99 protein-coding genes and 2 tRNA genes (2 of these 101 cut by a window edge) are annotated in these 114,881 nt (G+C 74.2%); 58 read left to right on the top strand and 43 right to left on the bottom strand.

Features of this window, described 5'->3' with window-relative positions; all coding sequences use genetic code 11:
* From NP048_RS12000 to NP048_RS11985, 4 genes are all read left to right on the top strand, one after another.
* Positions 1–95, top strand: partial view of an NUDIX domain-containing protein gene (locus NP048_RS12000; RefSeq protein WP_227575829.1) — the final stretch only. 484 nt of this gene lie to the left of the window's left edge; the window shows 95 of its 579 coding nt (coding positions 485–579); the start codon falls outside the window, past its left edge; it ends in the stop codon at positions 93–95.
* 171 nt (positions 96–266) lie between these two features.
* Positions 267–866 carry a hypothetical protein gene (locus tag NP048_RS11995; RefSeq protein WP_227575828.1) on the top strand — a complete coding sequence of 200 codons (600 nt, stop codon included), beginning with the start codon at positions 267–269 and terminating at the stop codon, positions 864–866.
* Positions 863–2,041, top strand: coding sequence for a glycosyltransferase family 4 protein (locus NP048_RS11990; protein WP_227575827.1), 1,179 nt, complete (start codon positions 863–865; stop codon positions 2,039–2,041). Before NP048_RS11995 ends, NP048_RS11990 begins: the two co-directional genes overlap by 4 nt.
* Entirely contained in the window at positions 2,038–4,461 is a 2,424-nt protein-coding gene (locus tag NP048_RS11985; RefSeq protein WP_227575826.1) for a glycosyltransferase, read from the top strand. Before NP048_RS11990 ends, NP048_RS11985 begins: the two co-directional genes overlap by 4 nt.
* Before the next feature lie 61 nt (positions 4,462–4,522).
* Here the strand turns inward: NP048_RS11985 and NP048_RS11980 are convergent, their stop codons facing one another.
* From NP048_RS11980 to NP048_RS11965, 4 genes are all read right to left on the bottom strand, one after another.
* Complete coding sequence (locus tag NP048_RS11980) at positions 4,523–5,521, bottom strand: NAD(P)/FAD-dependent oxidoreductase (RefSeq protein WP_227575825.1); 999 nt, start codon at positions 5,519–5,521, stop codon at positions 4,523–4,525.
* A complete protein-coding gene (gene rfbG, locus NP048_RS11975; protein ID WP_227575824.1) occupies positions 5,518–6,552 on the bottom strand; it encodes a CDP-glucose 4,6-dehydratase in 1,035 nt (344 codons plus the stop codon). Before rfbG ends, NP048_RS11980 begins: the two co-directional genes overlap by 4 nt.
* Positions 6,552–7,877, bottom strand: a complete 1,326-nt coding sequence (gene rfbH, locus NP048_RS11970; RefSeq protein WP_227575823.1) for a lipopolysaccharide biosynthesis protein RfbH — start codon at positions 7,875–7,877, stop codon at positions 6,552–6,554. The genes rfbG and rfbH overlap by 1 nt, the downstream gene beginning before the upstream one ends.
* Positions 7,878–7,952: 75 nt before the next feature.
* Positions 7,953–10,247, bottom strand: coding sequence for a hypothetical protein (locus NP048_RS11965; RefSeq protein ID WP_227575822.1), 2,295 nt, complete (start codon positions 10,245–10,247; stop codon positions 7,953–7,955).
* Between the two features lie 316 nt (positions 10,248–10,563).
* Between NP048_RS11965 and NP048_RS11960 the strand changes: the two genes are divergently transcribed.
* On the top strand, positions 10,564–12,399 hold the full coding sequence (locus tag NP048_RS11960; protein ID WP_227575821.1) for a SpoIID/LytB domain-containing protein: 1,836 nt from the start codon (positions 10,564–10,566) through the stop codon (positions 12,397–12,399).
* 15 nt (positions 12,400–12,414) lie between these two features.
* Here NP048_RS11960 and NP048_RS11955 read toward each other — a convergent pair whose 3' ends face one another.
* Genes NP048_RS11955 through NP048_RS11945 form a run of 3 tightly spaced genes read right to left on the bottom strand, consistent with a single transcriptional unit; the run spans position 12,415 to position 15,643 of the window.
* Positions 12,415–13,887, bottom strand: a complete 1,473-nt coding sequence (locus NP048_RS11955; RefSeq protein ID WP_227575820.1) for a glycosyltransferase — start codon at positions 13,885–13,887, stop codon at positions 12,415–12,417.
* Positions 13,884–15,374 carry a glycosyltransferase family 4 protein gene (locus NP048_RS11950; RefSeq protein ID WP_227575819.1) on the bottom strand — a complete coding sequence of 497 codons (1,491 nt, stop codon included), beginning with the start codon at positions 15,372–15,374 and terminating at the stop codon, positions 13,884–13,886. The genes NP048_RS11955 and NP048_RS11950 overlap by 4 nt, the downstream gene beginning before the upstream one ends.
* Positions 15,371–15,643: a hypothetical protein gene (locus tag NP048_RS11945; RefSeq protein ID WP_227575818.1), complete on the bottom strand. Its 273-nt coding sequence runs from the start codon at positions 15,641–15,643 to the stop codon at positions 15,371–15,373. Before NP048_RS11945 ends, NP048_RS11950 begins: the two co-directional genes overlap by 4 nt.
* Before the next feature lie 91 nt (positions 15,644–15,734).
* On the opposite strand from NP048_RS11945, the gene NP048_RS11940 reads away from it, so the two are divergent.
* Genes NP048_RS11940 through NP048_RS11930 form a run of 3 tightly spaced genes read left to right on the top strand, consistent with a single transcriptional unit; the run spans position 15,735 to position 20,195 of the window.
* Positions 15,735–16,721: a GDP-mannose 4,6-dehydratase gene (locus tag NP048_RS11940; protein WP_227575817.1), complete on the top strand. Its 987-nt coding sequence runs from the start codon at positions 15,735–15,737 to the stop codon at positions 16,719–16,721.
* A gap of 4 nt (positions 16,722–16,725) precedes the next feature.
* Positions 16,726–17,700, top strand: a complete 975-nt coding sequence (locus NP048_RS11935) for a GDP-mannose 4,6-dehydratase (RefSeq protein WP_227575816.1) — start codon at positions 16,726–16,728, stop codon at positions 17,698–17,700.
* Complete coding sequence (locus NP048_RS11930) at positions 17,697–20,195, top strand: glycosyltransferase (protein ID WP_227575815.1); 2,499 nt, start codon at positions 17,697–17,699, stop codon at positions 20,193–20,195. Before NP048_RS11935 ends, NP048_RS11930 begins: the two co-directional genes overlap by 4 nt.
* A 54-nt stretch (positions 20,196–20,249) precedes the next feature.
* On the opposite strand, the gene NP048_RS11925 is transcribed toward NP048_RS11930, so the two are convergent.
* The 5 genes from NP048_RS11925 to NP048_RS11905 all read right to left on the bottom strand — a co-directional run bounded on the left by NP048_RS11925 (position 20,250) and on the right by NP048_RS11905 (position 27,294).
* Complete coding sequence (locus NP048_RS11925; RefSeq protein WP_227575814.1) at positions 20,250–22,580, bottom strand: glycosyltransferase; 2,331 nt, start codon at positions 22,578–22,580, stop codon at positions 20,250–20,252.
* A gap of 61 nt (positions 22,581–22,641) precedes the next feature.
* Positions 22,642–23,610 (bottom strand): glycosyltransferase family 2 protein, encoded by a 969-nt coding sequence (locus NP048_RS11920; protein ID WP_227575813.1) that lies wholly within the window; start codon positions 23,608–23,610, stop codon positions 22,642–22,644.
* Between the two features lie 2 nt (positions 23,611–23,612).
* Complete coding sequence (locus NP048_RS11915; RefSeq protein ID WP_227575812.1) at positions 23,613–24,794, bottom strand: ABC transporter ATP-binding protein; 1,182 nt, start codon at positions 24,792–24,794, stop codon at positions 23,613–23,615.
* The gene (locus NP048_RS11910) at positions 24,794–25,696 is read right to left on the bottom strand and encodes an ABC transporter permease (RefSeq protein WP_227575811.1); all 903 of its coding nucleotides are present in this window, start codon (positions 25,694–25,696) and stop codon (positions 24,794–24,796) included. Before NP048_RS11910 ends, NP048_RS11915 begins: the two co-directional genes overlap by 1 nt.
* A 65-nt stretch (positions 25,697–25,761) precedes the next feature.
* On the bottom strand, positions 25,762–27,294 hold the full coding sequence (locus tag NP048_RS11905) for a methyltransferase domain-containing protein (protein ID WP_227575810.1): 1,533 nt from the start codon (positions 27,292–27,294) through the stop codon (positions 25,762–25,764).
* A gap of 149 nt (positions 27,295–27,443) precedes the next feature.
* Between NP048_RS11905 and NP048_RS11900 the strand changes: the two genes are divergently transcribed.
* A complete protein-coding gene (locus NP048_RS11900; RefSeq protein ID WP_227575809.1) occupies positions 27,444–28,559 on the top strand; it encodes a glycosyltransferase family 4 protein in 1,116 nt (371 codons plus the stop codon).
* A gap of 89 nt (positions 28,560–28,648) precedes the next feature.
* Entirely contained in the window at positions 28,649–29,785 is a 1,137-nt protein-coding gene (locus NP048_RS11895; protein WP_227575808.1) for a glycosyltransferase family 4 protein, read from the top strand.
* Positions 29,786–29,804: 19 nt separating this feature from the next.
* On the opposite strand, the gene NP048_RS11890 is transcribed toward NP048_RS11895, so the two are convergent.
* The gene (locus tag NP048_RS11890) at positions 29,805–31,463 is read right to left on the bottom strand and encodes a DUF2142 domain-containing protein (protein WP_227575807.1); all 1,659 of its coding nucleotides are present in this window, start codon (positions 31,461–31,463) and stop codon (positions 29,805–29,807) included.
* A gap of 132 nt (positions 31,464–31,595) precedes the next feature.
* Here NP048_RS11890 and NP048_RS11885 point away from each other — a divergent pair, with 132 nt between their 5' ends.
* From NP048_RS11885 to NP048_RS11870, 4 genes are read left to right on the top strand one after another with little or no spacing between them, the layout of a single operon-like run.
* Positions 31,596–32,348, top strand: a complete 753-nt coding sequence (locus tag NP048_RS11885; RefSeq protein ID WP_227575806.1) for a glycosyltransferase family 2 protein — start codon at positions 31,596–31,598, stop codon at positions 32,346–32,348.
* Complete coding sequence (locus tag NP048_RS11880) at positions 32,345–32,749, top strand: DUF2304 domain-containing protein (RefSeq protein ID WP_227575805.1); 405 nt, start codon at positions 32,345–32,347, stop codon at positions 32,747–32,749. Before NP048_RS11885 ends, NP048_RS11880 begins: the two co-directional genes overlap by 4 nt.
* The gene (locus NP048_RS11875; RefSeq protein WP_227575804.1) at positions 32,746–34,035 is read left to right on the top strand and encodes an MATE family efflux transporter; all 1,290 of its coding nucleotides are present in this window, start codon (positions 32,746–32,748) and stop codon (positions 34,033–34,035) included. The genes NP048_RS11880 and NP048_RS11875 overlap by 4 nt, the downstream gene beginning before the upstream one ends.
* A complete protein-coding gene (locus NP048_RS11870) occupies positions 34,028–35,056 on the top strand; it encodes a glycosyltransferase family 2 protein (protein ID WP_227575803.1) in 1,029 nt (342 codons plus the stop codon). The genes NP048_RS11875 and NP048_RS11870 overlap by 8 nt, the downstream gene beginning before the upstream one ends.
* Before the next feature lie 46 nt (positions 35,057–35,102).
* Here the strand turns inward: NP048_RS11870 and NP048_RS11865 are convergent, their stop codons facing one another.
* Complete coding sequence (locus NP048_RS11865) at positions 35,103–35,720, bottom strand: dTDP-4-dehydrorhamnose 3,5-epimerase family protein (protein ID WP_227575802.1); 618 nt, start codon at positions 35,718–35,720, stop codon at positions 35,103–35,105.
* 99 nt (positions 35,721–35,819) lie between these two features.
* Between NP048_RS11865 and rfbD the strand changes: the two genes are divergently transcribed.
* Positions 35,820–36,683 carry a dTDP-4-dehydrorhamnose reductase gene (gene rfbD / locus NP048_RS11860; protein ID WP_227575801.1) on the top strand — a complete coding sequence of 288 codons (864 nt, stop codon included), beginning with the start codon at positions 35,820–35,822 and terminating at the stop codon, positions 36,681–36,683.
* Positions 36,684–36,694: 11 nt separating this feature from the next.
* On the opposite strand, the gene NP048_RS11855 is transcribed toward rfbD, so the two are convergent.
* From NP048_RS11855 to NP048_RS11845, 3 genes are all read right to left on the bottom strand, one after another.
* Complete coding sequence (locus NP048_RS11855; RefSeq protein WP_227575800.1) at positions 36,695–38,620, bottom strand: hypothetical protein; 1,926 nt, start codon at positions 38,618–38,620, stop codon at positions 36,695–36,697.
* 40 nt (positions 38,621–38,660) lie between these two features.
* On the bottom strand, positions 38,661–39,533 hold the full coding sequence (gene rfbA, locus NP048_RS11850; RefSeq protein WP_227575799.1) for a glucose-1-phosphate thymidylyltransferase RfbA: 873 nt from the start codon (positions 39,531–39,533) through the stop codon (positions 38,661–38,663).
* 65 nt (positions 39,534–39,598) lie between these two features.
* A complete protein-coding gene (locus NP048_RS11845) occupies positions 39,599–40,330 on the bottom strand; it encodes a TIGR03089 family protein (protein WP_227575798.1) in 732 nt (243 codons plus the stop codon).
* A gap of 262 nt (positions 40,331–40,592) precedes the next feature.
* Between NP048_RS11845 and NP048_RS11840 the strand changes: the two genes are divergently transcribed.
* The 3 genes from NP048_RS11840 (at position 40,593) to NP048_RS11830 (ending at position 46,202) form a co-directional block, all read left to right on the top strand.
* Positions 40,593–40,919, top strand: a complete 327-nt coding sequence (locus NP048_RS11840) for a WhiB family transcriptional regulator (RefSeq protein ID WP_284439701.1) — start codon at positions 40,593–40,595, stop codon at positions 40,917–40,919.
* Positions 40,920–40,995: 76 nt separating this feature from the next.
* On the top strand, positions 40,996–44,625 hold the full coding sequence (locus tag NP048_RS11835; RefSeq protein ID WP_227575797.1) for a glycosyltransferase: 3,630 nt from the start codon (positions 40,996–40,998) through the stop codon (positions 44,623–44,625).
* Entirely contained in the window at positions 44,622–46,202 is a 1,581-nt protein-coding gene (locus NP048_RS11830) for a DUF5719 family protein (protein ID WP_227575796.1), read from the top strand. Before NP048_RS11835 ends, NP048_RS11830 begins: the two co-directional genes overlap by 4 nt.
* A gap of 12 nt (positions 46,203–46,214) precedes the next feature.
* Here the strand turns inward: NP048_RS11830 and NP048_RS11825 are convergent, their stop codons facing one another.
* Positions 46,215–47,123 carry a glycosyltransferase family 2 protein gene (locus NP048_RS11825; protein WP_227575795.1) on the bottom strand — a complete coding sequence of 303 codons (909 nt, stop codon included), beginning with the start codon at positions 47,121–47,123 and terminating at the stop codon, positions 46,215–46,217.
* 25 nt (positions 47,124–47,148) lie between these two features.
* Complete coding sequence (locus tag NP048_RS11820; protein WP_227576008.1) at positions 47,149–47,610, bottom strand: metallopeptidase family protein; 462 nt, start codon at positions 47,608–47,610, stop codon at positions 47,149–47,151.
* 157 nt (positions 47,611–47,767) lie between these two features.
* On the opposite strand from NP048_RS11820, the gene NP048_RS11815 reads away from it, so the two are divergent.
* From NP048_RS11815 to NP048_RS11805, 3 genes are read left to right on the top strand one after another with little or no spacing between them, the layout of a single operon-like run.
* Positions 47,768–48,157, top strand: coding sequence for a DUF3499 domain-containing protein (locus NP048_RS11815; protein WP_227575794.1), 390 nt, complete (start codon positions 47,768–47,770; stop codon positions 48,155–48,157).
* Positions 48,154–48,408: a hypothetical protein gene (locus NP048_RS11810; protein WP_227575793.1), complete on the top strand. Its 255-nt coding sequence runs from the start codon at positions 48,154–48,156 to the stop codon at positions 48,406–48,408. The genes NP048_RS11815 and NP048_RS11810 overlap by 4 nt, the downstream gene beginning before the upstream one ends.
* Before the next feature lie 51 nt (positions 48,409–48,459).
* Complete coding sequence (locus NP048_RS11805; protein WP_227575792.1) at positions 48,460–48,669, top strand: Trm112 family protein; 210 nt, start codon at positions 48,460–48,462, stop codon at positions 48,667–48,669.
* A 34-nt stretch (positions 48,670–48,703) separates the two neighbouring features.
* Here NP048_RS11805 and NP048_RS11800 read toward each other — a convergent pair whose 3' ends face one another.
* The gene (locus tag NP048_RS11800; RefSeq protein ID WP_227575791.1) at positions 48,704–49,552 is read right to left on the bottom strand and encodes an RDD family protein; all 849 of its coding nucleotides are present in this window, start codon (positions 49,550–49,552) and stop codon (positions 48,704–48,706) included.
* Between the two features lie 72 nt (positions 49,553–49,624).
* Between NP048_RS11800 and NP048_RS11795 the strand changes: the two genes are divergently transcribed.
* Positions 49,625–50,614, top strand: a complete 990-nt coding sequence (locus NP048_RS11795; protein ID WP_227575790.1) for a stage II sporulation protein M — start codon at positions 49,625–49,627, stop codon at positions 50,612–50,614.
* Positions 50,615–50,619: 5 nt separating this feature from the next.
* On the opposite strand, the gene NP048_RS11790 is transcribed toward NP048_RS11795, so the two are convergent.
* The 6 genes from NP048_RS11790 to NP048_RS11765 are packed head-to-tail and all read right to left on the bottom strand — an operon-like array spanning position 50,620 to position 57,257.
* Entirely contained in the window at positions 50,620–51,789 is a 1,170-nt protein-coding gene (locus NP048_RS11790) for a winged helix DNA-binding domain-containing protein (RefSeq protein ID WP_227575789.1), read from the bottom strand.
* 40 nt (positions 51,790–51,829) lie between these two features.
* Complete coding sequence (locus tag NP048_RS11785) at positions 51,830–53,146, bottom strand: DUF58 domain-containing protein (RefSeq protein ID WP_227575788.1); 1,317 nt, start codon at positions 53,144–53,146, stop codon at positions 51,830–51,832.
* Between the two features lie 4 nt (positions 53,147–53,150).
* A complete protein-coding gene (locus NP048_RS11780; protein WP_256769269.1) occupies positions 53,151–54,242 on the bottom strand; it encodes an AAA family ATPase in 1,092 nt (363 codons plus the stop codon).
* Complete coding sequence (locus tag NP048_RS11775; RefSeq protein ID WP_227575787.1) at positions 54,239–55,429, bottom strand: DUF4350 domain-containing protein; 1,191 nt, start codon at positions 55,427–55,429, stop codon at positions 54,239–54,241. Before NP048_RS11775 ends, NP048_RS11780 begins: the two co-directional genes overlap by 4 nt.
* On the bottom strand, positions 55,426–56,073 hold the full coding sequence (locus NP048_RS11770; protein ID WP_256769268.1) for a DUF4129 domain-containing protein: 648 nt from the start codon (positions 56,071–56,073) through the stop codon (positions 55,426–55,428). The genes NP048_RS11775 and NP048_RS11770 overlap by 4 nt, the downstream gene beginning before the upstream one ends.
* Entirely contained in the window at positions 56,070–57,257 is a 1,188-nt protein-coding gene (locus NP048_RS11765) for a hypothetical protein (protein WP_227575785.1), read from the bottom strand. Before NP048_RS11765 ends, NP048_RS11770 begins: the two co-directional genes overlap by 4 nt.
* Positions 57,258–57,423: 166 nt before the next feature.
* Here NP048_RS11765 and mtrA point away from each other — a divergent pair, with 166 nt between their 5' ends.
* From mtrA to secA, 7 genes are all read left to right on the top strand, one after another.
* Positions 57,424–58,107, top strand: a complete 684-nt coding sequence (gene mtrA / locus NP048_RS11760) for an MtrAB system response regulator MtrA (protein WP_227575784.1) — start codon at positions 57,424–57,426, stop codon at positions 58,105–58,107.
* 40 nt (positions 58,108–58,147) lie between these two features.
* Entirely contained in the window at positions 58,148–59,911 is a 1,764-nt protein-coding gene (gene mtrB / locus NP048_RS11755; RefSeq protein WP_227575783.1) for an MtrAB system histidine kinase MtrB, read from the top strand.
* Positions 59,908–61,596, top strand: coding sequence for an LpqB family beta-propeller domain-containing protein (locus NP048_RS11750; protein WP_227575782.1), 1,689 nt, complete (start codon positions 59,908–59,910; stop codon positions 61,594–61,596). Before mtrB ends, NP048_RS11750 begins: the two co-directional genes overlap by 4 nt.
* 119 nt (positions 61,597–61,715) lie before the next feature.
* Positions 61,716–62,600 carry a ComF family protein gene (locus NP048_RS11745; RefSeq protein ID WP_227575781.1) on the top strand — a complete coding sequence of 295 codons (885 nt, stop codon included), beginning with the start codon at positions 61,716–61,718 and terminating at the stop codon, positions 62,598–62,600.
* Between the two features lie 153 nt (positions 62,601–62,753).
* Positions 62,754–63,389, top strand: coding sequence for a ribosome hibernation-promoting factor, HPF/YfiA family (gene hpf / locus NP048_RS11740; RefSeq protein ID WP_227575780.1), 636 nt, complete (start codon positions 62,754–62,756; stop codon positions 63,387–63,389).
* 452 nt (positions 63,390–63,841) lie between these two features.
* Positions 63,842–65,143, top strand: a complete 1,302-nt coding sequence (locus NP048_RS11735; protein ID WP_227575779.1) for a winged helix-turn-helix domain-containing protein — start codon at positions 63,842–63,844, stop codon at positions 65,141–65,143.
* Between the two features lie 104 nt (positions 65,144–65,247).
* The gene (gene secA, locus NP048_RS11730) at positions 65,248–68,052 is read left to right on the top strand and encodes a preprotein translocase subunit SecA (protein ID WP_227575778.1); all 2,805 of its coding nucleotides are present in this window, start codon (positions 65,248–65,250) and stop codon (positions 68,050–68,052) included.
* Between the two features lie 89 nt (positions 68,053–68,141).
* On the opposite strand, the gene NP048_RS11725 is transcribed toward secA, so the two are convergent.
* Positions 68,142–68,801, bottom strand: coding sequence for an Rv3235 family protein (locus NP048_RS11725; RefSeq protein WP_227575777.1), 660 nt, complete (start codon positions 68,799–68,801; stop codon positions 68,142–68,144).
* Entirely contained in the window at positions 68,798–69,781 is a 984-nt protein-coding gene (locus NP048_RS11720) for a LysM peptidoglycan-binding domain-containing protein (protein ID WP_227575776.1), read from the bottom strand. Before NP048_RS11720 ends, NP048_RS11725 begins: the two co-directional genes overlap by 4 nt.
* Before the next feature lie 96 nt (positions 69,782–69,877).
* Here NP048_RS11720 and NP048_RS11715 point away from each other — a divergent pair, with 96 nt between their 5' ends.
* Positions 69,878–70,441, top strand: a complete 564-nt coding sequence (locus NP048_RS11715) for a hypothetical protein (protein ID WP_227575775.1) — start codon at positions 69,878–69,880, stop codon at positions 70,439–70,441.
* 78 nt (positions 70,442–70,519) lie between these two features.
* Here the strand turns inward: NP048_RS11715 and NP048_RS11710 are convergent, their stop codons facing one another.
* Positions 70,520–70,744, bottom strand: a complete 225-nt coding sequence (locus NP048_RS11710) for a helix-turn-helix domain-containing protein (protein ID WP_227575774.1) — start codon at positions 70,742–70,744, stop codon at positions 70,520–70,522.
* Positions 70,745–70,949: 205 nt separating this feature from the next.
* Here NP048_RS11710 and NP048_RS11705 point away from each other — a divergent pair, with 205 nt between their 5' ends.
* The 5 genes from NP048_RS11705 to NP048_RS11685 all read left to right on the top strand — a co-directional run bounded on the left by NP048_RS11705 (position 70,950) and on the right by NP048_RS11685 (position 73,806).
* Positions 70,950–71,618: a hypothetical protein gene (locus NP048_RS11705; RefSeq protein WP_227575773.1), complete on the top strand. Its 669-nt coding sequence runs from the start codon at positions 70,950–70,952 to the stop codon at positions 71,616–71,618.
* 1 nt (position 71,619) lies between these two features.
* Positions 71,620–72,864 carry a CpaE/TadZ family protein gene (locus tag NP048_RS11700; protein ID WP_227575772.1) on the top strand — a complete coding sequence of 415 codons (1,245 nt, stop codon included), beginning with the start codon at positions 71,620–71,622 and terminating at the stop codon, positions 72,862–72,864.
* A gap of 25 nt (positions 72,865–72,889) precedes the next feature.
* Positions 72,890–73,348, top strand: coding sequence for a DUF6912 family protein (locus NP048_RS11695; RefSeq protein WP_227575771.1), 459 nt, complete (start codon positions 72,890–72,892; stop codon positions 73,346–73,348).
* A gap of 169 nt (positions 73,349–73,517) precedes the next feature.
* Positions 73,518–73,589: transfer RNA gene (locus NP048_RS11690), tRNA-Gln, on the top strand.
* A gap of 144 nt (positions 73,590–73,733) precedes the next feature.
* Positions 73,734–73,806 (top strand) — tRNA-Glu (locus NP048_RS11685).
* 119 nt (positions 73,807–73,925) lie between these two features.
* Here the strand turns inward: NP048_RS11685 and NP048_RS11680 are convergent.
* Positions 73,926–74,645: an IclR family transcriptional regulator gene (locus NP048_RS11680; protein ID WP_227575770.1), complete on the bottom strand. Its 720-nt coding sequence runs from the start codon at positions 74,643–74,645 to the stop codon at positions 73,926–73,928.
* 118 nt (positions 74,646–74,763) lie between these two features.
* On the opposite strand from NP048_RS11680, the gene leuC reads away from it, so the two are divergent.
* The 5 genes from leuC to NP048_RS11655 all read left to right on the top strand — a co-directional run bounded on the left by leuC (position 74,764) and on the right by NP048_RS11655 (position 80,232).
* A complete protein-coding gene (leuC, locus tag NP048_RS11675) occupies positions 74,764–76,227 on the top strand; it encodes a 3-isopropylmalate dehydratase large subunit (RefSeq protein ID WP_227575769.1) in 1,464 nt (487 codons plus the stop codon).
* 28 nt (positions 76,228–76,255) lie between these two features.
* Positions 76,256–76,924 carry a 3-isopropylmalate dehydratase small subunit gene (gene leuD / locus NP048_RS11670; RefSeq protein ID WP_227575768.1) on the top strand — a complete coding sequence of 223 codons (669 nt, stop codon included), beginning with the start codon at positions 76,256–76,258 and terminating at the stop codon, positions 76,922–76,924.
* 152 nt (positions 76,925–77,076) lie between these two features.
* Complete coding sequence (gene murA, locus NP048_RS11665) at positions 77,077–78,408, top strand: UDP-N-acetylglucosamine 1-carboxyvinyltransferase (RefSeq protein ID WP_227575767.1); 1,332 nt, start codon at positions 77,077–77,079, stop codon at positions 78,406–78,408.
* Between the two features lie 49 nt (positions 78,409–78,457).
* On the top strand, positions 78,458–79,192 hold the full coding sequence (locus NP048_RS11660) for a lysophospholipid acyltransferase family protein (RefSeq protein WP_227575766.1): 735 nt from the start codon (positions 78,458–78,460) through the stop codon (positions 79,190–79,192).
* Positions 79,193–79,263: 71 nt separating this feature from the next.
* Positions 79,264–80,232, top strand: coding sequence for an NAD(P)H-dependent glycerol-3-phosphate dehydrogenase (locus tag NP048_RS11655; protein WP_372456792.1), 969 nt, complete (start codon positions 79,264–79,266; stop codon positions 80,230–80,232).
* A 48-nt stretch (positions 80,233–80,280) separates the two neighbouring features.
* Here the strand turns inward: NP048_RS11655 and NP048_RS11650 are convergent, their stop codons facing one another.
* Positions 80,281–81,513, bottom strand: a complete 1,233-nt coding sequence (locus NP048_RS11650) for a trans-sulfuration enzyme family protein (RefSeq protein WP_227575765.1) — start codon at positions 81,511–81,513, stop codon at positions 80,281–80,283.
* Between the two features lie 74 nt (positions 81,514–81,587).
* Here NP048_RS11650 and NP048_RS11645 point away from each other — a divergent pair, with 74 nt between their 5' ends.
* The gene (locus NP048_RS11645) at positions 81,588–82,760 is read left to right on the top strand and encodes a D-alanine--D-alanine ligase family protein (RefSeq protein WP_255619476.1); all 1,173 of its coding nucleotides are present in this window, start codon (positions 81,588–81,590) and stop codon (positions 82,758–82,760) included.
* Between the two features lie 46 nt (positions 82,761–82,806).
* On the opposite strand, the gene NP048_RS11640 is transcribed toward NP048_RS11645, so the two are convergent.
* Positions 82,807–83,280, bottom strand: a complete 474-nt coding sequence (locus tag NP048_RS11640) for a DUF3515 family protein (RefSeq protein WP_227575764.1) — start codon at positions 83,278–83,280, stop codon at positions 82,807–82,809.
* A 91-nt stretch (positions 83,281–83,371) separates the two neighbouring features.
* Here NP048_RS11640 and NP048_RS11635 point away from each other — a divergent pair, with 91 nt between their 5' ends.
* Complete coding sequence (locus NP048_RS11635) at positions 83,372–84,349, top strand: thiamine-phosphate kinase (RefSeq protein ID WP_227575763.1); 978 nt, start codon at positions 83,372–83,374, stop codon at positions 84,347–84,349.
* A 39-nt stretch (positions 84,350–84,388) separates the two neighbouring features.
* On the opposite strand, the gene NP048_RS11630 is transcribed toward NP048_RS11635, so the two are convergent.
* Both NP048_RS11630 and rpmB read right to left on the bottom strand, forming a co-directional pair.
* Entirely contained in the window at positions 84,389–84,913 is a 525-nt protein-coding gene (locus NP048_RS11630; RefSeq protein WP_227575762.1) for a GNAT family N-acetyltransferase, read from the bottom strand.
* A gap of 119 nt (positions 84,914–85,032) precedes the next feature.
* The gene (gene rpmB / locus NP048_RS11625; RefSeq protein WP_046528726.1) at positions 85,033–85,224 is read right to left on the bottom strand and encodes a 50S ribosomal protein L28; all 192 of its coding nucleotides are present in this window, start codon (positions 85,222–85,224) and stop codon (positions 85,033–85,035) included.
* 355 nt (positions 85,225–85,579) lie between these two features.
* Between rpmB and NP048_RS11620 the strand changes: the two genes are divergently transcribed.
* From NP048_RS11620 to rsmD, 5 genes are all read left to right on the top strand, one after another.
* Entirely contained in the window at positions 85,580–87,064 is a 1,485-nt protein-coding gene (locus NP048_RS11620; protein WP_227575761.1) for a DAK2 domain-containing protein, read from the top strand.
* 1 nt (position 87,065) lies between these two features.
* Positions 87,066–89,309 carry an ATP-dependent DNA helicase RecG gene (locus NP048_RS11615; RefSeq protein WP_227575760.1) on the top strand — a complete coding sequence of 748 codons (2,244 nt, stop codon included), beginning with the start codon at positions 87,066–87,068 and terminating at the stop codon, positions 89,307–89,309.
* Positions 89,310–89,380: 71 nt separating this feature from the next.
* Complete coding sequence (locus NP048_RS11610; RefSeq protein ID WP_227575759.1) at positions 89,381–90,067, top strand: ABC transporter ATP-binding protein; 687 nt, start codon at positions 89,381–89,383, stop codon at positions 90,065–90,067.
* The gene (locus tag NP048_RS11605) at positions 90,064–91,698 is read left to right on the top strand and encodes a DUF6297 family protein (protein ID WP_227575758.1); all 1,635 of its coding nucleotides are present in this window, start codon (positions 90,064–90,066) and stop codon (positions 91,696–91,698) included. The genes NP048_RS11610 and NP048_RS11605 overlap by 4 nt, the downstream gene beginning before the upstream one ends.
* Positions 91,695–92,267: a 16S rRNA (guanine(966)-N(2))-methyltransferase RsmD gene (gene rsmD, locus NP048_RS11600; RefSeq protein ID WP_227575757.1), complete on the top strand. Its 573-nt coding sequence runs from the start codon at positions 91,695–91,697 to the stop codon at positions 92,265–92,267. The genes NP048_RS11605 and rsmD overlap by 4 nt, the downstream gene beginning before the upstream one ends.
* Positions 92,268–92,455: 188 nt before the next feature.
* Here rsmD and NP048_RS11595 read toward each other — a convergent pair whose 3' ends face one another.
* Positions 92,456–93,430 carry a GlxA family transcriptional regulator gene (locus NP048_RS11595; RefSeq protein ID WP_227575756.1) on the bottom strand — a complete coding sequence of 325 codons (975 nt, stop codon included), beginning with the start codon at positions 93,428–93,430 and terminating at the stop codon, positions 92,456–92,458.
* A gap of 70 nt (positions 93,431–93,500) precedes the next feature.
* Between NP048_RS11595 and NP048_RS11590 the strand changes: the two genes are divergently transcribed.
* Both NP048_RS11590 and bla read left to right on the top strand, forming a co-directional pair.
* Positions 93,501–94,181, top strand: coding sequence for an HD domain-containing protein (locus NP048_RS11590; RefSeq protein ID WP_227575755.1), 681 nt, complete (start codon positions 93,501–93,503; stop codon positions 94,179–94,181).
* A 94-nt stretch (positions 94,182–94,275) separates the two neighbouring features.
* A complete protein-coding gene (bla, locus tag NP048_RS11585) occupies positions 94,276–95,223 on the top strand; it encodes a class A beta-lactamase (RefSeq protein ID WP_227575754.1) in 948 nt (315 codons plus the stop codon).
* Between the two features lie 31 nt (positions 95,224–95,254).
* On the opposite strand, the gene NP048_RS11580 is transcribed toward bla, so the two are convergent.
* Both NP048_RS11580 and NP048_RS11575 read right to left on the bottom strand, forming a co-directional pair.
* The gene (locus tag NP048_RS11580) at positions 95,255–96,484 is read right to left on the bottom strand and encodes a saccharopine dehydrogenase family protein (RefSeq protein ID WP_227575753.1); all 1,230 of its coding nucleotides are present in this window, start codon (positions 96,482–96,484) and stop codon (positions 95,255–95,257) included.
* 73 nt (positions 96,485–96,557) lie between these two features.
* The gene (locus tag NP048_RS11575; protein ID WP_227575752.1) at positions 96,558–97,160 is read right to left on the bottom strand and encodes a GNAT family N-acetyltransferase; all 603 of its coding nucleotides are present in this window, start codon (positions 97,158–97,160) and stop codon (positions 96,558–96,560) included.
* A 61-nt stretch (positions 97,161–97,221) separates the two neighbouring features.
* Here NP048_RS11575 and coaD point away from each other — a divergent pair, with 61 nt between their 5' ends.
* The 6 genes from coaD to mutM all read left to right on the top strand — a co-directional run bounded on the left by coaD (position 97,222) and on the right by mutM (position 100,906).
* A complete protein-coding gene (gene coaD, locus NP048_RS11570) occupies positions 97,222–97,722 on the top strand; it encodes a pantetheine-phosphate adenylyltransferase (RefSeq protein ID WP_227575751.1) in 501 nt (166 codons plus the stop codon).
* A 2-nt stretch (positions 97,723–97,724) separates the two neighbouring features.
* Positions 97,725–98,225: a hypothetical protein gene (locus NP048_RS11565; RefSeq protein WP_227575750.1), complete on the top strand. Its 501-nt coding sequence runs from the start codon at positions 97,725–97,727 to the stop codon at positions 98,223–98,225.
* Between the two features lie 198 nt (positions 98,226–98,423).
* The gene (locus NP048_RS11560; protein ID WP_227575749.1) at positions 98,424–98,963 is read left to right on the top strand and encodes a YceD family protein; all 540 of its coding nucleotides are present in this window, start codon (positions 98,424–98,426) and stop codon (positions 98,961–98,963) included.
* A gap of 2 nt (positions 98,964–98,965) precedes the next feature.
* On the top strand, positions 98,966–99,163 hold the full coding sequence (gene rpmF / locus NP048_RS11555; protein ID WP_227575748.1) for a 50S ribosomal protein L32: 198 nt from the start codon (positions 98,966–98,968) through the stop codon (positions 99,161–99,163).
* 45 nt (positions 99,164–99,208) lie between these two features.
* Positions 99,209–99,934: a ribonuclease III gene (rnc, locus tag NP048_RS11550; protein ID WP_227575747.1), complete on the top strand. Its 726-nt coding sequence runs from the start codon at positions 99,209–99,211 to the stop codon at positions 99,932–99,934.
* A 3-nt stretch (positions 99,935–99,937) separates the two neighbouring features.
* The gene (gene mutM / locus NP048_RS11545) at positions 99,938–100,906 is read left to right on the top strand and encodes a bifunctional DNA-formamidopyrimidine glycosylase/DNA-(apurinic or apyrimidinic site) lyase (RefSeq protein ID WP_227575746.1); all 969 of its coding nucleotides are present in this window, start codon (positions 99,938–99,940) and stop codon (positions 100,904–100,906) included.
* Between the two features lie 54 nt (positions 100,907–100,960).
* Here mutM and NP048_RS11540 read toward each other — a convergent pair whose 3' ends face one another.
* Positions 100,961–101,905: an NAD(P)-dependent oxidoreductase gene (locus tag NP048_RS11540; RefSeq protein ID WP_227575745.1), complete on the bottom strand. Its 945-nt coding sequence runs from the start codon at positions 101,903–101,905 to the stop codon at positions 100,961–100,963.
* 85 nt (positions 101,906–101,990) lie between these two features.
* Here NP048_RS11540 and NP048_RS11535 point away from each other — a divergent pair, with 85 nt between their 5' ends.
* Complete coding sequence (locus NP048_RS11535) at positions 101,991–102,617, top strand: response regulator (RefSeq protein WP_227576004.1); 627 nt, start codon at positions 101,991–101,993, stop codon at positions 102,615–102,617.
* 59 nt (positions 102,618–102,676) lie between these two features.
* On the opposite strand, the gene NP048_RS11530 is transcribed toward NP048_RS11535, so the two are convergent.
* From NP048_RS11530 to NP048_RS11510, 5 genes are read right to left on the bottom strand one after another with little or no spacing between them, the layout of a single operon-like run.
* The gene (locus tag NP048_RS11530; protein ID WP_227575744.1) at positions 102,677–104,449 is read right to left on the bottom strand and encodes a sensor histidine kinase; all 1,773 of its coding nucleotides are present in this window, start codon (positions 104,447–104,449) and stop codon (positions 102,677–102,679) included.
* Positions 104,446–106,269, bottom strand: a complete 1,824-nt coding sequence (cydC, locus tag NP048_RS11525; RefSeq protein WP_227575743.1) for a thiol reductant ABC exporter subunit CydC — start codon at positions 106,267–106,269, stop codon at positions 104,446–104,448. Before cydC ends, NP048_RS11530 begins: the two co-directional genes overlap by 4 nt.
* Positions 106,266–107,957, bottom strand: a complete 1,692-nt coding sequence (gene cydD / locus NP048_RS11520; RefSeq protein ID WP_227575742.1) for a thiol reductant ABC exporter subunit CydD — start codon at positions 107,955–107,957, stop codon at positions 106,266–106,268. Before cydD ends, cydC begins: the two co-directional genes overlap by 4 nt.
* A 19-nt stretch (positions 107,958–107,976) precedes the next feature.
* A complete protein-coding gene (gene cydB / locus NP048_RS11515; protein ID WP_227575741.1) occupies positions 107,977–109,026 on the bottom strand; it encodes a cytochrome d ubiquinol oxidase subunit II in 1,050 nt (349 codons plus the stop codon).
* A gap of 10 nt (positions 109,027–109,036) precedes the next feature.
* Positions 109,037–110,560, bottom strand: a complete 1,524-nt coding sequence (locus NP048_RS11510) for a cytochrome ubiquinol oxidase subunit I (protein WP_227575740.1) — start codon at positions 110,558–110,560, stop codon at positions 109,037–109,039.
* A gap of 470 nt (positions 110,561–111,030) precedes the next feature.
* Here NP048_RS11510 and NP048_RS11505 point away from each other — a divergent pair, with 470 nt between their 5' ends.
* Both NP048_RS11505 and rplU read left to right on the top strand, forming a co-directional pair.
* Positions 111,031–114,372: an Rne/Rng family ribonuclease gene (locus NP048_RS11505; protein WP_227575739.1), complete on the top strand. Its 3,342-nt coding sequence runs from the start codon at positions 111,031–111,033 to the stop codon at positions 114,370–114,372.
* 306 nt (positions 114,373–114,678) lie between these two features.
* On the top strand, positions 114,679–114,881 hold the 5' portion of the coding sequence (rplU, locus tag NP048_RS11500) for a 50S ribosomal protein L21 (protein ID WP_227576003.1). The gene runs 106 nt beyond the window's last position; the window shows 203 of its 309 coding nt (coding positions 1–203); the start codon lies at positions 114,679–114,681; its stop codon lies off the right edge, out of view.

Below are 114,881 nucleotides of genomic sequence, written 5' to 3'. Positions count from 1 at the left end.
CTGTCACGGCCGTGGCCGCCTGGCGGCGGGTCGGAGGCGCCCTGCGCCCTGCGGACGCGCCGTGGCTCGCACGCAAGCAAGAGGTCCGGGGATGAGGCGCACTCGTCCCCTCGGCCGGACCGGTCGCCCGTGCCGGTGAGGGAGATCACAGCCGAAGCAGATCCGCAGGTCCGACGTCGTGGGGCACCGTTGCAGTCTCCCGCAGCCGTCGCCCCCGCACGGCACCCGAGATCTCGTACATGACGACGGAAGATGGAACGAGCCACATGAACTCCCCCCGCGAGAACGCGGCGATGCAGACCACCGACGTCGAGGCGCTCCGTGTGATGACCGAGGTCACGCTCCGTGCCTCAGGTGCGGACGTCCCTGCGGCGGGCGGTTCCGTCACCGTCGGCAGCCGCGTCGGTGAGCTTGCCCAGCACAGCCTCGGGCACATCCACCACGCCAGGCAGCTGCTCGCTTCCCAGCCCGTCGTCACCGGGACGCGGTTCGCGCTCCCCAAGCGCCTGCTGCTGCGCGGGTCGCGGCTCTTCACGCACCGCATCGTGGCCGCGGGATCCGAGCTGGCCGACGCCGTCGAGACCCTGCTCCAGGTGCACAACGAGGCACTCGACGAGTTCGAGCGTCAGGCGAACGCCTTGCGTGCACAGCTGGCGACCGCGGAACTCGCGCTCCAGGACCAGTTCGACGGCCTTGCGGGCGCGGGCTCCACCGGGCCCGCGTCCGGCGACGGAGCGACCGCGTCCTCCGCGACCGCGTCCCTCGAGGCCCGCGTCCGGCTGCTCGAGGCGGAGCTCGCCTCGGTCCGCGCGCTGAACGCCACGCCCGCCGTCGACCGGCAGCAGGTCGAGGGGGACGACGCATGAGGATCGGACTGGTCAAGCCTGACTGGGGGATCCGCGGTGGCTTCGAGGTCGTCGTCGACCGGGTCGTCCGGGACCTCTCGGCTGCCGGCCACGACGTCGACGTGGTGCAGGTCGCCGTGGCCGAGCTGGGACGGACGCCCTTCGGCGCGTCGGTCGACCCGCTCGTGTGGGCACAGGCCCCGGAGTGGTTCACGCACATGGCACTCGTCGAGCGCTTCCGTGCGCTGGACCTGTCGGACTACGACGTCGTCGTGTCCACGCAGCCGCCGTCCTACGCGGTGCGCCACCCTCGCCACCTGGCGCTCTTCTACCACCACCAGCGCGCCTTCTACGACCTCGAGGACGTCTGGGTCGCCGCCGGACGCGCGGACGCGGCGCTGCACCGGGCGGCCTCCGCGTTGCTGCGCCACGCGGAGGCGGATGACATCGCCGGCGTCGGGCACTTCCTCGTGGGGTCGCGCCGGGTCCAGGAGCGGCTGGGCGAGTTCCACGGTCCGGGCCTGTCGATGAGCCTGTACGAGGCTGCGGCGCCGGTGGTCGACGCCGAGGCCGGCGGCGGCAGCCACGTCCTGACGGTCAGTCGGCACGAGTTCACGAAGCGGACCGAGCTCACCGTGCAGGCACTGGCGCTGGGCGACGTCCCCGGGGTGCTGGTCGGCGACGGCGGGCGTCTGCCCTACGTGCGCGACCTCGCCGCGCGGTTCGCCACCGGTGCGCTCGACCCCGTGGCGGTCGCACCGCAGGACCTGTGGCTCAACCTCGGTCTGCCCGCGGGTGACGAGGACCCGGCCCCCGCCCCGCACGTGCGCCTGCTCGGACGCGTCGACGACGCCACGCTCGACGGGCTCTACCGCGACGCGCTGTGCGTCGTCGCACCCGCCTACGACGAGGACGACGGCCTCACGGTGCGGGAGGCGATGGCGTACGGCCGACCGGTCGTCGTGTGTCGTGACGGTGGCGGTCTGACCGCGTTCGTCGAGCACGGCGTCAACGGACTGGTCGTCGAGCCGGACGGAGCCGCGATCGCCGCCGCGGTCGCCGAGCTGGCGGGCGACCCCGACCTGGCTGCGCGCCTGGGTCGCGCGGGCCAGGAGAAGGCTCGCACGCTCACGGAGGCGCGGGCCCGCAGGCAGCTCCTCGACGCCGTCGAGCGCACAGCGGAGCTGAGTCGGTGAGGATCGCCATCGTCGCGCCCAGCCCGGTGCCGTTCGGACCCGGGGGCGCCGAGGCCCTGTGGGCAGGGCTCTACCACCAGCTCCTCGCGGACAGCCCGCACGACGTCGAGCTCCTGAAGGTGCCGGTGCGGGAGACCGACCTCCCGGAGGTCATGGCGGCGTACGAGTCGTTCACCTCGCTCGACCTCACGCACTTCGACATGGTCATCACCGGCAAGTACCCCGCCTGGATGGTGCAGCACCCACGGCACGTCGTCTACATGCTCCACCCCCTGCGGGGCCTGTACGACAGCTACCGCTACTTCGGCGAGCCGACGACGGTCGACGACCCGGACCCGCGCGTGCGCGCTCTCGTCGACACGGCCGCCGCCCTGCGGCGCAGCACGGTCCCGGCGCTCTTCGCCCAGTTCAGCGAGGCCGTGCGCGAGCTCGGCCCTGCGCACCCTGCGTTGCGGTTCCCTGGGCCCTTGGCACGATCGCTCGTGCACGCCCTGGACCGCGTCGGGCTCTCGGAGGCGTCCCGCTACCTGGCCATCAGCCGCACCGTGGCGGAGCGTGAGGGCTACTTCCCGACAGGTGCGCAGGTCAGCGTGGTGCATCCGCCCTCGGATCTCACCGGGCTGCACGAGGAGCCGGGGGAGTACTTCTTCACGGCCTCGCGGCACGACGCGCCCAAGCGGCTCGACCTGCTGGTGCGTGCGATGGCGCACTACCCGGGCTCGCGCCGGCTCGTCATCGCCGGGACCGGACCGGAGACCCCGCGGCTCGCCGAGCTCGCGGCCGGTGACCCTCGCATCGAGCTCGTGGGGCGGGTGTCGCAGGAGGAGCTCGTCACGCACTACGCCCGGGCGATCGGGGTGCCCTTCATCCCGGTGGACGAGGACCTGGGTCTGATCACCTACGAGGCGATGCGCTCCGGCAAGCCCGTCCTCACCGCGAGCGACTCCGGAGGTCCGACGGAGTTCGTCCGGCCCGGTCTCAACGGCGCGGTCGTCGAGCCGACGCCTCGCGCGGTCGGGAGAGGGCTCGCCGAGATCGAACGCCTCGCGGGCAGCCCGCGGACCGCGGAGCTGGCGCGACGCGCCGTGTCCCACATCTCGTGGTCCCACGTCGCCGACGCCCTGACCGCGCCGCCTGCTCGACCGGTGGCGCACCACGCCGACCGCGCGTCGGGCGGGGACGGGCGTCCGCGTCTCGTCGTCACCTCGACGTTCCCGGTCTGGCCGCCCCGCAACGGCGGACAGCTGCGCGCCTACCACCTCTACCGCGAGCTCGCGGACCAGTACGACGTGCACATCGTCTGCCAGGCTGCGACGGGTACCGTTCCGTCGGCGCGGCTCATCGCGCCCGGGATGACCGAGCACGTCGTCCCCCGGACACGGGAGCACCACGACGCCGAGCAGCGGATCACCGACCTCGCGGCCCTGCCCGTGACGGACATCGTCGCCGGGCGGCTGTCGGCGCTCACCCCCGAGTACGCGCGCACGCTCGCCGACCTGCTGCGCGGAGCCGCTGCGGTCCTGCTCGCGGACCCGTTCATGTACCCGGTGGTCGCCGACGTGCGGCCCGAAAGTGTGCCGGTGATCTACGACGCCTACAACTGCGAGCTGCACCTCAAGACGCAGATGCTGCCGCACACCACCGTCCGTGACGAGCTCCTCGACGAGGTGCGCCGGGTGGAGGCCGCAGCCTGCGATGCTGCGTCGCTCGTCCTGACCGTCTCGCAGGAGGACGCGGCCCAGCTGCGTGCGCTCTACGGCACGCCGGCGGAGAAGTTCGCCGCGGCGCCCAACGGTGTCGACCTGCGCTCGGTCCCGTACACCCCGATGGCGGCCCGGGTGGTCCAGCGGGACCGCTGGCTGGCTCGCCTGCGCGCGCTGGGCGCCGGCTCGGACCTGCGGCACGTCGCGATGTTCGTCGGGTCGTGGCACCTGCCGAACATCGAGGCGGCGGAGGCGATCTGCGCGATGGCCCCCGAGGTGCCGGACACCGCGTTCGTGCTTCTGGGGAGTCACACCGGTGCGCTGCGGCGTCGCGTGACGCCGCCGAACGTCTTCCCGCTCGGTGTCGTGTCCGACGCCGCGAAGCTGACGATGCTGGCGGCCGCGGACGTCGCCCTCGCGCCCCTGATGACCGGTTCCGGCACGAATCTCAAGGTCGTCGAGTACCTGGCAGCAGGGGTGCCGGTCGTGAGCACGCCGGTCGGCCTGCGGGGCCTGCGCATGCCAGAGGGCACGGTCCAGGTGTCGGCCCTCGGCGACTTCCCGGAGATGATCGGTGCGGTGCTGGCCCGGTCGGCGACAGCCGACAGCCGGTCGGAGCTCGCGCGTCGGGCCGTCGAGGCCGCCTACGACTGGTCCGCTGTCGCCGACGGGGTGCGCGACCGACTCGAGAGCGTCCTGGTCGTCCCCGCGCCGTGACGGTCGTCGCCGCGCCGTGACGGTCGTCCCCGCGCCGTGACGCGGGGACGACCAGGGGTGCTCACTCGTCGGTCGAGTGCCCCGGGATCAAGGACAGGTCGGGGTCGACGTAGACCGCCGCGTTGTTGATGGCCGTCGCAGCCTCGCCGAACCCTGTGACCATGAGTGTCACCTTGCCGCGGAACGTCGTGCAGTCACCGGCCGCGTACACGCCGGGCAGGTTCGTCTGCATACCGGCGTCGACGAGGATCTTGCGCTCCTCGAGGTCGATGCCCCACGACGCGAACGGGGAGGGGCCGGTCACGAGACCGAGCGCCCCGATGACCGTGTCGGCCGGGAGCACGCGCTCCGCGCCCTCGCCGTCCCGGACGAGGACGGAACGGACGACGTCGTCACCGTTGATGGCCTGGACCTCGCTCTCGGTCAGCAGCGCGACCCCGAGCGACTCGGCACGTGCGATCTGCGAGCCGTGCGCGCGGAACTGCCGACGCCGGTGCACGACGGTCACCGAGCGGGCGATGGGGCTCAGCTGGATCGCCCAGTCGAGCGCCGTGTCGCCGCCGCCGACGATGACGACGTCCTCGTCGGCGTGCGCCTGCGGATCCGTGACGACGTAGGTGACTCCTCGGCCGGCCCAGCCGTGCCCCGCGGGCAGCGCGCGCGGGCGGACGCTGCCCGCTCCGGTCGCGAGGACGACGGCTCGGGCGTCAAGGGTCCGGCCGTCCGCGAGCGACACCGACAGGATGCCCGTGCGCTCGTCGCGCGTGAGGTCGACGACGCTCGCGTCCTGGATGAACGTCGGGGAGTAGGCGGCGGCCTGCTCGACGAGCCCCGTGACGAGGTCGGCGCCGCTCACCCCGACGTACCCGGCGACGTCGTGGATGATCTTCGCCGGGTAGAGGGCGCTCACCTGCCCCCCGGGCTCACGGTTCGCGTCGACCACCGTGACGGAGAGGCCGCGGAAGCCGGCGTAGTACGCGGCGAAGAGCCCGGCGGGACCCGCACCGACGATGACGATGTCGCTCCCGCGGTGGTGCGTCAGGACGTCCTCGCTCTTCATGCGTGCTGTCTTCCCCTCTGCAGGAACTCGGTGATCTGGGCGACGGTCCGCTCCCGGGCGGGAGCCCCGTCGAGCACGTCCCGGGACCACTCGACGGTCCAGGCCAGGGCGTCGTCGAGGGTGAGCCGGTCGCTCCACCCGAGCTCGAGCTCGGCCTTGCGGGAGTCGAGGGCCAGGAGCCCTGCCTCGTGGAGACCGTCGCCGCGGTCGACCACCACCTGGGCGTCGTCACCCCAGAGCTTGGCGACCGACGCCGCGATGTCGCCGACCCGGACGAACGAGCTGGTGCCCGGCCCGAAGTTGAACGCCTCTCCGGCGTGGTTGCCCGCGAGGAGGGAGTCGGCGAGTGCGAGGTAGCCCTGCAGGCAGTCGAGCACGTGCTGCCACGGACGCACGGCATCGGGGTAGCGCAACCGCACGGGCTGGCGGGCGCTGAACGAGGCGACGAGGTCGACCATGAGGCGCTCGGGGCACACGTCGCCGCCCCCGATGACGTTGCCCGCGCGGGCGATCGCCGTCGGTGTCGCCGCCCCCGAGCTGACGATCCACGACTGCGTGAGCAGGTCCGCGGCGGCCTTCGACGCCGAGTACGGGTCGAACCCCCCGAGGGGGTCGGACTCCCGGTATCCCCAGATCTGGTCGACGTTCCGGTAGACCTTGTCGGTCGTCACGACGACGGTGGCGCGGACGCCGCCCGCCGCCTGGACGGCATCGAGGACGTTGTACGTCCCGTTGACGTTCGTCTCCCACGTCGTCCGGGGGTCGCGGTACGACTCGCGGACGAGGGGCTGGGCGGCGAGGTGCAGCACCACGTCGGGCGCGGTCGAGGCGAGCGCGTCGCGCGTGGCGGCAGCGTCACGGATGTCGACCCGGTGGTCGGCCGTCAGCAGCTCGCCGACGCGCGCACGCTCGAACAGCGAACCCGGCGCGGGATCCAGCGCCAGGCCCGACACCTCGTGCCCCAGCTCGTGCAGGAGGAGCGCGAGCCAGGCACCCTTGAAGCCGGTGTGGCCCGTGACGAGGTAGTGCATCAGAGACCCTCGCCCTGCTCCTCGATGAACTCGATCACGGAGTCGACGGCGTAGTCCATCATCGACTCCGTGAGTCCGGGGTACACACCGAGCCAGAACGACCGGTTCATGACGACGTCCGAGTTGCGCAGGTCACCGACGACACGGTGGTCGATCCCGCGGTACGCGGGCTGGCGCAGCAGGTTGCCGGCGAAGATGAGGCGCGTGCCGACCTTCTTCGACTCGAGGTAGCGCATGAGCTCCTCACGGTCGACGTCGAGGTCGGCGCCGAGCGTGATGGGGAACCCGAACCACGCGGGGTCGGAGTTCGGCGTGGCGACCGGCAGGATGAGGCCCTCGACCTCGCTGAGGCGCTCGTGCAGGTAGGCGAAGTTCTCCTTGCGCCGCTTGACGAACGTGTCGATCTTCGCGAGCTGGGTCACGCCCAGCGCCGCCTGCATGTCGGTGCCCTTGAGGTTGTAGCCGATGTGGCTGTACGTGTACTTGTGGTCGTAGCCGGCTGGCAGGTCGCCCAGCGACCACCCGAACCGCTTGCCGCACGTGTTGTCCTGGCCGGTCTCGCAGTAGCAGTCGCGGCCCCAGTCGCGGAACGACTCGACCTGACGCGTCACGAGAGGGTTCTTGCTGAAGACGGCGCCGCCCTCACCGGTGGTGATGTGGTGGGCGGGGTAGAACGACACCGTGGCGGTGTCGCCGAAGGAACCCGTGCGCTGGCCGCGGTACGTCGACCCGAGCGCGTCGCACGAGTCCTCGACGAGCCACAGGTCGTTCTCCTTGCACAGCTCCTGGACGAGGTCGAGGTCGAACGGGTTGCCCAGCGTGTGCGCCATCATGATCGCGCGGGTGCGGGGCCCGATCGCCTCCCGGAGCTGGTCCCCGATGGCGTCGTACGTCCCGAGCTCGACGTCGACGAAGACCGGCTTCAGGCCGTTCTGGATGATCGGGTTGAGCGTCGTGGGGAAACCGGCGGCCACGGTCACGACCTCGTCGCCCGGCTGCAGGCGACGGCGTCCCAGCTTGGGGCTGGTCAGGGCCGAGAGGGCGACGAGGTTGGCGGACGAGCCGCTGTTGACGAATCGGGCGGAGCGCGTGCCGACGTAGGCGGCGAGCTGGTCCTGGAAGTCGTTGGTCCAGCGGCCGGCCGTCAGCCAGCCGTCGAGGGACGAGTCGACCAGGGCGACCATGTCGTCCGCGTCCAGCACCTTGCCCGAGACCGGGACGCTCGACTCTCCGGGGACGAACTCACGTGCTGCGAGGGCCTCCTGCGCGAAGGCTCGGACGTCGGCCAGGATGTTGTCGCGGCGGGCCGCGAGCGCGTCGTTCACTGCGAAGAGCTCCTCAGGTGGTGGGCGGCACTCAGCATAGCTGTGAGCCTCGGCGCCGGGCCGAAGTCGTGCTGCTCAGGCGGGGGCGACGTCCAGCTCGACGAGACGGACGTACAGACTGCGGACGTCACCGGGTGAGCCCGGCGTGGGCATGCTGTCGGTGCTGACGTCGACCTCGACGAGGGACTCCGCGGGCACGCTCACCGTGAGGTCGAGCTTCGCGGTGCCGTCGGCACCGGCGACGACCGCGGTGGTGCGCCCCGCGACGTGGAAGGCGACCTCTGCACCGGGCGACGCGACGACGATCTCGCCCGTGAGCCGGATCCGGGCATCCTCGTCCCCGGGGTTGGTGATCCCGACCTGGAACTGCTGCTCCGCCCAGTTCCACCGGGTCCCGTCGACCTCCTCGACGCCGTAGACGCCCTCGCCGATCACGAGCCGCGGCCCTTCGAGGACGCTGTCCGGGTCCGGGAGTGCGTCGGCCTTCCGCAGCCGCTCGCCGTAGGCGCGTAGGTCGTACGTGGCCAGCGTCGCGTCGTAGTTGACGACCGGCCGGGTGGACCCGGTCTCGGCGCGGATCTCCGCCTCGATGGCGGCACCCCGGTCGGCGTAGCCCAGGCGGTTGACGTAGACCGCGTCGAAGCCCGCCGCGACGAGCCGCGGCAACGCGGCCGTGATGCCGTCGCCGAGCGCCGTGGGCTGCCACTCGGCCTCCTGGCCCTTCACTCCGCCGTAGCTCCACGAGAGGTTCGAGTGGATGTAGCCACGCAGGTGGCTGTAGTCGGCCATGTTCACGATCGGCGGGTGCTCGGGGAACGGCGCATAGGGCAGGTTGAAGACCATCGCCTCGCTGCCGAGCTTGGCCTCGACCTCGCGGAAGTAGTCGATGTCCCTGTTCCACCCGAAGGCGGTGCCCGCATAGTCCGGGACCATCGCGTCGGAGGTCTGGTCGTACAGCCCGACCGCGCCGACCAGCCCCGCCGCGGCGACGGTGACGGCCGCCGCGGTACGGCGGGCGCGCTCACGGGTGACCCGGGTGAGCAGCGCGTCGAGCGTCAGCCCCAGCGCGGCGAGGGCGAGGAACGCGACGACGACGGAGGCGCGGTTCCACGCGCGGAGCTCGGCGAAGCCGAGAGCGGCGAGCACGCTGTTGAGTCCTGCCACTGTGGCGGCGAGCACCATGACGACGGTCAGCGCACCGAGCGCGCGCAGGCGTGCGAGAAGCGGGGCGACGGCCCGTGCGCCGATGGGCACGAGCAGGGCCACCACGGCGATGACCAGACCGAGCGCGCCGAGCGCGCCGAGCGTCTCGGACCCCTCACCAGGGATCGGGGAGTCGACGGTCGCTCCGCGCAGGGACCCGAGCTCGGCGATCCGGTGCCGGCCGAGCGGCAGCAGGAGGTTGGCGATCTTCAGCCCGTAGAACTCCGTCGCGCCGTACGAGCGGCCGTCGATGGCGAACCCGCTGCCGGGCTCGGGTTCGTACAGCAGGTTGGGCAGCGCGGCGAGCGCGAGGACGACCAGCACGGTTCCGGTGTGGACACCGGCCGTCAGGGCGGGGCGCCAGCTGCGGTGGGCGATCGCGGCGAGCAGGCCGGCCGCGACGACGAGCACCACCGAGAACACCGCGTAGTACAGACCCGTCCCCGCGACGAGCACCGCCGACACGATGACGCCCCACTCACGCACCCGCCACCGGCGCGGCGAACGCCACACGTCCACCCGCCCCGCGTAGAGGGCGACGGCGAGCGCGACCGCGACCGGCACGGCGTAGTACGCCGAGAGGAACAGGTGGGACTCCCCGCGCAGGAAGTGGTACGGCAGCCACGAGTACACGGCCGCGAGTGCGCAGGCGAGCGGGCGCGAGACGGTGAGCGATCGCAGCGCGGCGTAGGCGAAGAGGGCGATGACCGCGAAGCCGCCCACGAAGAAGACGTTGACCGTCGCGGCGGGACTCAGCACCAGCGAGAGCAGCTTCAGGGTGAGGAGGTGCCACAGGTCGCCCACGGAGCTCGGGTAGGCGGCGAGGTCCTGGCCGAACGGTGCGCCGAGCCCCGCACCGAACTGTGTCCAGCCGCCGGTCTCCATGTTCTTCACGGTCATCAGCGCGAGCATGACGTCGCCGCCGCCGGAGAACGGGACGTTGAGGTGGGCCCGCCACAGTCGCAACGTCAGGGCCGCGCCGGCGAGGGCGACGGCCGCGGCCCCGGCCGCCCAGGCGAGCTCGAGGGCGATCGTGCGACGTCGTGACGGCGCACGCTCGGCCGCCGCGGGGGCGGCGGCGGTGGGCTCGGTTGCTGAGGGCGCCGCCGCAGCGGTGGGCTCTGAGGGGTCGCGAAGGTCCTCGGGCAGCGTCTGCGGCGTGCTCATGTGCTGCTGGGCTCCTGCTCGCTCAGGTGGTCGGACGGAGGCCGTGTGTGGCGCGCCGGCGCCCGTGGCGTCACTGTGGTGGAAGGGTGCCGGCCGGGCTCGCGGTGAGCCAGGCCACGGGCGTCGTCCCGCGCTCACCGCACGGCAGGGCGCCGTTGTGCTCTCGGTGACGTCACGGTAGGCGACGTCCGATCCTACCGGAGGCTCAAGTCGGTGCCGAGACGGCCGATGCAGATGACGAAGCCCCCGCGTGCGGGGTGCTGCGCACGTGCCTCGCCGTGGTCCACTGGTGAGCAGAAGGCCGAGCAGGAGGATCATGCGTACCTGGGTCAGGACGTCAGCCGTCGCCGTCGCCGTCGCGCTGGCGGGTGTGGTCGGCCCGGTGGCGGTCACGCCCGCCGTTGCCGCAGACCCCGGCACCGTCACCTTCACGGGTCGCGGGTTCGGCCACGGGCGCGGCATGGGCCAGTACGGCGCCCTCGGATACGCCGTCGACCTGGGCTGGGACCACGAGAGGATCCTGCGCCACTACTACGGCGGCGCGACGCTGGCCCGCGACGCCGGCAACCCGGCGCTGTCGGTCGAGCTGACCCGCAACACCGGCAGGAGCGTCGTGGTGGAGGGGCCGGGTATCGCGGTCGGTGGCGTCGTCACCGGGGGACGCGCGGTGCTGGTGGAGCGGACCGGGGGCGGGCGGTTCGACGTCAGGACCGGTCCTTCCTGCGGCGGTCCGTGGACGCTGTGGAAGAGCGGGGTGGAGTCGGGAGCCGTGATCGCGACGGCCAACGGGGCACCGACCGTCTGCGAGGCCGACCGGTGGACGATGTACCGCGGCTCGCTGCGCGTGGTCGAGCGGTCGGGAACCTCGTACCTGCTCAACGACGTCTCCGTGGACGACTACCTGCGCGGGGTCCTGCCGCGGGAGGTCCCGGCGTCGTGGGCGGGGTTGGGTGGTGGGCGCGGGGCGGAAGGGCTGCGCGCGCAGGCCGTCGCGGCCCGGAGCTACGCGCTCGCGTCCTCACGGCCGACGAGCGGCGCCACGACGTGCGACACGACCGCCTGCCAGGTGTACGGCGGTCACGCCGAGCAGTTCTACGGCAAGGCCGTGAAGGTGCTCGAGGACGCGCGGACGGACACCGCCGTCGCCGACACCTCCGGGAAGGTCATGCGCACGGCCGCGGGGGCCGTGGCACGCGCGGAGTACAGCTCGTCCACCGGGGGCTGGACGGCGGGCGGGGTCTTCCCCGCCGTCGAGGACCTCGGGGACGCGACGTCGTCCAACCCCAACCGCTCGTGGACGGTCTCCGTGGCGGCGTCCCGGGTCGCGAGTGCGCTCGGGACGGGGCAGATCCGCTCGATCGCCGTCAACGCACGCAGCGGGCTCGGTGCCGACGGCGGCCGCGTGCAGCAGGTGGTGGTCGTCGACACCGCCGGTCGCACCTCGACCTTCTCGGGTGACACGGTCCGCAGCAGGCTCGGACTGAAGAGCGACTGGTTCACGGTGACGGGGCAGGGAGCGCGGAACGAGGCCGAGGCCGTCGTCCGAGCGCTCTACAACGACGTCCTGGGGCGCGAGCCCGAGCCCGCAGGGCTGGCCAACTGGACGAACGTCGTGGCGACGACGAACAACCCGCGGCTCGTCGCCGACGGCATCGTCAACTCCAAGGAGCGTCTGCAGGCTCTCGTGACGACCGAGTACGTGCGAGCCCTGCGGCGCGGTCCGGAGCCCGAGGGCCTCGCGAACTGGGTGGGCTACATGGAGCGCGGCGCGACGGTGTCGGACCTGCAGATCGGCATCTTCGCGAGCCAGGAGTCCCTCAACGTGCTCGGCGGCGGCGACACCAGGGCGTGGGTCGCCGGGATGTACGCGGCGCTCCTGGGTCGACCCGCCTCCGCGGCGGAGACGGCGGAGTGGGCAGCAGTCGCCCAGCGCCAGGGGCGTGGGGCCGCCGTGGCCGGCATCGCGCGGTCACCGGAGGCGGGCACGCAGCGGCTGCTGGCGTACTACCAGCGGTTCCTCGGGCGGGGCCTGGACCCGTCGGGGATCGCGAGCTGGTTGCCCGCCATGTCGGGGCGCGGCGACTTCACGATCCCGGGCATGATCGGTGGCAGCCAGGAGTACTGGAACCGGGCGCAGGCCAGGTTCCCCTGACGGCCGGGCGACGCGCTACAGCGAGTCGCCGACGGGCGCGGTGAGGAGCTCCCACACCTCGTCGGCGTAGTCGTCCCACGTGCGCGCCGGCCGGGCGGCACAGGCCGCCACGAGCTCGCGGTGCAGGTCGTCGGACGCGAGCACCCGGCGCAGCGCGTCGGTGAGGTCGTCGTCGTCGCGCGGGTCGACCAGCAGCGCGCCGCCGTCGGCCGCGATCTCACGCATGCTCCCGTAGGCCGACGTGATCGCCGGCGTGCCCGCGGCGAGCGACTCCGCGACGGGCAGCCCGAAGCCCTCGTTGAGCGAGGGGAACACCGTGACCCGTGCGAGGCGGTAGGCGGCCCACAGCAAGGGGTCGGGGACGCGTGACGCCGACTCGACGGGGCGCCCGGCGCGCTCGAGAGCGGCCAGCCGTCCGGCGAACTCGTCCGACCCCCAGGCGTTCCCGCCGATGAAGGTGAGACTGAACTCGACGCCCTCCCGCCACAGCCGCTCTGCGGCGTGCAGCACGGCGAGGTGGTTCTTGCGGGGTTCGTGGCTGCCGACGACGAGGACCATCGGCAGGTCACCCACGCAGAACCGGTCCCTGGCTGCGACGAGGTCGTCCGCGGTCGGTGCCGGTGCGACGGCGGGCAGGGCCACCGCGCGGATGTCCGGCCCGCTCGACCCCACGGCGGCCAGCATCCGCCGCCAGCCCTCGTACTCGGTGGCCGCGGCGTCCGAGATCGCCGCCACGCGGTCGAAGTGCCGCACGGCTGCGAGGTTCCCGTAGAAGACCGAGGCGAACCCGGTCGCGGTGGTCTCGGCCGACGTCAGCGGGACGCAGTCGAAGCCGATGACGCCCGTGCGGTTGCCGGAGTGCCGAGCGAGCGAGAGCAGCCGGTGCGAGCGACTGTGCTCGGCGGCGAGCTCGGGGACGAGCACCGTCGAGCGCCACGGGACGACGATGCCCGGCGACGCGGGGTCGCGCCCGGGAGTCAGGCGTGCGCTCTCGACGGCGTCCAGCTCGCGCATGGCGAGAAACCCGTCGGTCCACGCGACCGGGAGCACGTCGTGCGTCGCGGACCAGCGCCGGGCGGTCTCCTTGGCGACGCGCTGGATGCCGGTCGCCAGGTCGGTGGACACGGTGTGGTTGACGTCGACGACGTGGGCGCCGACCACGACCCGGACGTCGGCGGCCATCGAGGCAGCCGTCGCGGCGCTCTCGACCTCACGCCAGAGGGCGCCGGGGCCGTCGAGCTCGAGCCGGCGAGCGGTCCGCACGACGGTGGCGTCCTCGGGGAGCACCCCGGACAGCACTGCCAGCGCGAGCCAGACCTGCCCGCGGTCACGGGGCTCGACGAGGCCCTCGACGGCGCGCACGAGGTCCCTCGTCCCTCGGCAGTGCGGCGTCGGGGACGCCCCCAGCGCGTCGGACAGCGTCCGCAACCGGGCGTTCCAGGTCGGGACGAGGCTCGTCGGCGCAGCACGCCGTGACAGCAGGCTCACATCTGCTCCTCGCGTGCGGTCGTCACGGTGCGCCACAGGTCCCTCGCGTAGTCGTCCCAGGTCCGCCGGGGGCGCTGCCGCGCCTCGCCCCGCAGGCGTTCGAGCAGGTCGGGTGACGTGAGAAGAGCGTGCATCGCCTCCGTCACGGCGTCGTCGTCGGTCGGGTCGACCGTCAGGCACCCGCCGTCGCGCGCGAGCTCGGCGAGGCTCCCGTAGGACGAGGTGACGACGGGCGTGCCGCACGCCAACGACTCGGCGACGGGCAGTCCGAAACCCTCGTGGAGGGAGACGAACACGCTGAAGCGCGCGTCGCGGAACGCCTGCCACAGCTCGTCGTCGGTGACGCGGCCGAGGTGCGTGACCGGTCGGCCCAGGGAGCGGACGTGCTCGATCCGACGGGAGAACTCCTCGCTGCGCCAGCCGGGGCCACCGATGAGCACGAGCTCGAACTCGTGACCGGCACGCCACAGCCGCTCGGCGGCGTGCAGGACGGTGTCGTGGTTCTTGTGGGGCTCGTGGCTCCCCACGCACAGGACCCGTGGGCGTCCGCCCGGCGCGGCGCCGTCCTGCGCCGGGTCGACGGGGACGGGGACGTCCGCCGGCAGGACCACCTCGTGCACCCGGGGGCCGGGCAGTCCCTGGGCGGTGACGGCGTGCGCGAAACCCGCGAACTCGGCGGCCGCGGACGCGCTGATGGCGGCGACCGACGCCGCGTGCTTGACGACCGTGAGGTACGCACCGAACCGGACGGCGTCGACCGGTGGACGCAGGTCGGCGCTCACCGCGGGGATCATGTCGTAGCCGATGAGGACGAGGGCGTTGCCGGAGTGCTCGGCGAGGGCCGCCAGCGCTGGACCGAACGCCGTGTCGGGGATCTCGGGGACGAGGAGCACGCCGCGCCACGGCACCACCAGGCGTGCACGGTAGGCGCGCTCCGCGGCCGGGTCGACCTGCGACTCCTGCCCGTAGCGCAGCACCCGCTCGACCTCCCGGGGTGCCAGCGTCCGCAGTGCCGTGTACTCGTCGACGTTCGCGGTGACGGTGAAGTCGCCCGACCAGCGCGGCAGGGTCTCGCGCACGACCCGGTGGATTCCCGTGTGGATGTCGTGCCGGGCGCAGAAGTCGGCGTTGACGACGACGCCCTGGACGACGTCGAGCTCGAGCTCGAGCGCGCCGCGGAGCGGGTGCCGGACGACGTCGGCGAGCAGCCGGGCAGTGGCGTCCTCGTCGTCGAGCAGCTCGAGGTCGCGGCGCAGGGCCAGGACGTCCGCGGAGCTCGGCATGGCCGCCCGGACGGCCGTGAGCAGGAGCCAGGCGACGTCCGGTCGCGGGGCCTGGCGCGCGCGGGCGACGAGCAGCGGCAGGAGCGTGGCGGCCGTGGCGCCGGGATCGCTGGACTCCTCGACGTCGACACCGACCGCGCGGGCGACCGCGGCGACGCGCTGGTCGAGCGCCGTGAGCAGCGCGCCCGCCGCCGTCCTCTTCACGAGCGCGCGCGCAGGCGCGCGACAACGCGTCGGCCCGCGCGCAGGGGGCGGGTCACACGCCACGAGAGCGTCGAGTGCACCGCGGCCAGCTCGGCGGCCAGTCGGGCGCTCTGGTCCAGCAACGGTCGTCCGTCCTCGTCGTACCGGGCCTCGGCCACGGCGTCCGCCCAGGTCGTCAACGCCAACCTGCGCCACTGCACCACCTGGCGCCGGAGCGTCTCGCGTTCGTCGTTCGCGGGCAGGTCGGGCGTGGCGGGCAGGTCAGGCACCGGACGATCATAGGACGTGCCACCGCCGTGCAGCCCGGCCCGCGGACGACGCTAGGGTGGGGTGACCGCTCCCCGACGTCGACGAGGAATCATGCCCCGCGCTCTTATCACCGGAATCACTGGTCAGGACGGCCTGTACCTCTCGGAGCTCCTGCTGGGCAAGGGCTACGAGGTCTACGGGTTGATCCGCGGACAGAACAACCCGAAGTACGACCTCGTGCGGAGCGTCGTTCCCGGCGTGCAGCTGGTCACCGGTGACCTCACGGACATGTCGAGCCTCATCCGCGCGCTCAACGTCGCGCAGCCGGACGAGGTCTACAACCTCGGCGCCATCTCGTTCGTCGCGTACTCGTGGGAGAACGCGCTGCTCACGTCCGAGGTGACGGGCAAGGGCGTGCTCAACATCCTCGAGGCCGTGCGCCTCTACTCGCAGGACGACCCGGCGAAGGTGCGCTTCTACCAGGCCTCGTCCTCGGAGATGTTCGGCAAGGTGCAGGAGGTCCCGCAGCGTGAGAGCACGCTGCTGTGGCCGCGGTCGCCGTACGGCGTGGCCAAGGTCTTCGGTCACTACATGACCATCAACTACCGCGAGTCGTACGGGATGCACGCGTCGTCGGGCATCCTCTTCAACCACGAGTCGCCGCGCCGCGGCCCGGAGTTCGTCACCCGGAAGGTCACGCAGGCCGTGGCCCGCATCTCGCTCGGTCTGCAGGAGCACGTGACCCTCGGAAACCTCGACGCGAAGCGCGACTGGGGCTTCGCCGGTGACTACGTCGAGGCCATGTGGCGGATGCTGCAGCAGCCGGAGGCGGACGACTACGTGGTCGCGACCGGCGAGACGCACTCGATCCGTGAGCTGCTCGACATCGCCTTCCGCCACGTCGGCATCGACGACTGGGCCCCGCTCGTCAAGCAGGACCCGCGGTTCATGCGGCCCGCCGAGGTCGACCTCCTCATCGGCGACCCTGCCAAGGCGCACGCGCAGCTCGGCTGGGAGCGCAAGGTCGACTTCGTCGGCCTCGTGACGATGATGATCGAGAACGACCTGGAGGAGCAGCGCGCTCTGGCTGGTCGGTGATCAGGTGACACGGGCGTTCATCACCGGCATCTCCGGGCAGGACGGCACGATCCTTGCCGGCGTGCTCGCCGGGCAGGGGGTCGAGGTGCACGGGCTCGTGCGCTCCGCCGACGAGGCGGCGTCGCACGCCCCGGCCCTCCCCGGGGGGGTGACGCTGCACGTCGGTGAGCTGACCGATGGCGAGCGCATCTCCGAGCTCCTCGCCGAGGTCAGGCCGGACGAGGTCTACAACCTGGCCGGCATCAGCTCGGTCGCGTACTCCTGGGAGCACCCCGTGCAGACCGGGCTGGTCTCGGGTCTGGGTGCGGTCAACGTGTTCGAGGCCGCGCGGCGCCTGCAGGACGGCACGGGCCGTCCGGTCCGGGTCCTCCAGGCCTCGAGCGCCGAGATCTTCGGCAACCCGGACCGCACGCCGCAGGACGAGTCCACGCGGGTGGCACCGCTGTCCCCCTACGGGGCGGCGAAGGCGTACGCGCACCAGATGGCGGCCGTGTTCCGCAGCCGGGACCTGCATGTCGCGACGGTCGTGCTCTACAACCACGAGTCGCCGCTGCGTCCGGTCACGTTCGTCACCCGCAAGATCACCGCCGCCGCGGCGAGGATCGCGCACGAGGGCGCCGGGACCCTGGTCCTCGGCGACCTGAGCGTGCGACGCGACTGGGGGTGGGCGCCCGACTACGTGGACGCGATGGTCCGAACGATCCGTCACGGACGCCCGGACGACTTCGTCATCGCGACCGGCCGCACGCACAGCGTCGAGGAGTTCGTGGCGGCCGCCATGGAGCGAGCGGGGGTGACCGACTGGCGGGACCGGGTCAGCGTGGACCCCTCGTTCGTGCGGCCCGCCGAGGCCGCGGAGCAGGTGGGCGACGCCTCGAAGGCGCTGGCCGAGCTGGGCTGGTCACCCACGGTCCCGTTCAGCGAGATCGTCGGACGGATGGTGGACCACGACCTGGAGCTGCTACGGAGGAACGGATGAGCGACGCGTTGGTGCCGACCCTGCGACCGGGGGTCGTCTCCGTCGTTCTCGTCAACTACCGCGGTGCGGACGACACGATCACCGCGCTGCGGGCGTTCGGTGACGTCGACTGGGCGGCGGACCGCCTCGAGCTCCTCGTCGTCGACAACGACTCCGGAGACGGCAGTGCGGACCGCATCCGCGCCGCCGTGCCGGAAGCACGCGTCATCGAGTCCGGCGGCAACCTGGGCTTCGCGGGCGGCTGCAATCTCGGCGTGCAGCACGCGACGGGGGAGTACGTCGCGTTCCTCAACAACGATGCGCGCCCGGACCGGGGCTGGGTCTCCGCGGCGGTCGAGGTGCTCGAGCAGGACCCGACCATCGGGGCAGTCGCCTCCAAGGTGCTCGACTGGGAGGGACGGCTCGTCGACTACGTGGACGGGTCGCTCACGTGGTTCGGCATGGGCTACAAGCGGGAGGTCGAGAAGCCCGACACCGGCCGGTGGGACACCCCCAAGGACGTCCTCTTCGGCACCGGGGCCGCGATGTTCGTCCGGGCCGAGCTGTATCGCGAGGTCGGTGGTTTCGACGAGCGGTTCTTCATGTTCTACGAGGACGTCGACCTCGGCTGGCGCCTGAACCTCCTCGGCCACCGCGTGCGCTACGTGCCGGGTTCGGTCGCGTTCCACAAGCACCACGTGACGATGAAGAAGTTCGGCGACTTCCGCGAGAGCTACCTTCTCGAGCGGAACGCGCTGCTCAGCATCTACAAGAACTACGACGACGAGTCGCTGGCCCGCGCGCTGCCCGCTGCGATGGCGCTGTCGGTTCGCCGTTCGCTCGCGCGGGCCGGTGTCGACGCGACCGCGCTCGACCTGCAGCGGTCACCCGGCGGGGACGACGTCGGCATCCTCGAGGTGCCGAAGATGGGCCTGACCGGGACCTTCGCGATCGACTACCTCGTCGAGCAGCTGCCCTCCCTCATCGAGACGCGCCGCGACCTGCAGGCCCGGCGGCGGCGCAGCGACCGTGAGCTCTTCCCGCTGTTCCGGGAGGCGATGGAGCCTGCGTACGGCATGCCCTCGTACCTCGAGGCCCATGAGGTCCTCGTGCGCGCGTTCGGCATCGAGGAGCACTTCACCGCCCGTCACCGCGTCCTCGTCGTCACCGGCGAACCGCTGCTCGAGCGGATGGCAGGGCCCGCGATCCGTGCGTGGGAGATCGCTCGCGCCCTGGCTCCCGACCACGACGTGCGGCTCGTCTCGACCGGCGGCGCGCGGCGCACCAGCCCCGACTTCTCCGTCGAGTACGCAGCCGGTGCCGGCCTGCGTGAGCCGACCGAGTGGGCCGACGTCATCATCTTCCAGGGCTTCCTGCTCGAGACCGCGCCGTGGATCAAGGACAGCGACAAGATCGTGGTCGCCGACATCTACGACCCCATGCACCTCGAGCAGCTCGAGCAGGCCAAGGACCTCGAGCCGCGGGAGCGGGTGCGGGCCGTGGCGGAGACGACGTACGCGCTCAACGAGCAGCTGCGTCGCGCGGACTTCCTCATGTGCGCGTCGTCGAAGCAGCGGGACTTCTGGCTGGGCCAGCTCGCCGGACAGGGGAGAGTCAGCCCCGCCGTCTACGACGAGGACGCCGGACTGGAGAACCTCCTGGCGGTCGTGCCGTTCGGGATCGAGGACCACCCGCCCGTGCAGCGCAAGCACGGCATCAAGGGCGCGGTGCCCGGCATCGGACCCGACGACAAGGTCATCCTCTGGGGCGGCGGGATCTACAACTGGTTCGATCCGCTGACCCTCGTGCGCGCGGTCGGACGGCTCGCGGAGCGGCATCCCGAGGTCCGCCTGTTCTTCATGGGCATGTCCCACCCCAATCCGGGCGTGCCGCGCATGCGCGTCGCCTGGGAGGTCCAGGAGCTGGCCCGCGAGCTCGGCCTGGAGGGGACGCACGTCTTCTTCAACGAGGGCTGGGTGCCGTACGAGGAGCGGGCCGACTACCTGCTCGACGCCGACGTCGGCGTGTCGACGCACTTCGAGCACATCGAGACCGAGTTCAGCTTCCGGACCCGCATCCTCGACTACATGTGGGCGTCGCTCCCGCTCGTCGCGACGGACGGCGACACGTTCGGGCGCCTCATCCGCGAACGCGGACTCGGACGAGCCGTGCAGGCGGAGGACGTCGAAGGGCTCGAGCGCGCACTCGAGGAGATGCTCTTCGACGAGGAGGCGGCGTCCGCGGCCCGTGAGGCCGTCGTCGCGCTCGCGCAGGAGTACCGCTGGCAGCGGGTGCTCGAGCCGCTCGTCGCGTTCTGCCGTCAGCCACGCCGCGCCGTCGACCTCGCTGTGCCGTCCACGGCGGGCGCGGACGAGCGGCAGTCGCGTCGGACGCGCCGACGCCCGAGCCTGCGCGACGACCTCGGGCTCGCGAAGGACTACCTGTCCGCGGGTGGTCCCCGAGAGCTGTCGAGGCGCGTCGTGGGACGGGTGCGCCGCGTGGTGGGCGGGGGCTGAGACCACGCGCGGTGCGCCGGGCGACCGCGTGCCTCTGCGCGAGGCCGACCGGTGTCAGCCGAGCGCGGCGCGGATGGCTGCCACCCGCTGCCGGGCCTGCGCGAGCTCGTATCGGCGGGGACGGCCACGCCGTGTCGACCTCAGCTGGGCGAGCCGTCCGGCGACGACGCGACCCGCTGCGGTGGCCGAGTGCAGCGCGGCGATGTCCGCTGCGGCCCGTGCACCACGGTGCGCCGCGTCGGCCGGGTCGTCGAGCACCGCGCGCAGGAGGGCCGCGGCAGCATCGACGTCGGGCTCGGCCCACCGGGTCCCCTGCGGGTACGGCTCGGCCCCCGGCGGCACCTGGGTCGGGGTCCACGGCACGAGGTAGCTGTTGGCGGGGGTCATGAACTGCAGGTTCCCGCTGTAGCCGGTGGCCAGGACCGGCTTGCCCCAGGCCATCGCCTCGGCGATCGTCAGGCCCAGTCCTTCGGACCGGTGCAGCGACATGTACACGTCGCAGCAGGCGACGAGCGCGTCGCGGGCCTCGGCCGAGAGGTAGTCCTCCAGCAGCAGGACGTCCGGCCGGTCCGATGCGGCGAGCCGCACCTGCTCGGCCTCGAGCGGGCGCAGGTGGGCGTTGATCGACTTGAGCACCAGGACGGGGCCGCTGCCGGCGGGGACCGCGCGCCGGAACGCCTCGATGACACCGAGGGGGTTCTTGCGCTCCATCGTGCTGAGGTAGTCGAAGCTGAAGAGCACCACCGGTGCGTCGGGCAGCCCCAGCTCGGCCCGCCCGAGGCGGGGGGCAGGCCCGCGCTGCGGCAACGGAGGCGGCACGACGTGCACCGGGACGGGGGAGTGGGCGGCGATGGCCTCCCGGACGAACTGCGAGGCGACCCACACCTCGTCCACGGCGGCGAAGCTCGGGTGCAGCGACTCCGGGAAGTCCTCGACCTCCCAGTACCACATGCCGATGCGGTAGGTGCCGTCCACGACGTCGCGCGCCGACGCCAGCACCGTGGGCGTGAGGTCGGCGTTGACGCACACGACAGTGGTGTCGTACCGGGTGCCGGCGGTGTCCGCCCCGTGCGTCGCTCGCTGCCTGCTCAGGAGGTGCCGGTCGACGGTCCGTGTCGAGTACGGGACATCAGCGGCCTCCAGCGCCGACACGAGGAGGCGGGCGGACTCCCCGATCCCGAGCTCACCGCGCATGAAGCCGACGACGTTGACGCCCGGCGCCGGGCGTCCGGGCTGCACGGGACGCGGCCTGACGGCCGCGAGCGCCGGTTCGAGCACACGAGGGGGTGAGCCCTCGTCGACGGCGTGCGTCCGGGCCCACGACAGGAACCCGGGCAGATCGGGGCCGGGCACGCGGGGGAACGCGGCGCGCAGGTCGGGGCGGTCGTGCAGCGCGCGGAGGTAGCGCCCGATCCCGCCGTCGGTGGTGGGCACGGTCAGCCAGGAGATCAGCTCGCTGGTGCGCGACTCGTCGAACGGGTCGGGTGCGCCCGGCGCCGCGAGGAGGCGACGCATCGCCGGATCGAGGAGGATGCCGTCGGCGGTGCGGTCCCACAGGCGTGAGGCCGTGGCGGTGGGTTGCGCCGCCCACCTCGCAGCCTGTTCCGCGGCGATCCGGGCGAGCACCGGGTGGTCGCTGAGACGCCCGCGAGGGTCGCCCGGCAGACTGGCGTCGAGCAGCCACGGGTGGTCCGGGTCGAGTCGGCTGAGGTCGACCGCGACGAGGGGGCGCCCGTCCAGCGCAGGTGGCTCGCCGTCGGTCAGCGAGTGGCCGGGCTCCAGCGACCACGCCGAGAGCAGGAGTGCGGGATCGTCCACACGCGTCGCGCCGCCACCGAGGGCGTCGACCCAACGACCGCCGATGCCCCCGGGGCTGGTGGCGGCCGACCACGTCGCGACGACGTCGGCACGGTCCACCCGAACCGCCACCATCGCCGTCGAGCAGGTTCCGGCGTCGAGCACCTGGGCCGCGCTGGGGCTGCGGTCGTCGTCCGGCACGGGCAACGCGGAGCGCACCACCAGGGCCGCTCCGCTGCGTCCCGCGGCCGCGACGAGCGCGTCGGGCGCCGCGAAGAGAAGCACACCTGCCTCGACCGAGAGCAGGATCTCGTCTGGCTGCCGTCGGCCTGCGAGCGCAGTCAGGGCGATGGGCCGGGCGGCCGCGACGAGCTCGGCGCCGGACAGCGTGGCGGCCAGACGGTGCATCGCCTGGTCGGGGACGTCGAGATCCCTCGTGGTCACGACCTGCTCGACGCCCACGGGTACGTACGAGCCGTCGAGGTCGAGCACGACAGTCGTGGCGTCCGGCATCACCCGGACGCAGTCCTCGACGGTCGAGCGGGCCTGGGCCGCGCAGAGCGCTGCGCTGACGACGACGACGTGCATGGACCACCGTTCCGGGGAGGGGTGCGGGATGAGACTACTCGCGGCGAACAGACTGCGGCGATCAGGACGTCGGCGCGTCCCGGCCGATGTACCGGGCGACCACGCGCCGGCCCACGCGGGCTGCGTGCCACATGCGGCGGCGCTCCCCGAGCGTGCGCGGGAGTCGTCGCAGATGGGCGGTCAGACCGCGTCGTCGCGCCACGGCGTCCGGCGACGCCCAGCCGCCGCGACGCGCGGCACGCAACCATCCGGCGCTCTGGCGGGCGGCTGAGATCGCGGCGACGCGCAGGGGGGCGTGGCGGGTCGCGACCACGAGGGAGTTGCGCGTGTTGTGGTACCGGAACACGGGGGTGTCGGTGCCCGAGCTCGCCGCGTGCTCGTGGTGCGCGACCGCCTCGGGGACGTAGCGCACCGTCCAGCCGGCCGCTCGCATCCGCCACGACAGGTCGGTGTCCTCGTAGTAGAGGAAGAGCCAGGGGTCGAAGCCCCCCACCTCGTCCAGCATCTCCCGCCGTAATGCCGCGGCACCGCCGTAGAAGCCGAACACGTCAGGGTCGGTCGACTCCGACCCGAGGGGCGCCCTCCAGTCGCGGTCTGCGCCGTTCCCGGTGCGTGTGACGACGTTGCCGGTCGAGTTGACGAGCACGGGGTCGGTGCCGGCGAGCAGGACCCTCGCCGTCGTCGCCCCGACCCCAGGCGCCTCCAGGGCGCGGAGGAGGTGCTCGACCGCGTCGGGGGCGAAGGCTGCGTCGTTGTTCAGCAGGACCACGTGACAGCGCGCGTCCGCCATCCCGAGAGCGGCCCCGCCGGCGAACCCGAGGTTGCTCGCGGACGCCAGGCGCCGGACGTCGGGGTAGCGCGTCGCCAGCAGCTCGGCCGTGCCGTCGGTCGACCCGTTGTCCACCACGACGACGTCCAGGCGGTCCCGTACCGTCTGGCGCTCGAGGGAGTCGAGCGCGGTGGGCAGCAGGTGTGCACCGTTCCACGACACGACGACGACACGGGCGAGGGCGCCCGGACCCGGGCTCACCGTCAGACTGCCGTGATCGTGGGCGCCAGGTCCATGACGCCGAACGACTGCGAGGTCGAGGTCACGGAGAACATCGCCCCCTGCTGCACCTGGTGGATCGGCGTGCCGTCGCGCCGGCCGATCGCGCCGGCGACGTAGTACTGACCGGACGCGAGGTTGACGTCGTGGACGGTGAAGACGACGGTGCGTTCGCCGTCGAGCGGAGGCAGCTCGACGCCGGCGAAGACCGTGTTGGTCCCGTAGAGCACCTGTGCCAGGGCGGTCTCGATCCGGATGCCCGCCCGCCAGTCGTCGATCGGCTCGTCCGACCGGTAGGTCACCGCGATACGCAGCGCGCCGCCGGAGGGGATCTCCTGCACAGGGCGGTCGTTCTCGTCGACGACCGCGACCTTCTCGACGACGGCGACGGGCTGCTCCTCGACGGTCTGGGTCGACTCCTCCGAGACACGGGCGGCCTCGTAGTCCTCACGCAGGACGCGCAACGCCACCCGGGGCAGGTCGTCGGCGACGATCGCGCCGTCACGCAGCACGATGGCGCGGTCGCAGAGCTCACCGACCTGGGACAGCGAGTGCGACACCAGGACGATGGTGCGGCCCTCGGCCTGGAACTGGGCGATCCTGTCCATGCACTTGCGCTGGAACGGCTCGTCACCGACGGCCAGCACCTCGTCGACGAGCAGCACGTCGGGATTGACGTGGACGGCCACCGCGAAGGCCAGCCGCACGTACATGCCCGACGAGTAGAACTTCACCTGGGTGTCGATGAACGGCGCGATGCCGGAGAACTCGACGATCTCGTCGAACAGGCGGGTCGTCTCGCGGGAGCTCACGCCGAGGATCGAGGCGTTGAGGTAGACGTTCTCCCGGCCGGTGAGGTCGGGGTGGAAGCCGGCGCCCAGCTCCAGGAGAGCGGCCATCCGCCCCCGGGTGCGGACGCGCCCGCTGGTCGGTTGCAGGATGCCGCCGATCATCTTGAGCAACGTGCTCTTGCCAGAGCCGTTCGGTCCGATGAGACCGACGGTGGTCCCTGACGAGATGTCGAGGGAGATGTCGCGCAGTGCCCAGAAGTCCTCCTTGTGGAGGTTGGACCGGCCGAAGTTGACCACGCGTTCCTTGAGTGACTTCTCCTTGCGGATGACGAACCGCTTGGAGACGTCACGGACCTCGATCACGGTCGTCGTCATCACAGCTCCTGCGCAAAGTTGCCCTGCAGGCGCACGAAGACGCGCTGCGCCAGCCACAGCATGACGAGCCCGATCGCGAACCACACGAGCAGGCCCTCGGTGAGATGGGGGGGGACGGGCTGGCCGTCGCCGCCGACCCAGAACGTCTGCTGGAACCCGATGATGGCCAGGGTGATGGGGTTGGCGAGGTACACCTGCTGCAGCGCCGGGCTGAGCTCGCCCGAGACGAGCGCCCACGAGTAGACGATCGGTGACGTCCAGAAGGCGATCATGATGACGATCTCGACCAGGTACTGGACGTCGCGCAGGTAGACGTTCACCGCGGACAGGAAGATTCCCCACGCCGTGCCGATGACGAGGATGACGGCGAGGGCCAGTGGCAGGTACCCCCACCTGGCGCCGGTCGGGATCTCGCTCAGCGCGGCCGTCGCCACCAGCAGGATGCCGAGCTGGATGCCGAAGTTGAAGATCGCGGACCCGACGCTGCTCAACGGGAAGATCTCGCGCGGGAGGTAGACCTTCTTGATGAGGCCGTTGTTCGCGACGATCGAGCCGGTCCCCGCAGTCACGATCTCCGAGAACAGTCCCCACGCCGTCAGACCGGTGTAGATGAAGACGGCGAAGTCGGGGATGGACCGGGCGGCGCCGAGGAACTTCCCGAGGGCGAGCCAGTAGATGAGCAGCAGCGCCAACGGCCGCATGAGGCTCCACACGAAGCCGAGCGTGCTGTCCTTGTAGCGCGCCTTCAGCTCGCGACGCACGAGCATGTCGAGCAGCTCACGGTGGGCCCAGATGTCACGGATCTGCTGGACGGTGCCTGCTGCGAAGCCCGGCCGAGGCCCGGACTCCGTGAGGGGCAGTGCTGCGAGACGGGCTTCTCGTTCCTCGCTGATGCTGGTCATGCGAGTGGTGCTCCTGGCGGTGGGGGATCTGCCCGGCGAGAGGGCGCGGACAGTCTAGCCCTGCCTCAACTTGCCTCGGGGGCCGTCGGCAGGGTGGTGAGGAGCGTCCCGGGGTCGCGCTCGCCCTGCGCGAGTGCGTCGGCCCACGGCTCGAGCGGCGTCCCGGTGAGGCCCGACAGGTCGGGCAGGTCGCGCTTGAGGTCCGTGGTGGGCTCGGGTGTGCCACGCGCGACGGACGAGACGGCCCACGCGAGGGCGACGACGTCGTCCTCGAGCGGGGTGTGCGCGGCCCGGCCGTAGTCGATGAGCCACGCTCCCCGGTCGTTGACGATGATGTTCCAGGAACGCACGTCGTTGTGGCGGAAGCCGTGGTCGCGCAGGTCGGCGAGCGTGCGCAGGACGTCGCGCACGACGGTCACCAGCACCTGGTCGTCCGGGCGCCCGACCTCCGACAGCAGGGTGCCCGGGACGCGGGCGAGTGCGAGGCGGGCGCCGCGGTGGTCGATGTCCGATGCCACCAGCTCGATCATGTGGTGGATCGGGCTGTGGTAGCCGAGCGTCGAGTACGTGTAGAGCTCGCCGATGATCTGCGACCAGTTGTCGGGCGCGTCCTGCGAGAACAGGTACTCCTTGACGATGTGGTCACGGCCGTGGAAGTAGCGTCGCCGCCACGGTCCGTTGGCGATGGGCGAGCCGGCGTACGCCTCGTAGGAGGTCGAGTCGAAGGTGAAGGACCGACCCCCCACCGTGACGCTCTGTCGGCGGGAGATCCTCAGGAGCGGGCGGGTTCGGGTCGACAGGTGGGTGCCGACCTCGGCGATCGGGACGACGTCGACGTCGTCCTTCACGAGCGCCAGGACCTCCAGCGGGTCCTCGGGCTGCGAGGCGTCCCAGAACAGGTCCGGGTCCTCACCCTTGGTGGCCAGCTCGACGACCAGGACCGGGACCCGGTCGAGCAGCTCCCTGACGATCTCCTGCGCCGCCTCGAGGCCCTGGTAGTGGATGACGTGGTGGAGCACGGCGAGGACGAGGACGGCGTCGACCTGTCCGTGGGGGATCGTCCGGACGGACTCCACCGTCAGCTCCTTGACGAGGAACGTGACGGGTAGCCCGTTGATCGCGGCGACCTGGCGAGCCACCTCCGCGTTGTCGGCGTTGTACTCCCAGCCGACGACGTGGGCGCCCCGGTCCGCGAGCGCGAACGACATGTAGCCGAGCGACGAGCCGATGTCGAGGACGCGACGTCCACGCACCGGCTCGAGGGCCTCGGCGATGAGCCGCGCCCTCTCCTGGGACTCGCGCGCCGGCTCCTCGACGATCCCCGCGACGCCGTAGAGGGGCTGGTAGTGCTCGACCTTCGACACCAGCCTGCGGAGCACGTCGAGCCGGTCGTCGTGCTGGCGGGTCGTCTCGTGGATCGCGTCCAGCGTGGCCTGCGCGTGGACGAGCGCCGCGTTCGCCGCTGCGAGGTCGCGGTCGACCCGGGCCACGTCCTGGCGCAGGTGCGTGACGTCGTCGGTCATCTGCAGCAGACGTCGGCGGCCGGCGGCGAGGCCTGGCATGAGTGTCGCGAGGGCACGCCGGGCAGGGTTGCTCATGGTGTGCGGGCTCCGATTCCGCGGCCCGACGGGCCGCACCACGTGGTGTTCGATCTCGCGAGCCGCGTCGTCGCGGCCGCAACGGGTGCTGACTCTAGCCGCGCTCGCTGGGTCCTCGCCTTCGGGGTGCCGGCACGTAGTCTGGCGCCGTGGATCCGCTCCAGGTGTCGTTGACCGTCGAGCAGTGCTGGCAGCCGGTCCCCGGAGGCTCCGGATCGTACGTGGCCGAGCTGACGCGCGCGCTCGTCGCGCGAGACGACGTCCAGGTGACCGGGCTGGCCGCGCGCCATCGCAGGGACGCGGTGCCGGACCCGGCGCCGGCGGGGCGGACCGTGACGTCGGCGCTGCCGCGCGTCGTGCTGTACGAGGCGTGGAGCCGGTGGCGGCGGCCGCTGGCCGAGTCCGCGGCGCCGGCGGACGTCGTGCATGCCACGACGTGGGCGGTGCCCGGGACGCGGTGCCCGCTCGTCGTCACGGTCCACGACCTCGCGTTCCTGCGGGATCCACGCCACTTCACGGCCCGTGGCAACGCCTGGTTCCGACGTGCGCTGGAGATCGTGCGGGACGAGGCCGCGCTCGTCGTCGTGCCGTCGGACGCGACACGCGACGACTGCATCACCCACGGCATCGAGGCGGACCGGATCCGGGTCGTCCGCCACGGTGTCCACCCCGCCGACGTGTCACCGCAGGACGTCGCCGGGTGGCGGCGCCGGACCGGCGTGGAGCGGCCCTACGTGCTGTGGTGCGGCACCCTCGAACCTCGCAAGAACGTGCGTGGTGTCGTCGCGGCGTTCGCCGCGGCGCAGGCACAAGGGCTGGAGCACGATCTCGTCCTCGTCGGGCCCCGGGGATGGGGGGCCGAGCAGGAGCACGTCGCCCGCGCCGTGGACGCGGTCCGGCCGGGCAGCGTGAGGCTCCTGGGCCGGCTCTCGGCTGCCGATCTGCAGACCGCCTACGCGGGCGCGAGCGCGTTCGTGTTCCCGTCGCTGTGGGAGGGGTTCGGGCTGCCGGTGCTCGAGGCCATGGCGCACGGTGTCCCGGTCGTCACCTCGGCGGGCAGCTCGATGGCCGAGCTCACCGGTGACCTCGCGGAGCTCGTCGAGCCGACGGACCTCGAGGACCTCGCGGCCGGGCTCGCACGTGCTGTCGCCTCGGACGCCGGTCCTGCGCTGCGGCGGCTCGCTGCCGAGCACACGTGGGAGGCGTCGGCTGCCGCCCACGTCGGTGTCTACCGGGAGGCGGCCGCGGCGCGCGCTGCGGGCTGACCGGTGCGACGTGCCGCGTGCGGCGTGGCCGGCGCGCCGCCGTCGCGGCACCGGAGCCACGCGTCCGCGTGAGCCCCTAGGGTGGCCCGATGCGCATCCTCCTTGACGCGACAGCCGTCCCGGCGGACAGGGGCGGCGTCGGACGCTACGTCGACGCGCTGCTCCCGGCGCTCGCCCGTCAGGGCGTCGACCTCGTGGTCGTGTGCCAGCCGCGCGACGCCGCGCTGCTCGCAGCACTGGTGCCGTCGGCCGAGGTCGTGGTCGCGTCGTCCCGGATCGCGCGGCGACCGGCACGCCTGGCGTGGGAGCAGGTGGCGCTTCCCCGGATCGCGCGCCGTGTCCGTGCGGATCTCCTGCACAGCCCGCACTACACGATGCCGTTGCGGCCGGGGCTGCCCGTCGTGGTCACCCTGCACGACGCGACGTTCTTCTCCCACCCCGAGCTGCACTCAGCGGTGAAGGCCCGCTTCTTCCGGGCCGCGACGCGGCGCGCGGTCGCTCGCGCCGCGGCGCTCGTCATGCCGTCGCAGGCGACCGCGCGCGAGGTGCAGCGTCACGTCGGCGGGGACCCGGCGCGGTTCCACGTGGCCTACCACGGGGTGGACACGAGCCTCTTCCACCGCGTCGACGTGCAGGACCGGGCGCGGGTGGCCCGGTCCCTGGGCCTCGAGGGGCGGTCGTACATCGGCTTCCTCGGGACCCTGGAGCCGCGCAAGAACGTCCCGGCGCTCGTCCGGGCGTGGGCACGTGCCGTGGGTGACCTCCCCGAGGCGCCCGCGCTCGTGCTCGCCGGTGGGGCGGGCTGGGACGAGCAGGTCGCGCCCACGGTGGCTGCCGTCAGGGCGGCGCACCCCCACCTGCAGGTGGAGCTCCCGGGCTACCTGCCGCTGGAGGACCTTCCCGGCTTCCTGTCCGGTGCCACCGTGCTGGCCTACCCGAGCCTGGGGGAGGGCTTCGGGCTGCCCGTGCTCGAGGCCATGGCCTGCGGCGCGGTGGTCCTGACGACGCGCGAGCTGTCGCTCCCGGAGGTCGGAGGAGACGCGGTGGCCTACTGCGGCACGGACGAGGCGTCGATCGCCCGCGAGCTCCGGTCCCTGCTCGACGACGAGGCACGCCGAGGGCGTCTCGCGTCGGCGGCCGTCGAGCGCGCGGCCCACTTCGACTGGGACGGTGCGGCGCGCGCCCACCTCGCCGCGTACGAGGCGGCTCTGGAAACGGCGCGCTGACCGGACGGACCCCTGGTCGTCAGTCCGGGACGGGTGGCCGCCGGGCGGCGCCGTCGGCCGCCGTCCGGCCGACGGCGACCTCCTCGGCTCCGGCGTCCGGGGCGTCATCGCGGTGCGCCCCGACGGGGCCGTCGTCCACCGTCGCCACGGTCCCACCCGCCGGACGGTAGGAGTACCACGCGAACCAGGCGAGCGCGGTCGCGAGCGCGGCGTACAGGGCGGTCCCCGTGAGGTAGCCGATCGGCGACGCCCAGTCCGGCTGCAGCGTGACGACCTGGCCGTTGAGCCCCTCGGCGTACCGTCGGGAGGCCCAGTAGAACGCGGCCACGTGACCGACGAGCACGACGGGCACCGCGCCACGGGCGACACGACGCAGCAGCTGACCCTCCGGCGTGCGTTCGACGCCGACGACCAGGGCGGCCAGCAGCGGCACACCCACCGCCAGCGGCAGCGCGTAGCGACCCTGCCACACCATGCCGACGTCGACGGCGGTGGGCACCTGCAGCGCGGCCGGGGCCAACGCGACGCCCAGCACGAGGACCAGGAGCGCGCCCCGCCGACGTGCCGGGCGGGCCGCCGAGAACGCCAGCAGCAGCACTGCCCCGACCATGGCGTACCAGGCGATGAACGTCACGGGGGGCGACGGCGCGTCGAGCCACCCGTAGTCACCGATCATGTTGAGGAGGTACTCCGAGCCCTTGCCCACCACGGCGAGCACGACGACGCGCGGGTCCGCGAACTGCGGGTACAGGTCCTTGGTGGTGACGACCGACGGGTGCGTCAGCAGCCACGCGATCGCCGCCGCGCTGGCAGCGACCGTGGCGGCGACGTACCAACGGAAGCGGGGATGGGCGACGACGGCGCGCCAGCGGCCCGGCGGCGCGGCGATCAGCACCACCACCACGACGGCGAGCGCCCAGACGGGACCCGTCGAGCGCGTGTTCACGAGCAGCGCACCCGCGACCACCGCTTGCAGGAGCGCACCGTTGCCCACCGGTCCGCGGCTCAGGACCAGGGCCAGGCACGCGGCCCAGAAGGCGAACGCCGCGCTGATCTCGAACCCGGCCGGGTTCACGGTCGCACCGAGGAAGAAGCACATCGGCGTCAGCGCGACGGCCGCACCCCACACGCCGGCGCGGTTCCCCTCGATCCGGCTGAGCCGGTAGAGCCCCCACGTCACCAGCAGACCACTGAGCAGCGCGCTGAGGAGGCGCATCGCCAGGATCCCCGACTCGGCAGGCAGGAGCAGCGACGGCCATCCGACCAGGGCGTAGTACAACGGCGGGTACTGGCCGGCGTACGTGCGCGTGTCGACCGGGTCTCCCGGCGGCGGCAGGTCGGGCTGGCACGACGCAGGCACGTCCTGCTGGAACGCGAAGCAGTTGGGGAGAGCGATCGACGCCGCGTAGTCGGACGGCAGCCGGACGATGCCGGCGACCCCCGGTTCGGCCGTGCTCACGAGCGCATCGGCGTCCGGAAGGGAGATCTGCCCCCGGACGACCCCGGCGGCGCGCACGACGTGGCTCGGCTCGTCCGGGGACGACATCAGCGGGGTCGCGACCGACCAGCACCAGCCCAGGGCGACGACCAGGGCACCGACGACGGGCCACCGCAGCCGTGCGCGCGCGGGTCGGGGTGCGCCGCCGTCGGCGTCGTCTGCGGCGTGACTGCGAGACATCGGGCGGTGTCCTCCCGGGGCGGGGTGCGGTCGTCGGACGCCGACGACCGTCGGCCAGTGTAGGGCGGCGGCCGTTCCCGTCTCCGCCGCGAGGAGCACGACCCGCCGGGGGCCCACCGACTGCGCGGTAAGGTGTCGGCCGTGTCCGTACCCCCTGATGCCCGCGTGCTGGTGGTCCTGCCCGCGTGGAACGAGCGGGAGTCCCTTCCGGGGGTCCTCGCCGAGATCCGCGAGCACCTGCCTGACGTGGCCGTCCTCGTCGTCGACGACGGGTCCCACGACGGCACCGCGGCGGTGGCCCGGTCCCACGGCGTCGACGTCCTCGAGCTCCCCTTCAACCTCGGCGTCGGTGGCGCCATGCGTGCGGGCTTCCGGTACGCCCTCGAGCAGGGGTACCCGATGGTCGTCCAGGTCGACGCGGACGGGCAGCACGACCCCCGCGACGTCCCGCGGATCGTCGAGCGGCTCGCGGACGCCGACATCGTCATCGGGGCGAGGTTCGCCGGCACGGGGGAGTACGAGGCGCGCGGGCCGCGACGATGGGCCATGCGGGTGCTCGCCGGTGTCCTGAGCCGCGTCGCGTCGACCCGGCTCACGGACACCACCTCCGGCTTCCGCGGTGCCGGCCCGCGTGCCGTCGAGCTCTTCGCCCTGCACTACCCGGCCGAGTACCTGGGTGACACCGTGGAGTCGCTCGTGATCGCCGCCCGCAACGGCCTGCGCATCGAGCAGATCGGCGTGTCGATGCGCGAGCGGTCGGCCGGCCGGCCGTCCCAGAGCCCGCTGAAGGCCGCCGTGTACCTCGCCCGTGCCTGTCTGGCTCTCGTCATCTCGCTCGGCCGCCGTCGCGAGCGGCTCGTCCCGTCGGAGGCGGCAGTCGTATGAACGGCCACCTGTTCGCCCTGCTCGGGGCTCTGGTCACGCTGGCGTTCATGTTCGAGCTGCTGCGGCGTCGCCGGCTGCGCGAGAAGTACGCGGGGTTCTGGATCGTCACGGCGCTCGTCGTCCTGGTCGCGGCCGTCTTCCCCGGCATCACCGAGTGGCTGGCGACCTTGGTCGGCATCACCACCCCGGTGAACCTCATCTTCTTCCTCGGCCTCCTGGTGCTGCTCGTGGTCTGCGTCCAGATCAGCGCGGAGGTCAGCGAGCTCGAGCACGAGAACCAGGCGCTGGCGGAGCAGACGGCGCTGCTGCGGCTGCGGCTGGAGCGTCTCGAGCGCGCCGTCGAGGACGCGGGTGTCCGGGAGGTCTCCCCGATTCCGGACGTCGACGGCGACGCCCGGTGACGGCTGCCGCCGAAACCGCGCCTCGCGGGCTCGGTGAACGGTGGGGGTTCCTCGCCGTCGCCGCCGGACTGGGGCTGTACGGCCTCGGCAGCTACGCGTTCATCAACCTGGCCGGCCTCGCTCTCGGGCCCGAGCTCTTCGCGCCGCTGGGGATCGTCTGGACGCTCGTCAACGCCGTCGGCATCGGGCTGTTCCTCCCGCTCGAGCAGGAGCTGGGCCGCACGACGGCGTCGCTGCGGGCGCGTGGGCAGGGCAACGCCGCCGCCGTGCGGGTGGTGCTCGGCGCGGGGGGTGCGCTCCTCGCGACCGTGAGCGTCCTGGCGCTCGTGGCGTGGCCCGCGCTGACCGCGCGGCTGCTGCACGGCTACGCGGTCCTCGTGCCGCTGCTCGTCGCGTCGCTCGCCGCGATGGCCGTGGCGTACGCGGTCCGCGGGCTGCTCGCCGGGAACGGGCGGTACCCGGCCTACGGCGCCCAGATGGCCGTCGACGGCGTCCTGCGTGTCGTCGGGGCGGCGGTCCTCGCGGGACTGGGTGTCGAGGAGGTGGGTGCGTACGCTGCGGTCCTCGTCGTGGCGCCGCTCGTCGCGGTCGTCACCACGACACGCTCCAGGGGCCTGGTCCTGCCCGGCAGACCCGTCGAGCGCGGCGCCGTGCGGCGCGCGTTCGCGATGCTGGTGGTCGCCTCGCTCGCGTCCCAGGTCCTCGCGAACATCGGGCCCGTCATCGTGCAGCTGCGCGCCCTGCCGGAGGAGGCCGCCGACACGGGCCAGTTCACCGCGGCCCTCGTCATCGCGCGGGTCCCGCTGTTCGTGTTCGCCGCGGTCCAGGCCGTTCTGCTTCCGGGCCTCGCCGTCCTGCGGGGCCGAGGGGACATGCGCGGGTTTCGTCGCCGCCTCGTCGTGGTCACGGCGGTGACCGGGGCGCTCGCGGGCGTGGGGACGGTCGCAGTCTGGGCGTGGGGCGACACGCTCCTGCCGCTGATGTTCGGCGAGCGGTTCGAGATCGGCCGTGACGTGATCACGCTCATCGCGCTGTCCGGCGGGCTGTTCATGCTCGCCCAGGTGGCCGCCCAGGCGCTGCTCGCGCTCTCGGGCGAGCGCGCCGTGGGCCTGGGCTGGGTCGTCGGTCTGGCTGCGCTCGTCCTGGCGGCACTCGTGCCCGGGCCCGCCGTGACGGTGGGTGCCGTCGCTCTCGTCGTCGGGTCCGCCGTGGCGTTGCTGGGTCTCACCGGCGCGCTGCTCGTCGCGCTGCGTGGCGCCACGACCGCGGAGGTCGGTCATGACTGACAGCGCAGGGCCGGAGCTCGACGTCGTGGTGCTCGCCTACGGCGACGAGCCGTACCTGGACGCGGCGCTCACCGCCGTCGCGGCGTCGGCGGGCGTGCGTCCGCGGATCGTCCTGGTCGACAACGGGACCACGCGGGACGACCTCGACGAGCTCTGCGCCCGCACGGGTGCGACGCTGCTGCGTCCGGGCCGCAACCTGGGCTTCACCGGCGGGGTGAACCGCGGGCTCGCCGAGGGCGCCGCGCCGTACGTCGCGCTGGTCAACAGCGACGCGATCGTCGCACCCGACGCACTCGCCCGCCTCGTCGCGGTGGCCGCCGAGCCGGAGGTCGGCATCGCGTCCGGTGACATCCGCCTCGCGGACGACCCGTCGACCATGAACTCCGCAGGCAACCCCGTGCACGTCCTGGGGCTCAGCTGGGCGGGCGGGCTCGGGGACCCCGCGACGCTGCACGCGGAGCCGCGCGACGTCGCCTCGGGCAGCGGCGCAGGCCTCGTCCTGCGTCGTGAGGTGTGGGAACGACTCCGTGGTTTCCCGGAGGAGTTCTTCGCCTACCAGGAGGACCTCGAGCTGAGCTGGCGGACGTGGCAGTCCGGCCTGCGGGTCCGGTACGTGCCGGGTGCTGTCGTCGTGCACCACTACGCCTTCGGGCGGCATCCCGCCAAGATGTACCTGCTGGAACGTAACCGGCTGCTGTTCGTGCTGACGACCTACGCGGGACGCACGCTCGCGCTGCTCGCGCTGCCGCTCCTGGCCTTCGAGGTCGCGATGCTCCTGGTCGCCACGCTCCAGGGGTGGGGCCGGCAGAAGCTGCGCGGCTGGACCTGGATCCTGCGGCACACCCGGTGGGTGCGCGCCCGCCGCCGCTGGGTGCAGTCGACGCGGACGGTGACGGACCGTGACCTGGCGCCGCTGTGGGTCACCCGGTTCGACCCTGCCGTGCTGCCGCTGCCCGCCGGTGCCGGGATCCTGCAGGGCGCGCTCGCCGCGTACTGGCGCGCCGTGCGTCGGCTGCTCTGAGGCCCTCCGGAGCGGACCGCTCCCGGGGACGCCCTGCCCTGCTCCGTCAGGCGCGCAGGCTCCGCAGGTAGGCGTCGACGCTCTCGACGTCGGGCAGCAGGCCGGCCGCCTGTGCCTCGGCGAGCGAGGGCGCGGCGGCGTCCTTCTCGGACAGCTGCGGTGTCAGCGGAGTGCCGTCGCGTGCCGTCGTCGGCCACGCGATGCCGATCTCCGGGTCGAGCGGGTGGATGCCGTGCTCGCGCCCCGGCGCGTACCCCCTCGAGCACAGGTACAGCACGGTCGAGTCGTCCTCGAGCGACATGAACGCGTGGCCGAGCCCTTCGCCGAGGTAGATCGCGCGGCGGTCGGTGTCGTCGAGGAGGACCGAGTCCCACTGCCCGAAGGTCGGTGACCCGACGCGGATGTCCACCACGACGTCCAGCACGGCGCCCTTCGTGCACGTGACGTACTTCGCCTGACCGGGAGGCACGTCGGCGAAGTGCAGCCCGCGCAGGACCCCGGCCGCCGAGACGGAGCAGTTCGCCTGCTGCAGGTCGAACGGGTGCCCCACGGCCTCGACGAACGGGCCCGACTTGAAGCACTCGAGGAAGACGCCTCGGGGGTCGCCGTGCTGCAGGGGCGTGATCTCCCACGCCCCGGGAACGCTCAGCTCGCGGTAGTGCACGTCGGATCCCTCTCGATGGTCGTCTGGGCCGTACCCACCCTAGCGGCGGTGGTCGACGGGTAAGGTGAGCCGCCGTCGATGTGGGACAGAGGAGAACGCGTGCGCTGGGTGGTCATGGGCAGTGCCGGGATGCTCGGCACGGACGTCGTCGCGACGGCTCGCGCGGCAGGGCACGACGTGGTCGCTCACGACCGCGCGACGGTCGACATCCTCGACCCCGTCGCGGTCGCCCGTGCCCTCGAGGGCGCCGACGTCGTCGTGAACTGCGCGGCCTGGACTGCGGTCGACCTCGCGGAGGAGCGCGAGTCCGAGGCCTTCGGGGTGAACGCGACGGGGCCGCAGGTGCTCGCGCGGTGCGCCGCTGCGGTCGGCGCGCGGATCGTCCAGATCTCGACGGACTACGTCTTCCCCGGGGACGCGTCCGCGCCCTACAGCGAGACCGACCTGGCCGCACCGCGCTCGGCGTACGGGCGCACCAAGCTCGCGGGGGAGTGGGCGGTGCGGGCGGAGGCCCCCGACCACCTCGTCGTGCGCACGGCCTGGCTCTACGGCGCGTCGGGGGGCTGCTTCCCCCGCACGATCGTGCGGGCGATGGCGAACCGCGGGGCGCTGACGGTGGTGTCCGACCAGGTGGGCCAGCCCACCTGGGCGAAGGACGTCGCGGACCTCGTGCTCCGTCTGGTCGCCGCAGGAGCGCCCTCCGGCACCTACCACGGCACGGCGTCGGGATCGACGTCGTGGCACGGGTTCGCGCAGGAGGCCGTCGCGGCGGCGGGTCTCGACCGTGACGCGGTGACGCCCGTCTCGAGTGCCGAGTACGCGCAGGCGGCGCCGCGTCCTGCTTACTCCGTCCTCGGGCACGACGCCCTCGAGCGGATCGGGGTCGCCCCCATCGGTGACTGGCGCGAGCGGTGGCAGGTCGCCGCGGACGAGGTCCTGGCAGGAGTCCTGGACGCGGGCTGACGCCAGGGCTGCTACCAGGACACGACGGCTGCGTCGTCCACGAGGTCGGCCACGACGGCCGGCACGTCCTGGGGTGCGACGACGACGAGCCAGCCGCGCTCGGTCACCGTGCGCGCGACCTCGTCAGGCGTCGACGTACCCATCAGGACCGAGGCGTCCGCCTCGGTCCCGGTGGTCCAGGTGCCCGTCAGCGCGAGGAACCACTGCTGCGCGTTCACGGGGTGCAGGGTGGGCGAGGCCTGCAGGAACACGGCGGGTGCGGCTGCGGTCGCGGCGGCGTCGCTCGCAGCGATGAGGTCGGCCGCGGTGGCGACCAGTGCCGGGTCGGCGGGGTAGGCGCCGGTGGCGCGTCCCAGGACGCCGTGGACCTGGAGGAGCGCGACGCACCCGATCGCGACGGCCCCTGCTGTGCGCAGGCGGTCACGGCGCGGTCGGACGACCGGCGCAGCAGCAGGACCGCGCAGCACCGCAGCCGCAGCCAGCGCGACCGAGGACATCATCGCCAGCCCGAGCACGAGCTTCCAGAAGTAGTACGACAGCTCACCCGCGGTCAGGAGCTGGAGCGCACCCACGGCGGCCGCGCTCACCACACCGACCATGACGACACCCGCCACGGCCGGCAGCCGCCGGTTCCCGCCGGGCGCGAGGCACAGCGCCACTGCCCCCGCGATGATCGCCAGCGCGAGCCCCGCGTGGGGGATCGCGATCCCGCCGGGGATGACGAGGACCTCGGTCGCGTCGAGCGAGCGCAACGTCGCGGCCGTCTGCAGGGCGCCCGCACAGGTCGCGACGGCGACCATGGCGACCGCCGCCCATCGGGCCGGGGTCCCGCGCCACGCGCTGCGACCGCGGCCCATGACGACGAGTGCGACGGCGGGTACTGCCACGACGCACAGCAGCGCCCAGCTCTGGGCGACGCCGACGAGCAGCCCGCACGCCGCCGCCATCGGCAACGGGAGGGTCACGCGGGGCACTGTGAACGCCAGGAGGACCGCCGCACCCGCGGCGGCGGCGGCGAGCACGAGGTTGGGGAACCCCGCGGCCGCCGCGTAGGCGCCCGGGCCCAGGAGGAACACGCCGGCGACGCCGGCGGCGGACAGGGTGAGCGCCACGGGGCGCCGGGTGGCGGTCGGCAGCGCGCACAGACCCGCGACGAGGATGACGGCGGCGGCGCCCAGCGCGACCGCGTGGGCGTGCACGAACAGCACGAGCTCCTCACCCGTCGGGCGGATGGCGGGGGCCATCAGCTCCACGAGCGTCGCCACGACGGCGTGGTACCCCTGGGGGTAGTCCGCGAACTTCCAGGTCTCCCCGGAGGGAGCGGCACCGAGGGCCGGCATCACGGCGCCGTGCCTGCGCAGCATGAGCACCATGTCGGCGTGTGCGGACGAGTCCCACGCGGGCAGCAGACGAGCCAGCGCCTCAGGCCCCGTGCGCACCGCGAGCAGTCCGCGCGTCGTGACGACGGCCAACCCTGCGGTGGCCGCGATCAGCAGGTCGACGGACCGCCACTGCGGCAGCAGCAGGTCGCGGGTGCGGGCGGCGACGCGGGTCGGTCCCTGCCAGGTCGCGATCGTGACGACCGCCCCCGTCACGCAGGCGAGCAGGGCGCCCGCGCGTCCGACGGTGCCCAGCGGCAGGTCGACCCACCACAGCGCCGGCACGAGCCCGGCGGTCAGGCCTGCGGCCAGCAGGAGGCGTCGGGCACCGAGTCGGGACGTCGGCAGGGCGAGCACCACCACGACCGTGACGGCGAGCGCCGCCCACCCCTCCAGGAGCCCGGCACCGCGCAGCGCGACGACGCCCGTCGCGGCGAGCGCTCCGGCGCCCAGGGCGACGCTGCGGTCGACGACGGTGCGTCGCGGCGGGGCGGGGGCGAGTACACGAAGGGTCCCGCGGGGGGCTGTTCCGGGCCTGGCGGCCGACAGGTCGAGCACGTTCCGTCCGTTCGCCGGGACGTCACGCGCCGCCGGCAGGTCAGGGGCGCTCTCCGTCCAGCAGCCCGAGCAGGTACGAACCGTATCCGGACTTGACGAGCTTCTGGGCACGGTTGCGCAGACCGTCGTCCGAGAGGAATCCTCGCCGCCACGCGACCTCCTCGGGGGCGCCGATCTTCAGGCCCTGGCGGTGCTCGATCGTGCGGACGTAGTCGGACGCCTCGAGCAGGGAGTCGAACGTCCCCGTGTCGAGCCACGCGGTGCCGCGGGGCAGGACGCCGACCTGCAGGCGCCCCTGCTCGAGGTACACGCGGTTGACGTCGGTGATCTCGTACTCGCCGCGCGCGGACGGCGCGAGGTCCTTGGCGATCGCCAGGACGTCGTTGTCGTAGAAGTACAGGCCGGGCACCGCGTAGTTGCTCTTCGGCCGGGCCGGCTTCTCCTCGAGCGACAGCGCCCGACCCTCGTCGTCGAACTCCACGACGCCGTAGGCCGTGGGATCGGCCACCCGGTAGGCGAACACCGCGCCGCCGTCGATGTCGCCGAACCGCTGGAGCTGGGAGCCGAGGCCCGGCCCGTAGAAGATGTTGTCGCCCAGCACGAGGGCCGCGCTGTCGTTGCCGATGAAGTCCGCGCCGAGCACGAACGCCTGGGCCAGCCCGTTCGGCTGCTCCTGGACCGTGTAGCTGATGGAGATGCCGAACTGCGAGCCGTCACCGAGCAGCCGGTGGAACTGCTCGGCGTCGTGGGGCGTCGTGATCACCAGGACGTCGCGGATCCCCGCGAGGATCAACGTCGACAGCGGGTAGTAGATCATCGGCTTGTCGTACACCGGGACGAGCTGCTTGGAGACGCCGAGCGTGATGGGGTGCAGCCGGGTGCCCGAGCCGCCGGCCAAGATGATTCCGCGCATGGCACATCAGTCTGCCGCATCCGCTGCGCCCCTGGTCCCGGCGCGGTGCGCGGGGTGACGGGCGCTCAGACCCTGTCGTCGGTGACGTTCTCGGGGCCCAGCACGCGCGCACGCCGCGCGGGGTCGGACCGCAGCTCCGCGGCGACGCCCGGCTCCACCAGGACGACGGAGCCGTCGGACGCCCACGTCGTCAGCGCGGTGCGCACGACGGTGCTCAGGTCGTCCCCGGCGATGGCCACGCGTCGTCCGTCCGGCTCCGCGGGCCCCGTGGTCAGCAACCGGTCGTGGGCGACGGTCGTCCCGTCGGCGACCAGGGCGGGGGCGTCCGGCACGAGCGCGGGTGCCCACACGACGACGTCGGGCTGCGACAGGACCGCAGCACCGTCGACGGCGTCACCCGGCAGGTCGGGCCCGAACCCGCGGGCGAGCGCGGGCAGCGCGACGGCGACGACGAGCGACCCGGCCGGAGCCTGCGCGGGGCGGTCGGTCACGACGACGTCCGCGTCCTGCGCGTCGACGACGACGCACGCACCGCACCGCCACACCGCGAGCGCCCACACGAGCGTGCGCCAGTGCGCGGGAAGGTCGAGCCGCACGCGGACGAGGGGGGCGGCGTCGACCTCGTCGACGAGGAGGTTGGTCGTCTTGCTCACCCAGTTGGCGAGGACCGCGCCGGACAGCTCGACGCGTTCGCCACCGCTGCCGTACCAGGTGATCCGCGGCCTGCCGGGGTCGCGCTGCAGGAGCGCCAGGAGGGCCTCGACGTCGGCGGGCGGGCGGGGGGTCGGGGTCGCCATGGGGCCCAAGGCTAGACTCGCGGGCACGCCACGCCGACGTCACAGAAGTTTCACCCGGACAACTCGGGCAGATAGCACGTCTCCGGTTGACGAGCGCGAACGACACGCGTGTAATTCGAGACAACTGATTCATCGACGCGCTCCACCGTCGCGGCTCGGATGCCGCACCGATCGGGTCGACAGCGATCAGCCGGACCACGGCGCACCTGGCGGCACCCGGCGAGCACGAGCACCACCGAGCACGACATCTGCGGAGGCACGTATGTGGCACCTGCTCGACGACGAGAGCTTCCCGAACGACGTCGCCACCACCGCACCCGTCGAGCCGTCGAACGTGCTGCCGATCTTCGGCACGCCGGACGACGACGGTGTCATGGGATGGCAGGAGCGCGCCCTGTGCGCGCAGACGGACCCCGAGGCGTTCTTCCCCGAGAAGGGCGGCTCGACGCGTGAGGCGAAGAAGGTCTGCACGCAGTGCGACGTGCGCTCCGAGTGCCTCGAGTACGCGCTCGCCAACGACGAGCGCTTCGGCATCTGGGGCGGGCTGTCCGAGCGTGAGCGTCGCAAGCTGAAGCGGCGCGTGGTCTGACGGTGCTGCCTGGGGCGCGCCACGCCCGGGCGGCCTGCGGCTCGTCGCGCCCTCACGGCGGCATGATGGCGCGAGCATGACTGACACGCTGTCCCCCGTGGACCACATCACGACCGCCGCGGTACCGGTGACGACGCCGGTGACCGCGGTCGTGGTGACCCGCGGCGCCACGCGCTACCTCATGGTGACGCTGCGCGCGCTCGCGCTCCAGACGCGCCGTCCGATGCGGGTCCTCGTCGTCGACGTCGCCCCGCGGGACGAGCACGTGGGCGCCCTGCTCGACGAGGCGTTCGCAGGTGCGGTGACGGGGCCGCGGTTGTCAGCCGTGCACGCACCGCGCGCCCGGACGTTCGGTGAGGCGGTGCGCGCGGGGCTGGAGATGCTCGCGCAGGCGGGTGGCGAGCGCCCGACGACCTGGCTGTGGCTGCTCCACGACGACAGCGCGCCGGCACCGGACGCGCTGGCGCGCCTGGTGCGGACGGTGTCGAACGCGCCCTCGGTGGTCGTCGCCGGGTGCAAGCAGCGCACCTGGACCGACCCGGAGCGCCTGCTGGAGGTCGGTGTCCGCACGACACGCTCCGGGCGGCGGATGACGGACGTCGAACCCGGTGAGCTCGACCAGGGCCAGCACGACGGACGTACGGACGTGCTCGGTGTCGGGCTCGCCGGTGCGCTCGTGCGTCGTGACGTGTGGGACGCGCTGGGCGGCACGGACCCGGCGCTCGGGCCGTACGGCGACGGGCTCGACCTGTCGCGCCGGGCACGGCTCGCGGGGCACCGCGTCGTCGTCGTGCCGGACGCGGTCGTGCGCCACGCGCAGGCCGCGTACCACGGTCTGCGGCCGGCACGCGGGGGACCGTCCCGGGGCCAGGACCTGCTCGGCACGGAGGTCGACCTCGACGGGGACGGTGAGCCGGACACGGCCGACCCGACCCGCTCGTTCGCGGCACGCCGCCGGTCGCTCCTGCACCAGCGGCTCGTGGGTGCACCGCTGCCGCTGGTGCCGGTCGTGGTCCTGCTCACGCTGGCGGCGGCCGTGGTGCGCAGCCTCGGGCAGGTCGCCGCGAAGCACCCGCAGCTGGCCGTGGCCGAGCTGCGGGTGGCGCTCCTGGCGCTGCTGCGAGCCGGGGAGGTCGTCCGGGCGCGGCGGCGGGCACGGGCGACGAGCGTCGTGCCGCGCCGGACACTTCGCCCGCTGCAGGCGACGTGGCGCGACGTGTGGCGTCAGACGCGCGACCGTCGGCTCGCACGACTGGAGACGCGCCGCGCCGGTCGGGCGCCCAGCGAGCTCGAGCTGCGCGAGCTCGCCGCGGCCGCGACCCGGCGCCGCACCACGCTCGCGGTCGTCGTCGGCCTGCTGGCCCTCCTCTCGGCGACCGCGGTGGGCCGCCTCGTCGGCCCGGTCGCCGCCGGTGCACCCCTCGTGGGTGAGGCCCTCGCGCGCACGACGACCGACCTGAGCGACGTGTGGGCGGCTGCCACCTCGGGCTGGATCGCCGGGGGCTTCGGCGCACCCGGTCCGGCGGACCCCCTGCTGACGGTCCTCGCGGCGCTGTCCGCGCTGCTCGGTGGTGAGCTGCGCGCGGCCGTCGGGGTGGTCGTGCTCGGTGGTGTGATGCTCGCCGGCGTGGGCGCGTGGGTCGCGGCGGGGGCTGCGACGCGCTCCGTGATGGTCCGCGCCTGGGCCGCGCTGGCGTGGGCCACCGCGCCCGCGCTGCTGCTGGCGGTCGGTGACGGACGTGTGGGCGGCGTCGTGGTGCACGCAGCGCTGCCGTGGGTCGCCCTGGGGCTGGCCCGAGCCGTCGGAGTCCAGCGCGTCGACCAGGTGCTCTCGGGGGTGTCCACGGCGCGTCGCGACGACGACGGCGAGGGGGACTCCGATGCGGCAGCCGACGCGCGTTCCGCCCGGGCCGCCGCTCGCGCGAGGCACAGGCTGCACGCGGCCGCACCCGCACCCCAGGACCCTGCGGTGCGCTCGGGCGCCGAGGCGGACGTGGTGACGCCGGTCCGCGGTGTGCCCGCCGTCCCGACGCCCCGGGCGCCGGCGTCGGGCGCGGTCCTGCTGGCTGAGCCCCGCGCGACGCGGGCGCCCGCGGAGGCGACCGACGACGTGCCGACGCTCGTGGGCGCCGCCGACCCGACAGGGTCCGTCGCAGCGGCGGCTGGTGCCGCTCTCGCTCTCGCTGTCGCAGTCGCCGCCGCGCCCGTGCTGCTGCTGCCCGCGGCCGTGCTGCTCGTCGTCGTGGCGCTCGCCGTCCCGCGCTCGCGCGTGCGGGTCATCGGGGTGCTCGTCCCCACGCTCGTGCTGATGGCGCCGTTCCTCATCGAGGTCGGCAGCCGCGGCGCGGACGGTGTGCGGCTGCTGCTCTCGGACCCCGGTCCTGCGTCCGGGACGGCGCCGGCGTCGGCGCTCGCGCGGGCCCTCGGGGTGCCGGCCGACCCCACGACGCTGGTCCCCGGCTGGTTGCCGGACGTGCTCGCGTCGGCGTGGCCGTACCTCTCCGGTGCCGTCCTGCTGGTCCTCGCGGCAGCCGCGCTGCTCCGCGACCGCACGATCGCCCGGGGTGTGCGGGTGTGCTGGACGGTCGCGGCCGTGGGCATCGGCACCGGAGCGCTCGTCGCGGCGCTCCCCGCGACCACCTCGGCGGACCTCATCGCACCCGCCTGGACGGGGGCCGCGGTCTCCTTGACGACGCTCGGCCTGCTGGGGGCGGCGCTGCTCGGCAGCGACCGCCTCGCGGGAGCGCTCGTCGAGCGGTCCTTCGGCTGGCGGCAGCCCGCCGTCGCCCTCGTCACGGTCCTCGCGGTCGCGTCCGTCTCCTCCGCGGTGCTCGGATGGGCCTGGACCGCCCGGTGGGGCGACGCCGTCGACCTGCGCGCCTCGCCGGCCCCCGTCGTGCCGGTCGTCGGCCAGCAGGGTGCGCTGTCCGCGACGTCCTCGCGTGTCCTCGCGCTCGGCGTGCGGGACGACGGGTCGGTCGACTGGTCGGTGCTGCGAGCCGACGGTGACCAGCACGTCGACCACGCCGCGGTCGTCGCGACGAGCGCGGTGACCGGACCGCTCGACGCACCGCGCGCCGCGGACGTCGACCCGGCGGCTGCCGAGGTCAGTGGCCTCGCGGCCCGTCTGGTCCAGGGCGCCGCAGGCGACGTCGCACCCGCCCTGGGTGCGCTCGGGGTCGGTGACGTCCTGGTGCCGGCCGCTGCGGACGACTCGGCCGCGGCGCGCGCCGCACGCGCGCGCCTCGTCGGCGTGCTCGACGCGACCGCCGGGCTGGAGCGGGTGACGCACGAGGGCTCCAGCACGCTGTGGCGCGTCCGTGGCGCGCAGGGTGAGGTCGTCGCGTCGTGGGCCCGGCTCGTGGCCGATGCCGCCGACGTGAGGGACGCCGACGCAGCGGCCGTCGTGGTCCCGGCGGACGGCCGCACGGTCGACACCGTGGTCCCGGCGGGTGACGGCACGCGCGTCCTGGTCCTCGCCGAGCGGGCGGACGCGGGCTGGCACGCCTGGCTCGACGGGCGCAGGCTCGCCACCGTCGATGCAGGCTGGCGGCAGGCGTTCGACCTCGGCGCCGAGGGGGGCACGCTCGAGGTGCGGTACGTCGCGCCCCACCGTGCCGCCTGGATCGGCGTCCTCGGGCTGACCACGCTCGTGACCGTCCTGCTCGCCGTGCCGCTGCGGCGCCGACGAGGAGTGCGTACATGACCGTTCCGTCGACGGCCGCGACCGGCGCGGCCGCGCAGCCGCCCGAGCGACGCGGGGGGCGTGCACTGCGCGTCGCGTCGGGTCTGCTCGTCGTGGGTCTGGCGGGCGGTGCGCTCGCCGGCGCTGCCCACCTCGGCGTCGCGTCCGCCGTACCCGTGCTCGCCGACGAGGTCGAGGTCGCGCCGACGCCCGTGACGCTGCAGTGCCCCGGCCCTGTCGTGCTGCCGCAGCGGGCCGAGCGCGGCGACGCCGCGTTCGACCCGTCACCGGTGGCGCCGGACGTCACCCTCGGTGCCGTGACGGCCGCCGGGTCCGGCGCGGGCGGGCTCGCGGTCCTGCCGCTGGACGGTGAGGCAGCCGTGCTCGACCTGGAGGCCGGAGGTGGTGCGGTGCACCTCGGCGACGTCGCCGCGCCCCTGGTGGTCCGCGCGCAGCCGCTGGAGCTCTCGCCGGTCGTCGCGGCGACAGGTGCCTCGGTCGTGACCGACGGTGACGCCCGGGGGCTGGCGGCGGCGTCATGCCGGGCGCCGGGCAACGACGAGTGGTTCGTCGGCGGCTCGACCGCGGTCGGCGCGACCGCGACGCTCGTGCTCACCAACCCGGGCCTCACGGCCGCGCAGGTCGAGCTCGAGCTCTTCGGCCCCAACGGCCCGGTGGAGCCCACCACCCGGCAGCACGTCGTCGCGCCCGGTGCCACCAAGGTGGTGGACCTCGGGGGTGCTGCCGCAGACCAGGCGGCCGTGGTCGTCCACGTGACCGTCGCGGGTGGTCTGGTGGCCGCGCACGTGCAGGACACCGCGGTGCGCGGGTTCACCCCCGCCGGCACCGACCTGGTCGTCCCCGGCGTCGCGCCCTCGACCCGTCAGGTGGTCACCGGCCTCGTGGCGCCGGAGTCCGAGGTCGGCTCCGCCGACGCGCCCGCGCTCCGGCTGCTCGCCCCCGGCGACGCGGCCACGACGGCACGGGTGACGCTCCTGGGAGCCGACGGCCCGGTGGACCTGCCCGGCGCGCAGCGCGTGCCGCTGGTGGCGGGCGAGGTGACCGACGTGCCCCTCGGTGGGCTGCCGGCCGGGGTCTACACCGTCGTCGTGGACGCCGACGCCCCGGTCGTCGCGGGTGCGGTCGTGTCGAGGACCGGCGCGCCCGGTGCGCTGGACGACGAGCCGCGTGTCGAGCGCGCGTGGTCGCCCAGCACGACGCCGGGTGGTCACGGCACCGTCGCCATCCCGCGTGGCGTGCAGGCGCACGTCGTGATCGGCGCCGTCGGGCGGTCCGCCGACGACACCGATGAGGGCGCCGCGACGCTGCGGGTGCTCGGTGGCGACGGCGAGGTGCTGTCCGAGCACCGCGTGCGCGTCGACGCCGGGACGACGGGGGCCTGGGACGTGGCCGAGCTCGGCGAGGGCGCGGTGGCCGTGGAGCTAGAGCCGGGAGACGGTGTGCCCCTCGCGTGGGCCGTGGCGCTGACGGTCCAGCAGGACGACGGCCCGCTGGTCGCGACCCTGGCCCCGGTGCCCGTCGTGGACGTCAGGGCCGCGCTCGCGGTCCGACAGGACGCGCGGCTGGCGCGCGGCTGACCCCTCCCGCCCTCAGCGCGGGGAGTCGCGCAGCTGCGCCCGTTCGCGCATGCTGAGCCCCGCCCGCAGCGCCCAGCGCATCGGCGCCTGGTACCAGTGCGGGTAGCGGCGCTCGAGGTACTGCCGTGCACTCGCGTGGTGCGCCCGGATCATCGGGGCAGGTCGCTCGCGCCACGACGTGCCCCCGACGTGCGTCACGCGCACGTCGGGCACGTACAGGTTCTCCCAGCCGGCCCGGCCCAGCCGCTCGCCGAGGTCGACGTCCTCGAAGAACATGAAGTACGTCTCGTCGAAGCCGCCGACCTGCTCGAACGCCTCCCGGCGCAGGAGCAGGCACGCGCCCGACAGCCAGCCGGCCTCGCGGAGGTAGCCGCCGGTCGACTCCTGGCGCGCGTGGTAGCCGCGCGTCCACGGGTTGCCGGGCCACACCCGCGCGAAGATCGCATGACCCGCGCCCTGGCGCAGCGACGGCAGCGCGCGCGCGGACGGGTAGGTCGTGCCGTCCGTGTTGAGCAGCATCGGGCCGAGCGAGCCGGCGCTCGGCTGCTCCTCACCTGCGGCGACGAGTCGCTCGAGGGAGCCGGGCGTCCACTCGATGTCCGAGTTCGCCACGACGATCCACGGCGTGTCCGCGCCCGCCGCGCCGCGGTTCGCCGCCGCGCCGTACCCGAGGTTCGAGCCGGGCACGACGAGCTGTCCGCCGGCCTGCTCGACGACGGACTCGGCGATGGTGTGGTCGGTGCCGTTGTCGACGACGACGAGCTCGACGGGCGTGCTCGACGCGGTCGCGAGCGTCGCGGCGAAGCGGGCGAGCTCGTCGCCCGGGTGGTACACGACGCAGACGACCCGGACGAGCGGGGCAGCCGTGTCACGCGCGGGGGTTCGCACGTCGACCGGCTCGGGGGAGGGGGGCGTGGTCATCGAGCGTCACTTTAGTGCGCGGACGTCAGTGCCCGTCGTCATAGCCCGGGTCGACCTCCTCCGGGCCGCGGCCGAGGAGATGCGCCACCTGCTCGACGACGACGTCGCGCACCAGGTCCGCGAGGTCGGTGGGGTCGGCGGCGCGCGCCTCGATCGGGCGTCGGTAGACCACGATGCGGTGCGGGAGGCCGGCGTCCGCGGGGAAGTAGCGACCGAGCGGAACGCCGCCGTGCTCCCACGGTGCGGGGTTGGACGGCGGTACGTCCTCGACCGCGAACTCCGCGCCCTCGAGCTGCCGTGCCCATCGCCGCTCCAGGTCCTCGACCGCGTCGAGCACGAGGTCGTCGAACCGTTCGGCGCGCGTGCGGTACGCCGGGGCTCCCATCGGGAGCACCGGGCCGCGCAGGCCGCGCCCGCGGCGGTCGCGACGGCGCGCGGGGGCGGCGGGGCCGAGTGCGGCGACGACGTCGGCCCCCCGGCGACGCAGGGCGGGGCTGCCGGTGCCGTCACCGGAGGTGGCGGGGCGGCGGGGGCCGAACGGACTCACCCCGCCACTGTAGCCAGCGTCCCGGCACCTCCGCGGGGACCCGACACGCGGACCGTGCGCGCGACGCGGGAGGGCACGTCGGGGGTACGGTCTGCTCGTGAGATCCGTCCGGCAGTGCTCGCGCACCGCGTGCCCGCATGCCGCGGTCGCGACGCTGACCTACGTCTACGCCGACTCGACCGCCGTGCTGGGGCCGCTCGCCCAGCTCGCCGAGCCGCACTCCTACGACCTGTGCGTCGAGCACGCCGACCGGCTGACCGCCCCGCGCGGCTGGGAGGTCGTGCGGCTGCTCCCCGACGTCCAGGCGGCGGCGCCGAGCCACGACGACCTGGTCGCCCTCGCCGAGGCGGTGCGGGAGGCGGGACGTCGGCGCGCCCCCGACCCGACCCCGACGCTGGAGCCGGTGGCTGCCCCCGCCCTCGACACGGCGCGCCGTCGTGGCCACCTGAGGGTCGTGCCCGGGTCGGCGCAGGGGGAGCAGTCGTGAGCGCCCCTCGCGACCGTCGTCCGCCGGCGGACGAGCCCCTCGGGTCGATCACCCGGCCCGTCGTCGACGACTCCGACATCGCTCCCGTCTGCTACGCCTGCGGGGCGGTCGACCTCACGCGGCTGCGGGTCGCCCTGCCCGCCGGGCGCCCCGCGGTGTTCGCGTCCTGCCCGGACTGCGAGGCAACGGCCTGGTTCGTCGTCGACGGGGACGGACGTGCACTCGGCCCCGACGGCCTCCCGCGCGCCTGACGCGGCGACCGCACCGCACCTGCACAACGCCCCGACGACCCTGGAGATGCCATGACGGCGAGCGACGGACCCGCGACCGACCTCGAGCCCTGGGCTCGCGCCCTCCTGCGGTGTCCTGTCACGGGTGCCGAGCTGGTCGACGGCGTGTCCGACGACGGCTCGCCGGTGCTGGTCTCGACCGACCCGGAGCGTCCGCTCGTCTACCCGGTGGTCGACGGCATCCCCGTCCTGCTCGTCGACGAGGCGCGACCGGCGTCCTGAGGGGGAGCCGCGACGGGGCTCCCGCTGCCCCACGTCAGACGTCGGGGTCGGGAACCCCGTGCGGCAGCCGACGCAGGAGCACGGACTCCGCCTGCTCGCGGCGCACGCGCTCCAGCTCGACGAGGGTCTCGCGGCGGCCCCGCTCGGCGAGCACGGCGGACAGGAACGCCTCGGGGTGGGTGCCGCTCGGGGGTGGCGGGCTCACGTACGGCTGGAGGTCGCCGGCGAGCCGGGTGCCGAGCTCCGCGCGGGAGCCGGGGTGCAGCAGGTTCGCGCGTCCGAGGAACTGCCGGACCGCGAGCGCGAGACCGTCGGGCAGCCGCGCCACGTCGGCGTGCGCCGCCCACCCCGCCAGCTGGGGAGGCATGACGGCCGGGTTGCGCACCGGGGCCGCTGCGCGGACGCGGGACCCGTAGGTGCCGGCCAGGACGTCCCCGACGCGCTTGCCGCGCGGGTGCGAGATCGAGCAGATCACGGCGACGGACCCGAACGTCAGCCACAGCTCGACCACGCCGGTCAGGGCCCGGACGAACGCCTGCCGGAAGACGATCGGGCCGCCGTCGTCCCGCACGATCCGGACACCCGCGACGAGCTTGCCGAGCGAGCGGCCGCGGGTCAGGGTCTCGATCGTCGTGGGCAGCACGATCATGACCGTCACGACGACGACGATCAGCAGGATGCGGCTCGTGTACTGGTCGAGCTCCAGGGAGATGTTGTCCAGGACGAGCAGGGCCGCGATCACCAGCACGAGCAGGGCGACGAGGTCGACGATCGCCGCGAGCAGGCGTGAGGCGACCGATGCGGGCCGCGAGTCCAGCACGACCCCCTCGCCGATGACGACACCGTCCTGCAGCTGCGTCGGGCGGGGCGTCGTGGCGGTCACCCGCGCAGACTATCCGCCGCCACGTGCGGTGGGACGTGACGCGCGCGCGCAGGACGATGGCAGGCTGGGGGCGTGGACCTCGATGCGTACACCCGCGCGCGCACGCCGACCTGGCAGCGCCTCGACGCGCTCTCGCGCCGCCGCCGCCTGACCGGCGCCGAGGCCGACGAGCTCGTCGCGCTGTACCAGGCGACGGCGACCGACCTGTCGGCGGTGCGCTCGGCCGCCCCGGACCCCGAGACGGTCTCGCGTCTGTCCCAGGTGCTGGTGCGTGCCCGCAGCAGGCTGTCCGGCACGCACGCACCGTCCTGGTCGGACGTGACGTCGTTCGTGCTCCTGCGGCTGCCTGCCGCGCTCTACCGGATCCGCTGGTGGACGGTCGCCGTGATGGCGGCGTTCCTCGCCGTCGGTGTGGCGACGGGCGTGCTCGTGGCGAGCTCCCCGGAGGCGCTGGCGCTCATGGGGACGCCGAGCGAGCAGCGGGAGTACGTCGACCACGCGTTCGCGGAATACTACGCGCCCGGCGCGGGCTTCGCCGCGATGGTGTGGACCAACAACGCCTGGATCGCGGCCCTGTGCGTGGGCACCGGCATCACGGGGATCGCGCCGGCCTACGTCCTGTTCAGCAACGCCGTGAGCGTGGGGTCGGCAGGCGGGCTCATGGCGCACCACGGGCGCCTGGACGTGTTCCTGCAGCTCATCGCCCCCCACGGGCTCCTCGAGCTCACCGCCGTCTTCGTGGCGGGAGCCGCCGGGCTGCGCCTGTTCTGGACGCTGGTCGACCCCGGACCGCGGACCCGCGGGCGAGCGCTCGCCCAGGAGGGGCGCGCGCTGTTCACGGTGGCGCTCGGTCTCGTGGGTGTGCTCGCCGTGTCCGGGCTCGTCGAGGGGTTCGTGACCGGCTCGTCGCTGCCGTGGCCCGTCAAGGTGGCTGTCGGTGCCGTCGTGCTGGCTGCGTTCTGGGCGTACGTGCTGGTCCTGGGTCGCCGCGCCGTCGCGGCCGGCCACACGGGTGACCTCGACGCCGACCGTGCCGGGTACGGCGTCGCGACCGCCGGCTGAGTTGGTCAGTCGGCGTACCGGACGACGTGCGCGTCGGCGTCGTCGGCGAGGAAGCGCACCGCCGGCTCCGCGGCCTCCAGGACCTCGCGGCGGCGCGCCGCGGGCAGGGGGTCGAGCGGCGTGACCGTCAGCGTCGCCGTGACGCGCCGGCCCGCGCGGCCGGGCCCGGCGCTCTCGCGCGTCATCGCCCACGTGGCGCGCACCCGGCCGTCGACCAGGACCGCGGCGGGCAGCCGGCCGTTGGGCGTGCGCAGGCGCAGGCGGTGCTCGTCGTCGATCACCCGGGTGCGCTGGGCGTGCGCGAGCCACAGGTTGTCGTAGTCGGCCAGCAGCCGGACCGGAGCGGGCACGTCCCCGTCGGGCCGGGGTGCGTCCGGCAGGTCCAGCAGCTCGCGCGTCCTGCCACCCGCCCGTGCTGGGACTGCCGGGAGGACGACGAGGCGGTCGCGGAGGCCGGCGAGGACGTCGCGCAGACCCGTCAGCCCTGACCACGCCTGGACGTCCGCGACGCTCGCCGGGCCGAACGCCCCGAGGTAACGCAGCACGACGTCCTCCAGGGCGCGGGCGCGCACGTCCGCCGCCGTGAGGTCCTCGGCGGCTGCGACGGCGTCGGGGACCCACGCGTCCAGCGTCGTCCACGTGGTGGCGGCCGACTGCCGCCACAGCCCACGGGGCGTCACCTGCACCATCGGCAGGAGCGCACGGGCGAACGCCGAGAGGTCCTGCGGGTGCGCGGCGGGCCACTCCTGCGCGAGGTGGGCGCCGAGGTCGGTCGTCCGTCGCGGCTCGGCGCGGACGTACGCGGCTGCGCGCTCGACGAGGCGGTCGAGGTCGACGACGTCGAGCGCGCCGCGCCGTCGGGAGTTGCCGCGCAGCTCACGGGCCATCACGGGCACCGCGAGCGCCCCGAGGACGGGGGCGTCGCGCGCCGTGACGAGATGGACGGTCGAGCGCATCACGGCCATCCGCAGCAGGGTGCGGTCGGTCAGGGCTGCGTCCAGGTCCGCCGTGGTGAAACCGTCGACACGGCTCCACAGCCCCAGGAAGGGTGACCACGGGTTCTGCGCCTGGAGCCCGACGAGGTGCTCGACGACCGTCGGCACGTCGTCGGACGTGCGCTGAAGGAGGTGCTGACGCGCGAGGAGCGCGCGGTTGAGGGAGCGGTCGTCCAGCACGGTGTCGAACGTAGCGTCCGGGACCGACACCCGCCGCGACCTAGAGGCGCCCGGCCGCCTTGAGCGCGAGGTACGTGTCCGCGAGCCGCGGTGCGAGGTCGTCGGGCGAGGCCTCGACCACCTCGACGCCGCGCTGTCGCAGACGCACGCCGACGGCCGCCCGCTCCAACGACGTGCGCTCCGCTGCAGCGGCGTCGAACACCTCCTCCACCGTGCGTCGCGCCGTCCGCAGCTGCTCGAGCTCGGGGTCGGCGACCGACGCGAGGACGACCTGGTGACGACGGGTCAGGCCGCCGACGACGTCCAGGAGACCCTGCTCGACCGCCGCCGGGTCGAGCGACGTCAGGAGCACCACGAGGGCACGCCGGCTCAGTCGTGAGCGCACCTGCCCGACGAGCCCCGGCCAGTCGGTCTCCACGAGCGCCGGCTGCACGCCGGCGAGCGCCTCGGCCAGTGCCGGCAGGACGCGTGAGGAGTGCGAGTCGGCCGCGCGGGCCCGGACCCGGCGGTCGTACGCGATGAGCTCGACCCTGTCGCCCGCGTGCGCCGCGAGCACGCCCAGCAGCAGGGCCGCCTCGACCGAGGCCTCGAGCCGTGTCGCGTCCAGGACACGGGCCGCGCTCGTGCGGGAGGTGTCGACGACGAGGAGCACGTGCCGGTCCCGCTCCGGCCGCCAGGTGCGCACGACGACCTCGCGCCGGCGCGCCGTGGCGCGCCAGTCGATCGACCGGACGTCGTCGCCGTCGACGTACTCGCGCAGGGAGTCGAACTCCGTGCCCGCCCCGCGGACCTGGACAGTGGCGCGCCCGTCGAGCTCCCGCAGGCGTGCCAGACGTGACGGCAGGTGTCGCCGCGAGGCGAACTCCGGCAGCACCCGCAGGCGTCCCGGCACGTCGAGCGATACCTGACGTCCCGCGACGCCCAGCGGGCCCAGCGTCCGGATCGCGACGCGTTCGGCGACCGCGTCGCCGCGTCGCGTCGGCACGAGGGCCGTGGTCACCACGCGCTGCTCGCCCGGCGGCACGTCGACGCGGTGCCGCGGCGTGCGGGCACCGGTGGGCGCGTCACCGTCCGGCAACGTCGACGGCGGCCAGGCGTCGCGCACCACGGCGCGTGCCGTGCGCCGGCCGGTGTTGCGCACCGTGAGGACCGCCGCGACGGTCCCCGACAACCGGACGGACGCGGGCAGGCGTCGGGAGACCGCGAGCTCCCGCGGGGAGGCCGCGAGCGCCACGTCCACCGCGCACAGCGCGACGACGACGAGGGCCCACACGAGCACCGTCAGGGGCGCGGGCAGCAGGGCGACCGGGACGAGCCCGGCCAGCGCGACCAGGACCGCGCGCGACGTCAGGGCCACGGGCTCAGCGGGGGACCGGGACGGAGGCGAGCACCGTGTCCAGCACCGACTCGGCCGTCACGCCCTCGATCTCGGCCTCGGGGCGCAGCTGGACGCGGTGCCGCAGCGTGGGGTGCGCGAGCGCCTGCACGTCGTCCGGTGTGACGTAGTCGCGCCCGGACAGCCACGCCCACGCGCGGGACGTCGCCAGCAGCGCGGTGGCGCCGCGCGGCGACACGCCCAGGCCCAGCGACGGGGAGGTCCGGGTCGCACGGCACACGTCGACGACGTAGCCGAGGACCTCCTGCGCGACCTGCACCTGCGCGACCTGCGCCCGTGCGCGCGCCAGGTCGTCGGCGCCCGCGACCGCGCGCAGCCCGGCGGCGGCGAGGTCGCGCGGGTCGAAGCCCGCCGCGTGGCGGGACAGCACCTCGATCTCGTCGGTGCGCTCCGGCAGCGGGAGAAGCAGCTTGAGGAGGAACCGGTCGAGCTGGGCCTCGGGCAGCGGGTACGTGCCCTCGTACTCGACGGGGTTCTGCGTCGCGACGACGACGAACGGGTCCGGCAGCGCGCGCGGTTCGCCGTCGACCGTGACCTGACGCTCCTCCATCGCCTCCAGGAGCGAGGCCTGCGTCTTGGGGGGCGTCCGGTTGATCTCGTCGGCCAGCAGCAGGTTCGTGAAGACGGGGCCCTCACGGAACGAGAACTGGGCGGTGCGGGCGTCGTAGACGAGCGAGCCCGTCACGTCCCCCGGCATGAGGTCGGGCGTGAACTGGACCCGCTTGGTCCCCAGCGAGAGCGCCCCCGACAGCGACCGCACCAGCAGCGTCTTCGCGACGCCCGGGACGCCCTCCAGCAGCACGTGCCCACGGCACAGCAGCGCGATGATCAGGCCGGTGACAGCCGCGTCCTGGCCGACGACCGCCTTGCCGACCTCCGTGCGCACGGCCGCGAGGGACGTCCGCAGGTCGGCGCCCGCGGTGGTGGCCGCGGGCCAGCCCGGGGAGGCGTCGGTGGTGGGCGACCCGGGCGCGGTGGTCGGTGGCTCGGCGGCGGGTGCGGCCTGCCCCTGCGGGACCCCCCGGGTGCTCGGGGGTCGCGGCGTCTCGTCGGTCACGGTCGGTGTACCTCGCTCTCCAGGTGGTGCAGGTCGTCGGCGAGCCGCAGCAGGCCCGCGTCGTCGGTGGGTGGCGGACCGTAGATCAGCGTCTCCACGTCGCGTGGGCGCCGGCCGGTGGCACGCGCGAGGGCGTCCACGAGCGACGGCGCGTCTGCCGAGCGGGGCAGGCCCAGGCGGTGCGCGACACGGGCTGCCGTCCCGGCGCGCAGGGCGGCGGCGGCGTGCCCGTGCGCGCGAGCACGCCGGTAGAGGCGACCGCGACCGCGGGTCGCCTCGGCTGAGCGCACGACGACCGGCAGCGGCTCGGCGACCACCGGTCCGAGGCGGCGTGCGCGCCACACGATCGTCACCACGAGGACGAGCACCAGCCACCCGGTGAGCGGCCGCACCCAGGGTACGAGGTCGGTCAGCGACGTGCCGGAGCCCCCGGCGTCCACCGGGCCGAGGTCGTCGAAGCTCGGGACGTACCAGACCAGGTGGTCGTGACGGCCGAGCACGCGCAGCGCGAGCGCGGCGTTGCCGTCGTCGTCGACCGCGGCGTTCGTCAGGGGGTGCAGGTCGGACAGCGCGGTCACGCGGCGCCCGTCCTGCTCGAACGTGACGTACGCCCCGCCGCGCGCCCCGTCGTCGGTGGGGAAGCACGTCGTGGCCCCGCCCGCCAGGTCGACGTACCCGCCCGCGGCCGTGATCGTGCCCGCCGCGCGTGCGTCGGGGTCGTCGCACGCGGCCTCCCGCAGCGACCGGGTGCTTCCCGTCCCCGCCGCGACGACGTCGGGCGCGAGCGTCGACAGGGCCCACCCGGCGTCGACCAGGACGAGGTCGTCGTCGAGCTCCAGCAGCACGTCCACCTGCTCCGGGGTGAGCCACTGGTCGCCCACGACGAGCACCGTGCCGTCCCCGGTGGCGGCCTCGAGGGCGGCTGCCGTCGTCGTGACGTGCTCGACGGTGACCCCCTGCCGCTCCAGGACGCGCGCCACGGCCCGGGCACCCGTGCCCCCGGGGTTGTCCGGTGCGCCAGGCGTGCTGCTCGTCGGCGGGGCGGGCAGCGTCAGGACGAGGCCTCCGAGCAGCACGACCCCGAGCACGACGAGCCACGGTCGGGAGCGCCGCCAGCGGCCGGCGGCCCGTGAGCGGCCCGTGGACCCGTCACCGAGGACCTCGTCGACGTGCACGGACGCGCTCACGTCGTGACCGCCGCGGGGCGTGCTGCGCGGACGGCGTCGTCGAGGGCTCGCACCGCAGCGTCGTCGTCGGCCGTCGCCGTGCGCTCGCCGTAGACGACGTCGTCGAACAGGTCGCCGCCGTCCCGCAGGAGGTCCGCGTGCTGGGGGAGCGCGACGGCGGCGACGCGCGCAGCCTCGTGCGCGGTGCGGCCGGGGCGCTCGTCGAGAAGCCCGCGTTCCTCGAGGTCGCGGACGACCGCCCGGTACCTGTCGGCGACGGCGAGCGACCAGGTGCCGGCCCGGGCGGCGGCGTCGGCCGCGTCGCGCAGCTCCGCGGCCGTGCGCCGGTCGTCCGCGTGCAGGACGCCGACCCGGCGACGGCGCGCGGTCGCGCGGACGGGCCCGGCGATGCGCAGCGCGACGAGCACGACGAGCAGGACCACGCCGACGACGACGAGCAGGGCGGTCCGGTTCGACATGCCGAGCGAGGGCATGCTGTCGAGCTGCTCGACGAGCCACGCCAGTACCCGCTGCAGCAGCGACTCGGGGCGGTGGTACGCGGGGTCGAGGAGCTCCTCACGCAGCCACCGACGCGCCTCGGCGGCATCGGGCTCGACGGGTACCCCGGTCACGACGTGCACGGCCGGCCATCCCGCACCCGTCATGCGGCACCGGTGGCCGCCCGCGCGAGCTCGAGGTCGAGCCCCTCGCGACGGATGCGCACGTCGATGTACAGCAGTGCGACGACCGCCGCGAGGAACGTCGTGGACAGCGTCAGCCCGACGACCTGCCCGAAGGCCGACACGAAGACCGTCAGGTCGTCCGAGCCGGTGGTCGCCGTGACCAGGCCCGCCACGACGGAGGCCGGGACGAGGAACAGGTACATCAGCACCGAGACCAGCAGGTTCGAGAGCAGGTAGATGCCGAGCAGCCGCCAGAAGCTGCCGCGGGTCAGCCGCCACGCGCGCGCCACGGTGGGCCAGAACCGCCGACCCTCGAGCATGAGCGCCGGCGGGACGAGCAGCGTCCGCGCCGTGAGCCACACCAGGACGACGCCCAGGGCGATGCCACCCACCAGGCCGACGACGAGCGCCGCCTCGTCGGCACCGGCGCCGACGAGCGCGACGACGGCACCGCCCCACGCGGCGACCAGCAGGAAGGGCACGAACAGCTGCAGCAGCCCGAAGCCGACGAGCAGCCACACGCGGCGGGTGCGCCACACCTCGCGCAGCGCGACGCGCTGACCCAGCACGGACCGGCTCACCGACACGATGAGGAGCCCGGTGAGCACGGACGTCACCGGCACCAGCAGCGGCAGCGTCAGGGCCTGCCCGCCGCTCGTGGACAGCATCTCCACCAGCATGGTGTCGGTGCTCGACACCGTGCTGGTGAGCTCGAGGTCGCTCAGCGCCGCACCGATCAGGCCGCTCACGTAGAGCTGGACGAGGGTCTGCAGCGCGACGGCGACCGTCACCACGACGGCGGAGAGCCCGAACATCACGGCGGGGTTCGCGCGCACGGCCCGGATCGCGCCGTCGAGGACCTCGCCGAGACCTAGCGGACGCAACGGGATGATCCCCGGCTGCAGCGCGGGCAGGTGCCACGCGGGAGCAGCGTCCGCCGGCGGGGCGCCCCACCCGGGAGGGGCGGACGGCTGACCCCACCCCGGAGGCGTCGACGGCTGGCCCCACCCGGCAGGGGCGGACGGCTGACCCCACGCGCCTGCGTCCGTGCCACCGGCAGGGCCGGGCGGCGAGGGCGGCGCGGCGGTGCCCGGGGCGTCCGCGGACGGGCCTGCGGGGTGCGCCCACGGCACGGGACCTGAGCCGTCGTCCTGCGGGGAGGTCATGCGTCGGACTCCTCGTGTCTGGCGTGCTGAGGCCCGAGCGCGTCGGCGCGTCGGCGGGTCCCATGGTGCCACGACGCAGGTGAGCGCCGGCTGTGGACGCACCCGTCACCCGGCTGCGCGGCGCGGTCGCTCCGCAGGTGGCCGGGTCGATGAGAGGATCGTCGACATGAAGGGACGCGTACTGGTGGTCGACGACGACACCGCCCTGGCCGAGATGATCGGCATCGTGCTGCGCTCCGAGGGTTTCGACCCCGTCTTCTGCGAGGACGGCGACGAGGCACTGGGCGCGTTCCGGGCCACCCAGCCCGATCTCGTGCTGCTCGACCTGATGCTGCCCGGCAAGGACGGCACCGAGGTCTGCCGCCAGATCCGGGCCGAGTCGGGTGTGCCCATCGTGATGCTCACGGCGAAGAGCGACACCGTGGACGTCGTGCTCGGGCTGGAGTCCGGCGCGGACGACTACATCTCCAAGCCCTTCAAGCCCAAGGAGCTCGTGGCGCGCGTGCGTGCGCGGTTGCGCCGCAGCGACGAGCCGGCTCCCGAGCACCTGACGATCGGGGACCTGACCATCGACGTCCCGGGGCACCGCGTGGAGCGTGCGGGTCGCTCGATCTCGCTCACGCCCCTCGAGTTCGACCTGCTCGTGGCGCTCGCACGCAAGCCGTGGCAGGTCTTCACGCGGGAGGTGCTGCTGGAGAAGGTCTGGGGGTACCGCCACGCGGCCGACACCCGGTTGGTCAACGTCCACGTCCAGCGCCTGCGCTCGAAGATCGAGACGGACCCGGAGCGTCCGGAGATCGTCGTGACCGTGCGGGGCGTCGGCTACAAGGCGGGCGTCGCAGGCACGTGACGACAGTGCGCCGGGCGCCCGCGCGCGAGCGGGGCACGACGTGCCCCGGCTGACGGCGTGGGGGCGGCTGGGACGCGCGCGGGCGCGCCGGCCGGCACGCGCGCTGGCCCGACGGTGGCGGTCCTCGCTGCAGCTGCGCGTGCTCGCCTCGACCCTGACCATCGGCCTCGTCGCGCTCGCGGCCATCGGGATGTACGTCGGCGAGCTCACCAGCGACGGACTCTTCGACCAGCGGCGGGAGCAGCTGCTGTCCGAGGCCACGCGCAGCACGCAGCAGGCGCAGGAGTTCCTCTCGGCGTCCGCGGCGGACACGTTCACGGGGGTGGCGCTGCTGCTCGAGGACGTGACGACCGCGCAGCGCAACGGCGGCTCGGGGGAGCGCGACGTGTTCCTGCTGCGCGCCCCGGGGCAGACGGGCGTCGGCGTGGGGGCGACGGCCACCGACCGCTCGCTCGTGGAGCTCGTGAGCCGTGAGCTCAAGCAGGCCGTCGTGGACGACCGCCAGCACTGGCAGTCGGTCGCCATCCCCGTGGGCGGCGGTCAGGTGGAGCCCGGGATCGTCGTGGGGCAGAACGTCGACGTGCCCATGGCCGGGACCTACCAGATGTTCTTCCTCTACAGCCTGCAGGCGGAGCAGGACCGGCTGGACTTCCTGCTGCGGACGCTGGCGGTCGCGGCGGTCGCGGTCGTGGGGCTGCTCGCGGGGATGACCTGGCTCGTCACCCGACGCACGGTCCACCCGGTGCGCCGTGCGGCGCACGTCGCCGAGCGCCTGGCGGACGGTCACCTCTCCGAGCGCATGGCCGTGCGGGGCGAGGACGAGATGGCGACGCTCGCCCGCACGTTCAACGAGATGGCCGAGAGCCTGCAGGACCAGATCCACCGCATGGAGGAGCTCTCGATGCTGCAGCGCCGGTTCGTCTCCGACGTGTCCCACGAGCTGAGGACGCCCCTGACGACCATCCGCATGGCGGGAGAGGTCATCCACGGCGCACGGGAGGACTTCGACCCCTCGATCAAGCGCTCGGCGGAGCTGTTGGCCACGCAGCTCGACCGGTTCGAGGACCTGCTGGCGGACCTCCTCGAGATCAGCAGGTTCGACGCGGGTGCCGCGGTCCTCGACGCGGAGCGTCGTGACCTGCGCGGCATCGTGCTGCAGGCCGTCGACAACGCGACGCCGCTCGCGGAGCGGCGGGGCTCGTGGCTGCACGTCGACCTCCCCGACGTCCGTGCGGACGCCGACGTGGACCCGCGACGCGTCGAGCGGATCCTGCGCAACCTGCTGGTGAACGGCATCGAGCACGCCGACGGGTCGGCCGTGGAGGTCACCGTCGGGGTCGACGCGACCGCCGTCGCCGTGACGGTGCGCGACCACGGCGTCGGCATGACGCAGGACGAGGCGCTGCACGTCTTCGACCGCTTCTGGCGCGCCGACCCGGCGCGGGCACGCACCACCGGGGGCACGGGACTGGGTCTGGCCATCTCGCTCGAGGACGCGCACCTGCACGGGGGCACGCTCGAGGCGTGGGGTCGGCCGGGCCGTGGCGCGTGCTTCCGGCTCACGCTGCCGCGGCGCGCGGGCATCCGGCTGGACGGGTCTCCGCTGCCGCTCGCGCCCGCCGATGACGAGCCGTCCGTCGCGGAGACCGGACCGCTCCGCAACACCGACCCCGCGGCGCTGCCGGACCTGCCGCCGATGACGGGGGAGATCGCGATCGTGAGCAACCCGACCGACCCGGTCCGGACCGACGTCCGCACCGACGACGCCGCACCGACCGCCGGCGCCGCCCGGAGGCGGTCGTGACGCGCGCGGTCCGGGCGCGAGCCGTCGTCTGCGTCGCCTCGGTGGCCTTCGCGCTGACGGCGTGCGTCGCGATCCCCACCGGAGGCCCCGTGACGGTGGGCCGCGGTGAGGAGGTGCGCGAGCTGGACCGGGTGGACGTCCTGGCCCAGGGTCCTCAGTCCGACGCCGATCCCGCCCGCATCGTCGAGGGCTTCCTGCTCGCGTCCGACGCCGAGGCCACCGGCGACTTCGACGTGACGCGTGAGTTCCTCGCGGCGGACGAGCGCACGGAGTGGGACCCGGGAGCCGACACGATCGTCGCCAGCGCGACGCAGGTCGAGCAGACGGGGGACGCCCAGGTCACGGTGTCCCTCACGGTGAAGGCCAAGGTCGACGCCGACGGACGCTACGTGGAGGTGCCGGCGGACGCGCTGGAGACGCTGCGCTACGAGCTGGTGCAGGACGCACGTGGCGCCTGGCGCATCTCGCACGCCCCGGACGTCCTCGTCGTCAACTCGCGGCGGTTCAAGCAGCAGTTCCGGGAGACGTCGCTGTACTTCCTGACTCCCGACAAGAAGATGCTCGTGCCCGAGGTCCGGTACTTCCGTGACCGCAGCGTGCCGACGGCCGTGGTGCGCGCGCTGCTCGCCGGACCCTCGACCTGGCTCCAGGACTCGGTGACGTCGGCGTTCCCCCCGGGGACCGAGCTCAAGCCCGAGGCGGTCTCCTTCGAGAGCGGGGGCGTGGCCGAGATGACGCTCGAGCCGGCGCGGGCCGTGCAGGAGGCGGACCGCGGGCTCCTGCTCGCGCAGCTCGAGGCGTCGCTGCGTCCGCTCGGGGTGACGACCCTCGTCGTGCGGGCCGGGGCCGGTGGGCCCCCGCTCGAGGGCACGCCCGACCGGTTGCCCAGCCCGGACCCCGGTGAGCTGGAGATCCTCGTCGACGGTCAGGCGCTGCGACTGGTCGGTGCGGCGCCCGTGGCGGTGGCCGACGTGCTCCCGGTGCAGGGTGCACGTCCGTCGGGCGCGGCGCGGTCCGCGGACGGCTCCGTGCGCGTCGCGCTCGCCGACCCCTCGACGCTGGTCGCGGTGCCCGTCGACGGCACCGCGCAGCGGACGCTGCTGACCGGTCCCGACCTGGTGGCCCCGTCCGTGGACCGCTTCGCGTGGGTGTGGACCGCGAGCGGTTCGGGAGGTGGGCACCTGAACGCGGTGCGGCTCGACGGCATGTCGGTCGAGGTGACCGCGGACTGGCTGGCCGGACGGACCGTGCAGGCGGTCCGGGTGTCGCGGGACGGCACGCGCGTGGCGGTCGTGTCCCGCGGCCCCGACGGCGTGACGCTGGAGGTGGCCGGTGTCGTGCGGGACGGCGGCAACGTCCCGTTGCTGGTCGGGCCCGGTGTGGGCGCGGGCGCGTCCCTCACGCCGGTCGCCGGCGCGTCGATCGTGTGGGTCGACGACGTCACGCTCGGCGTGCTGGCCGACGGTGACGCCGGCGCCACGCCCTACCTCGTCCCCGTCGCGGGTGGCAGCACGCCGCTGGCGGCGGTCGCGGACGCGGTCGAGCTGGCCGCCGACCGGGGGACCCGCTCGCTCTACGTCGTCACCGCAGACGGCGACCTGCGGCGTCACGAGGGCGGCACGTGGGTGCCCGTGCCCGGCGTCACCGGCGCGCTCGAGGTCGCGGGGGCCGCCTTCCCCGGGTGACGGCGTCGTGGCGGGCGCACGCACCGCCGAGCCGACCACAGGGGCGCACGGGAGAGGCCGCGTCCACCGAGGTCCGTGCGGGACCGCACGGGACCCGGCCGGGGAACCAGGCTGCCCGTGTGCCGCCCGCCCGACGACGCCCCGCGCCCACCTCCGTCACGACTCGACCGGTCCCCGGAGGCTCGCTGCTCGTCGCCGCACGCGCTCTCGATCTCGTCGTCGCCGCGTGGCACGACCTCGTCGGCCTCCTCGTGCCGGTGGCGTGCGGAGGCTGCGGACGGCCCGACGCCGCGTGGTGCGCGTCGTGCGCCGTCACGCTGCACGGCGTCCCGGTCCGCCGCGACCACGACGCCGGGCGGCTGGACCTCCTGGACGGCCGCACGCTGCTGCCGGTGTGGGCGCCGGCCGTGTACGCCGGAGCCGTGCGCCACGCCGTCTCCGCGTGGAAGGACGGAGGGCGGACCGATCTCGACCGTCCGTTCGGGGCGGCGGCCCGCCGCGCGGGTGCCGCGGTGGCCGCCTACCTGCACGCAGGCTCCCGCGGACACCCGGGTGCCCCGCCCGTCCTCGTGGTCCCGGTGCCCTCGACGGCGCTCGCACGTCGTCGCCGGGGTCGCGCGCCCACCGACGTGCTGGCCGCTGCGGCGGCCGCCGGGCTGCGGGACGGCGGCGTCCCGGCTGCCCGTGCCCGCGTGCTGCGCAGGTCGGCCGGCCCCGACCTGGCCGGGCTGACCGCCCGGGCGCGGGGTGCGGCGCTCGTGGGCAGGGTCCGGGCGCGCCGGGGAGCGGACCTCCACGGGCGGTGCGTGGTCCTCGCCGACGACGTGCTGACCACGGGCGCGACGCTCGCGGCCTGCCACGCGGCGCTGCTCGCCGCGGGCGCGGTCGTCCTGGGCGCGGTGGCGCTCGCCGCCACCCCGTCGCCCTCGGGCGCGCCGCTGCCGGGGGTCGCCCGTCCGGAGCAGCGCCGTGGCGCGCGTGCCCCCGGACACCACCGGGCGTGAGATCATGGCCAGGACGCCGCGAAGGTCTCCTGCAGCAGTCGAGCGGGTGACGAGCGGCCGAGGAGGTGATGCCGCTCGCCCCCGTCGTGGGGCCGCAGACGCACGTTTCGTCCGGGCGGGCTCCGCTCGCCCCTGACCTCCCAGGAGGCCCACATGGAGATCGTGGTTGCAGGCCGGCACACCGAGGTGTCCCCGCGGTATCGCGCTCACCTCGAGAGCAAGCTCGCGAAGATCGAGCAGCTGGCCCCACGCGCACAGCGCGTTGACGTCCTCGTCTCGCACGAATCGAACCCGCGCCAGGCGGGGATCAGCGAGAGGGTCGAGCTGACGGTGGTCGACAAGGGACCCGTCATCCGGGCGGAGGCGTGCGCTGACGACGCCTACGCAGCCCTGGACGTGGCCCTCGGCCGTCTGCTCGAGCGTCTACGCCGTGCGCGCGACCGGCGCAAGGACCACCGCAACCACACTCCGCTGACGCCCGTGGACGTGCGCCCGCCGGCGGCCGAGCCGCCGGCTCCGTCGGAGCCCGAGCCCGGCGAGGACGGTGTGACGGAGACCGTCCTGGGCGACTCCCCGGTCCTCATCCGCGAGAAGGTGCACCGCGCGGAGCCGATGACGGTGGACGACGCGCTGTACGAGATGGAGCTCGTCGGCCACGACTTCTTCCTGTTCGTGGACGCGGAGACCGCGCAGCCCGCGGTCGCCTACCGCCGCCGCGGCTGGAGCTACGGCGTCATCAAGCTCGACGCGCCGGTCGTGACCGGCGGAACGAACCGCGCCGTCAGCTGAGGCTGGGAACGGGGGCGGCGGGCCGACGGGCCCGCCGCCCCCGTTGCGTGCGGACAGGTGCCTCCTGCCCCGCCGGTGAGGCCCCGGTGCCGGACGGCGCGGTCCGTCCGGCACCGGGAGCTGGTCGTGACCGCCGGCGTGCCGAGCGTCCAGCGGTCGCGAGACACGACGTTCGCCGCGCGGCACGGGTGCGTCAAGTGCTGCGGGAACCTTTCGGAAAACTTTCGAGACCGCGCCCGCGCGCTGAAAAGATTCGGACCGCGCGGGAGCGGCCCGGTGTCCTGCAGGGACGCGCAGAGGGTCGCGACGAGCAGTGGAGGGGGCCCGTCTCGGCACGTGGGCGGACGGCGCGCCGTCCGGTCAGCGGCCCTCGCGGTCGAAACTATCGCTCCGATTCCGCCGACGGCGGTCGGGTGTGCGGCGATGTCAGAGGGTGCGGGCAGTATCGGGGGATGCTCGACATCCGCCCGGAGAGGCTGACGCGCTCGCAGGCACGCCGTACCGTCCTGCGGGCGTCGGGTCTCGACCGGCCTCGCAGCACCCGGCAGGCGCCCGGCGGCACCCGCGAGCTGCAGCAGGTCGTGGACCGGCTGGGCCTCCTGCAGGTGGACTCGGTCAACGTCCTGGCGCGCGCCCACCTCATGCCGGTCTACTCGCGTGTGGGTGCTTGGGACGTCACGACGCTGGACCGCGCGACCGCCCGACCGCCACGCCGACTGGTCGAGACCTGGGCCCACGAGGCGTCGCTCGTGCCGCCGTCGACGTTCCGTGCCCTCGCGTTCAAGCACGCGGGCTACCGGGCGCGGGTGGAGCGGCGCGGGGACGAGCTCAACGGGGTCCCGGTGGGGCGCTCCCCGGAGGTCGCCGCGGTCCGCGGCATCGTCGAGGAGAGGGGACCGGTCACCGCGCGCGAGGCGCAGGAGCTCCTCGGTGGCGGCGGGCGGCGCTCGGAGGCGTGGGGGTGGTCCTCGACCGACGCCAAGCGCGCCCTCGAGTACCTGTTCCTCGTCGGAGAGCTCACGACGGCGGGCCGCAACGCCCAGTTCGAGCGCCGCTTCGACCTCCCGGAGCGCGTCCTGCCACCCGAGGTGCTCGCGGCGCCGCAGCTCGACGAGCGGACCGCCAGGCGCCGACTGGTCGAGATCGCCGCGCGTGCCCACGGCGTCGCGAGCGTGCGGTGCCTGGCCGACCACTGGCGCACGGCGGTGGAGCCGACGCGTGAGGTCGTGGAGGAGCTCGTCACGCAGGGTGTGCTCCGGCCGGTCGAGGTCGAGGGGTGGCGCGGCCCGCTCTACCGGCACCGCGACGCCCGCGTGCCGCGACGGGCGCAGGGCCGGGCGCTGCTCAGCCCGTTCGACCCGGTGGTGTGGGAGCGGACCCGCACGGAGAGCCTGTTCGACCTGCGGTACCGCATCGAGATCTACGTGCCGGCGGCGTCGCGGGTCTGGGGTTACTACGTCCTGCCGTTCCTGCTCGGCGAGCGGATGGTCGCCCTCGTGGACCTCAAGGCCGACCGCCGCGCGGGCGTGCTGCGGGTCCCGGCGGTGCACCGCACGCCCGGTCCGGCGGGTGACCCGGCCACAGGCGCACCGGGGGACGCCGAAGTCGCGCACGAGCTCGCCACCGAGCTGTGGGCCCTGGCGGGGTGGCTCGGCCTGTCCGACGTCCACGTCGACCGGGACGCGGCCGGAGGTCTCGCGGGCCCGCTCGGGCGCGAGGTCGCCACCGCCGCAGGTCGAACGGCGACGCCGTAGGTCCTTCGCCTCGCCTACGATGGTCGGGCCCGGCCGAGCGGTCGGGCGACACGCACGCCCCGATGCCGTGAGCGGACGGGCGCCAACGACGTCGGGAGAGTTGCGTGACGGCGATCCTCGAGAAGGTCCTCCGGCTGGGCGAGGGGCGGATTCTCAAGAAGTTGTCCGGCGTCGCGGCCCAGGTCAACGCGCTGGAGGACAGCTTCACGTCGCTCTCCGACGCCGAGCTGCGCGAGGAGACCGACCGGTTCAAGGCGCGTCTCGCCGAGGGTGAGAAGCTCGACGACCTGCTGCCCGAGGCCTTCGCCGCGGTCCGCGAGGCGTCCCGCCGCACCCTGGGGCAGCGCCACTTCGACGTCCAGCTCATGGGCGGCGCGGCGCTGCACCTGGGCAACATCGCGGAGATGAAGACCGGTGAGGGCAAGACGCTGGTCGCGACCCTGCCCGCCTACCTCAACGCGCTGACCGGCGAGGGCGTCCACATCGTCACCGTCAACGACTACCTCGCCGGGTACCAGGCCGACCTCATGGGCCGCGTCTTCCGGTTCCTGGGGCTCACGACCGGGACGATCCTCTCGCAGCTGACGCCTGCCCAGCGTCGCGAGCAGTACGCCGCCGACATCACGTACGGCACGAACAACGAGTTCGGCTTCGACTACCTGCGCGACAACATGGCGTGGAGCGTCGAGGACCTCGTGCAGCGGGGCCACCACTTCGCCATCGTCGACGAGGTCGACTCGATCCTCATCGACGAGGCCCGCACGCCGCTGATCATCTCGGGCCCGGCGTCGGGCGACGCGAACCGCTGGTACGGCGAGTTCGCGAAGGTCGTGCGCAGGCTGCAGCCCGAGCGCGACTACGAGGTCGACGAGAAGAAGCGCACCGTGGGCGTGCTGGAGCCGGGCATCGCCCGCGTCGAGGACTACCTGGGCATCGACAACCTCTACGAGTCGCTCAACACCCCGCTCATCGGCTTCCTCAACAACGCCATCAAGGCCAAGGAGCTGTTCAAGCGCGACAAGGACTACGTCGTGATGAACGGCGAGGTGCTCATCGTCGACGAGCACACCGGTCGCATCCTGGCGGGACGGCGTTACAACGAGGGCATGCACCAGGCGATCGAGGCGAAGGAGGGCGTGGCCATCAAGGCCGAGAACCAGACCCTCGCCACGATCACGCTCCAGAACTACTTCCGCCTCTACGACAAGCTCGCCGGCATGACCGGCACCGCCGAGACCGAGGCCGCGGAGTTCCAGGGCACCTACAAGCTCGGCGTCGTCCCGATCCCCACCAACCGGCCGATGCAGCGCATCGACGGCAAGGACCTGGTGTACAAGTCGGAGGAGGGCAAGTTCGACGCCGTCGTCGCCGACATCGTGGAGCGGCACGCCAAGGGTCAGCCCGTCCTCGTCGGCACGACCAGCGTCGAGAAGTCGGAGCTGCTGTCGTCCAAGCTCAAGAAGCAGGGCGTCCCGCACGAGGTGCTGAACGCCAAGCAGCACGCACGTGAGGCGTCGATCGTGGCCCAGGCGGGCCGCAAGGGCGCGGTGACGGTGGCCACCAACATGGCGGGCCGTGGCACCGACATCATGCTCGGTGGCAACGCGGAGTTCATGGCCGTCTCGGAGATGACCGAGCGGGGCCTGGACCCGGCGGAGAACGCCGAGGAGTACGAGGCCGCGTGGCCCGAGGTCCTGGAGAAGGCCAAGCTCGCCGTCGCGGCCGAGCACGACGAGGTCACCGAGCTCGGGGGCCTGTACGTGCTGGGCACCGAGCGCCACGAGTCGCGCCGCATCGACAACCAGCTCCGCGGCCGCTCCGGCCGCCAGGGCGACCCGGGCGAGTCCCGGTTCTACCTGTCGATGCAGGACGACCTCATGCGGCTGTTCAACTCCGGCCTGGCGGAGTCGATGATGACCCGCGCCGGGTTCCCGGAGGACATGCCGCTGGAGTCGAAGATCGTGACCCGGGGCATCCAGTCGGCGCAGTCGCAGGTCGAGGCCCGCAACTTCGAGATCCGCAAGAACGTGCTCAAGTACGACGACGTGATGTCCCGTCAGCGTGAGGTCATCTACGAGCAGCGTCGCCGGGTGCTGCACGGCGAGGACCTCCAGGACCAGGTCACGCACTTCCGCTCCGACGTGCTCACGGAGTACGTGGAGCACGCGACGGCCGAGGGGCGACCCGAGGACTGGGACCTCGAGGCGCTGTGGACGGCCCTGCGCGGGGTGTACCCGATCTCCATCACGCCGGAGGAGGTCGTCGAGGAGGCGGGCGGTCCGACGCGGCTGTCGGCCGAGCTCATCACGCGGGAGGTGCTCTCCGACGCCGAGCACGCCTACGCCGAGCGCGAGGAGAAGCTCGGCGAGGAGAACATGCGCCAGCTCGAGCGGCGTGTCGTCCTGTCCGTGCTCGACCGCAAGTGGCGCGAGCACCTGTACGAGATGGACTACCTCAAGGAGGGCATCGGGCTGCGCGCCATGGCGCAGCGTGATCCCCTGATCGAGTACCAGCGCGAGGGCTTCCAGCTCTTCACCGCGATGACCGACGCCATCAAGGAGGAGTCGGTCCAGTACCTCTTCAACCTCGAGGTGCAGGTCGCGCAGCCGACGGACGCCCCCGTGGTCAGCGCGGACTCCGCTGCTGCCGCGGCCGGCTCGGCCGGTGCCGCAGCGGCGGACTCCCGCTCCGACCAGGGGGAGGGCGCGCCCGGCGTGCTCGTGGGGAAGGGTCTCGACGGGCCCACCCAGCGGACGCCTCTGCAGTACTCGGCGCCGTCGGCCGACGGTGACGGTGCCGTGGTCACCCAGGCCGAGGGCGGCAGCGCGCCGGCACGCTCGGCCGCGGGCGCGTCCGGCAGCACGAACCGTGCCGACCGGCGCAAGCAGGCCAAGCAGCGCAAGCGCTGAGCTCCGCGAGGTGGTGTCACCGGTCCGCCGCGATCCGCGACGGACCGGGACACCACCTCCTGCACGTGCGTCGCCGGGTTCTGTGTGCGTCAGCCGATCTCCAGCCGGGTGACACGCCACGCGCCGCGGTGCGCCTGGATCCTGAGCGCGACGGCCCGGACGCGGACGCCGTCGTCCACGACGAGGCACGCCTCCGCGGTGTGGTGGTCGATCGGGCACACCCGGACGCGCCGCGCGGCGGGGCGCCGTGAGTGGGTGAGGACCCCGGCCCGCCGGATCAGGTCGGCGCTCTCCTGGAGCGACTCCAGGACGTCGGGTGCCACCCATCGCGCGAGCTGAGGGGAGGGGCGGCGCCCGAGCACGACCTCGACGCAGGCGAGCCCGACGCCGTGCGCGAACCGCCCGGCGTCGGTGCTGGGCGCGGCCCCGCGATCGTCCTCGGACTCCGGCACGCGTAGCCGGGCTCTCGCCTCCAGGTCACGGACGCGTTCGCGCAGGAGCGGGGGCGCGCCCGGTCCCGGGGCTGCCGCCGGCGGAGCGGTCGGCAGCGCCCGGACCAGCCGCAACCGTGCGCGGTGCTCGGGCCGCCGCCCGACGGCCTCGTCCGTGACGAGCGCGGTCGGTGTGGCGACGGACGCCAGGCGTCGCTCCGTCCTCCCCGCAGAGGGCTGCGGTGCTGCGGCGTCCAGGAGGGCGACGGCGTCCTCGAGGGCGGAGGCGGCGACGTCGTCGTGCGGGCGGGTGGTCATCGGGTGCCCCCGTCGGTCGCGACGGGCACGACCAGCACCTGACCGGGGCGCAGCACGTCGGGGTCGGGCCCGATCGTCGACGCGTTCGCGACGTACCAGCGGGGCCACTCGGCGGCGATGGCCGCGTCGGACGCGTCCGGACCGAGGGACTTCGCTGCCAGACCCCAGAGGGTGTCACCGGGTCGCACCTCGACGGTGCCGGCGGTGGGGGCGGCAGGTGCGGGCGGCGCGGCGTGCGCTGCGGGGGGCAGGGGCGTGGCGACGGGCAGGGCGACCGGGGCGGTCCGCACGCCGGACGGCTCGCTGGTGGTGTCGTTCGCGCCCTGTGCCGCACCGGCGTCGGGCGCGCTCTGCGCTCCACCGGCGTCGGGCGTGGTCGTGGGGGTGACCGCCGGCGGGGTGTCGCTCACGACGTCGGCGGGAGCCTGCGGAGCCACCCCGGGGAGCTCGGGCAGGGCTGTCGGTGCCGGCGTCGGGTCGGGCGCGGAGGTGCTGGCAGCGTCCTGCAGCCACGTCGCGGTGCCGACGTCCCCCGTCGTGGGGGACCAGCCGAGGTCCACCGTGACGGAGCCGGCCGCGGGAGCCCCCTCGACCGTGGCGTGCGCACCGGCTGCCCCGGTGATGCCGACACCGGCCGCGACGGCGACCGCCAGGGCTCGGCGCACGAGTCCGGGAGCCCACCGCTGCACGGCGACCTCTCCCGCGCGCCAGGCACCTCCTGCGGCCCTGACTGCTGCGCAGGTCCCGGCCACCAGCGCCGAGACCCCCACCCACGCCCCGGCCACGGCGCCCACGGCGACGACGGCAGGCGCGACGACGGTCTCCACGCGCCACAGCGCCGTGGCGGTCAGGTGGTCGACGACCCACAGGCCGAGGACGGCCGCGACGACGAGGGCGGTCGTGCCGGCGAGCACGAGCCCGCCGGCGGTGGCCGCAGGACGCGGCGAGCGAGCGGGTGGGTGGGTCGACCGGTCGATCATGATGCCCCTTCATGATGCAGTTTGATGTCGTTTGGTGAAGGACGATGACCATAGGTGTAGTCGAGTGTGTCGGGTATGTCCAGTAGGGTCCGGTCTGTGAGTGGCGACGGCACGGGCGCGCACCCTGAGGGCCCTGCACCGCGGTGGGGCCAGCTGTTCGCGGATCTCGAGGCGCAGCTGGCGGCGGGCCGCGCGGACCAGGCGCGGTGGGACGTCGCGGAGCTGACGCGTGCCGAGCGCGGCAGGGTGACCCTCGCCGACCGGCTGCGCGCGACGACGGGGACACGGTTGCGCGTCGTCACGGCCGGGGGCGAGCCGTTCGAGGGTGTCGTCGCGGAGGCGGGCGCGCAGTGCGTCCTGCTGGATCTGGGGGCGGGCCGACGGGCGGTCGTCCCGACGCGCGCCGTCCGCACGGTCGAGGGCCTGGGTGCTCGGGTCGAGCCTCCTGCCGGCCGCGTCGAGTCGGCACTGGGTCTGGGGCACGTCCTGCGAGGCCTGGCGCGGGATCGCGTCCTCGTCACCGTGCGCACCGACGTCGGGGTTCACGCCGGGCGGATCGACCGGGTCGGTGCGGACCACCTCGACCTGACGCTGGAGATGCCGGCGGGTCGCAGCCTCAGCGTGCCGTTCGACGCCCTGCTCTCGGTGGTGTCGCGATGAGCGGGGCGGTCGCGCAACGCCTCGGCGTGGGCGGTCGGGAACGTCGAGCGGGTCCGGGCGGACGTGCGCCCGGCAGTGTCAGACCGAGCCCTCCGAGGTGGCGCCGTGCGAGTTGCGCGCCCGTGTCTCTTCGTACATCCGCTCGATGTAGCGCTCCAGCTCGGCGGACTCGACGCGCCACTGCATCCGGCCGCCGATCTGGATCGCCGGCAGCTCGCCGGAACGGACGAGCGCGTACGCCTGGGGAGCCGAGATGTTGAGGATCTCGGACACGTCGGTGAGCGTCAGGAACCTCGGTGCCATGGTCGAAGTCTCGCACGGCAGGGCCGTCCGGGACCGTTGTCCACAGGCTGTCGACCGGTGCTGTCGCCCGCGGCCGGTGGCACGCCAGACTCGTGCCGCACCGGGCGCCGCGCGGTCCGGCGAACGCGACCCGGCCGGACATCCGGGCCCGCCGCCGCCCGCTGACCCTGCTGCCGCCCGCTGACCCGCTGACCAGGAGCCTCCCGTGGACACCACCGTGCTCGACCTTCCCGCACCGACGGCCGTGCGCCTGCGCCGCCCCGGCTGGCGGGATCCCCGGCTGCTCGTCGGTCTCGCCCTGATCGCCGCCTCCGTCGCGCTCGGGAGCTGGGCCGTGACGACCGCGCAGCGCACCGTCCCCGTGTACGTGGCGCGTGACGTGCTGGTCCCGGGTGTCGGTGTGACCTCCGCCGCGCTCGTGGTCGCGGACGTGCGTCTCGGCGACCGTGCCGACGGCTACCTGCGCGCCGACGAGCAGTTGCCTGCGGGTGCCGTGCTGCTGCGCACCGTCGGCGCCGGAGAGCTGGTCCCGGCGGCGGCCGTGGGAGCCGCGACGGATCTCGACGTCCGGGCCGTGCCCGTCGCGCTGTCGGGGCCGGCCCCGAGCGGGTTGGTCGCCGGGTCCCGCGTCGACCTGTGGTTCACGCCCGGCGGACGTCAGGACGCGCTCGCCGCGGAGCGCGCCGCCGACGCCGCCCCGCGGGAGCTCGCCGCGGCACTCACCGTCGCCGAGCTCAGCAGCCCTGACGGTGCCTTCGCGAGCGGGGGAGCTCGCACGGTCCACGTGCTCGTCCCGGTCGACGACCTGCCGACCGTGCTGGGCGCGCTGGCGGGCGAGGGCACCGTGGACGTCGTTCCGGTGCCGGGAGCCTGAGATGGGTGTCGGGGTGCTCTGCGCCGTCCACGGGGCGGCCGAGTCGGCGATCGTGCAGGCGGTGGAGGGGTCCGGTGGGCGGCTGTCCGTCACGCGGCGCTGCGCCGACCTGACCGAGCTGCTCGCGGCGGCGGAGGCTGGTCTGGGCGGCCTGGCGGTCGTGTCGGGGGACCTCGATCGCCTCGACCGTGAGGCGGTCGCGGTCCTGCACCGGTGCGGGGTACGGGTCGTGGGGCTCGGCGACCCGAGCCGTCCGTGGCTCGCAGAGCGTCTGACGGCCCACGGAGCGGACCTGGTGGTCGACGTCGACGTCGACGGTGCCGTTCCGGACGTGGTCCGCGAGGCGCTGTCCGTGCTCGGCGCCGGTCCGATGGCTCCGGTCACGGCCCCGGAGCCGGTCGCGCCGACGAGGCGCGGCGCGACCGTCGCCGTCTGGGGTCCCACCGGGGCGCCGGGGCGGACGTTCGTCGCGGTCAACCTCGCAGCCGAGCTGGCGGCACTCGACCGTTCGACGCTCCTGGTCGACGCGGACACCTACGGCGGGGTGGTGGCGCAGGTCCTCGGGGTGCTCGACGAGGCGCCCGGTGTCGCGGCCGCTGCACGGGCGGCCGGCCAGGGCTCGCTCGACCTCGCGACGCTCGCACGCCTCGCCCCCGTCGTGCTGCCCGGCCTGCGGCTGCTGTCGGGCATCTCACGCGCTGACCGCTGGCCGGAGCTGCCCGCGAGCTCGCTCGAGCTGGTGCTCTCCCAGGCGCGTGCACTGGCGGACGTGACGGTGGTCGACACGGGCTTCTGTCTCGAGCAGGACGAGATGCTGAGCTACGACACGCGTGCCCCCGCGCGCAACGCTGCGACGTCGACAGCGCTGGAGCAGGCGGACCTCGTCGTCGTGGTGGGGGCCGCCGACCCGGTGGGGGTGCAGCGCCTCGTGCGGGCGCTCGCCGAGGCCGCCGAGCGCGGGCTCGCGCTGTCGCGGCGTGTGGTCGTCAACCGGGTGCGCCCCACCGTCGCCGGGGCACGCCCGGGCGAGGCCGTCGCTGCCGCCCTCGCGCGGTACGCGGGGGTGGAGGACGTCGTTCTGGTGCCGGAGGACCGGTCCGCCGTCGACACCGCGATGCTGGAGGGGCGGGCGCTGCGCGAGGTGGCGCCCGGGTCGCCTGCGCGGCGCAGCCTCGCGGCGCTCGCGGCGGAGGTCGCGGCGATGGTCCGGACCGACGCGCCGGGAGGGCGCGTACCGGTGGGCTGAACGGCGGACGGCGCACACTGGACCCGTGCGCGTCTACCTGCCTGCGATCCTCTCCGAGCTCCAGCGCGAGTCACCCGTCCTGTTGGCACCACGGATCGCCCACGGCGTCACGCCGGCGTTGCGCGAGCTGTGGCCGGACGAGGACGACGAGGGCTGGGAGTACGCCGCCCAGGCGGGTGCCGCCGACGGCTCCCTCATCCTGCTCGCGGGCGCGCCGGGCGCGCCTCCGCTCCGGGTGGTGGTCGCGGCGGACGTGCCCGAGGGGTGCGTCCAGGCGCTCGACGACCCGCCGGTGCCGTCGGCGGTCGAGCTCGTCTGCGGGGTGGACCTGAGCCAGATGGTGAGCGTCCACGTCGACGAGCCGGCGGCGGCCGACGACGTCGCGGCGGCGGCGGCCGGGGACGAGGCGGCGCTGGACCGGCTCGAGGAGCGCGACCTGCTCTGGTACGACGTGACGGAGATCCCGCAGATCCCGGTGCCCTGACTGGTGTCCCGACTCGTGCTCCGGCTCAGGGGAGCGCTGCAGTGAGGTGTGCCACCTGGTGCTGGTTGGACCCACCCCCGTCGCTCAGGTAATGTTCACCGCCGGTACGGGTCCACGAGGCGCGTGTCGATGGTGCTGTGTGTGGACCTCCGAGTCCAGTCACAGCCCGTGGGGTATGGTGTAATTGGCAGCACGACTGATTCTGGTTCAGTTAGTCTAGGTTCGAGTCCTGGTACCCCAGCGTTGTTCGACAGGGCGTCAGCCCGTTCGACCAGCACGGACGCGTCCGCCCTTGCGGCGGGCCCGCGGAGGTCGCGAGTTTCGGCTCACGACGGACGTCGGGTACAGTATCCACTCGGCACATGGCCCACGGGTCGTGCGCAAGGCCCCCGTTGTGTAGCGGCCTAGCACGCCGCCCTCTCACGGCGGTAGCGCCGGTTCGAATCCGGTCGGGGGTACGGTCAAGGCCCGGTCACCACAGGTGACCGGGCCTTTGTCGTCGTTCCCGGACGGCGGAGCCGTCAGGCCCGAGGGCCGGTGCGGTGCACCGGCCCTCGGGCCCGACGAGCGGGAGTGCTCAGTCCGCGGTGCGCCGCAGGACCTCGGTGAGGCGGTTCGCTGCCGAGACCACGGCCGCGGCGTGCAGGCGGCCCGGCTGCCGCGAGAGGCGCTCGAGCGGTCCGGAGACCGACACGGCGGCGACAACGCGCCCGGACGGTCCGCGGACGGGCGCCGACACCGACGCGACGCCGACCTCGCGCTCCGAGACCGACTGCGCCCAGCCGCGGCGCCGGACGCCCGAGAGGATCGTCGCGGTGAACTTGGCACCCTGCAGCCCGCGGTGCAGCCGGTCGGGCTCCTCCCAGGCCAGCAGCACCTGGGCGGCGGACCCGGCCTGCATCGTGAGCGTGGCGCCCACGGGGATCGAGTCGCGCAGCCCGATGGGTCGCTCGGCGGCGGCGACGCAGATCCGCTGGTCGCCCTGGCGGCGGTAGAGCTGTGCGCTCTCCCCGGTGTGGTCGCGCAGCAGCGCCAGGACGGGGCCGGCGGCGGCCAGCAACCGGTCCTCGCCGGCAGCGGTCGCGAGCTCCGACAGGCGGGGCCCGAGCACGAACCTGCCCTGCAGGTCGCGCGCCACGAGGCGGTGGTGCTCGAGTGCAACTGCGAGTCGATGGGCCGTCGGGCGTGCAAGATGGGTGGCGGCGACGAGCTGTGCGAGTGTCGCGGGTCCGGCCTCCAGGGCGCTCAGCACCGACGCGGCCTTGTCCAGGACGCCGACTCCGCTAGAGTTGTCCATAGGTCGATATTGGCGTCTCGAAGGCTGAGATGCAAGCCGGGGGACACATGTCGCTCGGCGGATGGTCATCGACTCGGTGACCCGGGAGGCCCCCGCCCGGACGAGAGGAACGACGAACATGGCCGGCACGCTGGCGGAGAAGGTCTGGGAGGCGCACGTCGTGCGCCGTGGCACGGACGGTGCGCCCGACCTGCTGTACATCGACCTGCACCTGGTGCACGAGGTCACGAGCCCGCAGGCCTTCGAAGGGCTACGCCTCGCCGGTCGGCCGGTACGTCGTCCCGACCTCACCCTCGCCACCGAGGACCACAACACCCCGACGCTCGACATCGACCTGCCGATCGCCGACCTGACGAGCCGGACGCAGATCCAGACCCTGCGCAACAACGCGGCCGAGTTCGGCGTGCGGCTCCACTCCCTGGGCGACGCCGACCAGGGGATCGTGCACCAGGTCGGGCCGCAGCTGGGCCTCACGCAGCCCGGGCTGACCGTCGTCTGCGGCGACTCCCACACCTCGACGCACGGTGCGTTCGGCGCCCTCGCGTTCGGCATCGGCACGAGCGAGGTCGAGCACGTCCTGGCGACGCAGACCCTGCCCCTGGCGCCGTTCAAGACGATGGCCATCACCGTCAACGGCGCGCTCCCGATCGGCGCGAGCGCGAAGGACATCATCCTGGCGATCATCGCCAAGATCGGCACCGGCGGCGGCCAGGGCTACGTCCTGGAGTACCGCGGCGAGGCCATCCGCAACCTCTCGATGGAGGGGCGGATGACGATCTGCAACATGTCGATCGAGGCCGGGGCACGCGCGGGGATGATCGCGCCGGACGAGACGACGTTCGAGTACCTCAAGGGACGCCCGCACGCTCCCGAGGGTGCCGACTGGGACGCTGCCGTCGAGTACTGGCGCACGCTGCGCACCGACGACGACGCCGTCTTCGACGCCGAGGTCGTGCTCGAGGCGGCCGACCTCGAGCCGTTCGTGACGTGGGGCACCAACCCCGGCCAGGGCCTGCCGCTCTCCGGCAACGTCCCCGTTCCGGAGGAGATCGCCGACGCCAACGAGCGTGTCGCCGCCGAGCGGGCGATCGAGTACATGGGTCTGGTCCCCGGGCAGCCGCTGCGCGACATCAAGGTCGACACGGTCTTCATCGGCTCCTGCACCAACGGGCGCATCGAGGACCTGCGGGCCGTCGCCAAGCTCGTCAAGGACCGCAAGAAGGCCGACGACGTGCGCGTGCTCGTGGTCCCCGCGTCGGCCCGTGTGCGGCTGCAGGCCGAGGCCGAGGGGCTCGACCAGATCTTCCTCGACTTCGGTGCCGAGTGGCGCAACGCCGGTTGCTCGATGTGCCTGGGCATGAACCCGGACCAGCTCGCGCCGCAGGAGCGGTCCGCCTCGACGTCGAACCGCAACTTCGAGGGGCGGCAGGGCAAGGGTGGGCGCACCCACCTCGTCTCGCCGCTCGTCGCGGCGGCCACGGCCATCCGCGGCACGCTGTCGTCCGTCGCCGACCTCGGCGCCGACGTGGCAGTGCCCGACGGCAGCCCGCTCACGCCCGACGACGCGCTGCAGACCGTCTGACGCCCCCCGAGACACAGGTAGGAACATCATGGAGAAGTTCACCCAGCACACCGGGGTCGGCGTCCCGCTGCGTCGCAGCAACGTCGACACCGACCAGATCATCCCCGCCGTGTACCTCAAGCGGGTCACGCGCACGGGGTTCGAGGACGCCCTGTTCGCGGCCTGGCGGGGCGACCCCGCCTTCCTGCTCAACCAGGACGCCTACCGGTCCGGCTCGGTCCTCGTGGCCGGGCCCGACTTCGGCACGGGCTCGTCGCGCGAGCACGCCGTGTGGGCGCTGAAGGACTACGGCTTCCGGGTCGTGATCTCGGCACGGTTCGCGGACATCTTCCGGGGCAACTCCGGCAAGCAGGGGCTCCTCGCGGCGCAGGTCGCGCAGGAGGACGTCGAGCTGCTGTGGAAGATCCTCGAGACCAGCCCCGGCACCGAGGTGACGGTGGACCTCGCGTCCCGCACCGTGACGTGCGAGGACGTCGTCGTGCCGTTCCAGGTCGACGACTACACGCGCTGGCGCCTCATGGAGGGCCTCGACGACATCGGCCTGACCCTGCAGCACGCCGACGAGATCACGGAGTTCGAGCAGCACCGGGAGTCCTGGCGCCCGGCGACCTTGCCGGCCAAGCACCTGCCGCCGGTGGCCGTCCGCCCGGCGCGCCCGGTCGTGACGGTCGACCTCGGTCCGACGCGCGGGGCCTGAGCTGAACGACGCCCCGGACCTGGGGCGTCGCGGGGGTGGGCGTGCGGTGCGACCGCACGTCCGCCCTCGCTGGTTGTGAGGGTTCTGCGAGGACAGCCGATCCAGGGCCGCAGATGGAGCGCGCGGGCCGTTGCGTGGGAGACGATGTGGTCATGAGTGACCTGCTGTACGTCGACGGTGGCAACCCGCTGAGGGGCGACATCACCGTCCGAGGGGCCAAGAACTTCGTCTCGAAGGCGATGGTCGCCGCACTCCTCGGTGAGACACCGAGCGAGCTGCGCAACGTGCCGCAGATCCGTGACGTCGCCGTCGTGTCCGGCCTGCTGCGCCTGCACGGCGTCAAGGTCGAGATCGACGACGCGGCCGGCACCATCAGCCTCGACCCGACGGACGTCGAGTCCGCCCACGTGGCCGACATCGACGCGCACGCGGGGTCGAGTCGCATCCCGATCCTCTTCTGCGGCCCGCTGCTGCACCGGCTGGGTGAGGCGTTCATCCCCGACCTCGGGGGGTGCCGCATCGGTGACCGCCCGATCAACTTCCACCTCGACATCCTGCGCCAGTTCGGTGCCGTGGTGGACAAGACCGACAACGGCATCCGGATCCGCGCGCCGTACCGTCTGCAGGGCACCAAGATCGCTCTGCCGTACCCCAGCGTGGGGGCGACCGAGCAGCTGCTGCTGACGGCCGTGCGCGCCGAGGGCATCACCGAGCTGGCGAACGCGGCGATCGAGCCCGAGATCATGGACCTCATCAACGTGCTGCAGAAGATGGGCGCGATCATCTCGGTCGACACCGACCGGGTCATCCGGATCGAGGGCGTCGACCGGCTCGTGGGATTCCAGCACACGGCGCTGGCCGACCGCATCGAGGCCGCGTCCTGGGCGTCGGCTGCGCTCGCGACCGGCGGTGACGTCTACGTGCGTGGGGCCACCCAGCCTGAGATGACGACGTTCCTCAACACGTTCCGCAAGGTCGGCGGTGAGTTCGCGATCGACGACGACGGCATCCGGTTCTTCCACCCGGGTGGCGACCTCAGGTCGCTGCAGCTCGAGACCGACGTCCACCCCGGGTTCATGACGGACTGGCAGCAGCCGCTCGTGGTCGCCCTCACGCAGGCATCCGGTCTGTCGATCGTCCACGAGACGGTCTACGAGAACCGGTTCGGGTTCGTCGACGCGCTCGTCGGCATGGGCGCCACCATCCAGGTCTACAAGGAGTGCCTGGGCGGGCGGCCGTGCCGCTTCGGCCAGCGCAACTTCTACCACTCCGCCGTCATCTCGGGTCCCACGCCCCTGTCGGCCGCCGAGATCGAGGTGCCCGACCTGCGGGGCGGGTTCAGCCACCTGATCGCGGCGCTCGCGGCCAAGGGGACGTCGGCGGTGCGGGGCATCAGCCTCATCGACCGCGGCTACGAGCGGTTCGCCGAGAAGCTCGAGGCCCTGGGGGCGCAGTTCAGCCGTGAGGACTCGGGGCGTCCCTGACCCGGACGGCGGTCCGCGCGCGGCGCCGCCCCGGCTACCATCGGTTCCCGTGCCGTCGCCGTCGCGTTCCAACCTCGCCTACCGCAACGTCGCACGGATCGTGCGTCCGTTCCTGTTCGCGACGACCCGTCCCGACTGGCACGGTGCCGAGCACCTGCCCGCCGAGGGTGGCTTCATCGCCGTCGCCAACCACATGACCGAGGTGGACCCGCTGACGTTCGCGCACTACCTGTGGGACAACGGGCACGTGCCCCGCGTGCTCGCGAAGTCGTCGCTGTTCCGCGTGCCCGTCGTCGGGCCGGTCCTGCGGGCCACGGGCCAGATCCCCGTCCACCGTGAGACCGCCGCCGCGGGTGACTCGCTGCGGTCGGCCGTCACGGCCGTCGAGGCGGGTGAGTGCGTCGCGGTCTTCCCGGAGGGGACCCTCACGCGTGATCCCGACCTGTGGCCCATGGCAGGGCGCACCGGTGTGGCCCGCCTCGCGCTGACGACCCGCGCCCCCGTCGTGCCCGTCGCGCAGTGGGGCATGCAGGACCTGCTGGCGCGCTACGGCAAGGTGCTCAAGCCGTTCCCCCGCAAGAAGGTCACGATCGTGGCGGGGCCTCCTGTCGACCTGTCGGACCTCTACGACCGGCCGCAGGACACCGCGACGCTGCGCGAGGCCACCGAGCGCGTCATGTCGGCCATCACGGACCTCCTCGAGCAGATCCGCGGCGAGCAGGCGCCCGCCGAGCGGTACGACATGCGGCGCAGGCGTGCGTCCGGCGACGAGGCGGCGGCGTGAGCGCGCAGGACGCCCCGCTGCGCGCCACGGTGCTGGGCTCGGGCAGCTGGGGGACGACGTTCGCGGCGGTGATGGCCGACGCGGGCTGCTCGGTCACCGTGTGGGGGCGCGACGCGGCGACGGTGGAGGAGATCGCGCGCGACGGCCGCAACACGCGCTACCTGCCGGGCATCGAGCTGCCGGCGGGGGTGACGGCCACCCTCGACGCACGCGCTGCCGTGGCCGACGCCGACGTGCTCGCCGTCGCCGTCCCCTCGCAGCGGGCGCGTGAGGTGCTGGCCCCGCTGGCGGACGCTCTGCCCGCCCACGCGGTGGTCGTGTCCCTGATGAAGGGTGTCGAGCTCGACACCGACCAGCGGATGAGCGAGGTGGTGGCGCAGAGCCTGCGCATCGACGCGAGCCGCGTCGCGGTGCTCTCGGGGCCGAACCTCGCTCGCGAGATCGCGCAGCGGCAGCCCACGGCGACGGTCGTCGCGTCGACGAGCGACGCGACCGCCCAGCTCGTCGCACGCGCCTGTGCGTCCTCGTACTTCCGGCCGTACACCAATCCCGACGTCGTGGGTGTAGAGCTGTGCGGCGCCGTCAAGAACGTCATCGCGCTCGCGGTGGGGATCTCGCAGGGCCGGGGGATGGGCTTCAACACGATGGCGACGGTCATCACGCGCGGTCTGGTCGAGATCGCGCGGCTCGGGCTCGCGCTGGGGGCCGACGCGGACACGTTCCCGGGTCTCGCCGGCATGGGTGACCTCATGGCGACCTGCGCGTCCCCGGACTCCCGCAACCACACCCTGGGCGTGCACATCGGTCGGGGCATGACGCTCGACGAGGCGGTCGTCGCCACCGGCGGCACCGCCGAGGGCGTCAAGTCGTGCCGTTCGGTGCTCGCGCTCGCGACCTCCCTGGGGGTCGAGATGCCGATCACGTCGGCGGTCGTGCAGGTGCTGCACGAGGACCTGCCGGTCGACCGCCTCGCCGGGCTCCTGCTGGCGCGGCCGCACAAGGCCGAGGGCCTGGTCCGGACGGGCGCGTCGGACGGCTGAGGGTCTCGGCCCGACCCCGGCTCCCGCGGTCTGTCGCGAGCCGGTGGGTCAGGTCCGGGTCGTGCGGCCTGCCGCACCCAGTGCGGCGTCCAGGTCCCTCCACAGGTCCTCGACGTCCTCGATCCCGACAGACAGTCGCACCAGGTCCTCGGGAACGGTCGGTGACTCCGTGCTGAACCGGCGGCGGCGCTCGAGCGTCGACTCGACCCCGCCGAGGCTCGTCGCAGGGACCCACAGCGAGACCGCGTCGACGAGGGCGTCGGCGCCGGCGGGGCCGCCGACGGGCTGCAGGCCGATGATCGCCCCGAACCCGTCCATCTGCGCTGCGGCACGCGCGTGCCCCGGGTCCTGCGGGAGCCCGGGGTAGCGGACCTCGACGACGTCCGCGTGGGTCGCGAGCCGGCGCGCGAGCTCACCGGCGTTGGCCTGGGCGCGCTCGACCCGCAGGGCCAGCGTGCGCAGACCGCGCAGTGCGAGCCACACCTCGAACGGGCCGGCGATCGCGCCGTGGGTGGTCCGGTGGGCGACGATCCGCGCGTGCAGGTCGTCGTCGTCCGTGACCGTGGCGCCGAGGACGACGTCGGAGTGCCCCGCGAGGTACTTGGTGACGGAGTGCACGACGACGTCCGCACCCAGGGCGAGCGGTCGCTGCGTCAGCGGGGTGGCGAAGGTGTTGTCGACGACGACGATCGCGCCGACGTCGTGCGCCGCCGCGACGAGCGCCGGGACGTCCGCCACCTCGAGCATGGGGTTGGTCGGGGACTCCAGCCACAGCATCGCGGCCGGCTCGCCCTGCCCGCGCACCGCCGCGACCACCGCGTCGGTGTCGGCGACGTCGACCGCGTCCACGCGCAGCAGGCCCCGCTCCGCCTGCTCACGCAGCAGCACCAGCGTGACCTGGTACGCGTGCCGGGGCACGACGACGCGGCCGCCGAGCGGTACGAGGGCCACGACCGCGTCGATGGCCGCCATGCCGGAGGCGAACACGGTGGCAGGCGGACCGTCGACCCGCCGGGCCGTGGTGGCGTGGTCGGTGCGCTCCAGGGCCGCGAGCGCGTCCTCGAACGGCTCCCAGGCGGGAGTGCCGATGCGCCCGTAGAGGTGCTCGCCGGGCGCGGGCGCCCCCTGGGACACGAAGGTCGAGGTGAGCACCAGCGGCGGGTTGAGGCTGCCGCCGGGGACACGGGCCGGGCGCCCCGCGCTGACGGCGAGGGTGCGCGGGGACACCCCGGCCGGAGGTGCGGGAGGAAGATCCGGGGAGTCGGGTGCCGGGGTCGTCACGCGTCGCAGGGTACGCCGGAGGAGACGGCGCGCGGGCGTCCGAGCCGCGACCGGGAGGGTAGGGTCTGTGCGCGATGGACGCCACGAGGATCCCCCCGGCCGACGACGGCACACCCACCCACCGTGACGGTCCCGCGGCGGCTCGCCGCCCGCGGGTCATGGTGCTCTTCGGGGGACGCTCCGGCGAGCACGCGATCAGCTGCGCGACCGCCGGTGGTGTGCTGCGCGCGATCGACCGGGAGCGGTACGACGTCGTCGCGGTCGGGATCACGCGCGCGGGGCAGTGGGTGCTCGCGGACGACGACCCGGACCACTGGGCCATCCGCGACGGGCGGCTCCCGCAGGTCGAGGACACGTCGACCCACGTGCTGCTGCCGCAGGGCACCGCCGACCGTGAGGTGCAGGTGCTGCGCGACGGGCGGCTGGAGTCCCCGCTGGAGGCCGTGGACGTGGTGTTCCCGCTCCTGCACGGGCCGTTCGGTGAGGACGGGACCGTCCAGGGGCTGCTCGAGCTCGCCGACGTGCGCTACGTGGGGTCGGGCGTGCTCGCGTCGGCCGTCGGCATGGACAAGCACATGATGAAGCTCGTGCTCGCCGGCTCCGGCCTGCGGATCGGGCCGTTCCGGGTGCTGCCGGCCGGCCGCACCGTGGACGCGCAGACCGTGGACACCGTCGTCGCGGAGCTCGGGCTCCCGCTGTTCGTCAAGCCCGCACGCGCCGGCTCGAGCCTGGGGATCTCGCGCGTCGAGGACCCGGCGGACCTGCCGGCAGCGGTCGCCGAGGCCCGCGAGCACGACCCCAAGGTCATCATCGAGGCGGCGATCGTCGGCCGCGAGATCGAGTGCGGCGTCCTCGGCGGCCGCGCGGGGTCGCCCCCGCGCGCCTCGTTGCCGGGGGAGATCGTCGTGACCGACGCACGGCACGCCTTCTACGACTTCGAGGCGAAGTACCTCGACGAGGCGGGCGTGACGCTCGCGTGCCCGGCGGAGCTCGCGCCCGACGTGGTGGCACGCGTGCAGGACGTCGCCGTGCGCGCGTTCGAGGCCGTCGGGTGCGAGGGCCTCGCCCGCGTCGACGTGTTCGTGCGCGAGGACGGCGAGGTCGTCGTCAACGAGATCAACACGATGCCGGGGTTCACGCCCTACTCGATGTACCCGCGGATGTGGGAGGTCTCGGGACTCGGCTACGACGAGCTCGTCGACGAGCTCGTGAGCCTCGCGCTCGAGCGGCCCCTCGGCCTGCGCTGAGCCGTCGGCGTCACAGGCAGGAGCGCTGTCACAGGCAGGAGCGCTGTCACAGGCAGGAGCGCTGCTGCTCCGTCAGCGCGACGGCGGGGCCCAGCAGGTCGACGAACGCCGTCGAGCGGGTCGTCGCGACCGCCTCCGGCACCACGAGCTCGACCGCGGGCACACGTCCGTAGGTCGTGAAGGTCCAGTCGCCGTCGTCCTCGACCACGACCCAGTCGATCGTCGGGCCCCGGGTCGTGGTCACCGACTGGCAGCGCTCGGTCGTCGGGCCCAAGGGCTCGACGCCGCACCGCAGCACGACGGCGGACCGCGGATCACCCCACGCGGCGGTTGCCTGCGCGTCGGTGTCGACCTGCTCCAGCCCCTCGCCGAGCGACCGGGGCAGCGCCAGCACGACCGAGGCGCACACGGGGTCGGTCGCGGACGGTGCGACGGTGACGGGGACGGTGGGCGAGCACCCGGACAGGGTGACGAGCGCGGTCGCGGCCGCGCCGGCCGCGATGGTGGGGCGGTGGAGCACACGTCAACGCTACCGGCCGTGAAGGGGGTGCATGGCCGTGCGGCGCGGACGGGTGGCCGCGACGCACGAGCGGACGGTCTAGCGTGGGCGGGTGCCTGCCGAGAGCCCCGTCGTCGCCGATCTCTCCGAGCAGGACCTGCTCGACCGCATCTTCCCCCACCTGCCGGTGGGGTCCCGGACCCTCGTGCCGCCCGGTGACGACGCGGCCGTGGTGGTCGCGCCGGACGGCCGGTACGTCGTGACCTGCGACGTGCTGGTCGAGGACGTGCACTTCCGCCGCCGCTGGTCCACCGGTGAGGACGTCGGGCGCCGTGCCGCCGCGCAGAACCTCGCCGACGTCGCCGCGATGGGTGCCCGCCCGGTGGCGCTGGTCGTGGGGCTCGTGGTGCCCGGGGGCACGCCGGTGGCCTGGGTCGAGGGGCTCGCGCGGGGTCTGGGGGACGCGTGCCGGCCGCTGGACGTGGGCGTGGTCGGAGGCGACCTCTCCGGTGGCCCGACGATCGTCGTGTCGGTCACCGCGCACGGCGACCTCGAGGGGCGCGCCCCGGTGCTGCGCAGCGGGGCGCGCGCCGGTGACGTGGTGGCGTACGCGGGCCGACGCGGCTGGTCGGCGGCGGGCCTCGCGCTGCTGAGCGCGGGGCTGCCGGAGACGGACCCCGGGCTGACGGCCTTCTACCGGGCCCCGACGCCTCCCCTGGACGCGGGCCCGGCCGCTGCTCGTGCCGGGGCGACGGCGATGCTCGACGTCTCGGACGGCCTGCTGCGCGACGCCTCCCGGATCGCGCGCGCCAGCGGGGTGACGCTCCACCTCGAGGATCCCGCGGTGGCGTTCGTGCAGGACGCGTCGCGCCTGGCCGGCGCCGCCGCCGCACTGGGCGCGGACCTGACGCAGTGGCTGCTGACGGGCGGCGAGGACCACGGCCTGCTGGCGACGTTCCCTCCGGGAGCGCCGCTCCCGGAGCCGTTCGGTGCGATCGGGGTGGTGTCGAGCCGCGGGTCGGACCTCGTGCTCGTGGGCGGTGAGCCGCCGCGTGCGGTGACGACGGGGTGGGACCACTTCGGCGACTAGGGGCGCGTCTGCGGGGCACGGACGACCCTGCCGCGGGCGTCAGCCTCGGCGGTACCGCACCTCCAGCAGGTCGGCGCCGCCGACGGTCTCGAGGCGTTCGACGCCGTCGGGGGAGAAGCCGTGGCGGCGGTAGAAGTGGCGAGCTCGGTCGTTGTCGGCCGGTACCCACAACGACACCGGGGTCTGCTCGCCGACCTGGGCCAGGACCGTCCGGATCAGGTCACGTGCGACACCGTGCCCCCACGTGCCCGGGTCCAGGTAGATCGCGTAGATCTCGCGCTCGCCACGTCGCGCGTCCTCGTCACGGCTCGGCCCGTACGAGGCGAACCCCAGGACCCGGCCGCCCGCCTCGGCGACGTAGGTGCGCACGCGGTTGTCGGGGCCGGGGGTGAGGCGCCGCGTCCAGTCCTCGACCCGGGACGCGGGGTCGAGCGCGCGCAGGTGGTCGTCGGGGACGATGCCCGCGTACCCCTCCTGCCACGACCGGACGTGTACGCCCGCGATGTCGGCAGCGTCACGCGTCGTCGCGGGGCGGATGGTGACCTCGCCGATGTGCTCGACCATGGCGACCACCCTGCCACAGGTGCCAGGCAGCACGAAGGCCCACGAGCAGTTGCTCGTGGGCCTTCGGCGTGTCGTGCGTGCTTCCGCGTCGGGTCGCCCCGGCGCAGGGTGCTGTGCGGTCAGACCGCGCGCTGCACCTTGCCGGCCTTGAGGCACGACGTGCACACGTTGAGGCGCTTCGGGGTGCCGGCGACGACCACCCGCACACGCTGGATGTTCGGGTTCCAACGCCGCTTCGTACGCACGTGGGAGTGCGAGATGCTGTGCCCGAAGCTCGGGCGCTTGGCGCAGACGTCGCAGTTGGCAGCCACGGTCTTCTCCTGGTTCTGTCCTGTCGCGGGCCGACGGGCCCGGGGGGTCGTGCACGTGTCCCGCGCTCCCGCGCGTCGACCCGGCCCGAGGGCCAGGACCGCACGACGGTGCGTCGGAAGGGTCTGTGGGGGTGCCGGACGGTGTCCGGGCAACCGGGCAAGACTAGCCCATCGTCGGGGTAGCACCCAAATGTGGGCGGCGTGCGGCACAGTGGGCGGCGACGGTCCCGCGGGGTGCCGGTCGGTAGCGTCTGTGGTCGGCCGCGGTCGGCCACGGTCGGTGGCCGACCGCCGTCGGCTGCCGCACCACGTCACCCGCGCCGGTCCGGCGCAGCGAGTGGAGAGGGAGATACGCGTGGAGGTCGCGGCGCGACAGGTCGTGCTCGACGGCGACGCCGTACGCGCGTGGGCGGCCGGGGCGCTCACCGCGTGCCGGGCCGCGCGGGAGCTCATCGACGCCGTCAACGTGTTCCCCGTCCCTGACGCGGACACCGGCTCGAACGTCACGCTGACGATCGCGGGCGGTGCGGCGGCCGTCGCGGCGGACCGGGGGCTCGACGGGCCGTCCGAGCTCCTCGCGACGTTCGCCCGCGGTGCTGCCAGGGCCGCACGCGGCAACTCCGGGATCATCCTGAGCCAGTGGCTCGTCGGCCTGTCGGCGGGCCTGGCGGAGGGTCCGCCGGCGGACCGGGACGGCACGGCGGCTCTCGTCGGCGGCCTCGAGCGGGCCGCGAGCGCGGCACGGGACGCGGTGCCGGACCCCCAGGAGGGGACCGTCCTGACGATCGCCCGCGAGGTCGCGAGGCACGCGCGGGACGGCATGCGGGGGATCGACGGTCCGCCCGCCGAGGTCCTGGCGGCGGCGACCGAGGCCGCCCGCGCCGACCTGGACCGGCTCAGCGCGAGCCACGACGTCCTGCGGGCTGCGCGCGTGGTCGACGCGGGCGCGTGCGCGCTGCTCGTCGTGCTGGACGCGCTCGTGCACACCCTGCGCACCGGAGGGCTGGCCCTGCAGGAGGGCGACCTGGACCTGGCGTGGCTGCCCCACGCAGGCCCGGACGTCGTCGCCGGCTGCGGGCCGGCCTCGGGCGGCGCGTACGAGGTGATGATGCTCGTGGGGGCCACCTGGCCCGGGGCCGCCGGCCTCGCCGTCGCGCTGCAGGGCGTGGGAGACGCAGTCGCCGTCGTCGACGCCGGGGGATCGTGGCACGCGCACGTGCACTGCGACGACCCGGCCGCGGCGATCGCGCTCGTGCCCGGCCCGGCCCGGGAGCAGGTCGTGGTGCGGCGCGTCGACGAGCCCGCACCGGCCGACCGGGGGCTCGTCGTGCTCACGCCGTCGCCCGGGTTGTCGGCCTGGTACGCGACGTGCGGTGCGGTGACGCTCGTGGGCCCAGACCCCGACGTCGAGCAGGTCGCCCGTGCCGCCGTCGACACGCGTGCCGGGCAGGTCGTCGTCGTCGGCGCGGGCGTCGGGCCTGCGGCTGCTGCTCCCGCCGGTGCGGGCTTCGACCTGCTGGCGACGGCGGGGGACGGCCCGGCGGTCGTCGCGTGCCTCGCCCTCGTCGCGGACCCCCACGTCGCGCCCGAGGCCGGAGCCGACGCTCTGCGACGGCTGCGTTCCGGGACCCCCGCGAGCGCGGACGAGGTGCCGGGCGCCGTGGCTGCGCTGCTCACGGACGTGCGCGGCCCGCAGGGGGTGACGCTCGTGCACGGCGTCGACGTCGACCCTGCCGCAGCACGCTCCGCGGCGGACGCTCTCCGTGCCGCGCACCCTGCGCTGGAGGTCGTCGTCGCCGGCCCGGCCGCCGGTGCCGCGTGGTGGGTGGGGGTCGACTGACATGCTCGCCGCAGACCCGCTCACCGTCTCTCTGACGCGTATGAACGCCCGTACCGCCAAGGCGCTGGGCAAGCTCGGGCTCGAGACCTCCGGCGACCTGTTGCGGCACTACCCGCGCAGGTACGCCGAGCCCGGCACGCTCACCGACATGGCGAGCCTGCGCGTCGGCGAGCACGTGACCGTCGTGGCGGAGGTCCTGCGGACCTCGCTGCGCCCGACGGCGCAGGGCCGCGGTCTGCTGCAGTCGACCATCACCGACGGGCACAGCCGCATCGAGCTCACGTTCTTCGCGTCGCACGTCAAGAAGCTCGAGTGGCGCCAGGGGCAGCTGCGCCCGGGTCGGCGCGGGCTGTTCACCGGCGAGGTGTCCCTCTACCGCGACACGCTGCAGCTCATGCACCCGGAGTGCCGGCTGTTCGGCGCCGACGACGACGAGCACGAGGAGGACGAGGCGCTGGTCGAGGCCGGGCGGCCGATCCCCGTGTACCCGGCGGTCGCCGGGTTCGAGTCGTGGAAGGTCGCCCAGGCCGTGCGTACCGTGCTCGACCCCCTGCGTGAGCAGGACGTGCCGGACCCGGTCCCGCCGCAGCTGCGGGAGCGTGACGCGCTGCCGACGCTGCTCGAGGCCCTGCGCCTGGTCCACGTGCCGCAGGACGAGGCGGACTGGCAGCGGGGTCGAGCACGGCTGCGCTACGAGGAGGCGCTCGTGCTGCAGGCGGAGCTCGCACGGCGCCGGGCCCGCGTCGCACGCGAGGAGGCCGTCGCACGTCCGGCGCGCGAGGGCGGCCTGCTCGAGGCGTTCGACGCGCGGCTGCCGTTCACCCTGACCGCCGGGCAGCGCGCGGTCGGTGAGGAGATCGCCGGTGAGCTCGCGGCGCCGCGTCCCATGCAGCGCCTGCTGCAGGGCGAGGTCGGCTCGGGCAAGACCGTGGTCGCGCTGCGCGCGATGCTGCAGGTCGTCGACGCGGGCGGGCAGGCGGCGCTGCTCGCGCCCACGGAGGTGCTGGCGGCGCAGCACGCGCGCACGCTGCGCGGGCTCCTCGGCGACCTGGCCGAGGGAGGGTTCCTCGGGGGCGCGGATCCGGCCACACGCGTCGCGCTGCTGACGGGCTCGCTGCCGACGATGGCGCGCCGCAGCGCGATGCTCGACGCCGCGAGCGGGTCCGCCGGCATCGTGGTGGGCACCCACGCGCTGCTGTCGCAGGACGTGCAGTTCGCGGACCTGGGACTGGTGGTCGTCGACGAGCAGCACCGGTTCGGGGTCGAGCAGCGGGACGCGCTGCGCGCGAAGGCTGGTCGGACGCCCCACACGCTGGTCATGACGGCGACGCCGATCCCCCGGACGGTGGCCATGACGGTGTTCGGCGACCTGGAGACCTCGGTGCTCAGCGAGGTGCCCGCCGGGCGACAGGGCATCACCACGCACGTCGTGCCCGCCGACAACCCGCGGTGGACCGACCGCACGTGGCAGCGCGTGCGTGAGGAGGTCGACGGTGGCGGCCGCGCCTACGTGGTGTGCCCGCGCATCGACGGCGACGCGGCGGCCGGCGACGCGGTGGACGAGGACGGCGCGGACCTCGTGCTCGACGCCGGACCGACCGTCGGGGCTCCCGATGCAGGCGTGCGCCGACCGCTGCGGGCCGTGCTCGACGTCGCCGAGGAGCTGCGGGCGCGTCCGGACCTCACCGGTGTGGGGGTCGGCGTCCTGCACGGTCGGCTCGCCCCTGAGGAGAAGGACCGCGCGTTCGCGGCGTTCGCGACGGGCGAGGCGCCGGTCCTCGTGTCGACGACGGTCGTCGAGGTCGGCGTCGACGTCCCGGACGCCACCGTCATGGTCGTGCTCGACGCCGACCGGTTCGGGATCTCGCAGCTGCACCAGCTGCGCGGCCGGGTCGGACGGGGGACGCGCCCGGGCCTGTGTCTCCTGGTCAGTGCGGCGCAGCCGGGGACGGACGCCCACACCCGGCTCGAGACGCTCGCAGCCACGACGGACGGCTTCGAGCTCGCGGCGCTCGACCTGGAGCTGCGGCACGAGGGCGACGTGCTGGGTGCCGCCCAGCACGGGCGCGGCAGCTCGCTGCGGCTGCTGCGTGTCACCCGGGACGCCGACGTCATCGCGCGAGCCCGCACCGACGCGCGCGCGCTCGTCGAGCAGGACGGCGACCTCGACGCGTGGCCGGCGCTGCGGGCCGCCATCGAGACGTCCCTGGCAGGGGAGCGCGAGGAGTTCCTCGATCGCGCGTGACCGCCGACCCGGCTGCCCGGTGAGCGGTCCCCGTCGCAGGTCGGCGCTCGCACGCTGGCTACCCTGGCGGCATGGCTCTCGTGGTGGACGCTCGTGACTTGCAGGTCGGCTACGGCGCGGCACCCGTGTGCGCCCCCGTCACGTTCACGCTCGAGGAGGGAGCTGCGGTCGCGCTCGTCGGCGCCAACGGCTCGGGCAAGTCCACGGTCCTCAAGACCGTCCTCGGTCTGCTCGAGCCGCTCGATGGGGACGTCCAGGTGCTCGGCCGACCCGTCGACGAGCGTGAGACGTCGTTCCGGCGCGAGGTGTCCAGCGTGCTCGACGACGACGCCTACTTCCCGGCCCTGACCGTGGCGGAGCACCTGTACCTGACCGCTCGCGGCCACGGCGTCCTCGGGGCGCAGGCCGAGGTCGCCGTGCTCCTCGAGGAGTTCGGTCTCGCAGACCACGCGCGGGCCACGCCCGTGTCGCTGTCCTCGGGTCAGCGGCGTCGCCTCCTGCTGGCCGCCGGGTTCGCCCGTCCCCGGTCCCTGCTCGTGCTCGACGAGCCCGAGCAGCGGCTCGATCAGCGCATGCGCGCCAGCCTCGCGGACCGTCTGCGCGCCGAGCAGGACGCCGGTGGCGCCGTGCTCATCGCGACGCACGACCCCGACCTCGTCGCCGCTGTCTGCACGCGGGCCGTGCACATCGCTGACGACGAGTCGCTGCTCCTCGAGCCCGCCGAGGCGGCCGACCGGATCGCCAGGGTCGTCCTGTGACCGGCGTGGACGCCCTCGCGGGTGACCCACGCGACCTGCGCGACGACCCCCAGGTCGGCGACTTCGAGCTGGGGGAGGTGCCCTCCGCACGTGAGATCCGCCGGTTCACGGCCAGGGCGGCGCGGGCCCGCGCCGGCGTCGGTGCGGGGTCGCTGCTGACGGAGCTGTACACGGTGTCGGTGAGCGTCGTGCTCTCCGTGCTCATCGTGATGGGGATCGTCCAGCAGCTCGGCGCCGGGCTCCCCGACGGCCCGCCGACGGCGCAGCCGGGCGGACTGAGCCTGCCGGTGCTCGTCGCGACGATCCTGCTGGCGGCCCTGGGCGCGCTCCTGTCGACCGCCGGGCGGCTCGGGCCCGTCGGCGCCGAGGGGGCGCAGGCCGCGTGGTGGCTGCCCCTGCCGGTGGACCGACGTGGTCTGCTGCGCCCTGCCGCTGTCCGTGTCCCGCTCGCGGCGGCCCTCGCCGGGGGCGTCGTCGTGGTCGTGCTCGAGGCGGGCCTGCTGGAGCGCCGGGACGGGGAGCTCGTCCGCGCGGGCGTGCTGGGTGCGGCGGTCGCTGCTCTCGTCGTGCTCGTCGCGGCCGTCGCGCAGTCCCGTGGCGTGCCGCGGCGTCGGACCGCGCTGGCCGGCGACCTGCTCCTCGTCGCGGCGCCCGTGCTCGCCGCCCTCGTGGCCCTGAGCGGGCGCACGCCCACCGAACTGCCGTCGGTGACGTGGGCGGCCGTCGCGGCGGTCATCGCCCTGGTGGGCGTGCTGGCCGTGGTCGTGGACCGCCGCCTGGCGGTGCTGCCTGGTCGCACGTTGCGCGAGGGCGGCTCCGTGGCCACCCACGCGGTCGGTGCCGTCGTGTCGCTCGACTCGCGCGAGCTGGGGCGCGCGCTGTCCGGGGGTGTGGCGGCCGCCTCTCGTCGCCGGACGTCCCGGTTGTCGACCGTCCGCGGGCCGATGACCGCGCTGGTGACGGCCGACCTGGTCGTCCTGCGCCGGTCGCTGCGGCACGTGGTGCAGATCGTCGTGGCGGCGGGCCTGCCCGTGCTGGCCACGGTGGTGCCGCAGCTTGCCGGCCCCGTCGGCATCCTGGTGACGGTGCTGCTGGGTGGCTGGATGATGTCGAGCGCGAGCGCCGAGGGCTCGCGGTGGGCCGAGATGGCGCCCGTGATCGACCGTCTCCTGCCGCTCGGCGACCGCACCGTGCGGCGGCTGCGCATGGTCGTCCCCGGTCTGGTCGCGCTCGTGTGGTCGGTCGTCGTGTTCACGGCGGTCGGCCGCTGGGCGGGCGCGACGCAGGACTGGCTCCTGCTCGGGGTCAGCGCAGCGCCGGTGTGGGCTGCGGCCGCCGTCCGGGCCGCCTACCGCCCCGCCCCGCGCTGGGACAAGCCGCTGATCTCGACACCCGCCGGTGCGCTGCCCATGGGGGTGATGCAGGTGATCGCCCGCGGGCCGGACCTCGTGGCCTTCTGCCTGCTTCCTGTGTGGGTCGCGATGGCGCTCGGCACGGTGACGACGATCATGGTGATCGGGCAGGTCTGGATGTCGGTCATCGCGGTGATGATCGCGTCGTCGACCGCGGAGAAGGGCTGGATGGAGCGCATGCTCGAGGAGCAGGACCAGCGCAAGGCCGGTGCCGCGTGACGCGGATCGTGGCGGGCAGCGCGGGCGGCCGCACGCTGGCGGTGCCTTCCTCGGGGACGCGTCCCACGAGCGAGCGGGTGCGCGAGGCGCTGTTCTCGCGGCTGGAGCACCTCGACGCCGTCGACGGTGCGCGCGTGCTCGACCTGTTCGCCGGCTCCGGCGCCCTCGGCCTGGAGGCCGTCAGCCGGGGGGCGGCCCACGCCGTGCTCGTCGACGCCGCGCGGGGGGCCGTCGACGTGTGCCGCCGCAACGCCCGCACGCTCGGGCTCGCCGAGCGCGTCGACGTGGTCGCCGACAAGGTCGACCGGTACCTCGCACGCGTCGCCCCGGACGGGGAGCCCGGGATCGACGCCTTCGACCTGGTGCTGCTCGACCCGCCCTACGACCTGCCCGACGACGCCCTGGGGACGGCCGTCGCCGGTGCGGCCCGCTGCACCGCGCCGGGGGGCGTGGTCGTCGTCGAGCGCTCGTCGCGCGCCGCGGCGCCGACGTGGCCGTTGCCGCTGGTCGGGCTCGACGACCGGCGCTACGGCGAGACCCGGGTGTGGTTCGCGGAGCACCCCGTCTGAGGGCCGTGCACCGTCCTGCCGCTCACTCCACGGCGACCGTGACCACCGCGATGTCGTCGCGCGCGTCACCCGCCTGGTGGAGCGGTCCGTGTCGGCACGCCGCAGCGCCTCGTGGAGCGCGCGCAGGACGTCGCGCGGGGCGTCGTGCTCCAGGGGCGCCGCCCGTACCGTGTGCCGGGCGAGCGCCGTCACGGCGGCGGCCTCGGCGCCCTTGCCGGCGTGCCGAAGGCGCTCCGGTACGCGGACGGCGTCGTGCCCAGGTGCCGACGGGTGTGCAGGCGCAGGTTGTCGCCCGTGCCGAGCCCTGTGCGCCGGGCGACTTCCTCGACCGGCATCGTCGGGTCGGCCTCGAGCAGCTCGCGCGCGCGGTGGACGCGCTGCTCGCTGAGCCAGCGGAGCGGTGAGGTCCCCGTCTCGTCGCGCCAGCGCCGCTGGAGGGTGCGCGTCGAGACGTGGGCGTGGTGGGCGAGGGCGTCCAGGGTCATCGCCTCGCCCAGGTGCTCGAGCGCCCAGGCCCGGGTGTCGGCGAGCGAGCCCCCGGCGACGTCGGGCACGGGTGCCGCGACGAACTGCGCCTGACCTCCCTCCCGGTGGGCGGCGACGACGAGCCGCCGTGCGACCTCGCGTGCCGCCCGGGCGCCGTGGTCACGGCGCACGACGTGCAGGCACAGGTCGATCCCGGCCGCCATGCCGGCCGACGTGAGCACGTCGCCCTCGTCGACGAACAGCACGTCGCGCTCGACGACGACGGTCGGGTGGCGTGCCACGAGCTCGTCCGTGTGCCGCCAGTGCGTCGTCGCGCGGCGACCGTCGAGCACCCCTGCGGCCGCGAGGGCGAACGCGCCGGTGCAGATGGACACGAGGCGCACGCCGCGGTCGTGCGCCGCGCGCAGCAGCTCGAGGGCCGGGCCCGGAGGCGGCGCCCAGGTGGGCCAGAAGCCCGGGACGACGACGGTCTGTGCCTCCGAGAATGCCTCGGGCCCGGCGTGCGGGGTGACTCCGTAGCCGGAGCTCGTGGTCACCGGCGCGCCGTCCGCGGTCACGAGTCGCACGGAGTACGGCGCGTCGGTCCCGGCGAAGACCTCGAGCGGGATCGTCATGTCGAACGCGACCACGCCGGGCAGGGCGAGGACCGCGACGCGGTGGGGCTGCGGCTGGTCCATGGCGGGATCCTACGGAAGGACGGCGTTCACGACACTGGTCCACGGTGCGCGACGGCGCCACGATCGAGCCATGACGACGCCCGCCGCACTCCCACCGGCCCTGGACGATCTGCTCGACGGGGGCCGTCTGGTGCTCCCGGCCGGCGACGTCCCGCGCGCGGCGCTCGCGCTCGCGCGGGACCTCGAGCCCGACTACCTCCTGCACCACAGCGTGCGCAGCTGGGTCCTCGCACGGGTCGCGGCCGCAGAGCGCGGGTGGCGGCCGGCCGACTTCGACGACGTGGCGCTGTTCGTCGCGTGCGTGCTGCACGACACCGGGCTGCACCTGGCCTCACGCGGTGACCGGCGCTTCGAGGTCGAGGGTGCCGACCTGGCGCGGTCGTTCGTGATCTCCCAGGGCCTGCCGACGAGCACGGCCGACACGGTGTGGGACGCGGTCGCCCTGCACACGTCGGTCGGGATCGCCGAGCACAAGCAGGCCGAGGTCGCGCTCGCGCGTGCGGGCATCGCCATGGACTTCGGGTTCGGCGCGGACGCCGTGCCGGACGCCCTGGCAGCGGTGCTCACGACGGAGCTGCCTCGCCTCGACCTGACGCGCCGGATCGTCGACGCGATCGTCGAGCACGCCGCCGGCAGCGACGTGCGCGCTCCTGCGGCGAGCCTGCCGGGCCTGCTCGTGCGTGAGAGGCGCGAGCCGCCGCACGTCACGTCGATGGAGCGCGCGGCCGCGGCGGGGCGCTGGGGCGTCTGAGGTCCGAGGAGGTGGTGCTCCGCAGCGGTTCGGCCGTCGCACGGGACCCGAGCCCGCACGGCGGATGTCCGTGCCCTGTCGCAGCATGGTCGTCATGCCCAGCACGTCGACCATGAACCGCGTCCTCGTCGTCCTCGTCGCCGCGGGTGTCGCCGTCACCGCAGGGTGCGGTGCCGCGCCGCGGGAGGCGCCGACGGCGGTCCCCACCGCGAGCAGCGCCCCGGCCCCGACGACCACGCCGTCGCCGACCGCCACGCAGCTGCCGCTCGCGCTCGAGGAGCTCGAGGCCCGCTACGACGCCCGCCTCGGCGTGCACGCCGTCGACACCGGCACCGGTGCCGCGGTCGCGTGGCGCCCCGACGAGCGGTTCGCGTACGCGTCGACGATCAAGGCCCTCGCGGCCGGCGCGGTCCTCGACCTCGTCGGCGTGGACGGGCTCGCCCGCGAGGTCCCGGTCCGGGCGGAGGACATCGTGACCTACTCGCCGGTGACGGAGACCCGCGTCGGGGGCACGATGACGCTCGCCGAGGTGGCGGAGGCGGCCGTGACGCGCAGCGACAACACCGCCGGCAACCTGCTCTTCGAGGCGCTGGGCGGCCCTGCGGCGCTCGACGAGGCGCTCGCGGCCCTCGGCGACGACGTCACCGTCGTCGCCCGCACCGAACCCGACCTCAACGAGGCCACGCCGGGTGACGAGCGCGACACCACGACGCCGCGGGTGCTGGCCGCGGACCTGCGCGAGTACGTCCTCGGAACGACGCTCACGGACGACGAGCGGGCCGTCCTCACCGCCTGGCTCACCGGGACGCAGACCGGCGACACCCTGGTGCGCGCCCTGCTGCCTGCCGACTGGGTGGTCGGCGACAAGTCCGGCACCGGGGGCTTCGGCACCCGGAACGACGTCGCGGTCGTGTGGCCGACGGACGGTGCACCGATCGTGGTCGCCGTCATGTCCGATCGTGCGGAGCGCGACGCCGAGCCCGACGACGCCGTCGTCGCCGAGGCGGCGGCAGCCGCGGTCGCGGCCCTCGGGCGGTCCTGACGTCGCGCCTCGTCCGGCTGTCGCCGAACGCTCAGCGCACGGACGCCACGTACCGGTGGCCGGCTGCCCGCAGCCGCTCGACCAGCACGTCGCCGACGGCCGTCGCGGGCGTGAGCGACCCGGCCCGGTCCGGGAGCCGGTCGCCGTCCAGCGCCAGGGCGAGCGCCGCCTGCCCGAGCATCACGGCCGTGGCGGAGTACCCGGGGTCGCCCTGGCCGGCGGCCAGCGCGCGGTAGTGCCGACCGGTCGTCGTCACCGCGTGCAGGTCCATGCGGAACCACCCGGCGCGCCGCGTCTGCGCGTCCGGTCCCGTGCCCGGGGCGGGCAGCACGCGGTCGAGCAGCGCACGCGTCGGTGGCACCGCGAGCGCTGCGAGCGCGAGCGGCAGCCCGACCGTCAGCAGGCCGGCCCTCGCCGCCCCGCGCAGCCCGGAGCCGGTCGCCGCCACCTCCTGGTAGCGCAGCTCGCGTCCGTACGCCCAGCCCTGCAGCGCGTTCGACCGCCGCACCACGCGCGAGTTGAACGACCCCATCGGCGACGTCGCGACCCACAGGCCGCCGAGCGTGCGACCGGGCCCCGGGGTGTCCGAGGGCTGCGGCCCGTCCGGCTCGGCGGCGCGGTCGGGACTCAGCGAGAACGGGTCGGCGAGCAGGCGGCGGACTGCCGGGTCCCGTCCGGCCAGCTCGGCGATGCCGCGCCCCGACGCGACGGTGCCGCCGCTGACGCCGCCGCGCGCGCTCGCGACCAGGCGGACGCGCCCCAGCGAGCCGGCGCCGTCGGCGGCGACGCGCTGGTGGAGCACCAGGACGGCGAGGTCGGACGGGACGGCGTCGTACCCGCACGCGTGGACGAGGCGCGCCCCGGTCGCCCGGGCCACCTCGTCGTGCGCGTCGGCGGCCTGCCGGACGAACGGCACCTCGCCGGTCAGGTCCGCGTAGTGCGTGCCGGCGCGGGCGCACGCCTCGACGACCGGGAGCCCGTGCTGCAGGTACGGCCCGACGGTGCTGACCAGGACGCGCGTGGAGGCGGCCAGCGCGCGTAGGGAGGGAGCGTCGTCGGTGTCCGCGACGAGGACGGGCCACGCGTGGGCGCGTTCGGGGAGCCCGGCGCGTGTCCGCACGAGCCTCTCCCGGGAGCGCCCGGCCAGCGCGATCCGGGTCCCGGCCGGGGCGTGCCGCGCGAGGTGCTCGCACACGAGCGTCCCGACGAACCCGGTCGCCCCGAGGACGACGACGTCGTGCTCGCGTGCGGTGTCGGCCATCCGGTCAGCGTGTCTCCGCCTGCGGGGGAGTGCAACCGCGGCGCGGAGGTCTGCGTCGCGAGCGCCCGACCGATCAGCCGTGCAGCACCGTGAGCACGGGGCCGGGGTCGTCGAGCACGCGGGTGCCGGCCGTCGAGAAGCCGTGCCGCTCGTAGAAGGGGACGTTGCGCGGATCGGTCGTCCCGAGCCACGGGGTCCCGCCGACGGCGCGCAGGGCGTCGACCCCGTGGTCCAGCAGCGCGCCGCCGTGACCACGTGCCTGGTGCGCCGGGTGCACCGCGAGGTAGTTGAGGTAGGGCCCCGGGGCCGGCGGTGCGAGGGTGCTCGCACCGCCCAGCGCGCCGAGCACCTGCGCCGCCCGCTGCGCGCCGACGAGGGCGCGCAGCACGCCGGCGGGTGACGGCAGCGTCGACGCGATGGCCGGGGCGGCGACGTCCGCACCCGGCACCCGCCACGCCGCGACCGCGACCGGGACGTCGTCGACGGCCAGGACGTCGACCCGACCCGCCGCCAGGTAGCGCTCGAGGGACGGGCCCAGCCAGGCCGCGCACGCCTCGACGCGGGTCTCGTCGTCCGGCAGCACCCAGCGCATCAGCGGGTTGTCGCGGTAGGCCAGCGCGCACACCGTGCGCAGGACCGGCAGGTCGGCGGACGTCGCGGGGCGGACGAGGCTCACGGCGGAACGCTAGCGGGTCGTCGTCGGGTCCGGCGGGGCCCGGTGACGTAGGTTGGCGTCCGTGAGCACCGCCGTCTGCCCCGGGTCGTTCGACCCGATCACGCTCGGTCACGTGGACGTCGTCCGGCGCGCTCGGTCGATGTTCGACGAGGTCGTCGTGGCCGTGGCGCACAACTCCTCGAAGCGGTCGCTGCTGTCGCCCGACGAACGGGTCCGGCTGGCGACCGATGCGCTGGCGGGGTGGGAGGGCGTGCGGGTCGTGTCGACGGACGGGCTGCTCATCGACCTCGTGCGCGACGTCGGGGCGTGCGCGGTGGTCAAGGGGCTGCGCAGCGGTGCCGACCTCGACGCGGAGCTCGCGATGGCACTGATGAACCGGCACCTGTCCGGCGTGGAGACGGTATTCGTCCTGGGCGACCCGGCGCGTGCGCACATCGCGTCGTCCCTGGTCAAGGACGTGGCACGGCACGGGGGACCGATCGACGACATGGTGACGCCCGAGGTGGCGGCAGCGGTGCGACAGGCACTGGCGCCGGTCCCGGGCGTCGGGGGAGAGGACTGACGATGACGGAGCACGTGGACCACGACGTGGAGCGGACGGAAGGTGTCGGTGGTGTGCTCGACGCGCTCGAGGACGCGGTGACGCAGGCGCGGGCGATGCCGATGTCCTCGTCCGTCCTGGTGAACCGGGCGGAGATCCTGGAGCTCGTCGACCAGGTGCGGGCGGCGCTGCCGTCCCAGCTGCACCAGGCGGACGAGGTCCTGGCCGACGCGGATGCCGCGCGGGCCGCGGCGCAGGCGGAGGCCGACGCGGTCCTGGCCCGTGCCCGCAGCCGCGCGGCTGCGCTCGTGGAGCAGGAGAGCGTCGTGACGGCCGCCCAGACGCGGGCCGCCGAGATCCTCGCGGAGGCGCAGGAGACGGCGGAGTCGCTGCGCCGTGACGCGGACGACTACTGCGACCGGCGGCTGGCGGACTTCGAGATCGACCTGGGCAAGGTGCTGTCGCAGGTCCAGGCGGGACGCGCGAAGCTGGCGGGCCGCCTGGTGCCGGGTGAGAACGCGTAGCGGCTCCCGCCGCGGCGAGCGACGCCGGTTTGGGGCAGCGCACCGCGTGCCGTAGAGTTCTCGGTTGGTCCTGCCGGTCGTGGCGTGGGCCGAGTCGTCATTGCCGCAACTAGGTGCCGCGCGCCCGCGCCCGGTGCCACCTGGAAACGAGGGGACCGGACCGTGCGCCCATCCCACCTCGATGCCAGCTCGCCGTTCGTGCTCGAGACACACGAGCTCGGCCGACGTCCGGGATCGATGCGGAAGGTGCAGCGGACGGTCGCGGCACCTGACGAGCTCGGCAGCGGCATGATCGGCATCCCTGCCGGGAGCGACCTGGAGCTGGATCTTCGGCTCGAGGCGGTCATGGAAGGGGTCCTGGTCTCCGGATCGATCCGCGGCGAAGCCGTCGGGGAGTGCGTGAGGTGCCTGGAGCGGGTGGTCGAGCCAGTCGACGCGCCGCTGCAGGAGCTGTACGTGTACCCCGAGCGCGCCGACGCCGCGGCAGCGAGCGGTGACGAGGACGAGGACGTGCGTGAGCTGGAGGGCGACCTCGTCGACCTCGAGCCCGCACTGCGTGACGCGGTCGTGCCTGCGCTGCCCTTCCGGCCCCTGTGCCGGGAGGACTGCCCGGGCCTGTGCTCGGAGTGCGGGGCGCGGCTCGCCGACGACCTGGACCACGCGCATGAGACGATCGACCCCCGGTGGGCTGCCCTCGGCGGCCTGCAGGGCACTGACGACGAGAAGAGAGAGAGCTGACCGTGGCGGTTCCGAAGCGCAAGATGTCGCGCAGCAACACCCGTGCGCGTCGGTCGCAGTGGAAGACCACTGCCACGACGCTCACCAGCTGCCCCCAGTGCAAGTCGCAGACGCGGCCGCACATCGCGTGCCCCTCGTGCGGTGCGTACAACGGCCGTCGCTACGTCGAGGCCGTGCGCAGCGAGCACGAGGCTGTCTGACCCTCGCGGTCCGATGACCGGCAGATCCGTTCCGACCGGCGTCGCATGAGCACGGCAGCGGACACGCTCCTGGAGAAGCTCGGGGTCCCCCTGGACCCCGAGCTTCTCGTGCTCGCGCTCACGCACCGCTCGTTCGCCCACGAGGCCGGTGGCATCCCCACCAACGAGCGTCTGGAGTTCCTGGGCGACACGGTGCTGGGTCTCGTCGTGACCGAGCACCTCTACCGCACGCATCCCGGCAACTCCGAGGGCGACCTCGCCAAGATGCGCGCCGCGACCGTGTCGCAGCGCGCCCTGGCGCAGGTCGCGCGCACGCTCGACCTCGGCAGCTACGTGCTGCTCGGCAAGGGTGAGCTCGCCACCGGCGGCAAGGACAAGGACTCGATCCTGTCGGACACGCTGGAGGCGGTCTTCGGTGCCGTCTACCTCTCGCACGGGCTCGAGACGGCGCGCGTCCTCGTCGACCGGCTCGTCCGGCCGACGCTCACCGCAGCCGCCGACCTGGGCGCCGGGCTCGACTGGAAGACGTCGCTGCAGGAGCTCTCCGCGTCGCTGGGTCTCGGAGCGCCGTACTACGAGGTCACGGGCGAGGGCCCGGACCACGCCCGGACGTTCACGGCCCGCGCCGTCGTCGGTGGCGAGGTAAGGGGCTCGGGCACCGGCCCAGCCAAGAAGATCGCCGAGCAGGAGGCCGCGTCGGCGGCCTGGGCCGCGCTCACCGCGCTGCGCGACGCGGCTCAGGACGAGGCCCCTTCCGTCGACCCGGGCTGACGCGTGCCCGAGCTGCCCGAGGTGGAGACGGTCCGCGACGGGCTCGCACGGCACGTCCTGGGCCGGACCGTCGTCGACGTGGATGTGCGGCGCGACTACTCGGTGCGTCGCCACGAGGCCGGCCCGCTCGACTTCGCGGCGCGGCTGACCGGCCGACGACTGGAGGCCGCGGTACGTCGGGGCAAGTTCCTGTGGCTCCTGCTGGACGAGGGCGCCGGCAGAGGCGACGACGCCCTCCTGGCGCACCTCGGCATGAGCGGACAGCTCCTCGTCCGCGGCGCCCACGTCGTCGACGCGCGGGCGTCCGGGGTCACCGAGGGTGCCGTCCCGTCGGGACCGGTGGGCTGGGTCGAGCACCCGCACCTGCGGGTCCGGCTGGTCCTCGACGACGGCTCGGCGCTCGACTTCGTCGACCAGCGGACGTTCGGCCACCTGTCCGTCCCCGACCTGGTCACGACGCCCGACGGCGCGCCCGGCGGGTGCGGGGCCGCGCGGGACGTGGTGCCGCTGCCGGTCGCCCACATCGCGCGGGACCTGCTGGACCCGGCGCTGGACCGGCGCGCCGTGGTCGCCGCGATGCGGACACGACGCACGGAGGTGAAGCGCGCGCTGCTGGACCAGACCCTCGTCTCCGGGGTCGGCAACATCTATGCCGACGAGGCGCTGTGGCGGGCCCGGCTGCACGGGACGCGGCCCACGGCGGCGCTGCGCGCCACGGACGCCGAACGCCTGCTCGACGCCGCGACCGAGGTCATGACGGAGGCGCTCGAGCAGGGCGGCACGAGCTTCGACGCGCTGTACGTCGACGTCAACGGGGCGTCCGGCTACTTCGACCGGTCCCTGGCCGTCTACGGGCAGGACGGCCGTCCCTGCCGCCGGTGCGGGACCCTCGTCCGGCGCGACGCGTTCGCCAACCGCTCGTCGTACACCTGCCCGCGGTGCCAACCGCGTCCGCGGCCCCGCCGCGCCTGACCGTCCCGGCCGGGTGGTGACCGTCAGTCGCCCGGCGCCGCGGGGGAGCGGACGTCAGCGCGGGACGACGTTGCGCAGGGCGGCGCCCGCGACGAACCGTGCGACGTTGTCGGCGACGAGCGACTCCCAGCCGACGGGGCGGCCGCCGGCGGCGTGCGGGCTGACCAGGACGCGCGGCTCGTCCCAGAGCGGCGAGGACGCAGGCAGGGGTTCCGTGGCGAACACGTCGAGCGCGGCGGCGGCGATGCCACCGGTCCGCAGGGCGTCCACGAGTGCGTCCTCGTCGAGCGTCGACCCCCGACCGGCGTTGACCACCAGCGCGTGCCGCGGCAGCAGGGACAGCACGTCCCGTCCGATGGCGTGGTGGGTCGTCTCGAGCGCGGGCAGGAGCCCCACGAGCACGTCCGTGCGGGGCAGGATGTCCGGCAGGCCCCGCGGGGTGACGACGGGGAACCCGTACCGGTCCCCGCCGGTCGTGGCGACGCCCGTGACGTGCGCGCCGAGGCCGACGAGCAGCGGGGCGAGACGTGCGGCGATCGACCCGAAGCCCCACACGGTCACGTTGGCGTCGATCAGCGTGCTCACGCGGTCCGGCGCGTGCAACGGCTGCAGGCCACCCAGCTCGTCCGCCCAGCGGTGCTCCGCCTGGGCGACCACCATCGCCGGCACCGACCGCACGGACGCCAGCAGCAGGGCGAGCACGTGCTCGGCGACCGTGGCGTCGTGCAGCCCGCGTCCGTTGGTCACGACCACGTCGGGGCCGAAGCCCGCAGCGAGGACGGCGTCCGGTCCGGCGGCCAGCGTCTGGACCCAGCGGACCCGCGGTGCAGCCGCCGCGAGCTCGGCGAGGCGGTCGGCGGGGTTGCCCCACACGACGACCGCGTCGGCGTCCGCGGCCTGCGGTGGGGGCGGTGCCGCCACGTCGTACCGCACGACGGTGACGTCCGCCGGCAGCTCGGGCGCGCCGTCGACAGCGGTCGGGAGCAGTATCAGGGTCATGGGTCGATACGATGCCACGGTGTCAGCCACGAGCCAGTCCACGCCGACGCCCCCCGGGGGCGGTCGGCCAGGGTCCATCTCCGTCATGATCGTCGACGACCACGAGGTCGTCCGTCGTGGGATAGCCGAGGTCGTCGAGCGCACGGACGGCATGACCGTCGTCGCGGAGGCGGGTTCGGTGGCCGACGGCGTCCGACGTGCCACGCTGGTGCGGCCGCAGGTGCTGCTGGTCGACCTGCAGCTGCCGGACGGCACGGGCATCGACCTGATGAAGGCGGTGCGTGAGACGCTGCCGGACGCGCGCGCGATCGTCCTGACGTCGTTCGACGACGACGACGCCCTCGCCCTGGCCCTGGACGCCGGCGCGTCCGCCTATCTGCTCAAGAGCGTGCGCGGAGCGGAGATCACCGACGTGATCCGCGCCGTGGCCGCCGGTCGCACGCTCCTGGACGACCGCACGGTCGCGCGTCGCCGCGCCGGGCACGAGGACCCCACGGAGTCGCTGACGCCGAGCGAGCTGCGCGTCCTCGACCTCATCGGTGAGGGCATGTCCAACCGTGAGATCGCCGAGCGGCTGGGCGTCGCCGAGAAGACCGTCAAGAACCACATCACGTCGCTGCTGGCGAAGATGGGGCTGCAGCGCCGCACGCAGGTGGCCGCGTGGGTCGCGTCGCGCAAGAACTCCGGCTGGCGGGCCGAGCCCGGGCACTGAGGTCGCACACGGGGTGGCGCACGCGCGTCGCGCGCCACCCCGGCACGGCCCCTGGCGTCTCAGCCGAGCGGGGCCTGCCAGCTCAGCAGGGAGCCCTTGCCGCTGGGAGCCGCACCGAGGCTGAACGTGCCCCCGTGCTGGCGGGCCCGTGACGCGAGGTTGCCGGTGCCGGAGCTGCGCTCACGCTCCGCCGGCAGGCCCGCGCCGTCGTCCTCGACGTCGACCTCGACGGACCCGGTCGGGCCGGAGCCGCGGACGGCGACGCGCACGCTCACCGACGAGGCGTGCGCGTGGCGCGCGGCGTTGGCCAGACCCTCCCGCACGACCGCGACGACGTCGTCGGTGAGCTCCTGCTCGAGGCGCTCGTCGATCCGGTCCTCGGCCTCGCCGTCGCCGGGCGACAGGCCCTCGCCGTCGAGCGAGAGGACGAGCGACGGCGCGAACCCGAGTCCCGTGCGGGCCAGGGACGTCTCACGACGCAGCCGCTCCACCAGGCCGGTGGCCGCGTCGGGGTCACGCAGCGCGTAGACGATCTGGCGGATCTCGCGCACCGAGCTGTCGACGTTGTCGAGGGCCTCCTCGACGATGCTGATGAGCTCCTGCGGGTCGACGCCCCGGGCTGCGCGCCGGCGCACCGTCTCCAGCTGCATGCCCGTGGCGAACAGCTGCTGGATCGCCAGGTCGTGCAGGTCGCGCGCGATGCGCTCGCGCTCGTCGAGCAGCGCGGCGACGTCCTGCGCGTGCCGCGCCTCGGCGAGGACGTACGCGAGGGCTGCCTGCGCCGCGAACGACTCGGCGGTGGCGAGGTCGCTCTCGTCGAACGGGACGGCCCCGATACGCCGCATCAGCACCAGGACGCCCACACCGCGTCCGGACGAGTGCAGCGGCGCGAACATCGCGGGCCCGAACGCGCGCATCTCGTCGAGCTTGACGGTGCGGGACGCCGACAGCGACGGCGTGAGCAGGCCGTGGCCCTCCTCGAGCACGGTCCAGGCGCGGCCGCCGCGTGGCATGACCAGGCCGGTGAGCTCCGCCGCGCGGTAGCCGTCGGCGAGCTCGATGAACAGCTCCCCGCCCATCCCCGGCAGCGCGAGCGCCGCGGTGTCGGCACCCGCGACCTCCCGCGCGGTGCGTGCGACGTGCTCGAGGGCGGACTCCTCGTCCACCCCCTCCAGGAGCATCGTGGTGATGTCCTGACCGGCACGCAGCCAGTGCTCGCGCCGCTCGGACTCGGCGTACAGCTGCGCGTTCGCGACGGCCACCCCCGCCGCGGCGGCGAGTGCCAGGACCATGTGCTCGTCCCGGGTGGTGAACGTCCCGCCGCCCTGTTTCTCGGACAGGTAGAGCTGGCCGTAGACGTGCTCGCCGACCTTCACCGACGCGCCGAGGAAGGACCCCATCGGCGGGTGGTGGGCGGGCCAGCCCTGGAACGACGGGTGCTGGGTGAGGTCGTCCAGGCGCAGGACGCCGTTCACGGGGATCTGCCCGAGCACACCCTGGGCGTGCGGGGGGTGCCGCATCGCGCGTGCGACAGCCGTCGGGACGCCCGTGTAGACGAACGTGGTGGACGTGCCGGTGTGGTCGAGGACGTTGATCGCCGCGAAGCGGGCGGACGTGAGCTCGGCGCTGAGCTGGACGAACCGGTCGAGCACGGCCGGCAGCTCGAGGTGCCCCGCGACCGCGAGCATCGCCCCGAGCAGGTCGGTCAGCGCATCACCCGTGAGGGGCGCGGGGTCCGGCGCGGTGTCGACGAGGACCCCGCGCTCGAACGGCGCCCCCGGGACCGGCAGCCGTCCGGCGACCTCACGCATCTCGCCTCGGTGCTCGCTCACGACGTCTCCTGCTGCTCGGCCTGCACGGCTTCACGGTAGCCGGGCACGCGAGCCGTCAGGTCCTCGTGGGTGCCGCGGGCCGCCACGCGTCCTCCCGCGAGCCACAGCACCTCGTCCGCGGCGGCGAGCGGTGCGAGGCGGTGACTGACCACCAGGACGCCGCGCGCGGTGCCGTCCCGGGTCGGCGGTGCGTGCCACAGCTCGTCGAGGACCGCGTCCGCGGTGCGCGGGTCGAGGTGCTCAGCAGGCTCGTCGACCAGCAGCAGGGGCGCGTCGGACACGAGCGCCCGGGCCAGCAGGAGGCGGCGGCGCTCTCCGCCGGACACGGTGCGCGCGTCGGATCCGATGAGCGTGTCGAGGCCGTCGGGCAGGTCCGCGAGCCACGGCCCGAGGCCCACCCGGCGCAGCGCGTCCGTCGCCTCGCCCGTCGTCACGTCGCCGCGCGCGACGCGCAGGTTCTCCAGGACCGAGGTGCCGAACACGTGGGCGTCCTCGCCGGTCATGACGACGTCACCCGTCACGCGCCCGCCGTCCGCGCTCGCGAGCGGGACGCCGTCGAGGGTCACGGCGCCCGCGACGGGCGGCAGCAGGCCCGCGAGCGTCAGCAGGAGCGTCGTCTTGCCCTCCCCGCTGGGTCCGGCGACGGCCAGGCGCCTGCCCGGCGCGAGCGTGAGGTCGACGCCCGCGACCGCCGGTGCCCGGCCCGGCCAGCCGCAGGTGAGGCCGGTCGCGACGAGGACCGGGCCGGGGGAGCGGCCGGTCGTGCCGGTGGCGGCCGGCGGGGTCACGGCAGCGGGCGTGACGGGGCTGCCGGCGCTGTCGACGAGCGCCAGCACGCGCGCCGCGGCAGCCCGCGACCGCTGCACCTGCACCGCGGCCGCCGGCAGCAGGGACGTCGCCTCGAAGGCAGCCAGCGGCGTCAGGACGATGACCGCCAGCTCGACCGGCGCGAGCAGACCCGCAGCCACGGCCGGCACGCCGGTCACGAGCGCGGCGACCACGGCCACCCCGACCGCGAGCTGGCCGATGGCCGCCGCGAGCGCGGCGGGCCGCGCGCCGGCGTCCGTCGCGCGGGCCAGGTCGGTGTCGGCCGCGCGCAGCGCGTCGAGCTCGCCCGGCAGCCGGCCGGAGACCGCGAGCGGGCCGGCGTCGTCGAGCACGCCGAGCGCCGTCGCGCTCATGCGCGCCCGCGCCTGCACGCCGCGCTCCTCGGCCGTGCGGGCACCGCGCGCCGCGAGCCACGGCGCGAGCACGCCCGCGGCCAGCAGGCACACCGCGAGCGCGAGCCCGGCGGGCGGCCAGAACAGCGCCATGGCGATCGACGTGCCGGTGCCCAGGGTGACCGCGACGGCGGCCGGCAGCAGGCCGCGGACCACGACGTCACCGACGGCGTCGACGTCGGCACCCACACGCGCGAGCAGGTCGCCGCGGCGCACCGAGAGCAGGGCCTGCGGCGACCCCGCGGCGAGTCGCTCGTACAGGGTCACCCGCAGGTCGGCCATGCCGCGCAGGGCGATGTCGTGCGACACGAGCCGCTCGAGGTAGCGCATGAGTCCGCGGCTGATGCCGAAGGTCCGTACCGCCACGGTCGCGACCGACAGCTCGAGGACCGGTGGCATCTGGGACGCCCGTGCGATGAGCCACGCGGCCACTGCGGCGAGCGCGACCGCGGACCCCAGCGCGAGGGTGCCGAGCAGGACCGCCAGAGCGACGCGCCGCGGGTCGACGTCGAGCAGCCGGACGGCGCGCCGCAGCGTGCCACGCGGCGGACGCGACGCGGTGGCGGCCGGTGACGGGGAGGACGGCAGGGGCGCGGTCATCGGTGCACCTCGGGCGCGGCGAGGGGTGGACTGTCGGTCCCGGCGTCGGACGCCGACGCGACGTGCACGACGTCGTCCGCGCGGCTCGCGAGAGACTCGCGGTGGGCGACGAGCAGGACGGCGCACCCGGCGTCGCGCAGGGCGTCCAGGGTCGCGAGCACGACCTGCTCGCCGGCCGCGTCGAGGTGTGCCGTGGGTTCGTCGAGCACGACCACGGGGCTGGGCCGCAGCAGTGCACGCGTGAGCGCGAGACGCTGCCGCTGGCCCACGCTCAGCCCGGTGCCACCACCGCCCAGCGTCGTGCCCCACCCGTCGGGCAGCCCCGCGACGACCGTGTCGAGCCCGGTGAGGGCGGCGGCGCGGTCGCGATCCGCACGCGTCGCCGCGCCCAGGACCTCCTCGAGCGTCCCTGGCTCCAGCACGGGCCGCTGCGGCAGCCACGTCACCTGCCGCCAGTAGTCGTGCACGTCCACGTCCGCCAGCTCCGTCACGGTGCCGTCGGCGGCGACCAGCTCGACGTGCCCCGCGTCCGGCGGGAGGAGGCCGAGGATGACCTCGACCGTCGTGGACTTGCCTGCCCCGGACGGCCCGACGAGCGCGACGACACGTCCCGGGACGAGGTCGACGTCCAGCGGTGCCGGTGCCCAGGCGCCCCGCGAGCGCACCGCGACACCGCGGGCACGCACCGTCCCCCGCGTGAGGTCCGGCGCGGGGAGCGTCCCCGCCTCCGCGACGGGCACCTCCAGCACCGCGAACGCGCGGTCCGCCGCCGCGACACCGTCGGTCGAGGCGTGGAAGTGCGCGCCCACCTGACGCAGCGGCTGGAAGACCTCGGGTGCCAGCACGAGCACGGCGAGACCGGTCACGAGATCGACGTGGCCGTAGACGAGCCGCAGGCCGACGCCGACCGCCACGAGCGCGACCGCGAGCGTGGTCAGCAGCTCGAGCACCATGCCGGACAGGAACGCGATCCGCAGGGTTCCCATCGTGGCGCGCCGGTGCGCGTCCCCGAGCTCCCGGACGCGCGCGGCCGGCCCGCGCTCGCGTCCGAACGCCCGCAGCGTCGACAGGCCGGCGAGCAGGTCGAGCACCTGCGCCCCGAGGCGCTGCATGGTCGCGAGCCCGCGTTCCGAGCGGCCCTGCGTCATGACGCCCACGAGCCACATGAACAGCGGCACCAACGGCACCGTGCCGGCCAGGATCGCGGCCGACACCCAGTCCAGGTCGAGCACGACGAGCAGCGTCGCGGGGGTCAGCGTGGCTGCGAGCACGAGCTGTGGCAGGTACCGCACGAAGTACGGCTCGAGGGCGTCGAGGCCGCGGGTCGCCAAGGTGACGAGACCGGCGCCGTCGGCGGGCGCGGCGCGTCGCGGACCGACGGCCGCGGCGTGCGCGACGACGCTCTCGCGGAGCTCGGCCACGGCCCGTGTCGCCGCACGGTGCGCGTAGCGCTCCTGGACACCGGCGGTCAGCGCGCGCAGCACCACGACGAGGACGAGCCAGCCCGCCAGCGGGGCGACCTGCGCGAGGGACGCCCCGTCGGCGACGGCCGATCCCAGCGCGTGCGCGAGGAGCAGCGCCTGCGCCACGACGAGCGCGCCGGTGAGCAGACCGAGCGCGACCGTCAGGGCGAGGTACCCGCGCGCGGACCGCGCATACCGCAGGAGCCGGGGGTCGAGAGGCTTCACGCCGTCCAGCAGACCACGGTCAGGACCGCGAGACGACGCGGGAGAAGGTCAGGCCGGTCGCCTCGGGGATGTGCTCGACGGTCAGGCGCTTGCGGAAGACCCAGTAGGTCCAGCCCTGGTAGAGCAGCACGACCGGGGTGAGGACCGCGGCGACCCACGTCATGACGGTCAGCGTGTAGTCGGTGGACGACGCGTTGTCGACCGTCAGGGAGTTCGCGGGGTCGAACGCGGGCATGACGTCGGGGAACATCGAGCCGAAGATCAGGACGACGGCGGCGACGATGGCGACGGCCGACGCGGTGAACGCCAGGCCCTCGCGACGCACCCGGGTGGCGCCGACGACGAGGACGAGCGCGGCGGCGGCGACGAGCACGGCCGCCCACGTCCAGCCCTTGCCGCTGTACGACAGCTGGGCCCACACCGCCCAGGCACCGGCGACGACGAGCGTGACGACGGAGCTGCGTGCGGCGAACGCGCCGGCGCGCTCGCGCATCTCGCCGTCGACCTTCATCGCCAGGAAGATCGCGCCGTGGGTCAGGAAGATGCTCAGCGTCACGACCCCGCCGAGCAGCGCGAACGGCGACAGCAGCGCGAAGAAGCCCCCGACGTACTGGTGGTTCGCGTCGAGCTCGACACCGCGCACCAGGTTGGCGAACGCGACCCCCCACAGCAGGGCGGGGAGGAACGAGCCGAAGATCAGCGCGCGGTCCGCCCAGCCACGCCAGGTGGGGGAGTCGATCTTGCCGCGCCACTCGAAGGCGACGACGCGCACGATGAGGGCGATGAGGATGAGGAACAACGGCAGGTAGAAGCCCGAGAACAGCGTGGCGTACCACTCGGGGAAGGCGGCGAAGGTCGCGCCGCCCGCGGTCAGCAGCCACACCTCGTTGCCGTCCCAGACGGGGCCGATGGTGTTGATCATCAGCCGGCGTTCCTTCTCCCGGCGGGCCTTGTCGCCCCGGGGCAGGATCGCGAGCAGCATGCCGACGCCGAAGTCGAACCCCTCGAGCACGAGGTAGCCGGTCCACAGCACGGCGATCAGGAGGAACCAGACGACGGGGAGGTCCATGGCGGGCTCCTCAGTAGGCGAAGGACAGCGGACGGTCGGAACCGTCGGCGTCGTCGGCAGGGGGGTTGGCCTCGGGGCTGGGGTCACGCTCGGTGTCGGCGACGCCCTCGACGGCGTACCGCTTCATCAGCCGGAACCAGGCGACCGCGAGCACGCCGTACAGCAGCGTGAACCCGATCATCGAGAACAGGACCATGCCGGGGCTCACGACCTCGCTGACGCCGCGTGCGGTCAGCAGCCAGACGCCGTCGACGCCGGACGCGTCGGGGTTGGGGGCGACGACCCACGGCTGGCGGCCCATCTCGGTGAAGATCCAGCCGAACGCCGAGGCGAGGAACGGGGTCGCAATCGCCGCGAGGCCGAGCCGGCCGAACCACACGTTGCCGGTGACCGAGCCCTTGCGGCGCAGCAGCCACAGCGCGGCCAGCGACAGTGCGGCGGACCCGGCTCCCAGCCCGATCATGAGGCGGAAGGACCAGTACGTGATGGCCAGGTTCGGGTAGAAGCGCGTGTCCTCGTCGACGCCGGACGAGACGCCGTTGGCCTCGTCCCACTCGGCGATCCACTGCGCGTACTCCTCCTGGAGCTCCTCCACGCCGCGGATGGGTGCGTCGAAGTCGTTGGTCGCCAGGAAGGACGTCAGGCCGGGCACCTCGAGGATGTGCTTCACGTTGGCGCAGTCGTTCGTGAGGTCGCCGATCGCCAGGATCGAGAAGGGCGCGCCCTCCTGCGTGGTGCACAGGCCCTCGGCGGCGGCCATCTTGGCGGGCTGCTGCTGGAACATCAGCTTGGCCTGCCAGTCGCCTGACAGCGCCACGCCGGCGCCGGAGACCAGCATGGTCACGAGGCCGAGGACCACCGCGGGGCGGTACACGTCGCGGGCCTTGTCGATCTGCCCCGAGCGCACGAGCCGCACCATCCACCACGCGGCGATGCCGGCGACGAAGGTGCCCGCGGTGAGGAACGCGGCCGCGATGGTGTGCGGGAACGCCGCGAGCAGCGTGGGGTTCGTGAGGACCGCGACGATGTCGGTCATCTCGGCGCGACCGGTCTCGAGGTTGAACGTGGTGCCCACCGGGTGCTGCATCCAGGAGTTGGCCGCGAGGATGAAGTACGCGGACAGGTTCGTCGCGATGGCCACGGCCCAGATGCAGGCGAGGTGGATCTTCTTGGGCAGCTTGTCCCAGCCGAAGATCCACAGCCCCAGGAACGTGGACTCGACGAAGAACGCGGCGAGCGCCTCCATCGCCAGCGGCGCCCCGAAGACGTCACCGACGAACCGCGAGTACTCGGACCAGTTCATGCCGAACTGGAACTCCTGCACGATGCCGGTGGCCACGCCGATCGCGAAGTTGATCAGCAGGAGCTTGCCGAAGAACTTCGTCAGCCGCAGCCAGCGCTCGTTGCCCGTGCGGACCCAGGCGGTCTGCATGATGGCGACGAGCGGCGAGAGCCCGATCGTCAGGGGGACGAAGATGAAGTGGTAGACGGTCGTGATGCCGAACTGCCAGCGGGCCAGGTCGAGGGCGTCCACGGGAGTCTCCGGGCGTGTGCGAGGGCGGTCGTGCTGCCGGGCGGGTCGTGGCGTGCGCCAGGGCGGGCGCGCACCTCGGGGTGCAAGTCCTTCAAATCAACGCTAGGACGGGCAGGTCCGGCCGGGCAGGACGAAGGTCCCGGGTGCTGACGACACGTCGTGAAACTCACCCGTACGCGGACGGCGGATGCGGGGTCCTGTGCGATACTCGTGACTGGTCCTGACGCCCACACCGTCGGGGCCAGTGAGCTCGCCGCAGCAGTGACCGTGCAGGCCAGCCGCCGCCCCGCCCTCGGCGGGCTCCAGCCCGGAGCCCCGAGACGGCCTGGCAGGCGATGGCGCCGGACGGGCGGCAGCCGCAACCGACGACTTCCGTCGCCGCACCGGGTCACACCGGCTGTGAGCGACGACCGACCGCCCGGGGGCGCACGTCGTGTGGGCGGGGCCACCGGTGCTCAGGAGTACGCGCTTTGTCTCCCGTGAACAGCCCCGAGAACGCCGATGCAGCCGACGCCGCCGAGGCGGCCCCCCGCAAGCGTCGTCGCCGAGTCGTCCGTGACGTCGTGACCCCCGGCGCCGACGCGCCCGTCGCGCCCCCCGAGGTCGGGACGGCGGCCCCCGAGCCGTCCGCCGGCGCGGCACCGGTCGCTGCCGAGGTCGCGGCGCCCGAGGTCGCGGCGCCCGAGGTGGAGACGCCCGAGGAGCCGGTGCAGGCGCCCGCGCCGACCCGCGCACGGCGCTCGCGCCGCGTGACCCGCACCGTGGTGCTCGACGACGTCGCCGCACCCGCCACCCAGGACGCGCCGGTGCAGCCCGCGCCGTCGGGCGTCGCCGAGGACCCGGTCGAGGACGAGGAAGCGGCGCAGGCCGCGAGCGAGACCCCGGCGACGGACGACGATCTCGCCGCCGACGACGCCACCGCCGACGACGCTCCGACCGACGAGGTGCCCGCGGACGAGCCGGAGGCGAGCGGCGTCGCGGACGCGCTGGCCGAGGACGCCGCCGAGCGCGCGCCGCGCCGCCGGCGCTCCGGTCGACGTGGTGGCCGCACCGCCCGTTCCGCGCAGGACGCGGACGCGGAGCAGGCCCCCGCCGGCGACGAGCCGGTCGACGAGCCCGCCGGTACGTCGGGCGACGAGCGCCGGGACGGGCCGCTCGACGTGCTCGCCGAGCTGGGCCCCGTGCGGACCGAGGAGCCGGCGCCGCGTGCCCGCATGGCGACGACCGCCCTGCTCTTCCAGGCGGCCGACCCGGAGCCGCGCACGCGCAGGCGCCGGGCGCAGGCCTCGGCGGGGTCCCCGCAGGAGATCTCGGACGCGGCACGCACCGACGTGGACGAGCAGGCCCCCACCGGCGTCGAGGGCTCCGGCGCGGACGCGACCGGCGAGGCTGCTGCGGACAGCGTTCCCGCCGAGGGTTCCGGCCGTGCGCGTCGGCGCCGCGGCGGTCGCGGCCGCAAGGCCCAGGCCGAGGTCGAGGACGAGGCCACGGAGCTCGAGGACCAGGACGACTCCCAGGACGACTCCCAGGACGAGGTGCAGCCGGAGGTCGTGGACGTCGACGGCACCGACGCGGACGGTGACGACGACGGCACCGACGACGACGCGGGTGACGACGACGGCACGTCGCCGCGCCGCCGCCGGCGCCGTGGCGGTCGGGGACGTCGGGGCCGGCCCGACGCGCCGGGCAGCGACGACGCGGCTGACGAGCCTGCCGCGCAGGACGAGCCGGACGCCGAGGCCGAGGCGTCGGCGAGCGAGGACGCGGGCGAGGACGACTCGACCGGGTCCAGCCGGCGTCGGCGGCGGCGTCGGCGTGGTGCCCGCGGCGAGGTCGCCGACGAGCCGCGCCGGCGCTCGAGCGGTGACGAGGTCACGGCGCTGCGGGGGTCGACGCGCCTGGAGGCCAAGCGTCAGCGCCGCCGCGAGGGACGCGACGCGGGCCGACGACGCCAGGTCATCACCGAGGCGGAGTTCCTCGCACGACGCGAGGCGGTCGAGCGCGCGATGGTCGTGCGCGAGGTCGACTCGCGCACCCAGATCGCGGTCCTCGAGGACGGTGTGCTCGTCGAGCACTACGTGTCGAACCAGGCGCAGGCGTCGATGGTCGGCAACGTGTACCTCGGGCGCGTGCAGAACGTGCTGCCGAGCATGGAGGCCGCGTTCGTCGACGTCGGAAAGGGCCGCAACGCGGTCCTGTACGCGGGCGAGGTCAACTGGGACGCCGCCGGGCTCGACGGCGGGCAGCCGCGCCGCATCGAGCAGGCGCTGAAGTCGGGCGACGCGGTCCTGGTCCAGGTGACCAAGGACCCGATCGGCCACAAGGGCGCCCGGCTCACCAGCCAGATCACGCTCGCGGGCCGGTACCTCGTGTACGTGCCCGGTGGCGGTATGACAGGCATCAGCCGCAAGCTGCCGGACATCGAGCGCTCGCGTCTCAAGAAGATCCTGCGCGACCTCGTGCCCGACTCCGCCGGCGTCATCGTGCGCACGGCCGCCGAGGGCGCGACCGAGGAGGAGCTGCGCGCCGACGTCGCCCGTCTGCAGGGCCAGTGGGAGGCGATCGAGAAGAAGCGGAAGACGGCGAACGCCCCCGCACTCCTGCAGGGCGAGCCCGACATGGCGATCCGCGTCGTCCGCGACATCTTCAACGATGACTTCTCGTCGCTCGTCGTGCAGGGTGACGACGCGTGGTCGACGATCTCGACCTACGTGGGCGAGCTCGCACCCGACCTCGCCGCGCGCACCGAGAAGTGGACGGGCACGCAGGACGTCTTCACGGTGCACCGCGTGGACGAGCAGCTCGCCAAGGGCATGGACCGCAAGGTCTGGCTGCCCTCGGGTGGTTCGCTCGTCATCGACCGCACCGAGGCGATGACCGTCGTGGACGTCAACACCGGCAAGTTCACCGGGGCGGGCGGGACCCTCGAGGAGACCGTCACGCGCAACAACCTCGAGGCGGCCGAGGAGATCGTGCGCCAGCTGAGGCTGCGCGACATCGGCGGCATCATCGTCATCGACTTCATCGACATGGTGCTCGAGTCGAACCGCGACCTCGTGCTGCGCAGGCTCGTCGAGTGCCTGGGGCGTGACCGGACCAAGCACCAGGTGGCCGAGGTGACGTCGCTCGGGCTCGTGCAGATGACTCGCAAGCGTGTCGGCCAGGGTCTCGTCGAGGCGTTCAGCGAGACCTGCGAGCACTGCCACGGCCGCGGGTTCATCGTCCACACGGACCCCGTCGGCAAGGGCGGGCGTCCCGAGACGCACACGCAGCCGGCCGCGGAGCCGAGCGAGTCGAAGCGTGCGCGACGCAAGCGCGGCTCCGCCGAGTCCGCCGGTGTGCAGCACGCGACCGTCCCGGTGCTGCCCGAGGCGCGCGAGGCGGTCAAGGCGACGCTCGCGACGATCGCCGCAGCCGCTGCGCACGCGCACGAGCACGGGGTCGCGCCGGAGGAGCTCGACGCGCCCGCTGAGGCCGACGACGCCCCGGCGGGCGGCACGCCCACGGACGGCGCGCAGGCTCCTGACGCCACGCGAGGCGCCGGCACGCGGCGGCTGGGGACGCTCGACGTCATGGCGGAGCTGGGCTCTACGGGCGTCCCGCCTGCCGCGACGGCAGCCCCGGTGGCCGCCACGGCCGACGCCAGGGCCGTCGAGACGGACGCGCCGCTCGCGCTGCACGCGGTCGCCCCCGAGGTGTTCGAGGACGCCGACGGGGAGCCGGAGGCCGACGGTGCGCCCGACGCCGACGGCACGCCTCCGGCGGCGACCGATCCGACGACGGACGGCGCACCCGCGCCGACCGACGGCTGACCCGTCGCGCGACCACCGACCCACAGGGCGGGCCCGCCGCGCTCGTTTGACCGGGCGCGAGCGGGTCCGTACCCTAGAACGTCGGTGCGTCGCGCGCGTGCCGGGAGCCGTGCGTGCCAGGTTCCCCGAGGATTCTCGGGGTGGGCGTACGCAGGTCCCGGCGCAGGCGCCGCGGATGACACCGCCGACGCGAACCCCCTGCCTCGTGGCTGGGCGGTGCGCGGGTACCGGCGGGGCCGCGGCACCGACGAGCAGGACGCACGAAGCACCGATGAGCAGGTCCGACGAGCAGAGATGAGCAGCAACGTGGTGTACGCGATCGTGAAGGCTGGCGGCCGCCAGGAGAAGGTCGCCGTCGGCGACGTCGTCGTCGTCGACCGCCTCGCCGCCGGGGCGGGTTCGTCGGTCCAGCTGCCGGCGCTCCTGCTCGTCGACGGCGAGAAGGTCACGACCGATGCCGAGGCCCTGGCCAAGGTGACGGTGACGGCGGAGGTCGTGCGGGACGAGAA

Origin of the sequence: Cellulomonas xiejunii (assembly GCF_024508315.1) — a bacterium.
Classification (GTDB): Bacteria; Actinomycetota; Actinomycetes; order Actinomycetales; family Cellulomonadaceae; genus Cellulomonas; species Cellulomonas xiejunii.
The sequence above is the reverse complement of the archived record's forward strand: the minus strand, read 5'-3'. Positions and strand labels throughout refer to the sequence as shown.

What these genes read in the sequence shown, in the direction of transcription:
- NP048_RS11735 (WP_227575779.1), top strand. Translation starts at nt 63,842, where the DNA reads ATGCTCGACATCCGCCCGGAGAGGCTGACGCGCTCGCAGGCACGCCGT.
- NP048_RS11580 (WP_227575753.1), bottom strand. Translation starts at nt 96,484, where the DNA reads ATGGCCGACACCGCACGCGAGCACGACGTCGTCGTCCTCGGGGCGACC.
- NP048_RS11840 (WP_284439701.1), top strand. Translation starts at nt 40,593, where the DNA reads ATGTGGCACCTGCTCGACGACGAGAGCTTCCCGAACGACGTCGCCACC.
- NP048_RS11630 (WP_227575762.1), bottom strand. Translation starts at nt 84,913, where the DNA reads ATGGTCGAGCACATCGGCGAGGTCACCATCCGCCCCGCGACGACGCGT.
- NP048_RS11930 (WP_227575815.1), top strand. Translation starts at nt 17,697, where the DNA reads ATGAGCGACGCGTTGGTGCCGACCCTGCGACCGGGGGTCGTCTCCGTC.
- NP048_RS11540 (WP_227575745.1), bottom strand. Translation starts at nt 101,905, where the DNA reads ATGACCCTGATACTGCTCCCGACCGCTGTCGACGGCGCGCCCGAGCTG.
- NP048_RS11990 (WP_227575827.1), top strand. Translation starts at nt 863, where the DNA reads ATGAGGATCGGACTGGTCAAGCCTGACTGGGGGATCCGCGGTGGCTTC.
- NP048_RS11725 (WP_227575777.1), bottom strand. Translation starts at nt 68,801, where the DNA reads ATGACCACCCGCCCGCACGACGACGTCGCCGCCTCCGCCCTCGAGGAC.
- NP048_RS11965 (WP_227575822.1), bottom strand. Translation starts at nt 10,247, where the DNA reads ATGAGCACGCCGCAGACGCTGCCCGAGGACCTTCGCGACCCCTCAGAG.
- bla (WP_227575754.1), top strand. Translation starts at nt 94,276, where the DNA reads ATGCCCAGCACGTCGACCATGAACCGCGTCCTCGTCGTCCTCGTCGCC.
- NP048_RS11615 (WP_227575760.1), top strand. Translation starts at nt 87,066, where the DNA reads ATGCTCGCCGCAGACCCGCTCACCGTCTCTCTGACGCGTATGAACGCC.
- NP048_RS11805 (WP_227575792.1), top strand. Translation starts at nt 48,460, where the DNA reads ATGACGGCGAGCGACGGACCCGCGACCGACCTCGAGCCCTGGGCTCGC.
- hpf (WP_227575780.1), top strand. Translation starts at nt 62,754, where the DNA reads ATGGAGATCGTGGTTGCAGGCCGGCACACCGAGGTGTCCCCGCGGTAT.
- rfbG (WP_227575824.1), bottom strand. Translation starts at nt 6,552, where the DNA reads ATGCACTACCTCGTCACGGGCCACACCGGCTTCAAGGGTGCCTGGCTC.
- leuD (WP_227575768.1), top strand. Translation starts at nt 76,256, where the DNA reads ATGGAGAAGTTCACCCAGCACACCGGGGTCGGCGTCCCGCTGCGTCGC.
- NP048_RS11880 (WP_227575805.1), top strand. Translation starts at nt 32,345, where the DNA reads ATGAACGGCCACCTGTTCGCCCTGCTCGGGGCTCTGGTCACGCTGGCG.
- NP048_RS11940 (WP_227575817.1), top strand. Translation starts at nt 15,735, where the DNA reads ATGCCCCGCGCTCTTATCACCGGAATCACTGGTCAGGACGGCCTGTAC.
- NP048_RS11870 (WP_227575803.1), top strand. Translation starts at nt 34,028, where the DNA reads ATGACTGACAGCGCAGGGCCGGAGCTCGACGTCGTGGTGCTCGCCTAC.
- NP048_RS11565 (WP_227575750.1), top strand. Translation starts at nt 97,725, where the DNA reads ATGACGGAGCACGTGGACCACGACGTGGAGCGGACGGAAGGTGTCGGT.
- NP048_RS11830 (WP_227575796.1), top strand. Translation starts at nt 44,622, where the DNA reads ATGACCGTTCCGTCGACGGCCGCGACCGGCGCGGCCGCGCAGCCGCCC.
- NP048_RS11765 (WP_227575785.1), bottom strand. Translation starts at nt 57,257, where the DNA reads ATGACCTCCCCGCAGGACGACGGCTCAGGTCCCGTGCCGTGGGCGCAC.
- NP048_RS11595 (WP_227575756.1), bottom strand. Translation starts at nt 93,430, where the DNA reads ATGGACCAGCCGCAGCCCCACCGCGTCGCGGTCCTCGCCCTGCCCGGC.
- NP048_RS11960 (WP_227575821.1), top strand. Translation starts at nt 10,564, where the DNA reads ATGCGTACCTGGGTCAGGACGTCAGCCGTCGCCGTCGCCGTCGCGCTG.
- cydC (WP_227575743.1), bottom strand. Translation starts at nt 106,269, where the DNA reads ATGACCGCGCCCCTGCCGTCCTCCCCGTCACCGGCCGCCACCGCGTCG.
- NP048_RS11655 (WP_372456792.1), top strand. Translation starts at nt 79,264, where the DNA reads ATGGCCGACGCGGGCTGCTCGGTCACCGTGTGGGGGCGCGACGCGGCG.
- NP048_RS11825 (WP_227575795.1), bottom strand. Translation starts at nt 47,123, where the DNA reads ATGACCACGCCCCCCTCCCCCGAGCCGGTCGACGTGCGAACCCCCGCG.
- NP048_RS11915 (WP_227575812.1), bottom strand. Translation starts at nt 24,794, where the DNA reads ATGACGACGACCGTGATCGAGGTCCGTGACGTCTCCAAGCGGTTCGTC.
- NP048_RS11995 (WP_227575828.1), top strand. Translation starts at nt 267, where the DNA reads ATGAACTCCCCCCGCGAGAACGCGGCGATGCAGACCACCGACGTCGAG.
- NP048_RS11700 (WP_227575772.1), top strand. Translation starts at nt 71,620, where the DNA reads ATGGGTGTCGGGGTGCTCTGCGCCGTCCACGGGGCGGCCGAGTCGGCG.
- NP048_RS11905 (WP_227575810.1), bottom strand. Translation starts at nt 27,294, where the DNA reads ATGAGCAACCCTGCCCGGCGTGCCCTCGCGACACTCATGCCAGGCCTC.
- cydB (WP_227575741.1), bottom strand. Translation starts at nt 109,026, where the DNA reads ATGGACCTCCCCGTCGTCTGGTTCCTCCTGATCGCCGTGCTGTGGACC.
- mtrA (WP_227575784.1), top strand. Translation starts at nt 57,424, where the DNA reads ATGAAGGGACGCGTACTGGTGGTCGACGACGACACCGCCCTGGCCGAG.
- NP048_RS11895 (WP_227575808.1), top strand. Translation starts at nt 28,649, where the DNA reads ATGCGCATCCTCCTTGACGCGACAGCCGTCCCGGCGGACAGGGGCGGC.
- NP048_RS11980 (WP_227575825.1), bottom strand. Translation starts at nt 5,521, where the DNA reads ATGAAGAGCGAGGACGTCCTGACGCACCACCGCGGGAGCGACATCGTC.
- NP048_RS11890 (WP_227575807.1), bottom strand. Translation starts at nt 31,463, where the DNA reads ATGTCTCGCAGTCACGCCGCAGACGACGCCGACGGCGGCGCACCCCGA.
- NP048_RS11770 (WP_256769268.1), bottom strand. Translation starts at nt 56,073, where the DNA reads ATGACGGGTGCGGGATGGCCGGCCGTGCACGTCGTGACCGGGGTACCC.
- rfbA (WP_227575799.1), bottom strand. Translation starts at nt 39,533, where the DNA reads ATGCGCGGAATCATCTTGGCCGGCGGCTCGGGCACCCGGCTGCACCCC.
- rnc (WP_227575747.1), top strand. Translation starts at nt 99,209, where the DNA reads ATGAGCACGGCAGCGGACACGCTCCTGGAGAAGCTCGGGGTCCCCCTG.
- NP048_RS11845 (WP_227575798.1), bottom strand. Translation starts at nt 40,330, where the DNA reads ATGGCGACCCCGACCCCCCGCCCGCCCGCCGACGTCGAGGCCCTCCTG.
- NP048_RS11610 (WP_227575759.1), top strand. Translation starts at nt 89,381, where the DNA reads ATGGCTCTCGTGGTGGACGCTCGTGACTTGCAGGTCGGCTACGGCGCG.
- NP048_RS11535 (WP_227576004.1), top strand. Translation starts at nt 101,991, where the DNA reads ATGATCGTCGACGACCACGAGGTCGTCCGTCGTGGGATAGCCGAGGTC.
- NP048_RS11910 (WP_227575811.1), bottom strand. Translation starts at nt 25,696, where the DNA reads ATGACCAGCATCAGCGAGGAACGAGAAGCCCGTCTCGCAGCACTGCCC.
- NP048_RS11720 (WP_227575776.1), bottom strand. Translation starts at nt 69,781, where the DNA reads ATGATCGACCGGTCGACCCACCCACCCGCTCGCTCGCCGCGTCCTGCG.
- NP048_RS11645 (WP_255619476.1), top strand. Translation starts at nt 81,588, where the DNA reads ATGGACGCCACGAGGATCCCCCCGGCCGACGACGGCACACCCACCCAC.
- leuC (WP_227575769.1), top strand. Translation starts at nt 74,764, where the DNA reads ATGGCCGGCACGCTGGCGGAGAAGGTCTGGGAGGCGCACGTCGTGCGC.
- NP048_RS11925 (WP_227575814.1), bottom strand. Translation starts at nt 22,580, where the DNA reads ATGCACGTCGTCGTCGTCAGCGCAGCGCTCTGCGCGGCCCAGGCCCGC.
- NP048_RS11590 (WP_227575755.1), top strand. Translation starts at nt 93,501, where the DNA reads ATGACGACGCCCGCCGCACTCCCACCGGCCCTGGACGATCTGCTCGAC.
- NP048_RS11835 (WP_227575797.1), top strand. Translation starts at nt 40,996, where the DNA reads ATGACTGACACGCTGTCCCCCGTGGACCACATCACGACCGCCGCGGTA.
- murA (WP_227575767.1), top strand. Translation starts at nt 77,077, where the DNA reads ATGAGTGACCTGCTGTACGTCGACGGTGGCAACCCGCTGAGGGGCGAC.
- NP048_RS11710 (WP_227575774.1), bottom strand. Translation starts at nt 70,744, where the DNA reads ATGGCACCGAGGTTCCTGACGCTCACCGACGTGTCCGAGATCCTCAAC.
- NP048_RS11680 (WP_227575770.1), bottom strand. Translation starts at nt 74,645, where the DNA reads ATGGACAACTCTAGCGGAGTCGGCGTCCTGGACAAGGCCGCGTCGGTG.